Here is a 115,343-nt window from a genome sequence, read left to right as displayed (position 1 = left end):
GCAGCGGTTGACTGGGCATGACTGTCGCCCAGCAAAAGGGCCGAGATGTCGCCGGTGCCCAACACGCACTGCGAGGCCCCGTACGCGTTGGTGTCGCAGTGCTGTGCGTACAGCTTGCTTTCGTATTCTGGCTTGCCGTCATCCTGGGTCCAGCGCAGTTGCGGGTTGTGCTTGATCGCCGAGGCCACGGCGCCGGCCGTTGCCACCCACACCAGGCCCATGCCCGCGTAGCGGACAAGGCCCAGTACCGGGCGCTTCAGGGCGCGTGTCCTGCTTTCGATCAACCCATAGGATGCCGCGCCCAGCGCAACCGACAACAGCACCGCACAGGTCACCGCGCGCCAGTCGTGTAGTAGCCCGCAGGTATAGAGCAACACCACCAAAGGCCAGTGCCACAGGTAGATCGAATACGACGTCTTGCCCAGAAATGCCAGCGCCCGGTTGCGTGCGAACAGGCTGTTGGCATTGGCGTGGATCACCAACACGGTGCCGATCACCGGCACCAGCGCCAGGTAACCCGGCCAAGTAGCATCGTGGGGCAGCAGTGCCAGGGCGCCTGCAATCAGCGCAAGGCCCAGGCCTTCGCACAGTGCCGCAGCCCTGGGCGAAAGCGCGAGCGGATACAAAAACACCAGCCCCCCAGCGAGCATTTCCCAGGCCCGGGTGGGCAGCAGGAAGAACGATGCGACCGGATGGCCTGGGGTGTAGAGCGCCGAGAACACCAGGGAACCGACACCAAGCGCCAACACAAGGCGCTTGAAGGTTGGCAGTGCAAACACCTTGTGCAGGCCCATCATGATCACTGGGTAAATCAGGTAGAACTGCCACTCCACCGACAGCGACCAGGTGTGCAGCAGCCAGTTTTCCTGAAGCGGTGCGTCGAAATAACTGCCGTCACGGGCGAAATAATGGTTGGACGTGAACAGCAGGCTTTGCTTGCTGGTGCGCAGCAATTCCCGGTAGTCGTCCGTTGCCAGGAAAAAATACCCGAACACTGCCAGGGCGATGCACAACCCCAGCAGGGCCGGAATGATTCGCCTGGCCCTGGCCGCGTAGAAGCCGATCAGCGAGAACTGCTGTTTGTGCAGGCCGCTCACGATGATCCGCGTCATCAGGTAGCCCGAAATCACGAAGAACACATCCACGCCGAGAAACCCGGCCGAGAACCCCGGGATCTTGAAGTGGTACAGCACGACCGATACGACAGCCAACGCACGCAAGGCGTTGATGTTCTTGTGGAACAGCATGGGAGGGGTCCTGATCTGGCCTGGGCCTGGTGGCCCGCTTCCTTTTGGCAGGGTCGGCGTGACCGTGCATTTCAAGGGGCGCACACTACCACATGGCCCTTGGCCTATACCTGAACGTCTTCACCCCAAGGCCTCGCGCAGCCGGTACCACAACATGCCAAGGGCCAGCAGAGGTGAGCGCAACGCTCTGCCGCCGGGGAACGTGAGGTGCGGCACGGCGCTGAACACATCCAGCCCCTTGCTTTGCCCCAGCGCGATGCTTTGGGCGAGCAGCCTGGCCGTCCAGTGTGTGACGTTCAGCCCATGGCCCGAATAACCTTGGGCATAGTAGACGTTGGGGTGATCACGTAGTCGTCCGACCTGCGGGAAGCGGTTGGCAGTGATGCCGATCATGCCGCCCCATTGGTAGTCGATGCGCACTTCGCCCAACTGCGGGAACACCCGCTGTACCTTGGGCCGCATGTACGCGGCGATGTCGCGAGGATCGCGCCCGGAGTAGTGGCAGGCACCGCCGAACAGCAAGCGCCTGTCGGCGGTCAGCCGATAGTAGTCCAGGCCCACTTTTTGATCACACAAGGCCATGTTCTGGGGGATGAGCGACTTCGCGACCGCTTCCTCCAGTGGTTCGGTTGCGACCACGTAGCTGCCCGCCGGCAGCACCTTGCCGCTGAGTCTGGGTTCCAGGCCCTCAAGGTGGGCATTGCAACCGAGTACCAGGCTGGCAGCGCGCACTTTGCCGTGTGCGGTGTGCACCGTTACCGTGGAGCCGTGGTCGATGCGAAGCACGGGGCTCTGTTCAAAGATCTGCACCCCCAGGGACTGCGCCGCTCGAGCTTCGCCCTGCACCAGATCCAGGGGATGTAGGTGCCCTGAGCCCATGTCCACCATGCCGCCTGCGTAGCGGTCGCTGCCCACCACCTCGCGCAGCCGCTCTGCCGGCACCCGGTAGGTGTGCGGCTGGTATCCCAGCGCCGCCAGCTCCTGCTGTTCGGCGCCAAAGGCAGCGAACTGGGCGGGGGTATTGGCCAGCTCGCAGAAGCCCCAGCGCAGGTCGCATTCTATGCCATGGCGGGCGATCCGCTCAGCCACCAGGGTGACCGAGTCGATGCCTGCCTGCTTCAGATACCGCACGCCGTCCTCGCCCACGTACCGGGCGAAGCCGTTGACGTCGTGGCCGATACCACGGATCAGCTGGCCGCCGTTGCGCCCGCTGGCGCCCCAGCCCACGCGCCGGCCTTCGAGCAGCACCACCGACAGGCCGCGCTCGGCGAGTTCCAGCGCAGTGTTGACCCCTGTCAGGCCACCGCCGACGACGCACACATCGGCATCGATGTCGCCCTCCAGGTGCGGGTAGCGGTTGGTATCACGGGCAGTGGCCGCATAGTAGGACGCGGCATGTTCGGCAGGTAAAGTCATGGGGCGTGCTCACTCAGCGATTGGACTTGATCTTGGTCCAGGAGCGCGTCATCAGGCGCATGATCTTCGGACTCTGTGTCGTGGAGATGTACAGCTTGTCCAGCACCTCCTGAGGGGGGTAGACCTCGGGGTTGTTCACCAGCGCCGGGTCCATGAATGCCTTGGCATCGGGGTTGGCATTGGCATAACCGACCGTCGCGCTCACCTTGGCGATGACCTGTGGGTCGAGCAGGTAGTTGATGAAGGCCAGGGCCTGCTCGGGGTTGTTGGCATCCTTGGGGATGGCCAGCAGGTCGAACCACAGGTTGCTGCCCTCCTTGGGGATGCTGTAGGCGATCTTCACGCCATTTTTGGCGTCCGCCGCGCGGTTGGCCGCCTGGAACACATCGCCCGAATAGCCAAACGCGATGCAGATGTTGCCGTTGGCCAGGTCCGATACGTATTTGGAGGAGTGGAAGTACGTGATATAGGGCCGCAGGGCCAGCAGGCGCGCCTCGGCTTTGGGATAGTCCGCTGCGTTTTCGCTGCGCGGGTCCATGCCCAGGTAGTTGAGCATGGCTGGGAACAATTCGTCGGGAGAATCCATGAAGGCCACGCCGCACTGCTTGAGTTTCTTGAGGTTTTCGGGCTCGAACAGCACCGCCCAGGAGTCCACTCGATCGATACCCAATGCTGCCTTGACCTTGTCCACGTTGTAGCCGATGCCGTTGGTCCCCCACAGGTAGGGCACTGCATAGCGGTTACCGGGATCGTTCTGCTCCAGCAATTTGAGCAATTTGGGGTCCAGGTGCTGCCAGTTGGTCAGCTTGCTGCGATCAAGCGGCAGGAAAGCGCCCGCCTGGGCCTGACGGGCCAGGAAGTGGTTGGACGGGACCACCACGTCATAGCCGGTGCGACCGGCCAGCAGCTTGCCTTCGAGGGTCTCGTTGGAGTCGAACACGTCGTACACCACCTTGATACCGGAGCTGGCCTGGAAGTCCGCCAGCGTCGTGTCACCGATATAGTCGGTCCAGTTGTACACGCTCACCGTCGGCGCCGCCTGGCTGGTGGCCGCGAACAACAGGGTGAATGCAGAAGGGATCAGGGCTTTCAGGTAATGCATGACGACACCTCGTTGGCATTGTTGTGGGTGTGCGGTATGGAAGGGCCGCGCTGCGGCCCCTGCAGGGTCAGACGCTCAGCATCAGGAACTCACGCTCCCATGAGCTGATGACGCGCTTGTAGTTCTCATGCTCGGCGCGCTTGACCGCCACGTAGCCTTGCACGAAGGACTTGCCCAGGTACCGTTGGACGGTCTGGCAATCTTCCATGTGTTGCAGCGCATCCTCGATGGTAATCGGCAGGCGCAGGTTGCGCCGTTCGTAGGCCCGGCCCTGGACCGGGGCGCTGGGGTCGATCTGCTCGACCATGCCCAGGTAGCCGCACAGCAGGCTGGCGGCGATGGCCAAGTAAGGGTTGGCGTCTGCGCCCGGCAAGCGGTTTTCCACGCGCATCGACTCGGGTGTGGAGGTGGGTACGCGCAGGCCTGCGGTGCGGTTTTCCTCGCCCCACTCGACGTTGACCGGGGCGGAGGTGTCCGGCAGGAACCGGCGGAACGAGTTGACGTTGGGGGCGAACATCGGCAGCAACTTGGGTATGTACCGTTGCAGGCCGCCGATGTGGTGCAGAAACAACTGGCTCATGCTCCCGTCATCGTTGGCGAACACCGGCTTGCCCGTGGCCACGTCGAGCACGCTTTGGTGCAGGTGCATGGCGCTACCCGGTTCATCGGTGATGGGCTTGGCCATGAACGTGGCCGCCACGTTGTGCTTGAGGGCCGCTTCGCGCATGGTGCGCTTGAATACGGTGATTTGGTCGGCCAGGTCAAGCGCGTCACCGTGACGGAAATTGATTTCCATCTGCGCCGGGCCGTCTTCGTGGATCAGGGTGTCCAGGTCCAGCCCCTGCAGCTCGCACCAGTCATAGACATCCTCGAACAACGGGTCGAACTCGTTGGCAGCGTCGATGGAGAACGATTGGCGCCCACTCTCGGCACGCCCGGAGCGTCCCAGCGGCACCTGCAATGGCAGATCGGGGTCTTCGCAGCGCTGGGTCAAGTAGAACTCCATCTCCGGAGCCACGATGGGTTGCCAGCCTTTATCGGCATACAGTTGCAGCACTTTCTTGAGAACGTTTCTAGGTGACAGCTCGATCGGGTTGCCCTGTTTGTCGAAGGTGTCATGGATCACGATGGCGGTCGGCTCGATAGCCCAGGGGATTTGATACACCGCGCTGGGGTCAGGCCGGCAGATCATGTCGATGTCGGCCGCATCGAGCAGGCTGTAGTAGATATCGTCGTCGACGTAGTCGCCGGTGACGGTCTGTAACAGCACGCTCTCGGGCAGGCGCATGCCGCGTTCGTGCAGGAACTTGGCAGTAGGGGCGATCTTGCCGCGGGCGATGCCGGTCAAGTCGCTGATGACGCATTCGACCTCGGTGATGCGGTGCTCTTTCAGCCAGGCGGACAACTGATCGAAGGGGGCGTTCATACGGACCTCTTGAGGTTATCGGTGAGTGCGCGGCATTACAGGTGAACAGCCATTGGCTTCCCAGTCGACGCGCTGGCGACTATCTTGGTCGCAGTCCCGGCTACGATCTATCCACTTTCTACGCTGTTGAATGCACCATAAGAGTGCACAAAGGATGTCGCGTGAATACCGCAGATGCCTTGCAAGTCCAGGCTTATCACACTCACGATGTGACCGAGCAGGTCCGCGTCACACCTGGGTGGCAGCAGCACTATCGGCAGATGTCGCCGGGTCATTTCAGCGGCGAGCTCCGCTGCCTGGGCCTGGACGGGCTGCAGGTGTACGAAGAACGTCTCAACACCCGCGTGGAACAATTCTTTCGGCCTCCGCAGGGCTCGTTGACCTTCTGCTTCGACCGAAGCGAGAACAACCTGTACCTGCTCAATGAGCATACCCGCAACATCTGGATCACCCCCGAGCACTATCAGGAAGTGGCCGTGGTGTTCGAGCAGGCCTTCCTGCTCAGGCATGGGCTGGACCTGGAACGCCTTCAGGGCTTGTTCATGGTGCCGCTGGGCAGCGGGCAAACGGCGTTGTTCGGCAGTTGGCTGAGCGCCACCCTGACCCACTTGGGACAATCCCAGGGCCGTGTGCAGGGGCAAGCCCTGGCCGAGCAGCTGCTGCACGATTGCCTGTTCATCCTGGACACTGCCTGCCAGCGCTTGCAAGGCGTGGCACTGGGGCAACAGGTTGAGGCGCGGGCCATCATGCGCCGTGTCAGTGAATGGGCCGCCGATTGTCCCGAACAGACGCTTAACCTGGTCGAACTGGCGAGCGTTGCGGGCGTTTCGCTACGCCAGTTGCAGCAGGCGTTCAAAGCCTTCACAGGGATGCCCCCTGCGCAGTGGTTGCGGTTAAGACGCCTGAACGGCGCCCGGCGCGATTTGTTGAATGGGGCCGGCGGCACGGTGGCCGAGGTGGCGATGCAATGGTCGTTCTGGCATTTAGGAAGGTTTTCAAACAGTTACAGGCATTTGTTCAAGGAACTTCCCAGTGACACGTTACGGCGTGCCAAGGCTTGAGCAGCCCTCAAGTTGCGGCATGACAACTCCCAGGTGTTTGGTGCCTGCATCAGGGCGATAAAGTTGCTATCGTGCCGCCCTGATAAACGCCTGAGGTGCCGATGTTCTACCTGCCTTTGCCCAGTGACCAGGCCGACAGCCTCGCCGGCGGCACGTGCGCCGATCCACTGGCCGCTGCCGATGTGCTGCAAGCGGCTGCCGTGCTGTTCGTCCAGCACCTGGCCCGTCAACCCAGGCCGCTCACAGCCGACGCCCAGGAGCGGCGCTTCGCCGAGGTGCTGCGCATTGCCCAGCAGGTCGAGCAGGCAGCGCCCGGGCGCTTTCAGGCGCAGGTACAGCAGCAGTTCGACCGCGAAGCGTTCGCCATGGGCCTGGGCATGCTGGGCGAGAATGGCGTCGCGTTGCTATCGCCTGAGGTCGCCTATTCGCCGGATGAATTGCTGGACGATCAGGGGCAGTGGAACTACCAGTTCGCCGACCTGTATCGCCAGCGCGTCACGCCCCTGCATGCCGTGCACCTGCCGTCGCTTGCCAGTGACCTCAAGCTCAGTGACCAGCAGAACCGCCTGTTGCGTGAGTTTCTCAGCGGGGTGGACGAGTCAGTGGCGGTGCAGGGCTTTGCGGGCACCGGCAAGACCTTTCTGATCCATCAGTTCGCCAGGTTGCTCGATCCGCAGCGCACCTTGCTGCTGGCCTTGACCGAAGGGCAACTGCGCGCGCTGCAGGCGCGGGTAAAGGATGCCGCGGCCTACACGGCCATGACGTTCGGGCAACTGGCCGATGAGCTCTTGAACCGCGACCTGACCCGTACCGGCTGGCGACTGCGTGACCCGTATCGCACCCGGCAGTCCTGGCGCCCGCAGGAGTCGCAGATCGTGCGCTGGCTCGGCTTGCCCGACGTCGGCCCGCTGTCGGCGGTCGACGTGGTGGGTGTGTGCGTACGCGCGGTGCGCGCCTTTTGCCACACCGGCGACGCCCAGATTGGCTTGCACCACTTGCCGTCGTCCGTGCCCGGTATCACGCCGCTGGACCAGCAAGTGCTGCTCGAAACGGCGCGCCTTTACTGGCAGGCGCTGATCCGCCCCCCGGCCAGGGAAATTCAGTTGCCGCTGCGTGATTACCACCGGGTGAAATTGCTTGCCCTGACCGGCTATCTGATCGATGCGCGTTATACCCACGTCATCGTGGACGAAGCCCACGAATTGTCAGCGCCCATGCTCGAGGTGCTCGACCGCAGCCCGCAGTCGGTGATTGCGCTGGGTGACGAGTTGCAGAACCTCAATGGCCTGAGCGCCCACCACGGCGGGTTCATTCGTCAACGCTACATCGACCATTCGTTGCGGGTCGGGCCGGCCATGGACAATGTGCTCAACCCGTTGATTCAGGCGCACCCGGCGGCCATCCAGGCCGCGTTCAGTGGCAGTGCCGAGCATTACACGCGCGTCAGTTTCTTCGACGGCGTGACCGTGCCCGAGCAGCCAACGGCCTTGATCGTCGAGGACGAGTGGGGCCTGTTCGGTTGGTTCCAGCGCCTGACGCACCTTGGGGTCGCGTTCGTGATGCTGCACGGGGCACGCAAGGACTTCGAGCTGTTCGTCGAAGACTGCATCGAGCTGTACCGCCACGGCACCCGGCCCCGGCACCCGATGCTGTTCCGGTACGCCAGCTGGCAGGCGCTGGCCGAGCACAAAGGGGACGACAAGGCGTTCATCGCGGTGGCTTCGATGCTGGGCAAGGGGTATACCGCGCAGCACTTTGCCAAGGCCAAGAGCCGCTATCGCTGGGACAAGGCGCCCAAGCTGTTCCTGGGGCGGGTTCGGGATGTGAGAAACATGGAGTTCGCGCGGGTGATGGTGTCGCCAGAGCTGATGGTGCCGCAACAGGTGACAGGCAATCGCAACGAGCGCGCTCGGTTGCTGGCGGGGTTGTACACGGCGTGTTCCAGGGCTCGACATGAGCTGATCGTGCCGGGTGGGATGCTCGATTGGGTGAAAGATCAGGGGCGGGGGTGATGGAGAGTGAGGGTCAGCCGGGTGGGTAACAATTGCACCTCGGCTGAACGCTGCTCGTTCTTTCAGGCAGGGGGCCCCTGCCTGAAAGGTGCTGCAGCGCCAGGCCCCCGCATTCAGCTTTGACTCTAGATCGGGGGGGCGCGCAGCGGCTTCGCGCGATGTAACACGCGAAGCTAAAACGCCATGACCACAACCCGGCTCTCATGCCAGACAGCGCCTTAGTTGCGATCCAACCACACGGTCTGCACATTGGTGAACTCCCGCACGCCAAAGTGCGACAGTTCACGCCCGAACCCGCTTTTCTTCACACCGCCGAAGGCGACACGGGGGTCGGAGGCGCAGTAGCCATTGATGAATACCGCACCGGTCTCCAGCGCCGACGTCATCCGTTCGGCCAAGGCATAGTCGGCTGTGTAGATGGTCGAAGCCAGGCCAAACTCGCTGTCGTTGGCCAATGCCACGGCATGGTCGGCATCCCGCGCGGTCGTGATCGCCGCAACCGGGCCGAACAATTCCTGCCTGAAGGCTGTCATCTGAGGCGTCACATCACCCAGCACGGTGGGTGCATAGACGTTGGCCACACCTTCGACTTTGTGGCCACCGAGCAACAAAGTAGCCCCTTCGGCAAGGCTGGCCTGCACCTGGCCATCGAGCTCGTCACGCAAATCGTAGCGGGCCATGGGGCCAATATAGGTCGCATCTTCAAGCGGGTTGCCCACTTTCAAGGCCTGCGTGGCTTCCACGAATTTGCGTGTGAAGGCTTCGGCGATACTCTGTTCGACGATAAAGCGCTTGGCGGCCGCGCACACCTGCCCGGTATTCTGATAACGCCCGATCACTGCCGCCTGCACCGCCGCATCCAGATCGGCATCGGCCAGCACAATGAAAGGGTCCGAACCGCCCAGCTCCAGGACGCACTTCTTCAGCGCAGCACCGGCCTGGGCACCGATCGCCATGCCGGCGCGCACGCTGCCGGTCAAGGTCACCGCCGCAATGCGCGGGTCGTTGATGGCGCGTGTCACACCCTCCGGTGTTACGTTGAGCACCTCAAACACACCCTCTGGTACGCCCGCATCCTTGAACAGCTTATCCAGCAGGTAGGCGCTGCCCATCACGTTGGGGGCATGCTTGAGCACGTACGTATTGCCCGCCAGAATCGCAGGTACCGCGCCGCGCAGCACCTGCCAGATGGGGAAGTTCCAGGGCATCACAGCCAGGATCGGGCCCAACGGGCGGTACTCGATACGGGCTTTTTCAACCTGGGTCGCTTCAGGCGCGAGCATCGCGGGGCCGTGCTCGGCGTACCAGCGGCATAGGCCTACGCACTTGCTGACTTCACCCCGTGCCTGCGTAATCGGCTTGCCGATTTCGCGGCTGATCATCTGAGCAAAGGTCTCTGCCTGCGCCTCCAGGACAGTGGCCAGGGCCAGGAGGTGCTCGCTGCGCTGATCGGCCGACAGCCGGCTCCACTGGCCATAGCCGCTCTTGGCCCGCGTTAGCGCCGCCTCGAGCGCGGCATCGGTGTCGAACGGGTAAGCGCCGATCTGTTCGCCGGTGAACGGGTCGAGTGAGATGGCGTGGGTCTGGCTGCTGATCGCATTCATGGCGGAGCACTCTCGCTGTAGTTATGCAGTGGGCTCAGACTAATGGGCTAGGGCTTTAATGAAAACTGAATAATAATGAGTCACTCATTCACGTTTGGAGAAAGCCGTGGACCTGATACAACTTGAGATGTTCAAGGCAGTCGCCGAGCAAGGCAGCATCAGTGCAGCCGCGCAGCATATCCACCGGGTGCCCTCCAACCTGACCACGCGCATCAAGCAACTGGAAGAGGACCTGGGCGTGGACCTGTTCATACGTGAGAAAAGCCGCCTGCGCTTGTCCCCGGCCGGCTGGAACTTCCTGGAGTACACCCGGCGCATCCTCGACCTGGTTCAGGAAGCGCGTAGCACCGTGGCAGGGGAGGACCCACAGGGCACGTTCGCTCTGGGCTCCCTGGAGAGCACTGCGGCGGTGCGCATCCCGGCTGTATTGGCAGCCTACAACCAGCGCTATCCCAAAGTGGACCTGGACCTGTCCACGGGCCCCTCCGGGACCATGCTCGAGGGCGTTCTGTCGGGTCGGCTGGTGGCCGCGTTCATCGACGGGCCGGTCTTGCACCCTACCTTGGAGGGCATGCCGGTTTTCGAAGAAGAGATGGTCATCATCGCGCCCCTCAACCATGCGCCTGTGAACCGGGCGCAAGACGTCAACGGCGAGAATATCTACGCGTTTCGCGCCAACTGCTCCTACCGGCACCATTTTGAAAACTGGTTCGTCAACGATCAGGCCGTCCCACGCAAGATTCACGAAATGGAGTCCTACCACGGCATGCTGGCGTGCGTCAGTGCCGGTGCGGGCTTGGCCATGATGCCGCGCACCATGCTGGAGAACATGCCAGGGTGCAGCACGGTCAGTGCCTGGCCGATGTCTGAAGACTTCCGTTACCTGAAGACCTGGCTGGTCTGGCGCCGTGGGACGGTCTCGCGCAGCCTTTCGACGTTCGTGAATCTACTTGAAGAAAGCATCTCATCATCCTGATTTGAAAAGATTTGAACGATGCTGAGGGCGTTCGGTCTAGGCATCGGTCGCCGGGCTCGATGCATCAGACTGTCACGCTAGAGCCTTGGATATATCAAGCGGTCTAGCACGCTTATCTGCCTAACCCAAGCAGTAAACGGCTAAAAGGATCACGGGAAGTGATAGCAATCTACTTCCAAGTTCCTATACAACTGACCATAATCCGGCAATTATTACATCGTGTGACCGAAACACGAGATTCGGTTACCAAAAATTTCGAGAGGTTAAACCCTGCGCCGTTCGGTCAGCGTTCAGCAAGCTGACGCAACCAACTGACACAGGGTCCATGCCTCCAGTTGTCGCACTTACCATCAGGAGATGTCATAGATGAAATCCCGTATCGCTGCTTCGTTGGCTGCCGCCGTGCTGGCCTTCGCCGGGGCGAACCTGGCCCAGGCTGCCCAGGTTACCGGCGCCGTCGGTGTCACCAGCCAAGGCGACATGACCTACCGTGCAGGCTTGTCCTTCGACTGGGACAAGCAGTGGTTCGAGACCAGTGTCGGCCACCTGACCGGCTACTGGGACGCGGGCTACACCTATTGGGAGGGCGGTGACGCCAGCGGTGCCCACTCGCTGTCCTTCAGCCCGGTGTTCACCTATGAATTCAGCGGCTTCACCTACACCCCCTACATCGAAGCAGGCATCGGTATCGCGGCATTTTCCAAGACCCGGGTCGGCGACCAGCGCATGGGCTCGTCCTTCAACTTCGAAGACCGCATCGGCCTGGGCCTGAAGTTGCCGTCGGAGCAGAAGGTCGGAATCCGCGCCATCCATTACTCCAACGCGGGCATCCGCCAGCCTAACGATGGCATCGAGTCGTACTCGCTGTTCTACAGCAAAGGCTTCTGATGACCAGCCCGGCTCGGCGGCTGCCTGGCCGCCGAGCCGGTCGAGTGCCTGTCAGAAGGTGTAGGCCACCCCGGCCTGCACCGTACGAGGCGCGCCCGGATAGGCGTAGGTGTTGAACGAGCCTTCGTCATAGCCCTTATTGAACAGGTTCTTCACGTCCAGGTTCAGGCGTACGTGCTCGCTGACCTTATAGAAGCTCAGCAGGTCCACCACGCTGTAGCGCTCCATGGTGTAGGTGCTGGTTGCGGTCTGGCCGGCACGGTCATCCACGTATTTCACCCCAACGCCCAACCCGAGCCCCTTGGCCAAACCGTCCTGGAACTCGTAGGTGTTCAGCAGGCTGAAGGTGTTGCGCGGGATATTGGCAAGGCGCGTACCGCTGGGCAGGCTGGTGTCCTTGGTGACTTGGGCATCGACATAGGAATAGCCACCGATGACGCGCCATTCGGGGGTCAGGTTGCCTGCCACGTTGATATCAAGCCCGCGGCTGCGCACCTCACCTGCAGCCACCTTGAAGGTGTTGGTAGGGTCGCTGGGGTCGTTGGCCAGGACGTTTTCCTTGACGATGTGATAGACCGCAGCATCCGCGCTCAGCTGGCCATCGAGCGACGCCCACTTCAACCCCAGCTCATAAGACTTGCCCTTTTCCGGATCGAAGCCGCCTCCGCTGGCGGGCGTGCCGGTGTTGGGCTTGAACGAGCGCGCGGTGTTGGCGTACACCGCCAGGGTATCGGTCAGGTCGTAGATCAGGCCAAAGCGCGGCGTCACGCCATTTTCGCCTTTGCTGAAGTCGCGGTTGGTCGGCATCTTGTCGTCGTAGTCATGCTCGAAGCGCTCCAGGCGTACCCCGGCCAGCGCCTTGAGGCGCTCGGTCAGGGCCACTTGGTCCTGAATGAAGAACGCCCAGGTTTGCAGGTTTTCCTTGTCCCAGGTGGTCGTGCGGGTCAGGGCAGGGCGAGGCTGGCCCAGTAGCGGGTGATAGATATCGATGGGGTAGGTGCCATCGCGCGCCGAGGAGCGCTGGATGATGGAGTTGTAATCGTAGTTCTCGTATTCGACGCCGGTCAGCAAGGTATGGCTGAACGCGCCTGTATCGAAGTGCCCTGTCAGGTTCAGCTGCCAGTCCCGGTCGGTCCACTGCAGCTTGCGCCAGTTGAAGTTGCGCTCCAGGGTGCGACCATCCACCGGGGCCTTGTTGGCTTCCACGGCATTGCCCTGCAGGCTGCCATCGAGGAACTGGAACCCGCCGGCCAGCGTCCAGTCTTCGTTGAGCAGGTGCTCGAAGCGTATCTGGGCCATGTTGTTGTCGTTGTGCAGCAGGTTGTCACTGCCCTTTTCCCAGATGTAGGTGTCCCGCGAGGCGCTGCGCGGTTGGGTAGCGTAGCGGGTCAGGCCGCGATCAAGGGGGTGGTTGTTGCGCATGAAGTCGCCTTCGAACACCACCTTGGTGCTGTCGTTGACCTGCCAGCTCAGTACTGGGGCCACGTCGTAGCGCTCGCCCTGCACATCGTCACGGAAACTGTCGCCGCCTTCGCCCAGCACATTGAGCCGGTAGGCCACAGAGCCGTCCTCGTTTAGCGGCCCGGTGGCATCGAGGGTGGCGCGGTGCATGCCTTGGTCGTCGAACTGACTGCCCAGTGTCACGCTCGGGTCCGACAGGGGTTGCTTGCTGACCACGTTGAAGGTGCCACCCGGATCGCCACGGCCATACAGGCTGCTGGCCGGGCCACGGATGACTTCCAGGCGCTCGACCGTATTGGCGTCTGGCGCATTGGGGTACCCCCGGTTGATCGGGAACCCGTTGCGGTAGAACTCGCCGGTGGTGAAGCCGCGCACCGTGAAAGTGGTAAGGCCTTGGCCGCCGAAGTTGTTGGCGCGGCCGACGCCGCCGGCATAATCGAGCCCGTCCTGCAGACGGGTGGCGCCGGTATCCTGGAGGACATCCTTGGGTACCACGCTGACGGACTGAGGCGTCTCGTGCAGTGCCGTGTCAGTGCGCGTGGCACTGGCCGAGCGGCTGGCCTTGTACCCCTGGACCGGGCCGTCGGCCCGTTCGGCATCGGCACTGCCGGTAATGCTCAAGGCTTGAAGTTCGATTTGCGCGGCGTCGGGCGGGGAGGCCGGATCGGCAAACGCCAGGGGGGAAACGGCATGAAGTACACAAAGCGAGACGAACGTGCGACGCATCGACAGTACGATCCTGAGTAGGGCGCTAGAGTTGGAGGTGTAACCGCGCCGGGAAAATACTACGAATCATTATCAAATGCATCTATTTCGGTTTACACCTGTGCTCTGTTTGCGCAGAGGGGTAGGCGCAGGTCGCTACCCGCCTGTCATCCATTTGGTCAGGCCATTACGGCCGCTTACGCCTAACTTGGCAGCAGCGCGTTTGAGATAGGTTTCCACCGAGCTGTTCTTCACATTCAACCGCCGGGCGAGCTCAGGGACCGTGCAGCCGCTCAGCAGGCCCACGCACACCTCTTGTTCGCGCACCGAGAGCTTGACTGAAGCCTGCATCAGACGTCTGCCGAACGTCTGTTGCAGTCTGCCGACCTCTGCGTCATCCAGCGCCTGGCCAATCACTTCGGCGCCGTCATGATCGAGCAATTGACCGTGATGTTCGACGAGCGGCAGCAGCGTACTGGAGAGGCTCTTGAGCTGCGACAGCTCTGCCAGCGAAAAGCGTCGCTCGCAGGGCAAGCGGTAGGCACTGATCACCCACCGTTTGGTACCGCTGCAGGACACCAGGTGGCATTGATGGGCCGGGCGCAGATTACGCGGATTGCTGCCTTCGGGCGCCTTGAACTCGATGAGCAATGGGTCGTGCATCTGCTCGATCGATTGCAGCAGGGGATGAGGCAAGCGTGAGCCCACCTGCCTTGCATGCACACCGGCGCGGCCGAGCACTTCGACCCGGCTGTCCGTCAACTGCGGTGCATCGAGGGTCCATTCACTGATTTCCAACCCGTCGATGCTGACTTGATCCTGTACCAGGCGAAGCATCTGCTCGGCGAAACAGGCGCCGCCGGTCTGCGCGATCAATTCACCCAGCTGCAGATAGAGATGAGGGTCCGGTCGGTAGTCGGAGCGAGCGTTCAACATCATGTCGATGGGTTCCTGAGGGCCTGCTGTAACTGCGTCTGCCCGCGCAATCACATTGCAATCGGGCAGGGTGTATGGGCGTATTCAAGCCCGCTGACTGGAAGACGTCTGTAGCGGGATTCAGGGACAGAACATGCCAGCAAAAGGTGGTAGGCGCAGATCATCGGATGCGTGGGGAACGCTGGAAAAAGGGCCAAATGCCAGCAAATTGGCGTCAGAAGGGTGGCTCCGCAGGGATAAGCGAAGCCAATACAATATGCCGTGAGCCATCGTCGCCAGCCCCGTGTAGGTAATCTCCTACAAGGATTTCAGCAGCCCACGTTGCTTGCGAGGGTGTCCGGGTTTAATGGGCCATACAGGGCAGGCGCCCGGTGTTTGAATCGCACGCTGACCCCTCAGAAGGACCTGACCGATCATGCCTGCCGCCGACCTTTTCGACCTCACCGTTGCCCAGCGGGATATCTGGCTGGAGCAACTCAGCCAAGGCACATCCCCGCTGTACAACATTGGCGCCTATGTCGCGCTGGAGGGGCAGGTGGACAGGACCAGGCTGACGCTGGCACTGCATCACCTGGCCAGCCTCCACGATGCCTTGCGTACCGTGTGGGTACAGGAGGGTGGCTCGGCGCGGCAGCGTTTCGCCCCCCAGCTGCCCGTGACCTTGATGTGGGACGACCTTCAAGCTGACGCCCACCCGACCGATGCAGCCCTGAACCTTCTCGATGCCTGGATGCGCATGCCCATTGCACTGGAGCAAGGGCCGCTTTGGGAGGCCAGGCTGATCAGGATGGGCCCCCGCGAGCACTTGCTGGCCTTGCGCGCCCACCATCTGGTGCTCGATGGGTGGGGCGTTGACCAGTGGTTCAAGCAACTGGCCGACCTCTACCTCACGCTCGAACATCAACAGGCGCTGCCCGGCAGCGCGCCCTCGTACTGCGCCTTTATCGAAGAGGATGCGCGCTACCTGGCCTCGGCGCGTTATCAGCGTGACCGTGAGTACTGGCTGACCAGGCTTGCCCAACTGCCCGACCCCCTGCTGCGGCCTACCCAACCGGCTTTGTCGCCGGAGGATTCACCGAGCCATGCGCTCGATCTGGCGGTTACGCCTGGCTTGATGCGCAAGCTGCGGGCGCTGGCCGACACCCTGGGCGTGTCGCCGTTGCCGGTGTTGCTGGGGGCACTGCACGTCTGTGTCTGCCGCACTTGGCAGCGCGATCAATGGATGGTCGGCTTGCCGGTACGCAACCGCGCCAACGCACAGTTCAAGGCAACCCTGGGATTGTTCACCCAGGTCAGCCCACTGCGCATGGACTTTGGCAGGAACCTGTCCTTCGCGGACCTGATTCAAGCCATCGTCGCTACGCTCAAGCAGGATTTTCGTCATCAGCGCTACCCGTTGAGCGCGCTCAAACGCGACGTCGCCGCGCAGCAGGAGGGGCGCACGCAGTTGTTCGAGCTGCTGGTGTCCTTCGAAGAAGACAGCAACGCGCTGCAAATCGGCGACGTGGCCGGTGCGACGGTCATGATCTGCAATGGCCATGAACCCTCACCCTTGAGCATCCATTTGCGCTGCAACACCCACGCAGGCACCGCGCGCCTGCACTTGGTGCACAGCCGCGCCTGGTTCAGCGACGAACAGGCCAAAGCCCTCGGCGCACGACTGCTGCATGTGCTGGAGCAGGGCCTGGCCCAACCCCAGGCCCTGGTATCGGCCTTCGACATGCTGACCGCACCCGAGCACCAACGCCTCAGGGCATGGAACATGACGGCCATGTCAGCGGCGCACACGGCGCCCTGCCTGATTCAGCAACGCATCGAGCTGCAAGCCCGCACGCAGCCGGGAGCCCTGGCAGCCTGTTTCGGCGACCAAACCTTGAGTTACGACGAGCTCGATCACCGCGCAAGCGCCTTGGCCCAGCACCTCGCAAGTCTCGGGGTAGGCCCTGAACGGCGCGTGGCAGTGGTCGCCCAGCGAGGGCTGGACACCCTGGTTGGCCTGCTGGCGGTACTCAAGGCAGGCGGTGCTTACGTGCCGGTCGATCCGGCCCATCCGGCAGAGCGCATCGCCTACCTGCTGCAGGACAGCGCTCCGCACGTGGTCCTGACCCTTTCGCGCTTCGCACCGCGCCTGCCCAGGCACGGCAGGCCACAGATCGAACTGGACGACCCGTCGTGGCCGACCGAGCCCGCAGCCACCTTCTCGTTCGCACCGCAAACGCGTACGGATTTGGTCTACATCATCTATACCTCTGGCTCCACCGGCCAACCCAAGGGAGTGATGGTCGAGCAACGCATGCTGGCCAACCTGGTGGACTGGCACTGCACCCAATTCGCGCTTGGCCCAGGCCGCCATCAGTCCAGCGTGGCGGGCTTTGGTTTCGATGCCATGGCCTGGGAGATCTGGCCGGCGCTGTGCAGTGGCGCCACCTTGCACCTGGCACCGGTACGCGAAGGGGCCGAGGATGTACACGCGTTGCTCGCCTGGTGGCGGGCCCAAACGCTTCACGTCAGCTTCTTGCCCACGCCGATTGCGGAGCTCGCCTTCGCCCAGGGGATGCCCCATCCAACGTTGGAAACCCTGCTGGTGGGCGGTGACCGCCTGCGACGACTGGGCCGGGAGCTGACGTGCAAGGTGATCAACAACTATGGCCCGACCGAAGCCACGGTAGTGGCCACGTCGGGGCAGGTGCAGCCGGGTGGGCCATTGCACATCGGCGTTCCGGTCGCCAACACCCAGGTGTATGTGCTGGACGGGCAGGGCCAGTTGCTGCCGCCCGGCGCTGCCGGTGAGCTGTATATCGGTGGCCAAGGGGTGGCCAGGGGCTACTTCAACCAGCCGCAACTGAGCGCCGAGCGCTTCGTTCAAGACCCGTTCAGTAGCGCGCCTGGCGCCCGGCTTTACCGGACCGGTGACTGGGTGCGCTGGCTGTCCGACGGCACGCTTGAGTACCTGGGCCGCAACGACGACCAAGTGAAGATCCGCGGTATGCGGGTGGAGCTTGCGGAGATCGAAGCCGCCTTGAGCCGTCACCCGGCGGTGAACGAAGGCGTGGTCATGCTCCGCGAGGGTCAGTTGCATGCCTGGTTCACGGCGACCGATCCGGTCACGCCCCGGGCCCTGCACGATCACCTGCGCGATAGCCTGCCAGTCGCCCTGTTGCCGGTCGCCTACATGCAGGTCGCCCACTGGCCCTTGACCGCCAATGGCAAGCTCGACCGACGCGCGCTGCCCCCAGCGGATGACACGGCCATGGTGCGGCACGAGCATGAGCCGCCAGAAGGGGAGATGGAGCAACGCCTGGCCGCGCTCTGGGCCCAGTTGCTGCACATCGAGCGCATCGGCCGGCACGACCATTTCTTCGAGCTGGGCGGGCATTCGCTGCTGGCTGTCCAACTGATCGAGGCCATGCGCCAACAAGGCCTGCAGGTCGATGTGCAGGTGCTGTTCGGGCAATCGACCCTGGCAGCGGTCGCCGCCAGCGCCAGGGCCACCGAGTGCGTGCACACCCCACCGCCGTGCATCCCGTTGCAGTGCCAGCGCATCGAGCCGGGCATGCTGCCCCTGGCCACGCTCAGTCAGGCAGCGCTCGACCGCATCGTAGCGAGGGTGCCGGGTGGCGCGGCCAACGTGCAGGAAATCTACCCCTTGGCGCCCTTGCAGCAGGGGCTGCTGTACCACCACCTGACGGACACGGTCGACCCGTACCAGCAACAGGCCTTGTTCTCGTTCGCCACCGAGCAACAGGTGCGCGACTTCGCCGTAGCGTTGCAGCATGTGATGCAGCGCCACGACATCCTGCGCACCAGCCTGGCCTGGGAAGGGCTGGAGACGCCGCACCAGGTGGTCTGGCGCCATGCCCGCCTGCCGGTCGAACGCTGGCAGGGGCCTGAAGGTCAATGGCGTGACCACTACCATCCCGGCCGGCGCCCGCTCAGCCTGGACAAGGCGCCGATGCTGGCACTGGTGTGCATGGATGCACCTGAACAGGGCCGTTGGCTGGCCTTGCTGCGTTTTCACCATCTGGTCAATGACGCGGTGTCCTTGCAGGTGCTACTGGGCGAGCTGGAGGCCTGTATGGCGGGGCGGGGTGCGCAATTGCCAGCGCCAGTGCCGTATCGGGATTACGTGGCGCTCACTAACCGCGCCGAGCGCCAGGCCGCCCACCGGGCATTTTTCACCGAGCAACTGGCGGGGTTGGCGCCGCAGCAGCCGCTGTCGGGCTGGGGCGCAGTGGCGCTCGATCCGGCCGACCTCGAGAACGCCAGCCGTAACCTGCCCGCCGCCACGGTCGCCAGCCTGCGCGCCCTGGCAAGGGCGCATGGCGCCAGCCTTGCGAGCCTGCTGCACCTGGCATGGGCCCATGCACTGGCTAGCCTGAGTGGGCGCGACCAAGTCGTGGTGGGCACGGTATTGCTGGGGCGCAGCATGGCCGGCCCTGGCGCCGACCGGGCGCTGGGGATGTTCATCAACAGCTTGCCGCTGCGCATCAACCTCAATGACTGCACCCCAGCGCAGGCGTTGGTGGATACCCATGCTCGCCTGGCGGCGCTACTGGCCCATGAAGATGCGCCGCTGATCCTGGCCCAGCAATGCAGCGGTCTGCCGGCCGGCAGCGCACTGTTCGACAGCCTGGTGAACTACCGTCAGGGTGCGCTGCCGTTGGGCGAGGTCATGCCGGGTGTCGCGCTGGTCGAAGCCAGTGAAGTGACGAGCCATGGCCTGGTATTGACGGTGGATGACCCGGGAGATCGCCTGCAACTGTCTGTGCGTGCCCCGCGTGCGCTGGGGGCGCAGCGCATGCTGGACTACCTGGGCACGGCGCTCGAACAGATCGGCCAGGCACTATCGGACCCGACATCCGGCATGCTCCAGCAGCTATGCCCGGTGCCTGCACGGGAGCTTGCGTTGATGCTCGAAGGCTTCAACGCCACCGAAGACCCCACCAGCCCTGTTCACCAGACACTGCCGACGCTGTTCGAGGCCCAGGTGCAACGTACCCCCTGCGCCATCGCCCTGCAGGCCGACGGCCAGAGCCTGGACTACCAGACGCTCAACGAACAGGCCAACCGCCTGGCGCACTACCTGATCGGCCTGGGCGTGACACCTGACAGCCGAGTGGCGGTGTGCATCGAGCGAGGTGTCAGCCTGATGATCGCCTTGCTCGGGGTGCTCAAGGCAGGTGGTGCCTACGTGCCGCTGGACCCTGAATACCCGCAAGAGCGGCTGCGCTTCAAGTTGCAGGACTGCAACCCGGTCACGGTGCTGGTGCACGGGGCCACGGCAGGGCTCTTCGCGCCGTTGCAACAGCCCACCCTGAACCTGGACCGCTGTGATCTGACCGAGCGTCCTTGCACCGACCCTCAGGTGCCTGGCCTTGGCCCGCAGCACTTGGCTTACGTGATGTACACCTCAGGTTCGACCGGCACGCCCAAGGGCGTGATGATCGAGCATCGCGGCCTGTGCAACCTGATGCACTGGGGCTCGCTGATCCGGGCACCACGTGCCGGTGACGCCTTGCTGCAACGCGCCCCGTGCACCTTCGACGGTTCGGTCTGGGAGTTGTTCTGGCCGTTGACGGCGGGGGTGCGCCTGGTCCTGGCTCGCCCCGGTGGGCACCGCGACCCTGGCTACCTGGTGGAGCTGATCAAGGCGCAGCAGGTCAGCATCGTCAAGTTCGTCCCGGCGCTGTTGCAGCAGTTCCTCGATCAGCCAGGGGTGCAGGGGTGCACCCGGCTCACCGACATTTTCTGCGGAGGCGGCGATCTTACCCCCGCGTTGCTGCAAAGCCTTCGCGAGCGCTTGCCCTGGGTGTGCGTGCATAACGTGTATGGCCCCACCGAGGCCACTGTCGACAGTACCGCCTGGTCGTTGCCGGCCCATACGCCACTGCCGGTGCAGACACCGCCGATCGGCCGTCCGATCCCCAACACCCGCGTGTATGTACTCGATGAACACGACCGCCCGGTACCGCTGGGCGGCGTAGGCCAGTTGCACATCGGTGGAGTAGGCGTGGCGCGCGGCTATCTGGGCTTGCCTGAGCTTCAGGCCGAACGCTTCATCGCCAGCCCCTTCGTCGACGGCGACCGGGTCTACCGCACAGGCGATCTGGTGCGCTATCGAGAAGACGGCAACCTCGAATTCATGGGCCGCAACGACTTCCAGGTCAAGCTGCGCGGCCTGCGCGTGGAACTTGGAGAGATCGAGGCCTCGCTCACCGCCCACCCGGCCGTTGCGCAGGCGGTGGTGTTGATGCGCGAAGAGCGCCTTGTGGCCTACTTCACGCTGTGCGACGGTCAGCCTGCGCCGGCCCTCGAGGCGCTGCGCGGTCACCTGCTGGCCTGCATGCCGGAGTACATGGTGCCCCAGGCCTTCGTGCGCCTGGCGCAGTTGCCCTTGAGCGCCAACGGCAAGCTGGATCGGCGCGCCTTGCCCGCGCCCGGCGCCGATGCGGTCATCAGCCGCGCCTACCGTGCACCCGAAGGCGAGCTGGAAGCGGCCATGGCGGCCATCTGGGCCGAGTTGCTCAAGATCGAGCAGGTGGGCCGTGACGACAACTTCTTCGAGCTGGGCGGGCATTCATTGCTGGCCGTGAGCCTGGTGGCGCGCCTGCGCCAGGCCGGGCTGCACGTCGATGCCAGGGCGCTGTTCACCCAGCCCACCCTCTCGGGGCTCGCCGCCAGCAGCCAGGCCCAGCCTGAACAGGCCGTCATCCCGCCTACCACCATCCCAAGCCTGGGCAAACGCAGGCGCCTTTGAGGCCAAGCCCGGGGCCCGCCGGCCCCGGCAATCGTTTGCGCGGTTGTCCCCACTTCCCATGTCAGACCGGCCGGTCGCGTTGCTTTAGCGTGTCGGCCATCAACCCTTCCAGGCAAAGCAGGATGCTTACCGATGCACTTCAGCGAACTGATCAACGCACTTTCCACCCGTCCCATCCGTCTGCAGCGTGAAGACCAGGACCTGATCGTCCTGGGTGATGACCAGACGCTGGACGACCCCCTGTGGGAGGCGTTGTCCCGGCACAAGCCGGCCTTGCTGGAGATGCTTGCAAGTCAGGATGACGATTGGCTCAGCCCGGCATTTCGCGTCACCCCCGACATGCTGCCGTTGGTCAGCCTCGACCAGGCGGCCATTGACCGTATCGTCGACAGCGTGCCGGGCGGGGCGGCCAACGTACAGGACATCTACCCGCTGGCACCCCTGCAGCGGGGCATGCTGTACCACCACCTTTCGGCGCAGGACGGCGACCCCTACCTGTCGCAGGTGCAACTGCGTTTCGCCAGCAAGACGCACCTCGATGCCTTCGCCGACGCCCTGCAAGCGGTCATCCAGCGCCACGACATCCTGCGCACTGCCGTACATTGGGAATGCCTGGACGAGCCCGTGCAGGTGGTATGGCGCGAAGCGGCCCTGGTGCGTGAAGCGTTGCCGTTCAAAGGCCACGGTGCACTGACCGAGCTGTGCGACCACCTGGCCCCACGCCATTATCGACTGGACCTGCGCCAGGCACCCCTGATGCAACTGGCCCAAGCCCAGGGTGAGGGGCAGGCGTGGGTGGCAGTGCTGACCTTCCATCACATGATCATGGATCACACGGCGCTCGATATCGTGCGCCGGGAAATCCAGGCGCATTTGGCCGGTACGGCCGCGCAGTTGCCCGCGCCGACGCCGTTTCGCAACTTCCTGGCGGCGGCCCGCCAGGCCCTGGACGAACAAGCCCACACCCAGTTTTTCGAGCACATGCTGGCCGATATCGACGAGCCGACCCTGGCCTTCGGTGCCCAGGCAAAGCCCGAGCAGCTTCTGCAGCAAGCCCGCCTGACCTTGCCGACCCCTCTGGCCCGTCGCCTGCGTCAACAGGCCCGGCAGCTCGGGGTCAGCCCAGCCAGCGTCCTGCACCTGGGCTTCGCCCGGTGGGTAGGGCAGCTGGCCGGGCGTCAGACGGTGGTGTTCGGCAGCGTATTGCTCGGCCGCATGACCGCCGGGGAGGGCGGCGAGCAGGCATTGGGCATGTTCATCAACACGCTGCCGCTGCGTATCGACGTGACAGAGGTGGGGGTCAAGGACGGCCTGTTGCACACCCACCGTCGTCTGACCGGCTTGCTGGCCCACGAACAAGCGTCCCTGGCCCTGGCTCAGCGCTGCAGCGGGGTGGCTGCGCCCACGGCCTTGTTCAACAGCATGCTCAATTACCGTCACAGCGACGCCGGCGACGCCGCCGAGATCATTCCTGTCGCGCCGGGTATCGACATTGTCGGCGCCGAGGAGCGTACCGATTACCCATTGACGGTGAGCGTGGACGATTTGGGCGACGACCTGCGCCTGACCGTGCAAAGCCTGCCTGAATGGGATGCCGCACGCCTGAGCCAGCAGTTCGAGCAGGTGCTCGCCAATCTCGTGCACGCCCTGGAACACGAGCCCGACACGCCTTTGCAGCACGTGGCCGTACTGCCGCCGCAGGAATTCGATCAGGTGGTGCGTCGCTTCAACGACACCGCCTGCACCTATCGGCAGGGCGACACTGTGCACGCACGGATCCAAGCCCGTGCGCGCGTGGCGCCAGAGGCCATCGCACTGCGTCAGGACGGCCAGGTGCTGAGCTACGCGGCGCTCAACCAGCAGGCCAATCAGCTGGCCCACTGGCTGCTGGCTGAGGGTGTGGAGCCAGGCCAACGCATCGCCCTGTGCCTGCCGCGAAATGCCAACAGGCTGGTCGGCATGCTCGCGGTGCTCAAGGCCGGTGCGGCCTACGTGCCCGTCGATCCCGCTTACCCCGCAGACCGCATCGCCTACTTGCTGACCGACAGCGCACCCGCCTGGGTGCTGGCCGAGTCCGGCATCGAAGGCCTGCCCACTGGCGTGCCGCGCCTGGATCTGGACCATCCCCCTGCCGACGCCCCGACACACGACCCTGTGGTCACGGGGCTGGATGATCGGCAACTGGCCTACCTCGTCTACACCTCAGGCTCGACCGGCCAGCCCAAGGGCGTAATGGTCGAACACCGTGCCCTGGTCAACCTGGTGGACTGGCACTGCCAGGCCTTCGAGCTGGACGAGCACGGCCACGCCTCGAGCGTGGCCGGGTTCGGTTTCGATGCCCTGGCCTGGGAGGTATGGCCCTGCCTGTGCGCCGGGGCTACGCTGCACCTGCCGCCGGCGGATGTTGGCAATGAGCATGTCGAGGCGCTGCTCGACTGGTGGCTGGAGCAGCCGCTGACGGTGAGTTTCCTGCCAACGCCCGTGGCCGAGCACGCGCTGCGCCGCGAGCGCCAGCACCCGACCTTGCGCACCCTGCTGGTGGGCGGCGATCGCCTGCGCCACTTCGAGCGCGACCCAGGCTTTGCATTGGTCAACAACTACGGCCCGACCGAAACCACCGTGGTCGCCACTTCTGGACGACTGCGCCCAGGCGGTGCCCTCCATATCGGTACGCCGATCGCCAATACCCAGGTCTACGTGCTGGACGCAGGCCTGCAACCGGTGCCCGTGGGCGTTGTAGGCGAGTTGTATATCGGGGGCGCTCAGGTGGCGCGGGGCTACTTCAACCGCCCCGAACTGACGCACTCGCATTTCATCAAGGATCCGTTCAGCGATGACCCTCAGGCACGCCTGTACCGCAGCGGTGACCTGGTACGCTGGAACACCGACGGCACGCTGGATTACCTCGGGCGCAACGACGACCAGGTGAAGATTCGCGGCGTGCGCGTTGAGCTGGGTGAAATCGAGGCGGCGCTCAAGTGCCAGCCTGGTGTCGAAGACGCCGTGGTGCTGGTGCGCGACGGCCGACTGCTGGGTTGGTATACCCAAACTCGGCCTCTTGAAGCGCTGGCGCTGCGCGAGGCGTTGCAGGCCTGTCTGCCCGCGCAACTGGTGCCCGCGGCACTGACCTGCCTCAAGGCGCTGCCGCTGACCCGCCATGGCAAGCTTGACCGCCGGGCGTTGCCAACCCCGGACACCTCAAGCCTTGCTGCCAGCGCCTTCGAAGCCCCGCACCCCCCGACTGAAACAGCCATGGCCGCGATCTGGGCCGACGTGCTGCAGGTCGACCGGGTAGGGCGCCACGACAACTTCTTCGAGCTGGGTGGGCACTCGTTGTTGGCGGTCACGCTGGTCGAGCGTCTGCGCCGGGCGTCGCTGGTGGTGGACGTGCGCATGCTGTTCGCCCAGCCCACCGTCGCCGCCCTGGCCGCTGTGGTTGGCGATAGCCCGGCCTTGCAGGTGCCGGCCAATGGCGTGCCGACGGGCGCGCAGCGCATTACGCCCGACATGCTCAGCCTGATCACGCTGGAGCAGCACCTGATCGACCGCATCACTGCTCAGGTACCAGGCGGCGCGGCCAACGTGCAGGAAATCTATCCGCTGGCACCCCTGCAGCAGGGCGTGCTCTACCATCACCTGAGCGCAGAGCAGGGCGACCCCTACCTCTTGCAGACACGCCTGGCATTCGACAGCATCGAGCGCCTGCTGGCCTGGGCCGGCGCCCTGCAACAGGTCATCGACCGACATGACATTCTGCGCACCGCTGTCCTGAGTCACGGCTTGGCGCAGCCGCTGCAGGTGGTGTGGCGCAAGGCCGAGCTGGGCGTCTTCGAGGTGACCGACCTGCACGAGGATTCGGGCACCTCGCGCATCGACCAGTTGCAGGCGCGCTTCGATGCCCGCCATCACCGCATGGACCTGAGCCAGGCACCCCTGGCGCAGTTGCACTATAGCCTGGACCCTGACAATCACCGGGTGGTGGCCGTGTTGCTGTTCCATCACCTGGCACTGGACCACACGGCCCTGGACGTGGTGCTGTACGAGATGCGCGCCTTGCTGTTCGGGCAAGGGCATACCCTGCCGCCGGCCGTGCCATACCGTAATTACGTTGCCCAGGCTTGCCTGGGCAACGAAGCCGCCCACGAGGCCTTCTTCAAGACCCTGCTGGCCGATGTCGATGAGCCCACCCTGCCGCTCGGTCATGCCGACGTGCAAGGCGACGGTGCTGGCATCGAGCACGCCTTGCTGGCGCTCGACCACGGCCTGGCCCAGGGCCTACGTGCCCAGGCCAGGCGCCTGGGTGTCAGTGCTGCGAGCCTGATGCACGTGGCCTGGGCCCGTGTACTTGGGGTGTTGGCCAACCGCAGCGATGTGGTGTTCGGCACAGTGCTGATGGGGCGCTCGCAAGCCGGCGAGGGCGCCGACCGCGCACTGGGCATGTTCATCAACACCCTGCCTCTGCGTGTCGATACCGCCGCCGGGGTAGAACAAGGCGTGTTGGCCACGCACCGCCACTTGTCGGCCCTGCTGGCCCACGAGCATGCGTCGTTGGCACTGGCCCAGCGTTGCAGCGGCGTGGCCGCCGGGACGCCGTTGTTCAGCGCGCTGCTCAACTACCGCCACAGCGCCGACCCGGCCGCCCAGGCAGGTGACGGCCTCTGGGAGGGCGTACAGCTGCTGGGGGCAGAGGAGCGCAGCAACTACCCGCTCACCCTCAGCGTCAACGACCTGGGTGATGGTTTTACCTTCAACGTGCTGGCGTTGATCGACATCGGCGCGGCGCGGGTCGCCGAGTGGATGGCAATGGCCGTGGCGCAGATGGTTCGGGCGTTGGAGCACAACCCGCAAACCAGCGTTCAGCGCCTGTCCATACTGGACGATGCGGCGCGCGAGCAGGTGCTGGGCGGCTTCAACTTGACCGCGCAAGCGTACCCACAGGGCCAGACCGTACATGCGCTGATCGAGGCCCAGGCTGCCGCGGTGCCCGATGCCACAGCGGTGTGCCAGGGCTCCCTGACCCTGACCTTCGCCCAGCTTAACCGACGCGCCAATCAGTTGGCCCATCGGCTGATCGCAGAGGGTGTAGGCAGGGCTGACCGCGTTGCCTTGTGCCTTGATCGCACACTGGACCGTATCGTCGCCTTGCTGGCCGTGCTCAAGGCCGGGGCCGCCTACGTGCCCGTGGACCCGGCCTATCCGGCCAGCCGTATCGCCTACCTGCTCGAAGACAGCGCGCCGGCCCTGTTGCTGGCCCAGGCCGACATTGGCGGCCTGCCGCCGCACGTGCGCCGCATCGACCTCGACCAGCCGGATGCTTACCTGAGCCTTACCGACAACCCGCACGTGGCGGGGCTGACTGCCAATGACCTGGCGTACCTGGTGTACACCTCAGGGTCCACCGGCCAGCCCAAGGGCGTCATGGTCGAGCACCACACCGTGACCAACCTCGTCCACTGGCACTGCCAGGCGTTCGCCGTGCAGGCGGGCACACGCACCTCCAGCGTTGCCGGTTTCGGTTTCGACGCCATGGCTTGGGAAGTCTGGCCCGCCCTGTGCGCGGGGGCCACGCTGCACCTGCCGCCGGCCTACCTGGGCAACGAGCAGGTCGAGGCGTTGCTGGACTGGTGGCTCGAACAACCCCTGACGGTCAGTTTCCTGCCGACCCCTGTGGCTGAACAGGCGCTGCGCCGCCCACACCAGCACGCCACGTTGCGCACCCTGCTGGTGGGCGGCGATCGCCTGCGTCAGTTCGAGCAGGACCCAGGGTTCACCGTGGTCAACAACTACGGCCCCACCGAGTGCACCGTGGTTGCCACCTCGGGTGCGTTGGCACCCGGCGCAGCCCTGCACATTGGCACACCCATCGCCAATACCCGTGTCTACGTGCTCGATGACCTGGGCCAGCCTGTGCCGGTCGGGGTCACCGGCGAGCTCTACATTGGTGGCGCGCAAGTGGCGCGAGGCTATTTCAACCGGCCGGACCTGACCGCAGAGCGCTTCCTGCGTGACCCGTTCAGCCGCCTGCCCAACGCCCGCCTGTACCGCAGCGGCGACCTGGTGCGCTGGAACAGCGATGGCACGCTTGATTACCTGGGCCGCAACGACGACCAGGTCAAGGTACGTGGCGTCAGGGTGGAGCTGGGTGAAATCGAGGCCGCGCTCCGGGCGCAGCCCGGCGTCGGCGATGCCGTGGTGCTGGTGCGCGGAGAACGCTTGCTGGCCTGGTTCACCGAGACCTCTGCTGTCGAGGTGAGTGACGTGCGCCAGGGCTTGCAGGCAAGCCTGCCCGGTCAGCTGTTGCCCCAGGCCTTCATCCGCATCCAGGCGCTGCCCCTGACCAGCCATGGCAAGCTCGACCGTCGCGCGCTGCCCGAGCCACAGCCCCAGGACCTGGTCCAGCAGGGGTATGAGGCCCCGCTGGGTGAAACCGAGGCGATCATCGCACAGGTGTGGGCCGACGTGCTGGGCCTGGAGCAGGTCGGCCGGCACGACAACTTCTTCGAACTGGGCGGGCATTCGCTGTTGGCCGTGAGCCTGATCGAGCGGCTGCGCGAACAAGGCTTGGCCCTGGATGTGCGCGTGTTGTTCGGGCAACCGACGGTGGCGGCATTGGCCGGGGCGCTGGGCTCAGCCCGCGAGGTCCAAATCCCTGCCAACGGTATCCCGGCCCACTGCACCCGCATCATCCCGACCATGCTGCCCTTGCTGACGCTGGAGCAGGCTGCGCTGGACCGCATCGTTGCTGCGATCCCCGGCGGTGCGGCCAACGTCCAGGACATCTACCCACTGGCGCCGCTGCAGGAGGGCATTCTCTATCACCACCTCAGTGCAGACGATGCCGACCCGTACCTGCTGCAATGGCGGGTCACCTTCGATTCGCGGCAAAGGCTGCATGCCTTTGCCCAGGCGCTCGACCAGGTGGTGGCCCGCCACGATGTGTTGCGCACGGCGGTGCTCTGGGATGGCTTGCCCCAGCCGGTGCAGGTGGTGCAGCGTTCGGCGAGCCTGGCGTTGATCGAGGTGACCTCGAACGACGCGATGCTTGCTGGTCAACGTATCGAGCTTGCCTCGGCGCCGCTGATTCGGCTGTTGCCTATCCATGACGCGGCAGGCGTGCAGGCCGTGCTGCAGTTCCACCACATCGTGCTCGACCACACCGCCATGAAGGTGGTGTTGGCAGAGATTCGCGATCACTTGCACGGCCAGACGCCGGCAGGGGCGCCGGTGCCTTACCGCAACTACGTGGCCCAGGCCCGGCTGGATATCAGCGAGGCCGAGCACGAAGCGTTCTTCAGGACCGAACTGGGCGATGTCGAAGAGCCGACGCTGCCCTATGGGCTTGCCGATCTGCAGCATGAAGGCGGTGATTTCGAGCTGGCCAGTACCGATTTGGCCACTGAGCAGTATCAACGGCTGCGGGCGCTGGCCCGCCAGTGCGGGGTGAGCGCCGCAAGCCTGGTGCACCTGGCCTGGGCGCGGTTGGTCGCGGCCACCAGTGGCAAGGACGACGTGGTCTTCGGCACTGTGCTGCTTGGGCGCCTGCAAGGCGGCGAGGGCGCCGACAGGGCCTTGGGTATGTTCATCAACACCCTGCCGCTGCGCCTGGACTTGGCAGGGCTCGACGTACGGGCAGCGGTACAGCTGACCCACCAGCGCCTGGCTGCGTTGTTGGTCCACGAGCACGCCTCGCTGGCGCTGGCCCAGCGCTGCAGCGGCGTGGCCGCACCCACGCCGCTGTTCAGCGCGATGCTCAACTACCGCCACGGCGCGACCGAGCAAGAGCAGCAGGCGCGCGACCAGGCCCTTGAGGGTATCGAGGTGCTGCCGGCCGGCGGGCATGGCAATTACCCGATCAGCGTCAACGTCGATGACCTGGGCACAGGGCTGCGCATCACCGCCCAGGTGTGCAGGCCCATCGGCGCCCGCCCACTGTGCGAGCAATTGGCGCATGTACTGGTCGAGCTGCTGGATGCGCTTGAACGGCGCCCGGCGCTACCGGTGCACAGCCTGTCACTGCTTGACCCTGCGGCGCGCGCAGCAGTACTGGGTAACCATCGCGCCTGTCCACATGACCTGACCCAGACCCTGCACGGTCTTTTCGAAGCGCAGGCCCTGCGCAGCCCGCAGGCCATCGCGCTGGTCGCTGAGGACGGCGAGCTGAGCTACGCCGAGCTCGATCAACAGGCCAATGGTCTGGCTCACCATTTGCTGTCGCTGGGCGTACAGCCCGACGACCGCGTTGCGCTCTGCCTTGAGCGCGGTGTCGCGCTGGTGGTTGGCCTGCTGGGCATCCTCAAGGCCGGCGCGGCCTATGTGCCGATCGACCCTGGCTACCCCGCCGAGCGGATTGGCCACATGCTGCGCGACAGCGACCCACGCGCGGTGCTGGTGCATCGCGCCACTGGCGACCTGGCGCTGCCTACCCAGGCGCCCAAGGTGGACATGGACACCGCCCGGTGGGCGCAGCAAGCGCATTTGGCTCCCCAGGTGCCTGGGCTCACAGCACGCAACCTGGCCTACGTGATCTACACCTCCGGCTCTACCGGGCTGCCCAAGGGCGTCATGGTCGAGCACCGTAACGTGGTGAACCTGGTGCACTGGAGCCAAGGGCAGTGGCCGCTCGCGGGGACCCAGGCTGTACTGCACAAGACGCCGATCAGCTTCGACGCCTCGGTGTGGGAGCTGTTCTGGCCACTGTGCAACGGCTTGCGCCTGGTGCTGGCCCGCCCGTTGGGCGAGCGCGACCCGGACTACCTGGCTCGGCTGATCCAGGCGCAGGGCGTGGCCGTGGTGCAGTTCGTGCCTGCGCTGCTGCAACAGTTCCTCGATCATCCAGGCAGCCGCCTGTGTTCAGGCTTGACAGACATCGTGTGCGGCGGCGGTGAGCTGACCCATGCGCTGGCCACGCAAGTGCGCGAGCAGTTGCCTCAGGTGCGTCTGCACAACGTCTACGGCCCCACCGAGACCACGGTCGATTGCAGCGCCTGGACGCTGCAGCCCACTGCCGCCATCCCCGTCGCTGGCCTGCCGATCGGAAGCCCGGTGGACAATACCCGCCTGTATGTACTCGATGCACACGACCAACCGGTGCCGCCAGGCGTTGCCGGGCACCTGCACATAGGCGGTGCTGGCGTGGCGCGCGGGTATCTGGGCTTGCCCGAGCAGCAGGCGGAGCGTTTCCTCGACAATCCCTTCGTCGAGGGCGAGCGGCTTTACCGCAGTGGCGACCTGGTGCGCCTGAATGCTCAGGGCGAGCTGGTCTTCCTTGGTCGACTCGACCAGCAGATCAAGCTGCGTGGCCTGCGAATCGAACCAGGCGAAATCGAAACCTGCCTGCAGCGCCTGCCTGGCGTGCACGCCGCCGTAGTGCTGGCGGTGGACGGTACGCGCCTGGCTGCCTGGTACACCGGTGACCCGCAGGCACCAGAGGCACTGCGCCAGGGCGTGCTCGAGCACTTGCCCGAGCACATGGTGCCTGCGGTGTTCATTCACGTGGATCGCTGGCCGCTGACGCCGAACGGCAAGCTCGACCGCAAAGCCTTGCCCACCCCGGACAGCGTGGTGCAGGGACGGGCCTTCGAGGCGCCGGTGGGTGATACCGAAGTGCTGCTGGCCCGCCTGTGGGGCGAATTGCTGACGGTGGCGCAGGTAGGCCGACACGATAATTTCTTCGAATTGGGTGGCCACTCGCTGCTGGCCGTCACCCTGACTGCTCGGCTGCGCCTTGAAGGCTTGCAGGTCGATGTGCGCACCTTGTTCGGCCAGCCCACCGTGGCTGCCCTGGCTGCCACGCTCACTGCCAGCCGTCAGGTCCAGGTGCCCGAGAACCGCATCCCGGCCGGCTGCTCGCACATCACCCCCGACATGCTCAGCCTGATCGAGCTGGATCAGGCTTGCATTGCGCGGATCGTCTCGCAGGTCCCGGGCGGTGCAGCCAACGTGCAGGACATCTACCCCCTGGCGCCGTTGCAGGAGGGCATCCTCTACCATCACCTGTCGGCCGAGCATGATCCCTACGTGCTGCACACGCGCCTGCGTTTTAGCGACAAGCAACGGCTGCAGGCCTTTGCCGCTGCACTGGACCAGGTCATCGCCCGCCACGATGTATTGCGCACGGCGATCTTCTGGGAAGGGCTGCCGCAAGCGGTGCAGGTGGTGGTGCGCCAGGCGCGCCTGAGCGTGGACGCCGTGGCTGACCTGTCGGCCACTGCCACCCTCGACCTGGCGCGGGCACCGCTGCTGCGACTGGTGTACAGCCAGGGACAGAACGGCATCGACGCCAGCTTGCAGTTCCACCACATCGTGTTGGACCACACGGCGCTGGAGGTGGTGGGCGAAGAACTGACAGCCTTGCTCAGTGGTGCCCCCGCACCGGCTCATGCTGCGGTGCCTTACCGCAATTACGTCGCCCAGGCCAGGCTGGGGGTCGATCAGCGCGCCCATGAAGCGTTCTTCACCGCGCAACTGGGTGACATCGACGAGCCGACCTTGCCTTATGGCCTGGATGACGTACAAGGCGACGGCCGCGACCTGGACGAGGCCAGGCAGGTCTTGCCCGAGGCGCTGTCCACCGGCTTGCGCCAACAAGCTCGGCGCTTGGGCATCAGTGTTGCTTCGTTGTTCCACCTGGCCTGGGCCCGCCTGCTCGGGGCTGCCAGTGGCAGAACGCGCGTGGTGTTCGGCACCGTGCTGCTGGGGCGCCTGCAGGGCGGAGAAGGGTCCGAGCGGGCACTGGGGATGTTCATCAACACCTTGCCACTGCGTGTGGACCTGGAGGCCATCGGCATGGTCGATGCGGCCAGGGCCGTGCATCAGGGGCTCAGCGACCTGCTGGCCCATGAGCATGCCTCGCTGGCGCTGGCACAGCGTTGCAGTGGCGTCGCGGCGCCGCAGCCGCTCTTCAGCGCAATGCTCAACTATCGCCATGGCACCCAGCCGGGTGCCGATCGCGGCGAAGGCTGGGCGGGTATTGAGGTGGTGGACGGGCAGGAGCGCACCAACTACCCGCTGAGCCTGAACGTGGATGATCTGGGCGAGGCTTTCCGACTGGTGGCCACCGTACCTGCGCAGATCGGCGCGCAGCGCATCTGCGGGCAGGTGCAACAGGTGCTGCAAACGCTGCTGAGCGGGCTTGAACGCACCCCCACGTTGCCCGTGCAGCAATTGCCCGTGCTCGAAAGCCATGAGCGTGAACGCGTGGTGGCAGGTTTCAACGCTACCGAAAAGGCGTACGGGCTCGATCACACGCTGCATCGACTGATCGAAGATCAGGTGCAGCGCACCCCGCAGGCCGTCGCCGTCAGCGACGAGGAGGGCGAACTGACCTTCGAGCAGCTCAACGCCCAGGCCAACCGCCTGGCTCATCACCTCATCGCGCTGGGCGTGACGCCCGATGATCGCGTGGCGATCTGCGTTGAACGCAGTTTGTCGATGATGGTGGGGCTGCTCGGAATTCTGAAGGCGGGCGGCGCGTATGTGCCGGTCGATCCGGATTACCCGGCAGAGCGTATTCGCCACATGCTCACCGACAGCGACCCGGTGGCGGTGCTGGTGCACGCGGCGACCCGGCATGTGCCCGAGCACGGCGTCGTGATCGATCTGGACGCGCCGTTGAGCCTGGAACTGCCTGCCACCAACCCGGAGGTGCCGGGGCTCACCCCGCAGCACCTGGCGTACGTCATCTATACCTCAGGCTCGACCGGCTTGCCCAAGGGCGTGATGAACGAGCATGCCGGCGTGGTCAACCGCCTGCTGTGGATGCAGGACGCCTATGCGCTGAGTGCTGACGACGTTGTACTGCAGAAGACCCCGTTCAGCTTCGACGTTTCGGTCTGGGAGCTGCTGTGGCCATTGCAGACCGGTGCGAAACTGGTCATGGCCAGGCCCGGCGGGCACCGCGACCCGCAGTACCTGCAACAGGTCATCGATACTGAAGGTGTCAGCACGCTGCACTTCGTGCCGTCGATGCTGGACGTGTTCCTCTCGGCCATCGAATCAGGCTGGTGCGCGCCTTTGCTCAAGCGTGTGGTGTGCAGCGGCGAAGCACTGCCAGGCAGCCTCGTGCGCCGCTTCCACCAGCAACTGCCGGATGTTGAGTTGCACAACCTCTACGGCCCGACCGAAGCCGCCGTGGATGTGAGTGCCTGGCACTGCGTGAGCGCACCCGACAACACCCCAATCGGCAAGCCCATCGCCAACACCACCCTGTACGTGCTGGACGATCAAGGCCAGCCGGTACCGCAGGGCGTGGCCGGCGAGCTGTACATCGGTGGCGTGCAGGTCGCCCGCGGTTACCTGAACCGGCCCGAACTGACCGCCGAGCGCTTCCTGGATGACCCGTTCGGTCAGCGCCCAGGCGGGCGGCTGTACCGCACAGGCGACCTGGCGCGGCACCTGCCGGACGGCAACCTCGAATACCTGGGCCGTAACGACGATCAGGTGAAGTTGCGTGGGCTGCGTATCGAACTGGGTGAAATCCAAGCGGCCATGACGGCTGTCGCGGGCATCAAGGAGGCCGTGGTCATCGCCCGCGACCAGCGCCTGATTGCCTACTACACCGGAGCCGAACAAAAGGTGGACGCGCTTCGCACGGCCTTGCTGCACCAATTGCCGGACTTCATGGTACCGGCGCTGTTCATGCACCTTCAGGCTTTGCCGCTGAGCCCCAACGGCAAGCTCGACCGCAAGGCGTTGCCTGCCCCTGACGTGACCCAGGAGCGCGTCTTCGAAGCCCCACTGGGCGAGACCGAAACCTTGCTGGCGGCGCTCTGGGCCGAACTGCTGGGTGTGGATCGTGTGGGCCGACAGGACAACTTCTTCGAGCTGGGCGGCCATTCGCTGCTGGCGGTCACCCTGACGGCGCGCCTGCGTGAGCGGGGGCTGCAAGCAGACATCCGGGTGTTGTTCGGCCAGCCGACGCTGCAAGCGCTGGCTGCCGCGCTGGGTCGTCAGCGCAGCGTCGTCGTGCCGGCCAACGTGATCACGCCTGACTGCACCCGTATCACGCCTGACCTGTTGCCACTGGCGGATCTTTCGCAAGCGGCCATCGACACGTTGGTGACGCAGATTCCCGGCGGCGTGGAGAACATTCAGGACATCTACGGCCTGGCGCCCTTGCAGCAGGGCATCCTCTATCACCACTTGGCCTGCGAAGACCGCGACCCCTACGTGCTGCAGGCGCGCTTCAGCTTCCCCGACCAGGCGCAGCTGGACGCGTTCGCCGCTGCCTTGGACGTGGTCATTGCTCGCCATGACATCCTGCGCACCAGCATCCATTGGCACGCGCTCGAAGAACCTGTGCAGGTGGTATGGCGAAACACGCCTGCGCTCGCCAGCCAACTTGCCACGCCTGGCGAGGGGCTCACGCTCACCCAGGCGCCGCTGGTGCGCCTGGTGCAAGCGCCCTCTGGGCAAGCGGTGCAGGCAACGCTGCTCATCCACCACATCATCCTCGACCATGCGGCGGTCGAGCAGCTGGTGGCGGAAATCACCACTGTGCTGCAAGGCCAGCCGGTGCTGCACGCCAGCACGCCGTACCGCAACTATGTGGCCCAGGCACGCCTTGGCGCCGATCCTCAGGCTGACGAGACGCTGTTCCGTGAGTTGTTGGGCGATATCGACGAGCCGACTGTCGTGTTCGGCTTGCATGACGCCGATACCGGTACCGGCGAGGTGTTCGAGACCCGCCAGTGGATCGAAGGCGAGGTGGTCTTGCAGCTGCGCGAACAAGCGCGTCGACTGGGCGTGAGCGTGGCCAGCCTGGTGCACCAAGGGTGGGCGCAGGTACTGGCGCAGCTCAGCGGCCGCGAGGAGGTGGTGTTCGGCACTGTCCTGCTGGGCCGCCTGCAGGGCGGCGCAGGCGCCGAACGCGCCTTGGGCATGTTCATCAATACCTTGCCGCTGCGCGTCAGCGCAGACGCGGCGAATGTCGCCGATGGCGTGCGCCTGACCCACCAGCGGCTGGCCAGCCTGCTGGCCCACGAACAGGCATCCTTGGCCTTGGCCCAGCGTTGCAGCGCCGTGCCGGCTTCACAAGCACTGTTCACCAGCCTGCTTAACTTCCGCCACAGCGCACCGGCCCAGCAGGGCTTGAGCCAGGCCTGGAACGGCATCGAGCAGGTGGCGGCGGTGGAGCGCAGCAACTACCCGTTGGTGGTCAACGTAGACGATGTGGGCGATGCCATGGCACTTACCGTGCAGGCCGTGGCCCAGGTCGATGGCCAGCAGGTCTGCAGGCTGCTGGGCCATGCGCTGAGCCAACTGGCGCAGGCCCTTAAGCAGGCGCCCGGTACGCCGTTGTGGCAGGTTTCGCAGTTACCGGCGGGTGAACGCGAACGGGTGCTCGACAGCTTCAACGCGACCGTGCGCGACTATCCACGCGATCAACCGCTGTACGCCTTGTTCAGCGCACAGGCCCAGCGTGCGCCTGGTGCCTGCGCCGTGATGCATGGCGAGCAGCAATGGACGTATGCCCAGCTGGAGGGGCATGCCAACCGTCTAGCCCACCACCTGCTGGACCTGGGCGTGACGCCGGGGGACAGCGTGGCACTGCTGTTGCCACGCAGCTTTGACCTGTTGGCGGCGCAGCTGGCCGTCAGCGCCTGCGGCGCCGTCTACGTGCCGCTGGACAGCTATGCGCCCGTGGAGCGCCAGGCCTACATGATGCAAGACAGTGGGGCCACCGTGCTGCTGACGTTGAGCCACGAGCCCGCGCTGCCGTGTGCCGTACGTATCGACCTGGACCGCTGTGATCTCGCCGGTCAGCCGGCGCAGGCGCCGCGCCTCGAGGTTTCAGCCCAGAGCGCGGCCTACGTGATGTATACCTCCGGCTCCACCGGGGCGGCAAAGGGTGTGCAGGTGCCCCATCGGGCCATTGCCCGTTTGGTCATCAACAACGGTTTTGCGACGTTCACCGCCCAGGACCGTGTCGCCTTCGCCTCGAACCCGGCGTTCGACGCCAGCACCCTGGAAGTGTGGGCGCCGCTGCTCAATGGCGGTGCGGTGGTGGTCATCGATCAGGACCAGGTGCTGGCGCACGACAGGTTGCGCGATGCATTGCTGACCCAGCAGGTGAGTGTGTTGTGGCTCACCGCCGGCCTGTTCCATCAGTTCGCCGAAGCCTTGCTGCCGGCCTTCGCACGCCTGCGCTACCTGATGGTCGGGGGTGACGTGCTGGACCCGCACGTCGTGGCCCGGGTGCTGCGAGACGGTGCACCGGCACACATGCTCAACGGCTACGGGCCGACCGAAGCCACCACCTTTACCACCACCTTTGAGGTGACCCGTGTGGAGGCGGGCAGCCTGCCCATAGGCCGGCCGATCGGCAACACCCGTTGCTACGTGCTGGACACTCACCAGCAGCTTTTGCCCGTGGGGGCCGTCGGCGAGCTGTACATCGGCGGGGACGGTGTAGCCTTGGGTTACCTGGGCCAGCCCGCGCTGACGGCCGAGCGCTTCATCGCCGATCCGTTCAGCGGTCGGCCGCAGGATCGGCTGTACCGCAGCGGCGATCTGGTGGCCTGGCAAGCAGACGGCACCCTGCGCTACCTGGGGCGTGCTGACCAGCAGGTCAAGCTGCGTGGTTTCCGCATCGAGTTGGGTGAAATCGAGGCGCGCCTGGCCACGTGCGAAGGCGTGCGGGAAGCTGTTGTGCTGCTGCGCGAGGACCAGCCGGGCGACAAACGGTTGGTGGCCTACTTTACGGTCCACGCTACCGCGCCGCTGATCGCCGACCTGCACGCCAGTTTGCAGACGCAGTTGCCCGACTACATGCTGCCGGCCGCTTACGTCCAGCTTGAGGCATTGCCGCTCACCGCCAATGGCAAGCTTGATCGGCGTGGCTTGCCAGCGCCTGGCCTCGACGCGGTCGTGACCCGTGGCTTCGAGGCCCCGCAGGGGGAGATTGAGGTGGCCTTGGCAAGTCTCTGGGCCGAGGTGCTCAAGGTCGAGCGCGTGGGTCGGCATGATCACTTCTTCGAACTGGGCGGGCACTCGCTGATGGCCGTGACCTTGGTTGAACGCATGCGCAAAGCCGGCCTGGGCGCCGACGTGCGTGTGCTGTTCGCCCAGCCTACCCTGGCAGCCCTGGCCGCCGCCGTGGGCCAGGACCGCGACCTGCAGGTGCCTGATAACCGCGTGCCAGCGCACGCCGAGCGCATCACGCCGCAGATGCTCAGCCTGATCACGCTCGATCAGGACAGCATCGACCACATCGTGGCCAGCGTGCCTGCCGGGGCCGCCAACGTGCAGGAAATCTACCCCCTGGCCCCGCTGCAGCAAGGCATTCTGTTCCATCACCTGAGTGCCGAGCAGGGTGACCCGTACCTGCTGCAATCGCGCCTGGCCTTCGACAGCCTGGCGCATCTGCAACGCTGGGCAGCGGCGCTGCAACAGGTGATCGACCGCCACGACATTCTGCGTACAGCCGTGCTCAGTGAAGGCCTGGCGCAACCGGTGCAGGTGGTATGGCGCAAAGCGCAGATGACGGTCAGCGCCGTCGACGGGCTGGACGAGACTGACGTGCTGCAAGCCTTGCAGGCGCGTTTCGATGCCCGCCAGCAGCGCCTGGACCTGGCGCAGGCGCCGATGATGCGCCTGGTGTACGCGCCCGATCCGCGCAACCTGCGCGTGGTGGCCATTTTGCAGTTCCACCACCTGGCCCTGGACCACACCGCCATGGAGGTCATCGCCAGCGAGATGCAGGCACTGATGACCGGGCAGGGTGACACGCTGACGGCGCCGGCACCGTATCGAAACTACGTGGCCCAAGCCCTGCTCGGGGCCGACGAGGCGGGGCACGAGGCGTTCTTCCGCCAGATGCTGGGCGATGTGGACGAACCCACCTTGCCGCTGGGCCTTGCCGACGTGCAAGGCGAAGGGCACGCCATCGAGGAGGCGCGCCTGGGCGTCGATGCCCGCGTGGCCCGGGGGTTGCGTGAGCAGGCCCGTCACCTGGGCGTGAGCGTCGCCAGCCTGGCGCACTTGGCCTGGGCGCGGGTGCTGGGCGCACTGGCCAACCGCAGTGACGTGGTCTTTGGCACCGTGTTGATGGGCCGCCTGCATGGCGGCGAAGGGGCCGACCGGGCGCTGGGTGTGTTCATCAATACCTTGCCGCTGCGCATCGACCTGTCCGTGTCGCTGGTCGAGGCCGTGCGCACTGCTCACCAGCACCTGAGCGCGCTGCTGATGCACGAGCACGCGTCCCTGGCGCTGGCCCAGCGCTGCAGTGGGGTGGCCGGCTCGCTGCCGCTGTTCAGTGCCTTGTTCAACTACCGCCACAGCAGCGCCGCCGACGGCAGCCATAGCGCGGCCATGCAGGGCGTGCGTCTGCTCGGGGGCGAAGAGCGCAGCAACTATCCGCTGACCTTGAGCGTCGATGACCTGGGCGAGGGCTTTAGCCTGAGTGTGCTGGCCCAGGCGGGGATCGACGCTGGGCAAGTTGCCAGTGCCATGAATCAGGTACTGTCCGCTCTGGTGGTCACGCTTGAGCAGGTGCGTCAGCCAGGCGCAGACACCGGGGCGGGCTTGCCAGTGGCCATGCTGCCGGTGCTCGACGCTCAAGCGCAGGCGCAGCTGTTGCACGGCTTCAACGCCACTTACAAAGCCTTCCCTCAAGGGCAAACCGTGCATGGGCTGGTCGAAGCCCAGGCGGCTCGCGCGCCGCAAACCGCTGCACTGGTGCAGGACGGATCCGTGCTGAGCTATGGCGAACTCAACCGCAGCGCCAACCGCCTGGCGCATTACCTGATTGAGCAGGGCGTAGGCCTGGGTGATCGCGTCGCCTTGTGCTTGGCGCGCAACCCGCAGCGGCTCATTGGCCTGCTGGCCGTGCTCAAGTGCGGGGCGGCCTACGTGCCGATCGACCCAGCCTATCCCGATGAGCGTATCGCCTACCTGCTCGATGACAGCACCCCGAAAACGGTGCTGGTGGACCATGTCACCCAGGGCCGGATGGGCGCTGTGCATTGCACGGTCGTGGACCAGGACGACTGGCAGGGCGAAGCGCACCTCAACCCCTGCGTGAACGGGCTCGATGCGCACCAGCTGGCCTATGTGGTCTACACCTCCGGCTCCACCGGGCGACCGAAGGGGGTGATGGTCGAACATGCCACCCTGGCCAACCTGGTGCATTGGCACTGCGACGCCTTTGGCGTAGGCGCCGGCACCCACACCAGCACCGTTGCAGGCTTTGGCTTCGACGCCATGGCCTGGGAGGTCTGGCCGGCCCTGTGCGCCGGGGCCGCTTTGCACGTGCCGCCTGCGCACATCGGCGCCGAACACGTGGATGAGCTGATCGACTGGTGGCTGCAACAACCGCTGGCGGTGAGCTTCCTGCCTACCCCGGTGGCCGAGCAGGCGCTGCGCCGCGAGCATCAGCACCCGACTTTGCAGACCTTGCTGATCGGCGGTGACCGTCTGCGTCAGTTCGAGCGTGATCCGGGCTTCAAGGTGGTCAATAACTACGGGCCGACCGAAGCCACGGTGGTTGCCACCGCCGGGGCCCTGACCGCTGGCGCGCCGCTGCACATCGGCACGCCGATCGCCAATACCCGGGTCTACGTGCTCGATGCCCATCGCCAACTGGTGCCGCTGGGTGCGGTGGGCGAGTTGTACATTGGGGGCGCAGGGGTGGCACGCGGCTACTTCGAGCGCGAGACCTTGACCCACGAGCGCTTCCTGCCCGACCCATACAGCCCTCAAGGCAATGCTCGCATGTACCGCAGTGGTGACCTGGTGCGCTGGCGAGCGGACGGCACCCTGGAGTACCTGGGCCGCAACGACGACCAGGTCAAGGTGCGCGGCGTGCGTGTGGAACTGGGCGAAATCGAATGCACGCTGGCTGCCCAGCCAGGGGTTGGCGATGCCGTGGTGCTGGTACGTGATGACAGGCTGCTGGCCTGGTTCACCGAAACCGCGCCGGTCAACGTGGAGGCGCTGCGCCAGGCCATGTTGGCCAGCCTGCCCATGCACCTGGTGCCCCAGGCCTTTACACGCCTGGATGTGCTGCCCTTGACCAGCCACGGCAAGCTCGACCGCAGGGCGCTGCCCGAGCCTGCCGTGCTGCACCGGGCCGGCGAAGGCCATGAGCCACCACAAGGTCCTGTAGAAACCGCGCTGGCCCAGGCCTGGGCTGACTTGCTCGGGGTCGAGCAGGTGGGGCGTCACGACAACTTCTTCGAACTGGGCGGGCACTCGTTGCTGGCGGTCAACCTCACCGCGCGGCTGCGCCGCGAAGGCCTGCAGGTCGATGTCCGTACCTTGTTCGGCAAGCCGACCATCGCGGCGCTGGCCAGTACCCTGGGCCAGGCGCGCGGGGTCACGGTGCCGGCCAACCTGATCGCCCCTGGCTGCGAACAGATCACCCCGGCGATGCTGCCGTTGATCGCGCTCGATGACGGCGCCATCGCGCGCATCGTTGCCCAGGTGCCAGGCGGCACCGGCAACGTCCAGGATATCTACCCGCTGGCGCCGTTGCAGGAAGGCATCCTCTACCACCATGTCAGTGCCGACGGCCACGACCCCTATGTGCTGCAGTCACGCTTCGTTTTCGAGACCCGTGGGCACCTGGACAACTTCGTGGCGGCCTTGAACAAGGTCATTGCCCGGCACGATGTGCTGCGCACAGCCATTTTCTGGCAAGGCCTGCCCCAACCTGTGCAGGTGGTGCTGCGCCACGCTTCGCTGGCCGTGCTACCGGCACAAGACGCCGCAGGCGGGCCTCCACCGGCATTCGACCTTGGCCAGGCACCGTTGATGCGCCTGGTCGTCGGCTCGACAGGCCATGACCAGCAAGTGCAGGCCACCTTGCAGTTCCATCACATCGTGATGGACCACACGGCCATGGAGGTGGTGGCACAGGAGCTGATCGCCTACTTGCAGGGCGATGACGCGCCCGACCAGGCGCCGATGCCTTACCGCAATTATGTGGCCCAGGCGCGCCTGAGCATGAGCCAAGACGAGCACGAAGCATTCTTCCGGGCGCAGCTGGGCGCGGTCGAAGAACCTACCTTGCCCTTCGGCCTGAGTGATGTGCAGGGCAATGGCCAGGCGCTGGAGGACGCCACGCTGTGGCTTGACGAGACCCTGGCCGCTCGTTTGCGCAGCCAGGCACGCCGCCTGGGCATCAGCGCCGCCAGCCTGTTCCACCTGGGCTGGGCGCGTCTGTTGAGTGCAGCCACAGGGCAGGGCACGGTGGTGTTCGGCACCGTGCTGCTGGGCCGTCTGCAGGGCGGCGAGGGTGCCGAGCGGGCCTTGGGCATGTTCATCAACACCTTGCCGCTGCGCATCGACCTGGCGGGCATGCCCGTCGAGGCCGCTGCGCGGGCGGCCCATCGCCAGCTCAGCGAACTGCTGGCCCACGAGCATGCCTCGTTGGCCCTGGCCCAACGCTGCAGTGGCGTGGCCGGGCCGCAGCCGCTGTTCAGCGCCATGCTCAACTACCGGCACAGCACCCAGGCCAGCGCCGACCAGAAAGCGGCGAGCGCAGGCATCACCATCGGCCAAAGCCAGGAACGCAGCAACTACCCCCTGGGGTTGAACGTGGACGATGTGGGCCAGGCCTTCCGCCTGGTGGCCACGACCACGCCGGCGGTGGGTGCAGCGCGCATCTGCGGGCAGATGCAGCACGTGCTGCAGGCGCTGGTGACGGCGCTTGAGCAAGCCCCTGAACGCTGCGTGCAGCACTTGCCAGTGCTGCAGGCCGCAGAGCGCGAGCGGGTACTGGCAGCGTTCAACGCCACGGCCAGGGACTACGACCTGCACCACACGCTGCACGGGCTGATCGAAGCCCAGGTGCGACGTACACCGACGGCGGTGGCGGTCAGCGCCGAGGAAGGCGCGCTCACCTTCGAACAGCTCGACGCCCAGTCCAACCGCCTGGCGCATCACCTGATCGGGCTGGGTGTGAAGCCTGATGACCGGGTGGCGATTTGCGTCGAGCGCGGTTTGTCGATGGTGGTGGGGCTGCTCGGGATCCTGAAGGCGGGCGGCGCGTATGTGCCGGTCGATCCGGACTACCCGGCAGCGCGTGTGCGCCACATGCTCACCGACAGCGAACCCGTGGCCGTGCTGGTGCATGGCGCGACCCGGCATGTACCGGAACACCCGGTCCTGATCGATCTTGATGTCCCCGTCTGGCAACATTGCCCGGCTGTCGCTCCGTCGGTGACCGGACTGACACCTCGGCATCTGGCCTATGTGATCTACACCTCAGGCTCGACCGGCTTGCCCAAGGGCGTGATGAACGAGCACGCTGGGGTGATCAACCGCCTGCTGTGGATGCAGGACGCCTACGCGCTCGGTGCCGACGACGTTGTGCTGCAGAAGACCCCGTTCAGCTTCGACGTCTCGGTCTGGGAGCTGCTGTGGCCATTGCAGACCGGTGCGAAACTGGTCATGGCCAGGCCCGGCGGGCACCGCGACCCGCAGTACCTGCAGCACGCTATTGAGGCTGAAGGCGTCAGCACGCTGCACTTTGTGCCATCGATGCTGGACGTGTTCCTCTCGGCCATCGAATCAGGCTGGTCCGCGCCTTCGCTCAAGCGTGTGGTGTGCAGCGGCGAAGCACTGCCAGGCAGCCTCGTGCGCCGCTTCCACCAGCAACTGCCGGATGTTGAGTTGCACAACCTCTACGGCCCGACCGAAGCCGCCGTGGATGTGAGTGCCTGGCACTGCGTGAGCGCACCCGACAACACCCCAATCGGCAAGCCCATCGCCAACACCACCCTGTACGTGCTGGACGAGCAAGGCCAGCCGGTACCGCAGGGCGTGGCCGGCGAGCTGTACATCGGTGGCGTGCAGGTCGCCCGCGGTTACCTGAACCGGCCCGAACTGACCGCCGAGCGCTTCCTGGATGACCCGTTCGGTCAGCGCCCAGGCGGGCGGCTGTACCGCACCGGGGACCTGGCGCGGCACCTGCCGGACGGTAACCTCGAATACCTGGGCCGTAACGACGACCAGGTGAAGTTGCGCGGGCTGCGTATCGAACTGGGTGAAATCCAAGCGGCCATGACGGCTGTCGCGGGCATCAAGGAGGCCGTGGTCATCGCCCGCGACCAGCGCTTGATTGCCTACTACACCGGCGCTCAACAACCGGTGGACGCGCTTCGCACGGCCTTGCTGCACGTATTGCCGGACTTCATGGTACCGGCGCTGTTCATGCACCTTCAGGCCTTGCCGCTGAGCCCCAACGGCAAGCTCGACCGCAAAGCATTGCCCGAACCCGACGCACTGCCGGAGCGCCCGTTCGAAGCCGCCGAAGGGCCGACCGAGACCCTGATGGCTGCACTGTGGTGCGAGCTGCTTGAGGTGGAGCGGGTAGGGCGGCACGACAACTTCTTCGAGCTGGGCGGGCACTCGCTGCTGGCCGTCACCCTGACTTCAAGGTTGCGCGAAGCGGGCCTTGAAGCCGACGTGCGGGCCCTGTTCGACCAACCGACACTGGCAGGCTACGCAGCCATCACAGACAGAATGGAGATCGTCCTGTGAGCATCAACCAATTACTGGCCACACTGGCCGACCACGACGTGCAGCTGGCGCTCAAGGATGGCCAACTGGTGGTGCAGGGCAACCGGCAGGCACTGACCGACGGCGCCCTGGTGGCCCAGTTGCGGGCCCACAAACCGGCGCTGGTGAGCCTGATCGAACGCGGCGAATACGTGGCTCGCAAGCACGGCCCGGTGGCGGTGCCACCCAACCTCATCGCACCTGGGAGCACGCACATCAGTGCAGCGATGCTCAACCTGGTGACCCTGGACCAGGCCGCCGTGGACCAGGTGGTCGCTGCCATCCCGGGCGGGGCGCCCAACGTGCAGGACATCTACCCGTTGGCGCCCCTGCAGCAGGGCATGCTGTTCCACCATGCCCGCGCCGAAGGCCACGACCCGTATGTGATGCAAGCGCGCTTCGCCTTTGCCAGCCAGGCACGTTTCGACGCCTTCGCGCAGGCGCTGCGCGGCGTCATCGCCCGCCATGACATCCTGCGCACGTCGGTACACTGGGAAGGCTTGGCCCAACCTCTGCAGGTGGTCTGGCGGCACGCTGAGCTCGCGGTGCTGACGCTGGCGGACCCGGCGACCGACCGGGACTGGATCGACTTGACCCAGGCACCCCTGATTCGCCTGCTGCGCGAGCCCGCTCAGGCAGATGGCACGTTACACGCCACCTTGCAGTTCCATCACATCGCCCTGGACCACAGTGCACTGGACGTGGTCCGGCAGGAGCTGATCGCCTTTCTGACCGGCAACGGCGCGCAGCTCGGGGCCGCGGTACCGTTTCGTGACTACGTGGCTCAAGCCGTGCTTGGGGTCAGCGAGGCCGAGCACGAAGCCTTCTTCCGCGACATGCTGGGCGACATCGACGAGCCGACCCTGGCCTACGGGCTTGCCCAGGTACAGGGTGGCGACTCGGTGCATGAGGAGCATCAACTCGACTTGCCGCTGGCGCTGTGTCAGGGTTTGCGCAGCCATGCACGCACCCTGGGGGTAAGCGTTGCCAGCCTGTTCCACCTGGCCTGGGGGCGCGTGCTGGGCGGGCTGACCGGGCGCGATCAGGTCGTGTTCGGCACGGTGCTGATGGGGCGCCTGCTCGGCGCGCAAGGCACCGACCGGGCCCTGGGCATCTTCATCAACACCTTGCCATTGCGGGTGGACCTGGCGGCGGCGAACCTTGAAGGCGCTATCCATGCGACCCACAAGCGCCTGACCGCCTTGATGCGCCATGAACACGCGCCACTGGCCCTGGCCCAACGGTGCAGTGGCGTGGCCGCACCTGCGCCGCTGTTCAACAGCCTGCTCAATTACCGGCACAGCGCTGTCGGCCCGGCTGAGCCGCGCCGGGCAGCGTTGGCCGGCATCGACATCATCGACTCGGTAGAAGCCACCAACTACCCGCTGACCTTGAGTATCGACGACCTGGGTGAGGGGTTGCGCCTGACCTTGCTTGCCGACGCCCAGGTACCGGCGCAACGTGTCTGCGCCTATCTACGGCAGACCCTGGAGAGCCTGTTGCACGCGCCGCAGGCGGCGGTACTCGACCTGCCCATGTTGCCTGTCGCCGAGCGTCAATGGCTGCTGGACACCTTCAATGCCTCCCACGCCGATTATGACGAGCAGCATACGCTGCACCAGCGTATCGAGCAGCGCGCCCAGCATAGCCCTGATGAGGTGGCGGCGACCTTTGGCGAACGGCAGTTGAGCTACGGCCAACTCAACCGCCAGGCCAATGCCCTGGCGCATCACCTGATCGCCCTGGGGGTGCAACCGGATGACCGCGTGGCGGTGCTTGCCCGGCGCGGCCTGGAAACGCTGGTGGGCTTGCTGGCAGTGCTCAAGGCAGGCGCAGGCTATGTGCCTGTCGATGCTGCCCACCCGGACGAGCGGGTGCGCTACCTGCTCGAAGACAGCGCCCCGGTGGCGCTGCTGACCCAACGGGCGCTGCTGCCACGGGTCGGTCATAGCGCACGGCCGGTGCTGCTGCTGGACCAGCCCGACTGGCCGGCCCGGGACGACGATCCTGTCGTCAAAACCCTCACCCCTCGGCACCTGGCCTATGTGATCTACACCTCGGGCTCGACCGGTGAGCCCAAAGGGGTAATGGTCGAGCACCTGACGGTGAACAACCTGGTCGACTGGCATTGCCGCGCTTTCGGCCTGGCCCCGGGCCGGCATACCTCAAGCCTTGCCGGGTTCGGCTTCGATGCAATGGCCTGGGAGATCTGGCCGGCACTGTGCGCCGGCGCAACCGTGCACCTGGCCCCGACGAGCGGCGCCAGTGATGACCTGGACGCCATGCTCGCCTGGTGGCAGGCGCAGCCGCTGGATGTGAGCTTTTTGCCCACGCCTGTGGCCGAATATGCCTTCAATCACCACCTGGAACACCCCACGCTGCGCACCCTGCTGATTGGCGGTGACCGCTTGCGCCAGTTCAACCGAACTCAACGCTTTACCGTGGTGAACAACTATGGCCCCACCGAAACCACGGTCGTGGCAAGCTCCGGCGCCGTGCACGCCGGCTGCGCCTTGCATATCGGCAAACCGGTGGACAACGCCCGGTTGTACGTGCTCGATGCGCGCCTGCAACCGGTGCCGCTGGGCGTACCTGGCGAGCTGTACATCGGGGGTGCCGGGGTTGCCCGTGGTTACCTGAACCGCCCGCAACTGACGGCCGAGCGTTTTGTGCAAGACCCGTTCGCGACCTCGGCCAGTGCCCGCATGTACCGCTCGGGCGATCTGGTGCGCTGGCTTGCCGACGGCTCGCTGGAGTGCCTGGGCCGCAACGATGACCAGGTCAAGATCCGCGGCTTGCGCATCGAACCCGGTGAGATCGAGAGCCGCCTGGCGGCCTTGGCAGGTATCGACGAAGCAGTGGTCATCGCTCGCGAAGATCAGCCGGGGCACCCGCGCTTGGTGGCTTATTACACGGTCAGGCCCGACGTGGCCCCGCTCGAACCTGAAGGCCTGCGCGCCCAATTGCAGGCCCACCTGCCCGAGTACATGGTGCCGGTAGCCTTCGTCGCCTTGCCAGCGCTGCCCCTGACCGCCAACGGTAAGCTCGACCGCCGCGCACTGCCGGCACCGGAGCGCACAGCGCTCTTCGAGGTGGGTTTCGAAGCGCCGGTGGGTGAACTCGAACAGGCCCTGGCCCAACTGTGGGCCGAGTTGCTGCACGTGGAGCGGGTCGGGCGGCATGATGATTTCTTCCGCCTGGGTGGGCATTCATTGTTGGCCATGCGCATGGTGTCCCAAGTGCGCGTACGCCTGGGGGCTGAACTGAGCCTGGCAGCATTGTTTGCCGCGGCACAATTGACCAGCGTGGCCAGGCACCTGGAGCAGGCTGGGCGCAGCGAGGTGCCGCCTATCGTGGCCGCAGCGCCAGGGCAGGCCTTGCCCATGTCCTTCGCCCAGCAGCGCCTGTGGTTCCTGGCCCAGCTGGAGGGTGGCAGCCAGGCCTACAACGTCCCCCTGGCCCTTGGCCTGCGCGGTGGGTTGGATGTCGATGCGCTGGAAGCAGCCCTGCTGCGCCTGCTGGAGCGCCACCCGGTGCTGCGCAGTCAGTTCAAGGCCGTGGCTGACAGCGCCGAAGTGGTCATTTGCCCAGTGCCGCAGACAGGCTGGTTGCAACGCGAAGCAGTGACGCCCGCCGCGTTGCCCGCCCGGCTTCAGGCGCTTGCCCGAACCCCCTTCGACTTGGCCTGCGGGCCCCTGGTGCAGGCGCATGTGCTGCGCTTGGACGAGCAGCATCACGTACTGGCCATGACCGTGCACCATATCGTGGCCGATGGCTGGTCCCTGGGCGTGATGACCCACGAGTTGAACCTGCTCTACGCCGCATTGCGTGAGGGCCGGGAGGACCCGCTGCCCGCACTGGCCCTGCAGTACACCGATTACGCCGTGTGGCAGCGTCGATGGCTGACGGGTGAACGCCTGCAACAGCAGCTCGATTACTGGCACCAGACGCTGGAGGGCGCGCCGACGTTGATCAACCTGCCCACCGACCGGCAACGCCCGACGCGGCAGGACCTGGCCGGTGCCAGCGTGCCGGTGCACCTGTCGCCGCGTCTCTCGGCGGCACTGCGCACCTTGGCCCATCAGCACGGTGCGACGGTGTACATGACGGTGCTGGCCGCATGGTCAGCACTGCTGGCGCGCCTGTCCGGCCAGCCTGAAGTGGTGGTCGGCTGCCCGGTCGCAGGACGAGGGCGTGCCGAACTCGAACCCTTGGTCGGGCTGTTCGTCAATACGCTGGCCCTGCGCATTGACCCAAGCGCAGCACCGACCGCGCACGCCTTGATAGGCCAGGTACGCGACCGGGTTCTGCAGGCCCAGGCCCACCAGGACGTGCCGTTCGAACACGTGGTGGAAGTGCTGCGCCCTGCGCGCAGCCTGAGCCATACGCCCGTGTTCCAGGTCAGCTTGAACTGGCAGGCGACCGAGGGCGCCGCGCTGACGCTGGCAGGTTTGCAACTGGAGGCCGTCAACCAAGCCAGCGCTGTGGCCAAGTTCGACCTGACCTTGAACCTGGGGGAACAGGGCGACTGCCTGATTGGCAGCCTGGACTACGCCACTGCGCTGTTCGATGAGGCGACGGTGCGCCGCCACCTGGGTTACTTCGAGCGGCTGCTCCGGGCGATGACGGCCAATGACCAGCAACCGTTGGCCCAAGTAGACCTGTTGGACGCGTCCGAGCGTGATCATCTGCTGTATGCGCTTAACCAGACACACACTGCCTGTCCCCGCGCGTGCAGCGTGACGCATCTGTTCGAGCGACGCGCGGCCGAGCATCCCGCCGCCATCGCCGCGGTGCATGGCGAGCACGTCCTGGGTTATGGCGAGCTCAACCGGCAGGCCAACCGCCTGGCACGCTACCTGATTGCCCAAGGCGTCAAGCCCGCTGCGCAGGTGGCGCTGCTGTTGCCGCGCTCCTTCTCCTTGCTGGTGGCCCAGTTGGCCGTGCTCAAGTGTGCGGCCAGCTATGTGCCGCTTGACCTGCATGCACCTGCCGAGCGCCAGGCGTTCATGGTGCAGGACTGCCAGGCCAGCCTCGTGCTGACAGTGGCCACGGTCAATGCACCCCTGGGCCCACGTCGCATCGACCTGGATACCTTGCAGCTTGCACACGGGTCTGGTGATGACCTGGGCCTGGCACCGGCCGCCGACAGCACTGCCTACGTGATGTACACCTCCGGCACGACCGGTCAGCCAAAGGGCGTGTGCGTCCCGCACCGTGGCATCGTGCGCCTGGTGGTGGACAACGGCTATGTCGAACTGGGCTCCAATGACCGCCTGGGCCTCGCCTCCAACCCGGCGTTCGATGCCAGCACCTTCGAGGTCTGGGGCGCGTTGCTCAACGGCGGCCAGGTGCATGTGATCGACCACGCCACGCTGGTCGACCCTGAGCGTTTCGCCTGCGCGCTGCAGGACCAGGCCATCACGGTGCTGTTCCTGACCACCGCGCTGTTCAACCAGTACGTACAGCTGATGCCCCAGGCCCTGGCCGGGCTGCGGGTGCTGATCAGCGGCGGGGAGCGGGCCGAGCCGGCTGCGTTCCGCGCGCTCCTGGCCCAAGCACCTGGCCTGCGCCTGATCAATGGCTATGGCCCTACCGAGACCACCACCTTTGCCGTCACCTGCGAAGTTCAGGCCCTGGCGCCGGATGCAAACCAGGTCCCCATTGGCCGCCCCATCGGCAATACCCAGGTGTATGTGCTGGATGCGTGGCAGCGCCCGGTGCCACAGGGCGTGGTCGGTGAATTGTATGTCGGCGGTGACGGTGTGGCCCTGGGTTATCTGAATCGGCCCGACCTGACCGAACAGCGCTTTGTCCAAGACCCGTTCGGTCAGCAGGCGGGGGCGCGTCTTTATCGCACGGGCGACCTGGTGCGCTGGAATGCCGACGGCCAGCTCGAATGCCTGGGGCGTAACGATGATCAGGTGAAAATCCGCGGTTTCCGTATCGAGCCTGGCGAAATCGAGCAAGTGCTGGCTCAGGCACCCGGCATCGGCGAGGTGCTTGTCATGGCCATGGAGCAGGCCCACGGGCCTCACCGATTGGTCGCCTGGTACACACGCCGTAGCGAGGACCTCGATGGCACGGATCTTCGCGATTACCTGCGCGCCCGACTACCCGATTACATGGTGCCGTCGGCGTTCGTGCCTCTGGTGCGGATGCCGCTGAACAACAACGGCAAGATCGATCGTATGGCGTTGCCGGCCCCGGGGCTGCAGGATCTGTCGACGGTGGTGTTCGAAGCGCCTCGGGCTGGGCATGAGGCTGACCTGGCGCGTATCTGGGCCGATCTGCTTGGGCTCAACACCATCGGCCGGCAGGACCGTTTCTTCGAGCAGGGCGGGCACTCCTTGCTGGCCATGCGCATGCTGGCCCAGGTACGCGAACAGATGGGCTGCGAACTGGCGTTGGCCGACCTGTTCGCCGACGACTGCCTGGCTGCAGTGGCGGCCACCTTGCAAGCCAGCGTGCAGGCCTTGCCGGCCCTGGAACCGATGCCGCGTGAAGAGCGCCTGCCGCTTTCCCTGGCCCAGCAGCGCCTATGGTTCCTGACCCAGATGTCTGAAGCCAGTGCTGCCTATCACATTCCGGTGGCGCTGCACCTGGAAGGGCGCCTGCACCGTCAGGCGCTGGAGCGCAGCCTGCGTGCGCTGGTGGCCCGTCATGAAAGCCTGCGCAGCCGATTCCATGAGCATGACGGTGAACCGTATGTGGCGCTGGCAACCGATACAGAGGCGTTCACCGTGCAGTGGCACCGGGCCTGCGGGCTGGATTCGCCTGGTCTGCAAGCATGGGCCCGTGCCGAGGCCGCGCGGCCCTTTGCTCTGGACCAGGACCTGCCGATACGCGCTCACGTGCTGGACCTCGGTGATGACCGCCACGCGCTGCTACTGGTCGTTCACCACCTGGTGGCGGATGGCTGGTCCCTGGGCATTCTGATCGGCGAGCTCGCGGCGCTCTACCAGGCTTTCGCTACGCACGCCCCCAACCCGCTGCCCGCGCTCAGGGTGCAGTACCTCGATTATGCCCAGTGGCAGCAGCGCTGGCTCAACGGTTCGGCGCTGGATGCCCAAGCCGACTACTGGCGCAAGCAGCTCCACGGCTCGCCCGCGCTGCTCAGCCTGCCATGGGACCGGCCTCGTCCGGAGCGCCAGCAATACGCGGGCGACAGCGTCCAGGTCCAGCTCGACCTGCCGTCCAGTGAAGCCCTCAAAGCCGTGTGCACGCGCCATGGCGTCACGCCTTTCATGCTGTTCACGGCAGCGTGGGCAGCGCTGCTCGCTCGCCTGTCCGGGCAGCAGGATGTGGTCATCGGCTCGCCGGTCGCCAATCGACGGCAGAGCCAGGTCCAGGGGATGGTGGGCATGTTCGTCAATGCCCTGGCCTTGCGCCTGGACCTGTCGGGCCGCCCGCCGGTATCTGCGTTGCTGGCGCAGGCCAAGGCCGTGGTGCTGGAGGCCCAGGCCCATCAGGATGTTCCGTTCGAACAGGTGGTGGAGCTATTGCGCCCGCGGCGAAGCCTTGGGCATACGCCGCTGTATCAGGCAACGCTGGACTGGGACGCCAACGCCGGGCATCGGGCCCCTGCGTTTGCAGACTTGCATGTCAGCGCCATGGCTGCCGAGGCCGAAGTGGCCAAGTTCGATTTGAGCTTGAGCATGGGTGAGCGGGCCGGCTGCTTTGCCGGTGGCATCGTGTATGCCACCGCGCTGTTCAACCGCGCCACAATCGAACGCTTCGCCGGTTACCTGCAGCGCGTCCTGCAAGCCTTTGCGACCAGCGACCAGGCCATCGTCGCGGACATCGACCTGCTGGCTGGCGAAGAACGCGAGCGGGTGCTGCACGCCTTCAATGCGACCGGCACCGACCATGACCTTATCTGTACCCTGCACGCGCTGGTCGAGGCCCAGGCGCAGCGCACCCCGCAGGCCGTCGCCGTCAGCGCCGAGGAGGGCGAGCTGACCTTCGAGCAGCTCAACGCCCAGGCCAATCGCCTGGCTCACCACCTCATCGCGCTGGGCGTGACGCCCGATGATCGCGTGGCGATCTGCGTTGAACGCAGTTTGTCGATGATGGTGGGGCTGCTCGGAATCCTGAAGGCGGGCGGCGCGTATGTGCCGGTCGATCCGGATTACCCGGCAGAGCGTATTCGCCACATGCTCACCGACAGCGACCCGGTGGCGGTGCTGGTGCACGCGGCGACCCGGCATGTGCCCGAGCACGGCGTCGTGATCGATCTGGACGCGCCGTTGAGCCTGGAACTGCCTGCCACCAACCTGGAAGCTCCGGGGCTCACCCCGCAGCACCTGGCGTACGTCATCTATACCTCAGGCTCGACCGGCTTGCCCAAGGGCGTGATGAACGAGCATGCCGGCGTGGTCAATCGTCTGCTGTGGATGCAGGACGCCTATGCGCTGGGTGCTGACGACGTTGTACTGCAGAAGACCCCGTTCAGCTTCGACGTTTCGGTCTGGGAGCTGCTGTGGCCGCTTCAGACCGGTGCGAAGCTGGTCATGGCCAGGCCCGGCGGGCACCGCGACCCGCAGTACCTGCAACACGCTATTAAGGCCGAAGGCGTCAGCACGCTGCACTTTGTGCCATCGATGCTGGACGTGTTCCTCTCGGCCATCGAATCAGGCTGGTCCGCGCCTTCGCTCAAGCGTGTGGTGTGCAGCGGCGAAGCACTGCCAGGCAGCCTCGTGCGCCGCTTCCACCAGCAACTGCCGGATGTTGAGTTGCACAACCTCTACGGCCCGACCGAAGCCGCCGTGGATGTGAGTGCCTGGCACTGCGTGAGCGCACCCGACAACACCCCAATCGGCAAGCCCATCGCCAACACCACCCTGTACGTGCTGGACGATCAAAGCCAGCCGGTACCGCAGGGCGTGGCCGGCGAGCTGTACATCGGTGGTGTACAGGTCGCCCGCGGTTACCTGAACCGGCCCGAACTGACCGCCGAGCGCTTCCTGGATGACCCGTTCGGTCAGCGCCCAGGCGGGCGGCTGTACCGCACGGGTGACTTGGCGCGGCACCTGCCGGACGGCAACCTTGAATACCTGGGGCGTAACGACGATCAGGTCAAGCTTCATGGCCTGCGTATCGAGCTGGGTGAAATTCAGGCGGCGATGACGGCCGTGGACACCGTCAAGGAAGCGGTCGTGCTCGCCTGCGACCAGCACCTGGTAGCGTACTACACGGGCCAGCGTCTCATCCCCGAGGCGCTGCGGGCCGTCTTGATGGCGCGCTTGCCAGCGTTCATGGTTCCGTCGCACTTCATCCACCTGGCCGCGCTTCCGCTCGGCCCTAACGGCAAGCTTGACCGCAAGGCGTTGCCAGCGCCCGAGGTGCAGCAGCGCCCGTTCGAAGCCCCTTGCGGGGACGTCGAGCAGCTTGTCGCGAGCCTTTGGTGCGAGTTGCTCGACGTCGATGAGGTGGGCCGCCATGACAACTTCTTCGAGTTGGGCGGTCACTCGCTGGCGGCCATTCGCCTGGTGGACCGCCTGCGCAAGGCCGGGGTACCCGTTGCGCTCACTGACGTCTTCCAGCGTCCGAGCGTGGCGTTGCTGGCCAAGCAGGTGGATAGGCAAGCGCCAGCGGTAGCGACCGTGATCACGGTCCGGCCGGGTTCTGCCCAGGCACCGCTGTTCCTTGTGCATGAATTTTCCGGGCTGGACTTCTACTTCCCTGTGCTTGCCCACCAAGTGGGAGGCGACTTTGCCATCTACGGCCTGCCGGGATTACCCAGCGATGCCCCACAGCCACGCACGCTGGAATGTCTGGCGCGCTACCAGATCACGCAGATGCGCACCGTGCAACCCCACGGGCCCTACCGTCTGGCCGGGTGGTCATTCGGCGGTGTGCTGGCCATGGAAATGGCCAATCAACTGCGCGGCGTTGACGAGCAGGTGGCATTCATCGGTTTGATCGACACCTACGCACCGCGCTTGGCCGACCAAGGCAAGGCACGCTGGGAGGGCCCGTATGCCTTGGAGCGGCAGTTGCTGCTCAACTGCACGGCGTACTGGCAAACCAAGGGCGAGGCAGGCCGCGCCAAGCGGGCGCTGCTCGCGCGCCTGGAGCAGGACCAGGCCGACTTTGCGACCTTGCTGGCAAGCTGCCGTGAGCACGAGGTGCTCTACGGCCTGTGGGCCAGCATGACGGACGCGGACCTGCGGCATTATTTCGGCCGCGAGCTTGCCCATGGCCATGCCCTGGCTCATTACCGCCCAGCGCCGGTGGATGTGCCGGTGCACCTGCTCTGCGCCGCGCAGGCTGACGAGGCGCCTGAGGGCCTTGGCTGGCGCACGGCGTTGCCGACCCAGGTGCTGGTGACGCACACCGTTCCGGGGGATCACCGCAGCTTGATGCAAGCGCCCCATGTGACGACCGTTGGCCAGGTGCTGACGCAAGCGCTGGCGTGTGCTGCTGCCCCGGCTGTACCACCGCCCTTCGCCCCCGTGGCTATTCAGACCGGCGCTGCCGGGCACACGCCCGTGTTCTGCGTAGCCGGTGCCGGCGACAGTGTGACCAGCTTCATCGGCCTGGCCGAGGCGTTGGGCCCGCAGTGGCCCGTTCAAGGCTTGCAGGCCCGAGGCCTGGATGGCCTGTCGCTGCCGCACACCTGCGTCGAGGCTGCGGCGGCCTGGCATGTGCAGGCTATCGAAGCGGTCTATCCCGAGGGCCCGCTGAACCTGGTGGGGCATTCGTTCGGAGGCTGGGTGGCCCATGCCATGGCCGCGCGCTTGCAGGCCAAAGGGCGTCAAGTGCGCTCCTTGACGTTGATCGACAGCGAGGGCCCAGGCCCAGGGAGCACCTGCGGCCAGCCCCATACCTTCAGCCAGACGCTGCTGCGCCTGATCGAAGCGCTGGAAATGTCCTCCGGCAAACCCCTTGGTCTGGACCGGGTAGCGTTTGCACAAGCCAGCGACGACCAGCAACAGCAGCAACTGCACACGGCCATGGTGCGGGCAGGGCTGATGCCCGCCAGGCCCAGTGCGCGTGCGCTCGACGGCACGGTGCGCACTTTCGGTGCTGCGCTGCGCACGCCTTACCATCCAGAGCTGCCGTACACCGGCCCGGCAGGGCTGGTGCTGGTGGACGACCCGGGGCTGGACGCCGAAGGCAACGCTGCCGAGCACCGTCTCATGCAGCAGCGCTGGCAACAGTTGCTGCCTGGGCTGAAGGTATGGAAGGCGCCCGGCGATCATTTCAGCATCCTCAAGGTGCCCCATGTGTTCAGCCTGGCAGCGTGGTGGCATGACGGTCAGGCGCTTGCGCAGGCCCAGGTCGTTCAATAGCCGGTTACCTGGCGGCCGGTGGGCGAGCCCGCCGCTGCCAGGTCTCGGTGCAGTCTTGTCAAACAAAGGAATTACGCGTGTCCATGGACAAAACCAAACTGCGCAAATGGGGCATCGGGCTGGGCATTGCCGTGGTAGCGGGCATTGGCCTGTATGCGGTCCAGGCCCCGGCCAAGGCACCGCAGTACATCACCGCCCAGGTCGAGCGTGCCGACATCGAGAATGCGGTACTGGCCACCGGCGTGCTCGAAGGGATCAAACAGGTGGATGTGGGCGCCCAGGTTTCCGGTCAGCTGAAATCGCTCAAGGTGAAGCTGGGCGACAAGGTCACCGAAGGCCAGTGGCTGGCCGAGATAGACCCGCTGGTGCTACGCAACACCCTGCGCCAAGCGGAGGTGGACGAGCAGAAACTGCAGGCCCAACGGCGCTCGACCCTGGCCCAGCTCAAGCAGGCCAAAGGGGTCTATGAACGCTATCGAGAACTGCAAATCGATGCCTCGGTCTCGCGTCAGGAATATGAAAAGGCCGAGGCCGACTATCAGGTCCAGCAGGCTGCCGTGGGCTCGCTCGATGCGCAGATCCGCAGCGCTCAGGTGGAAATTGACACGGCCCGGGTCAACCTGGGCTATACCCGCATCAACGCGCCGATCACAGGCCACGTGGTGGGCATCGTTACTCAGGAAGGGCAGACGGTGATCGCCAACCAGCTGGCCCCGGTGCTGCTCAAGCTGGCCAACCTGGACACCATGACCGTCAAGGCGCAGGTCTCGGAAGCGGATGTGATTCACATCACGCCGGGCCAGGCGGTGTATTTCACCATCCTGGGGGAAGACAAACGCTACTACGCCAAGCTGCGCGGCACCGAGCCTGCCCCACAGCACTACGCCCAGAGTAGCGACAAGGCAGAGGGCGGGGCCGGCAAGCCAACTGGCGCGGTGTTCTACAACGCCCTGTTCGAGGTGCCCAACCCGGACCACCGCCTGCGCATCGCCATGACTGCGCAAGTGCACATCGTGCTCGATACCGCGCAAAAGGTTCTGACCGTGCCGGTGGCGGCACTGGGTGGGCGCGAGGCGGACGGCCGCTTCGCCGTGCGGGTGCTCGACGACAAGGGCTTCGCCGAGCAGCGCAAGGTGGTGGTGGGGATCAACAATAATGTTCGGGTACAGATCGAGCAGGGCCTCGACGAAGGTGACCGGGTGGTGATTGGCGAGCCGATTACCGGCGATTCGGGAGCCTGAGCATGAACATGAACGTGCAACCCACTGCCCCCCTGTGCCAGGCAACGGGGCAGGGCGAACCCTTGCTTTGCCTGGAGGGCATTACCCGCAGCTTCCAGGCCGGCGAGCGGGCCTTTCTCGCGCTCAAGGGCATCAACCTGCAGATTCACCGTGGTGAACTGGTCGCTATCATCGGCGCATCGGGCTCTGGCAAGTCCACGCTGATGAACATTCTGGGCTGCCTGGACAATGCCAGCACTGGCAGTTACAAGGTCGATGGCCAGCAAACCCGGGACCTTGACGTCGATGCCCTGGCCGCCCTGCGTCGCGATCACTTCGGGTTCATTTTCCAGCGCTACCACCTGCTGCCGCACCTGGACGCCCTGCACAACGTCGAGATCCCTGCCGTGTACGCCGGCATGGACCTGCAATGGCGCCATGAACGCGCCCAGACGCTGCTGAGCCGGCTTGGGCTTGGCGAGCACTTGCACCACCGTCCCAGCCAGCTGTCGGGAGGCCAGCAGCAACGGGTGAGCATATGCCGGGCATTGATTAATGGAGGGCAGGTGATCCTGGCGGACGAACCCACAGGCGCGCTGGACAGCGCCAGCGGCAAGGAGGTCATGAAGATTCTGCTGGAGCTGCACGCCTCGGGTCACACCGTGATCCTCGTCACCCATGACCCGCACGTGGCCGCGCACGCCGAGCGCATCATCGAAGTCAGCGACGGCCAGATCGTCAGCGATCGGCGCAAGGTTGCTGACACGGTGCCTGCACGGGCCGTGGCGCCGACGCCGGCACGCAAGAGGGGACATCGCCTGTTGGCAAGCCTGGGCATGTTCCGCGAGGCGTTCAAGATGGCCTGGCTGGCCTTGGTGTCACACCGCATGCGCACCTTGCTGACCATGCTCGGGATCATCATCGGTATCACTTCGGTGGTGTCGATTTCAGCCATCGGCGAAGGGGCCAAGGGGTACGTACTCAAGGACATCCAGGCCATCGGCAGCAACACCATCGATGTGTATTCGGGGAGCAACTTCGGCGACAGCCGGGCCAGGAACATTGAAACGTTGGTGCCGGCGGATGTGGCGGCGCTCAACGCCTTGTACTACGTCGACAGCGCAACCCCTGTGATCGGCCAGGGCACGCTGGTGCGCTATCGCAACCTGGACGTGGATGTGCAGCTCAATGGCGTCAGCGAGCACTACTTTCAGGTGCGCAACATCCCATTGGCAGCGGGCATCGTGTTCAGCGCCGATGATGCGCGGCGCCAGGCCCAGGTGGTGGTCATCGACCATAACACCCGCGAGCGCCTGTTCGGCCCGACCACCAACCCCCTTGGGCAGGTGATCCTGGTCGGTAATCTGCCCTGTACCGTGATCGGTGTGACTGCGCGCAACAAGAACCTGTTCGTGGCCAGCAACCAGCTGAACATCTGGGTGCCGTACGAGACGGCTGCCGGACGGGTGCTGGGACAGCGTCACCTGGACAGCATCAGCGTGCGGATCAAGGACGGGGTGCCCAGCAAGCGGGTCGAGGAGGAGGTCAGCCGTGTACTGCTGCAGCGCCACGGCAGCAAGGACTTCTTCACCAACAACCTGGACAGCATCATGCAGACCGTACAGAAGACCAGTCGATCCCTGACCTTGCTGCTGTCGCTGATCGCGGTGATCTCGCTGGTGGTGGGCGGCATAGGGGTGATGAACATCATGCTGGTGTCGGTGACCGAACGTACCCGTGAAATCGGCATACGCATGGCCGTTGGTGCCCGTCAGGCCGACATCCGCCAGCAGTTTCTGGTGGAAGCGGTCATGGTCTGCCTGTTGGGCGGGGTCGTGGGCGTGGGGTTGTCCTACGCGGTGGGCTACCTGTTCGAGCTGTTCGTCAAGCAATGGGAAATGGTGTTCTCCCCAGCCTCGATCGTGATGGCGTTCGCCTGCTCGACCTTGATCGGTGTGGTGTTCGGCTTCGTGCCGGCGCGCAATGCGGCTCGCCTGGACCCCATCGAAGCACTGGCACGGGACTGAACCACCTGCGATGCCGGTCGACCGATGCCTAGGCGTGCATCCAGCGCATCAGCGAATGCCGCCCGCCGATGCCCAGCTTGATCACGGCCCGGCGCAGGTAACTTTCGACGGTGTTCACGCGCAGGCCAAGCCGGTCGGCCTGCTCGGGGGCCGTTTGACCGGCCAGCAACCCTAGGCAGACCTGGCGCTCGCGTTCGGAAAGCTTGAGGCCTGTTTGGGCCAGGCGTTCGACGAACCGCTGCTCCAGGCTGTCGTGGCTGTTGCGCTGCACGGTGGGTTGCAGGGCACGCAGGTGTTTCTCCAGCATCGGCAGCACCAGGGGCGTGATGGCTTCGAGCCTATTGCGCTCCAGGGGGGAGAAGCCATAGGTGGTGTCGGCGCGCAGTACGCGAATCTCGACCCGCGCGTCACTGGCGCGGATACGGTGCAGGCGCGAAGGGTCATCCGAGGCGGTGGCCGTGGGTTGATCGCACGAGAACACGGTTTCGTCGAGTACGGTGGTTTCGCTAGGTGAGCGTGGCAGCTGGCGGATCTGCGTGGCGTCGATGCACAGGTGAGCCTGAATCAGGTCATGCAGCAGGCGGGGAAACTGGCGGCTGCCGGTGCTGGCAATGATCTTGCCGATCTGCGGATAGATGGAATTGATGCTCATCGAATCGTCCTTGAGGCCAGGGCACAAGCCCGGCTGTAGTGCAAGCCCTCATCCTGGGCCTGCATCGGTGCGTGAGGGGTATGCTAGTACAACGAGCGAGCCTTGGCTAAATCCAGCCTGGATGATGCCATATTGATATCTCCTGCGGACGCCATGCCGATCAGCGGGTTTGCTATCATGCCGCCTCCCTGACTAGCACAAGGCCCATTTTCATGCCCCTGAGCGCTGAACAGATTGCCGAGTTCCGTGGATTTGCCGAGCAGTTGGCCGATGCTGCGAGCGCTGCCATCACGCCTTACTTTCGTGCAAGCCTGGAGGTCGAGGACAAAGGCGGCCGGTTGTACGACCCGGTGACCGTGGCCGACAAGGCGGCCGAGGACGCGATGCGCGAGCGGATCCAGGCGCGCTACCCAGACCATGGCATCCTTGGTGAAGAGGCGGGCGTGGCCGTGGGCAGCAGCCCGTTGACCTGGGTGCTCGACCCGATCGACGGCACCCGCGCCTTCATCACCGGCCTGCCGTTGTGGGGCACGTTGATCGCGCTCAACGACGGTGCCCGGCCTGTGGTGGGGGTGATGAACCAACCTTTTACCGGCGAACGGTTCATCGGCACGCCCGAAGGTGCCTGGTCGGGCACGCGAGCGCTAAAGACCCGCGCCTGCAAAGCGCTGGCAGCGGCCACCTTGATGTGCACCACCCCTGACATGTTCGATACGCCTGCGCGCAAGGCTGCGTTCGAGCACGTGGCCAGCCAGGCACGGCTGATGCGCTACGGTGGGGATTGCTACGCCTATTGCATGCTGGCCTCGGGCTTTGTGGATGTCATCGTCGAAGCCAGCTTGCAGCCCTATGACGTGCAGGCACTCATGCCCATCATCGAGGGCGCGGGCGGCGTGATCACGGCCTGGGACGGCAGCAGCGCTCAGCAAGGCGGCTGCGTGGTGGCCTGCGGTGATCCGGACCTGCATGCCCAGGTCGTTGAGCTGCTGCGCGGCGCGATGTAGTTCAGGTAGCTACACCTGCTGGCGCATGCCGCACTTTTTTGGCTTTCGGGGCTCTATGCTAGGCCCAGGCTGCCGCGATCCCCGCGGCGGCCGCCGAAAACGAACCGGTGCCGATGGTAGTGTGCAGTTGCTCCACGATAGTTCGCCTGCTGTTGGCAGGCATCTTGGCCAGCCTGTGCGCCTGCACTCAGCAGCAGGGGCGCGACATCGTCAACCAGCTGGGCGAAGGCAAGCCCAGCGAGCTGTTCCAGACCAGTGTGGACCGCCTGGCGACCTTGTCGATGCGCGACAACCTGCAAAGCCTCTACCTGCTGATGAACAAGCTGTACCTGCGCAATCCCAACCAGTTGCAACGCTCGGGCTACCTGGACGCGGCCACGGCCGAGCGCCAGATCCGCCTGGCCATCGAACAGCGCCAACCCCTGGCGCAACTGGGCAATCGCCGCGACCTGGCTGCCTTGAGCTATGCCTTGAGCCCGGAATTTCGCGGTGATCGTGTGGGTGCGTTCATCTACGCCATCGGCAGTATGCTGATCACCGCCCACGGCGGACGCACCGCGTTCTACATGACCGACACCCTCGACCCGTTGTTCATCAACAACGCCGCGCGCAACATCGAGAAAGCCACCTGGATGCTGAGCCAGCGGCAGGACGCCAACGGTGTGCTGTTGCTGTTCTCCAACGAGATTTCGGAGGAGGGCAGCAACCTGAGTTTTGCCGTGGAATTTGGCAAGGTGGTGGCCCGCCTGGACTTGCTGGCCGAGCTGCTCGACGAGCGCTACCGCCGTATCGGCCTCAATTATGCGCAAAGCCTGCTGTTGATGAATTTCCTGCCGGTACAGTGACCTGCCGCGCCTGGAACAGGGCCTGTATCGCCTTGCGATAACGCTGCCCGGCCAGGCTCATGCTGTTGTTGTGTGTCGCACCTGGCACCAGCAACAGCGTCTTGGGTTCACGCGCGGCCTCGAACAGCCGCTGGCTGAAACGCGAGGGCACGTAGCGGTCGTCCAGGCCATGGACCAGCAGCACCGGCAGGTCGATATCGCCAATTTTGCCCAGTGAATCGAACTTCTGCGACAGCAGCCAGCGCACCGGCAGCGATGTATTGGCGACCACGCCTGCCACATCGCCCAACGAGGTGAACGTGGACTCCAGGATCAGCCCTCGCGCCGGGGCAGGGGTGCGCGTGTCTCGGGCTTCACGGGCGAGCGTGCGCGCCAGGTCGACCGCTACGGCGCCCCCCAGGGAGTGCCCGTAGATCAGACGTTTGCTCGCATCAGGTTGCAGTTGGGCGAAACGCTCCCAAGCCACGCGAGCGTCCTCGTACACGGTGGCTTCGGAAGGCAAGTCCCCTCGGCTGCGGCCAAAGCCGCGGTAGTCCACCGCCAGCACCGCATAGCCCATGGCGTGCAGCTGTTCGATGCGAAACAGCTGGCCGGTAAGGTTCCAGCGCACACCGTGCAGGTAAAGGATGGCCGGGGCATCGGCGCGTCTTGCCGGCCACCACCAGGCATGCAGGCTCTGGTTATCGGCGAAAGTGCGCGGGCGCAGGTCCAGCTCCTGGACACCGCCGGGCAGGCCATGAAACCAACTGGCCTGGCCTGGCTCGATGCGAAATACCAGCTCGCGTTCCTTGTGCTGCAAGACCGAGCAGCCGGCCGGCAGGGCGAGCACCAAGGCGGCGGCGCACAGCCAGGTGAACCAGCGACGGCGTAGGGCGCAGAGCAACCGGGTAGACATACGGATGTTGGGGATCTCGGAAAGGGTCAAGGCGCGGGAAAGTACAAGCAACGTGGCGTAGTTCTATCAAATGCTGCAGCTCAGATGTAAGAAATATTACCAGCCGGCGGACCAGCTTTTTTGCAAGCTGTTTCCAGCGCGGGCCTGCGCACCGTCCGCCGATTGCGCAAGCGCCCCGCAAGCAGGTAGCGTGGCCCAACACCCTCCTGACGAAGGCTTTGATTTGGACTCGATAACCCAAGCTGTTCTTGGCGCTGCGTTGCAAGGCACACTGTTGGGGCGCATTCAGGGCCGTAGGGCCCTGGTCTACGGCGCTGCGTTGGCCACACTGCCGGACTTGGACGTGATCATCCGTTATGCCGACCCGGTCTCGCAGATGACCTACCACCGCGGCTTTTCCCATTCAGTGTTCGTGCTGACCGCGCTGGCAGCGCTTCTGGCGTGGCTGGTGAACAGGACCTGGCCGGACAAAGGCTACACGCTGCCCCGGTTGTTCCTGACATTCTGGCTGGTGTTGGTGACCCACCCCGTGCTCGACGCGTTCACCGTGTACGGCACCCAGTTGCTGTGGCCCTTGCACGTGACCCCGCAAAGCTGGGCGGCCGTGTTCATCATCGATCCGGTGTATACCGTGCCGCTGCTGGTGGCGGTGGCGTACGCCGCCGTGCGCGGCACCCACGCCCGGGCGGTACGGTTCATGGCCGTTGCGCTGGGCTTGAGCACCGCTTACCTGGGCTTAGGCCTGGCCAGCCGTACCCTGGCCGAACACCGTTTCCAGGCCGCGCTCGATGCCAAGGGCGTGACCGTGAACGAGGTACGGGCAGTGCCCATGGCGTTCAACAGTCTGGTCTGGCGGGTATTGGCCAAGGCGCCGGACGGCGTCTATTACGAAGGGGTCAGTAGCCTGTTGGACCGCGAGTCGCCGGAGATGCTGCGCCTGAACCGCAACCTGCCTCTGGCCCAGGTGCTGGCAAACGATCCGCTGCACCAGCGGCTGCGCTGGTTCACCGACGACTGGCTGCGCTACGACCAGGTCGGCGACCGGCTGGTGGTGACCGACCTGCGCATGGGTACGCCGGGCAACTACACGTTCCGCTTCGACATGGCCCGGCAGGGCGAGCAGGGCCGCTGGCAGGTGCAGCAACCGGCCGTGCACACAGCCAGCGGCCCGCGCGACCTGTTCGACGGGCAGGCGCTGGGGTTGATCTGGCGCCGCATCGTCTTCCAGCAGCCCCCGCTACCCTTGGCCGCCTGGACCGCGCGCATTGCAGCGCCTGGGCAAGGGCAGGGGGAGTAGCGCCCAGTGCGCTCAGCCGGGCTGGACCTGGTCAAATGGCTCGCAATGCTGGCGATGCTCGCCGACCACCTACGCTTCGTCTGGCCGCAGGCCCACGGCCTGTTAGTGGTTGGCCGACTGGCGTTTCCGCTCTTTTGCCTGGCCATGGCCATGAACGTGGTGCGGCGCGAGCCTGACACGCCGCTCGATCGCCACCATGGGCGGTATCTGGGGCTGATGCTGCTGTTCACCGTGCTGTCCGAGCCTGCCTACCGCTGGCTGGACAGCGGTTCGACCACGTTCAGCGTAATGCCGACGCTGTTGTTGGGCCTGCTGGTGGCCTGGAGCGTGCAGCATACCCAGGCAGCCGCGCGGCTGCTGGGGTTGGTCGCGCTGGGCGCGGCTTGGGCTGGCAGCCCGTGCCTGATGTACGGCCTGCCAGGGGTACTGCTGCCCGCCGCCTGCGTACTTGCCTACCGCTGTGGGGGCGCAATGTGGCTTGTGCCGTGCGTGCTGGCGGTGGCCGGCAACTTGACCAACAGCTGGTTGATGACGCACCTGGGCGCCCACTTCACCTGGGTCACCCTGGCGGTTGCCGCCGTGGCCATTGCGGTCGGCAACGGCCTGTTGCACTGCCGATGGCATCGCGTGCCAGCTGTGGGTCGCTGGGCCTATGGTTTTTACCCGCTACACCTTTTGCTGATCAAAGCCTTGAGCACGCTTGGGCTGTGACACACCTGTGCCACGGTTGACCCAGGGTTGACGCAACTGTGTCGAGCATTTGCCCGTATCCAGCCCCTCCCCACTGACGGCTCGAAGGCTCTACTGCGGTATCTGCGGCCGTCAGCCGGCCGTTTGGCACAGCCGTTGCTCTTGTTTGGACTGACGCTCGTCGCAGCGTCGCCATAACAAGAACGGAGAACAGTGCATGAATCGATCAGGCCCCCAACGCCTTGCACGCGGCTGCTTGGCCCTGGCTCTCAGCTGGACACCCCTGGCCTTCGCCGCCGGTGTCGATGGGCAACGCATCATTGATGCGGACAAAGAGCCCGGCAACTGGATGAGCCATGGCCGCACGTACGACGAGCAACGCTTCAGCCCCCTCAAGACCATCGACCAGAGCAACGTGGGCCAGCTGGGGCTGGCGTGGAGCTACAAGCTCGACCTGGACCGCGGCGTGGAGGCGACCCCCATCGTGGTCGATGGGGTGATGTACACCACGGGGCCGTTCTCGGTGGTGTACGCGCTGGATGCGCGCAACGGCCAGCTGCTGTGGAAGTACGATCCGCAGTCCGACCGCAACCGTGCCGGCGAAGCCTGCTGCGATGCGGTCAACAGGGGCGTGGCGGTGTGGCAGGGCAAGGTCTATGTGGGTGTGCTGGACGGTCGCCTGGAGGCCATCGATGCCAAGACCGGCAAGCGGGTCTGGTCGGTCGATACCCGCGCCGATACTAAGCGCAGCTACACCATCACCGGTGCGCCGCGGGTGGTCAACGGCAAGGTGGTGATTGGCAATGGCGGCGCCGAATTCGGCGTACGTGGCTACGTCACCGCCTACGATGCCGAGACCGGGCGCCAGGCATGGCGGTTCTACACCGTACCGGGCGATCCGAAGCTGCCGTCTGAGGATAAAGCCATGCAGATCGCCAGCAAGACCTGGCACGGGGATGCCTATGTCGAGTGGGGCGGCGGCGGCACCGCCTGGGATTCCTTTGCCTACGATCCGCAGCTGAACCTGCTGTACATCGGCGTGGGCAACGGCGCGATGTGGGACCCCAAATGGCGCAGCCAGGCCAAGGGCGACAACCTGTTCCTGTCCTCGATCGTGGCGGTGAACGCCGATACCGGCGAGTACGCCTGGCACTACCAGACCACGCCCGGCGACGCCTGGGACTTCACGGCCACCCAGCACATGATCCTGGCCGAGCTGCCCATCGACGGCAAGCCGCGCAAGGTGCTGATGCAAGCGCCCAAGAATGGCTTCTTCTACGTGCTGGACCGGGAAACCGGCGAGTTGCTGTCGGCCAAGAACATCGTGCCGGTGAACTGGGCCAAAGGCATCGACATGAAGACCGGCCGGCCCATCGTCGACGACGAGGCAGCGGCCTACTGGAAGGACGGCAAGCGCAAGCTGGTGACTCCGGCGTTCTGGGGGGCACACGACTGGCACCCGATGTCGTACAACCCGCAGACGGGGCTGGTGTACATCCCGGCCCACATCATGTCGGCCTACTATGAGCACGTGCCAGAAGCGCCCAAGCGCAACCCGTTCAAGAGCGTCTACCAGTTGGGGCTGCGTACCGGCATGATGCCCGAAGGCGCCGAAGGGCTGCTGGACATGGCCAAGACCTGGTCAGGCAAACTGATTGCCTGGGACCCGGTCAAGCAGGCGCCTGCCTGGGAAGTGCCGTACATCACGATCTTCAATGGTGGCACCTTGAGCACGGCCGGCAACCTGGTGTTCGAAGGCAGCGCCGACGGCCGGGTCATTGCTTATGCCGCCGAAACCGGCAAGAAGCTGTGGGAAGCGCCTGCGGCCAGCGGCGTGATGGCCGCACCGATCACCTATGCCGTCGACGGCGAGCAATACGTCACGTTCATGGCTGGCTGGGGCGGCGCATTTTCCACGTTCGCTGGCGCACTCTCTTTGCGTGCAGGCGTGCAGCCCTATGCACAGGTGCTGACCTACAAGCTGGGCGGCTCGGCCAAGCTGCGCGAGCCGGCCCCGCCTGCCGATGCGCCCAAGCCGCCACCTTTGACGGCCAATGCCGAGACGGTCGCTGCAGGCGCTGCGCTGTACGACGGCAACTGCTCCCAGTGCCATGGCATCCATGCCGTCAGCGGCGGGGTCTTGCCCGACCTGCGCAAGCTGGGCGCCGACAAGCACCAGATGTTCCTCGGGATTCTCTACGGCGGCAGGGTGCCCGATGGCATGCCCTCGTTTGCCGACAACCTCAACCCTGAGCAAGTCGAGCAGGTCCATCAATACCTGATCAAGCGTGCTCACGATTTGCAGGAGGAAGGCGAGGTCTGGAAGCGGTTCAGCGCCCGTCCGGCAACCCCTTCATCGCTGGCTGACAATGCCCCACAGGAGTGAAATGCCCATGAACGATTCGGTCTACCAGAACTTCATCGACAACCGGTTCGAACCCGGTGAAGGCCTGCTCGAAGTCCATAACCCGGCCAATGGCCAGTTGCTCGGTCGCGTGCCGGAGTCTTCGCAGGCCCAGGTCGACCAGGCCGTGAGCGCGGCACGCCGGGCTCAGCGCGCCTGGGCAGCCCGGCCTGCGCAGGAACGCGCAGGCTACCTGCGCGCCATCGCGAACCGGATACGGGCCAATGCCGATCAGCTGGCCCGGACCATCACCCTGGAAGGCGGCAAGGTGCCGGCCCTGGCCCAGGTGGAAGTCGGCTTCACGGCCGATTACCTGGACTACATGGCTGAATGGGCGCGACGCCTGGAAGGCGAGGTGTTGACCAGCGACCGTCAGGCCGAACACGTGTTTCTCATGCGCAAGCCCGTGGGCGTGGTGGCAGGCATCCTGCCGTGGAACTTCCCCTTTTTCCTGATCGCCCGCAAGATGGCGCCGGCGCTCATTACCGGCAACACCATCGTGGTCAAGCCGAGTGAGGAAACCCCGATCAACTGCTACGCGTTCGCCCGCCTGGTGGCCGAGACCGGCCTGCCACCCGGGGTGTTCAACGTGGTCGGCGGCACAGGCGCCGCCGTGGGCCACGGCCTGTCCAGTCACCCGGGCGTGGACATGGTCAGTTTCACCGGCAGCGTGGCGACCGGTGCGCGGATCATGGCAGCGGCGGCGCCGAACATCACCAAGCTGAACCTGGAGCTGGGCGGCAAGGCGCCTGCCATCGTGTTGGCCGATGCCGACCTGGACCTGGCAGTCAACGCGATCGTCGCCTCGCGGGTGATCAACACCGGGCAGGTGTGCAACTGCGCAGAGCGTGTTTATGTGGCGCGCCAGGTGGCCGATCGGTTCATCGATCAGGTGGCCCAGGCGATGGCCGCCACACGCTATGGCGACCCATCGACGCAGCAGGACCTGCACATGGGACCGTTGATCAACCGGGCCGGCCTGGACAAGGTGGCGCAGATGGTGCGCACTGCCCAGACCCAAGGCGCGCAGGTGGTCACGGGCGGGCAGGTGGCTGACCTTGGCAGCGGTTTTCACTATCAGCCCACCGTGCTGGCAGGCTGCACGGCCGACATGGAGATCATGCGCAAGGAAATCTTCGGGCCGGTGTTGCCAATTCAGGTGGTGGAGGACCTGGACGAAGCCATTGCCTTGGCCAACGACAGCGAGTACGGGCTGACCTCGTCACTCTACACCCGCGATCTGAACGCCGCGCTCAAGGCGTGCCGGGAAATCGACTTCGGCGAGACCTACATCAACCGCGAAAACTTCGAGGCCATGCAAGGCTTCCACGCCGGGGCCCGCAAGTCGGGCATTGGTGGGGCGGACGGTAAGCACGGGCTCTACGAGTACACGCGCACGCAGGTGGTCTACATCCAGGGTTGAAGCCCAGCCGTGGCCAGTGCCCCGGCGTGGCGGGGCACTGGGCTCAGTTGCCCTGGCGATTCGGTTGCACGATGCCGTGGCGCTTGATCTTGCGGTACAGCGTGGACCGCGAGATGCCAGCGGCCTGGGCGGCGGCACTCATGTTCCACTGGTTGCGCCGCAACAGCGCCAGCAGGTGGTCGGCCTCGGCCTCTTCCACCTGCTGCCCAAGGCGCGGCGCTGCGCAGATCGTCCTGCCTGGTTCGACCTGCGCTTGCTGCAACTCGGCGGGCAGGTCGGCCAGCTCGATGCACCCGTCTTCGGCCAGGGCAGCGCCCTGGCGCAGGGCATTGAGCAGTTGGCGAATATTGCCCGGCCAAGGATAGGCCAGCAGCGCGGCGCGTGCTTGGGCCGAGAGGTGCAGCCCCGGCGCCAAACGTGCTAGAACACCCTCGATCACCTGCGCCCGATCACTGCGTTCGCGCAGCGCCGGCAGGGTGATACGCATGCCGCAGAGTCGGTAGTAGAGGTCCTCTCGGAACTGGTGGGTGGCGATCCTGGCAACCAGGTCCTGATGCGTCGCCGATATCACCTGAATATCCAGCCTTACCGGCGTGGTCGCCCCCAGCGCAACCAGCTCCCGTTCCGCCAGTACCCGTAGCAGGCGGGTTTGCAGATCGGCAGGCATGTCGCCTATTTCATCGAGAAACAGCGTGCCGCCATTGGCCTGTTCCAGCTTGCCTTTCATGCCCTTGCGGTCTGCCCCGGTGAAGCTGCCGGCCCGGTAGCCGAATAGCTCGCTTTCGATCAGCGCTTCTGGAATGGCGGCGCAATTGAGCGCCACGAAAGGCCGGGCGCTTCGGGCGCTTGCCTGGTGCAGGGCGCGAGCGAACGCTTCCTTGCCCGTGCCGGTTTCACCGCTGAGCAGCAGCGCGATGTCCTTGTCCAGCACCTTGCGCAGGCGCGTCACGGCGTGCTGAAGCTGGGGGTCGCCGCCTGCCAGTTGGTCGAGTGTCGGATGCGCGTTGGCAGATGCCGCCGGTGCGGCCGGGGCACAAGCGCGATAAGCGCGCGGCACTCGCAGGCCCACCTCAAGGCCCTTGACCTGGCTGGCATCGTACAATTGCGCGCCCCGAGCACCGCCCTGGGTCAGGGCCAGCAGCTGGTCGATATCGGCGCTTAACACATGCTCGATGCGCAGCCCGAGCAGGGCATGGGGGTTGTTGCTGAATGCGGCCCGGTTGGCACCGACGATACGGCCACCCTCGTCGAGTGCCAGCAGTTGCTCGGCTACCAGGTCCGCATCGCCGTCGCAGGGCTTGACCGCGAGGGTCAGGCAGTCGCGGTAACGCTGGCGAAAGTGTGCGTTTTCGATCAGGCGGGCGTACAGCGTCACCAACTGCAGGGTCAGGTGCTGGGCCTGCTTGGGACCATCGTCATACAAGCAGGTCGCGTTCAGGCAACCGAGCAGGTGGTTGTGGCTGTCGAAGATCGGTGAGACCGAGCAACTGAGCCGGGCATTGCTGGCCAGGAAATGTTCCTGACGGTGAATGGTCAGTGCCTGTTGCGAGGCCAGCGCGGTGCCTATCCCGTTCGTGCCGGCGATGGACTCGTCCCAGCGCGCCCCCACCACCAGCCCGGAACCTGTGAAGCGCCCGGTGTCGGCAGGTAGGCGAGCATCAAGCGTGACCCCTGCCGCATCGCTGAGCAAGACGGCGAAACCTGCATCCGCTACCCGCCGGGCCAAACCACTCACGCCTTGGCTGGCGAGGGTCAGGTAGGCTTGGTGTTGGGCTTGCAGCTGGCGGATTTCGGCGGCGCTGAGGATGTTGTCCGTTGGGTGCACGCTCGGGTCCAGGCGGTGCTGGGTGACGCTGCGGTACCAGGATTCGGCGATCACCGTTTCCGGGACCAAGCCGCGGTGGCCGAAGTGACTGTCGACGAAGGCCGCCAGTTCCGAGGCAGGATTATGAGCGGGCATGGGCGCTCCACAGTTATTGTTATCGAAGGTGAAGATAACCATAGCTGATGGCGCGCTACCAGCCCGGGCGCAGGGCAAGCCTTGTCAGTGGATCAGTTCGAGTGCCTCGGCGGTGGTGAGCGGGCGCTTCATGCGTTGCGACAACTGCATCATGGCTGAGGCGTAACCCTTGGCGACCACGGCCTGCACCTGATCCTCCAGGCATTGCAGTGCAATGAAATCACCGCTCTCCGGCGTGCCAACGAAGGTGATGGCGTCCCACTGTCGGGCGTGGCCCAGCACTTCGAACCGCTGCCCATGGTGATAGGTCCAGAAAAACGGCACGTCGGCGTAGCGGCGTTGCTCGCCCAGCATGTTTGCTGCCGCGATGACGCCGTGCTGCTGCGCCAGCCGCCAGTGCTCAATGCGCACCGGTTGGCCGGCGAGGGGGAAGGTGGCCATGTCACCCACAGCCCACAAGCCTTCGGTCACCTGCATTTCACCGTTGACCGGCACGGAAAGGTCATCGGCCAGCGCTACGCCATTGAGAAAAGCCGTGGCCGGAGCTACCCCCGTTCCCAGCAGCACCACCTGGCAGTGCACTCGCTCGCCGCTGCCGAGCATGACCGCTTCGACCTGACCATCGCCTTCGATCGCCGTCACCTGGGTCGGGCCATGGAACGTGACGCCCTTGCGCGCGTGCAAGGCACGGATCGCCCGCCCGATACGCTCGCCCAGTTGCTTGGCCAGCGGAACTTCATGCCGTCCAATCACGTGGACCTTGGCACCGTATTCGCTTAACGCCGAGGCTGCTTCCAGGCCGATGAAACTGTCGCCCACGATCACAACCGGTTTGCCCGGTTCCACGGCATCGAGCAGTTGCGCAGCGTCCGCGCGCGAACGCAAGGTGAAGACCCCAGGCAGGTCGCGCCCCGGGATATCCGGGCGCTGCGCCTTGGCGCCCGTAGCGAGCAAACAGGCGTCATAGTCGATGCGTTGGCCGTCGGCCAGCAGGAGCTGGCGTTTCTGGGCATTGAGTGAACGGACCTTGGCGTGCCGACGCTCCAGTTGACCGATGCGCAGATCATCAGGCTCCAGCAGCATCGGCACCTCATCCGGGGCCATTTGGCCTGCGAGCACGAATTTGCTCAGGGCCGTGCGGTCGTAGGCCGGCTGGCGCTCCTGGTCGATCCACACCAGGCGGCCATTGAAGCCATGGCGGAGCAAGGTGACCACAGCGGCGCTGCCTGCCGCACCGGCTCCCAGCACCACGAAACACCGCGCATCGCTGTGCCGGGGCGGGCGCGCCCTGGGCAAAGGGCGGTCGTCCACCCACACCTGGTCACCCTTGACCCAGGCCTTGTAGCGGCGCAGGTCGGTCAGGGCAGGGGGCTCGCACACGGCGCCCTCGTCCACGGCGAACGCGGCCTTGTGCCAGGGGCAGATCAGCAAGCCGCCGCAGACGCGGCCCTCGTCCAGCGGCGCTCCTGCATGAGGACAGTTACCCTGAAAAGCACGAACCTGATCACCCTGACGCACGATGATCAGCTCTTCGTTACCGGCTTCCACGCGCAAAGGGGTGTGTTCATCGAGGTCGGCCAGCCGGGCCACGGCGTATTCGGTCATGGTGAATTCTCCAAAGGGGGCCTCTGGAACGGTTCGACGCCGATTTACCCGAACGGGCTGCGTCGAGCTGACGACTGGAGTGCTGTACAGGGAACAAGATGATCAGCCTTCCTTGCACGGGTCTGGATGACCCAATGCAAGGAAGCGCTGTTGACGCGACCGTCAGTCGGCTATGGCAGGCGCCGGCAGACGAGTACGGGTGGCGCGCAGGGCCACCAGGCTACCCAGCACGATCAACGCCGCCAGGGCGTAGAGGGCAGCGTCGGTCGAGCCGGTCTGGTCCTTGATGAACCCGACCAGGTAAGGGCTGAGAAAGCCCGCCATCTGGCCCACCGAGTTGATCAGGGCCAGGCCTGCCACGGCCGCACCTGCGCTAAGCAACGCCGTGGGCATCGGCCAGAACATGGGTAGGCCAGTGAGGGCGCCCATGGTGGCGATGGACAGGCCAAGGATGGCGATCGCCGGGGTGGCCGCGAAATTCACGGCCATCAGCAGGCCCACGGCGCCCATCAGCATTGGCACTACCAAGTGCCAGCGGCGCTCGTTGCGAAGGTCCGCCGAGCGCCCGCACAGGATCATGAAGACTCCGGCCAGCAAGTAGGGAATGGCGCTCAGCCAGCCAATGAGCAAGGGGTTGTCGAAGCCCATGTTCTTGATGATCGAGGGCAGCCAGAAGTTGATGGCGTACACACCGCTCTGGATGCAGAAGTAGATGAAGCCGAAGGTCCAGATCAGTGGGTTGGCCAGCACGGCCAGGACGCTGTCGCCGGTGGTAGGCGGCTTGCTGTCGGCATCGGCCTGCAGGTCGGCGGCAATCAGCCGGCGCTGCTCATCGCTCAGCCAGGTCGCCTTCTGATAGCCATCGCTGAGCAGGAACACCGCCAGCACGCCGAGCGCAACGGTTGGCAGCCCTTGAATCAGGAACATCCATTGCCAGCCGGCAAGGCCATGTTGCCCGGCGGCGAAGTGTTCGAGGATCCAGCCGGAAAACGGGCTGCCCAACAGACCCGAGACCGGGATCGCGGACATGAACAACGCCATGATGCGGCCACGTCGCGCACCGGGGAACCAGCGCGAAAGGTACAGCACCACACCCGGGAAGAAGCCTGCCTCGGCGGCGCCTGTGAGCAGGCGCAGGGCATAGAACTCGGTGGGGGTCGTCACGAACAGCAAGCAGGTGGACAAGCTGCCCCAGGCAATCATCATCAAGGCGATCCAGCGCCGTGGGCCGAAGCGGTTGAGCGCCAGGTTGCTGGGAAGGCCGCACAGGACATAGCCGATGAAGAAGATGCCGGCGCCGAGGCCGTAGACGGTTTCGCTGAATTTGAGCGCGTCGAGCATCTGCAGCTTGGCGAAGCCGACATTGACGCGGTCGAGGTAGTTGAACAGGTAGCAGATGAAAATGAACGGAATCAGCCGCAGGGTGATGCGCCGGTACAGCGCATTGCGGGTGGTGTCCGTGCCTTGGTCAGGGGCGGGGCTGTGTGCCATGATCGGGTTCTCTGTTGTTATGGTTGTCACCGCGTCGCCTGTTCCGGCGCTCGCTTGAACGAGTCTCGGGGACGGCGGCGTGGCTGTCTTTGTGCTTTTGCACAAGCCATGGGCCTTGCTGCTGTGCCCGAGCCCAACCGCACGCCCTCAAGGACCGTTGAATGTTCGAACTCGACCACGACCTGGCACAGGATATCGTAGACCGTGCCATGGCGATTCTGCCCTGCAACGTCAACGTCATGGACAGCCACGGCCTGATCCTGGGCAGCGGCGAACCAGAGCGCGTCAACACGCGGCACGAAGGCGCCCAGTTGGTGCTTGCCAATGGCCGCATCGTGGAGCTTGACCAGGAAGCGGCACGCTGCCTCAAGGGCGTGCAGCCGGGGGTGAACCTGCCCCTGATGCTCGACGACCGGCTGATGGGCGTGCTGGGCTTGACGGGTGATCCGCAGCAGGTTCGGGTGTATGCCGAGCTGGTGCGCATGACCGCCGAAATGCTGCTGGCCCAGCGTCACCTGCAGGCTGACCAGCAGTGGCGCAAACAGCGCTGCGACGATTTGCTGGCCCTGCTGCTGGGCGGAACCGGCGACGCCTCGCGGCTGCTGGACGAAGCGCGCCAGTTGGGGCTCAAGCCGCAACTACCGCGCATTCCCTGTCTGTTCGAGCTGGCCAGTGGGCCCGACGCCGAGGCGCTGGCAAGCTGGCTGATGAGCCGTTACCCGGACAGTTGGTGCGTCAGCCCAGCGCGCCACTCGCTGCTGTGGTGTCGCCCGGCAGGCGTGGCGCTGGAGGCTGCACGGCTGGTCGAGCGCATAGAGCGGCACGGTTGGGCAGTTGAGCGCTTGGCCATGGGTACTGCCGCGCAGGGCCTTGAGCAGCTGCGCCGCGGCTACCGGCGTGTGCGCGACCTGCTGGCCTATGGGCGTGAGGTGGTGCCCCAGGAACGGCTGCTGAGCTTGCAGCGCTACCGCCTGCCAGCCTTGCTCTGGCGCCATCGCAACGATGAGGCGCTTGACGAACTGCTCGAGCCGTTGCTGCGCATCCAGGCCCGCGACAGCAGCGGGCAATTGCTGGCCACGCTGCGCGCCTGGTGCGCCCACGATGGTCAGAGCCAGGCCTGTGCCGAGGCGCTGGGTATTCACCGCAACAGCCTGCGTTACAGGCTTGAACGTATCGCCGAGCTGGGCGAGGTGGACCCGATGCGCCTGGAAGGCCTGCTTAGTTTGTACCTGGGGCTGCAATTGCTGCCTACCCGATAGCGCGCACTGGCTGGGCAGGGCCGCCGGGCGCTGGCATCTGCCCAAACAATCTGTCGGGCGGTTTGTGCATTTGACCGACGCCGCCTTGCTGGTCAGCTGTCAGCATGCCGCTACCCGGACAGGAGAATCATCATGAAGATCGTCATCGCGCCTGACTCGTTCAAGGACAGCCTCGAGGCGGCCGACGTGGCGCGCGCCATCGCCGCTGGCCTGGCCAAAGCGTTGCCCGACGCCCAGTTGATCGAGTGCCCCATGGCCGACGGTGGCGAAGGCACGATGCAGGCCATTCTCGCCGCCAGCGACGGCGAGCTGCGCCGGCTTACCGTGCGCGGCCCGTTGGGCACGGCTGTTGAGGCAGGCTGGGGCTGGCTGCCCCAGAGCCGCACCGCAATCATCGAAATGGCCCAGGCCAGTGGCCTGCAACAGGTGCCCACCGGGCAGCGCGACGCTTGCCGCAGTTGCACCTGGGGCACCGGCGAGCTGGTTGCCGCGGCGCTCGACGCTGGCGCGCAGCGCGTGGTGCTGGCGATCGGCGGCAGTGCCACCAACGATGCTGGCAGTGGCATGCTGCGCGCCTTGGGCCTGCGTTTGCTGGATGCAGACGATCAACCACTGGCCGAGGGTGGCCTGGCCCTGGGTGACCTGGCGCGGCTCGATGCCAGCCAGCTGGACCCGCGTCTGGCGCACGTGCAGTTCGAAGTGGCGGCCGATGTCGACAACCCGTTGTGCGGCCCACAAGGCGCATCGGCCATATTCGGGCCGCAGAAGGGTGCCAGCGCGCAGCAGGTTCAGGCCTTGGACCAGGCGCTCGGTCACTTCGCCGACCACTGCGCCCGCTTGCTGGGCCAGGATGTGCGCGATTACCCAGGTTGCGGCGCCGCCGGAGGCATGGGCTTTGCGGCCAAGGCCTTCATGGGTGCCCAGTTCCGAGCCGGTGTGGAAGTGGTGGCCGAACTGGCGGGCCTGCAAGCTCATGTCAGGGACGCGGACCTGGTGGTGACCGGGGAAGGCCGCTTCGATGCCCAGACCCTGCGCGGCAAGACGCCGATGGGGGTGGCCCGGGTCGCCAAGCGTCATGGCGTGCCGGTGATCGTGCTGGCGGGCATGCTCGGCGAGGGCTACCAGCAGCTGTATGCTCATGGCGTAGATGCCGCCTTTGCGCTAGTGGATGGGCCCATGACCTTGGACCAGGCGTGCCGCGACACCGCCCGCTTGCTTCAAGCCCGCGCCTGCGACATCGGTCGGCTGTGGGCCTGCCTCAAGCGCGTCTGAGCCAATAAAGGGCGCAGCTCAGGGTGCCAGCACCGGCAGGGGTGTGCTGGGCAACAGGGCCAGGTCACCGAAGCGTTGCGTCGAATCGATGTAACGCAGCGCGGACTTGGCATCCTTCCAGCCCACGTAGCTCATGAGCGACTTGAGCTCCCAGCCATTGGCGCTGGCCCAGGTGGCAAAGCCGCGACGCAGTGAATGACCGGTATACAGCGCTGCTGGCACTTGGGCGCGGGTCAACATGCGCCGCAGCAGGCCCACCAGGCTGTTGCTGTTGAGCGGTTGGTCACCGAGGTTGCCCCAGCGGTCGAGCTTGCGGAACACGGGGCCGTGGGCGATGCCGGCTACCTGCACCCATTGCAGGTAGGCCGTTACCGGGCACAGTGCCTTGAGGGCAGGGGTGCGATGCTGTACGCCCAGTGCCTCGCGGTCGCCTTTACTGCGCGGCACGAACAGCGTGATACCCACGCCCGCTTCGGCCTGGATGTGTTCGACCCGCAAGCGTGCCAGTTCATCGCCGCGAAAGCCACGCCAGAACCCTATCAGCAGCAATGCCGTGTCGCGCCGGGCGCGGCGCAGGCCGGCCACATCGTGGCTTGCCTGTGCTTGGCGGGCCTCTTGCTCGAAGCAGGTCACGGCCGTTTGCAAATGTTGCAGCAACAAGGGTGCTGCCTGCCTGGGCGGGGTGGGATGAAGCGTGCGGATGCCCCGCAGTACCTGGCGCACCACCGGCGCTTTGGTGGGGTCGGGGAAACCTTGGCTGATGTGCCACTGGCTGAGGGCCGCCAGGCGCTGGCGCAGGGTGCTGACCGCATGCTGCTGGGCGTGGTCGGCCAGGTATCGGGCGATGCTTTCGGCGGTGGCCGGTAGAAAACCGCCCCATTGGGTTTCGAAATGATCCACTGCCGCCTGGTAGCTGCGGCGGGTGTTGTCACGCGTGGCGGCGCGCAGGTAGCGCTCGATATCGGTCATGGTGCGGGCGTCGGCGGGTGGGTGCAGTGGTACCACCTTAACCCCTGAGGCCTGTTGGCACCAAGGGTTAGCCAGGGGCTTGCATTCAGTGCCTGGCTTCAGTGCAACGCGGCGAGGGGCTGCGCCTCACCTCTGAAGGGCGCGTAGTCACGCAGTTGCGCGGCGGACAGGGGCCGACTGAAATGATAGCCTTGGGCAACATCGCACCCCGCCAGGCGCAAGCACACGACCTGCTCGCGGGTCTCCACGCCCTCGGCCACCACCACCAGCCCCAGGCGCTTGGCCAGGATGATGGTGGAGGCCACGATGGGGCTGTCGTCCGGACTGTTGGAGAGCGAGGCGATCAGGGATCGATCAATCTTCAGCTTGCTCAGGGGCAGTGCATGCAGATGGGCAAAGCCTGCATAGCCCCGGCCGAAGTCGTCCAGGCTGATCCCGATGCCTGCCTGGCGCAGGCGATGCAAATGCTCGATTGCCGGGCCCTCTGGGTCGAGGATGGTGGTTTCGGTGATCTCCAGTTCCAGGTGCTCGGGCGCAATGCCGTGGTCGCTCAGGTGACTGAGCAGACGCGCGGCGAAGTCAGGCTGAAGCAGCTGCAGGGCAGATACGTTGACGGCCAGACGGACCAGTCGACCTTCCATCTGCCAGGCCGACAAGGCCTCGCAGGCAAGGCGCAGCACTTCCCAGCCCAGCTCGACGATAAAGCCGCTGCGTTCGGCCAGGGCGATGAAACGGTCGGGGTAGAGCAGGCCGAACTCCGGATGCTGCCAACGCACAAGCGCTTCATAGCCTGCGACCTGGTGGTCATCGAGATCGATCTGCGCTTGGTAATGCAGGACGAATTGCCTGCCTGCCAGTGCCGTGCCAAAAGCTTGCTCCAGGGTAAATGCCTGGATGTCGGCCACGTTCAGGGAGGGGTCGAAGTAGCGGTACTGCGCGCGGCCTGCCTGTTTGGCCGAATACATGGCCGCGTCGGCGCTGCGCACCAGGCTGTCGATGTCCTGGCCATCGCGCGGGCAGATACTGACCCCGATACTAGGACTGGTATTGACCTCCTGGCCATCCAGGGCATAGGTGGCCGACAGCCTGCGCACGAGTTCGCGTACCCAGGCATCGATCTGCTCCTCGCTGCGCTCGCCTGCGAGCAGCACGACAAACTCATCGCCACCAAAGCGCGAGGCTTCATCGCCGGGTTCGAGCAAGCGCTGGATGCGGCCGGCCACGGCCTGCAACAGCAGGTCACCGACCTTGTGGCCTAGCGAATCGTTGATGGACTTGAAGCGGTCCATGTCGATGAAAAGGATGGCCATCAGTTGCCGCCTGCCACGCTGATGGATCAGCGCAGCACCTGCCACTTCGACGAATTGACGACGGTTGTGCAGGCCGCTGAGATGATCGGTGGCGGCGGCATGGCTGCTGCGCCGGTGTGCATCCTCCAGGCGCCCGATCAGCTGCTGGTTGATGTGCTGGGCTTGCTCCAGCGCCGTGAAGGCGTCCTGACGCTTGCGCAGCAGGCGCAGGGTCCAAGCCAGGCTGGCCAGGATCATCAGCGTCATGCCAAGGGTCAGCCAGAACTGCCGGGCATAGGCCGCGTCGACGGCCCCGGTGATCTCGTTCTCGCGCTGGCCGATGATGAGGGTAAAGCCATGCTCGGGCCGGCGCCTGAAGACGCTCTGGTAAGCGTCACCCTCCAAATACTGGGTCAGCGCGCCCGCAGGGGGGCCATCGATTGGCAGTGGCGGCTGTAAGGCAGCAGTGATCGGCACCAAGCCGCGATTGCCGATGCGCAGGCTTTCCGTGCCGTCGGCCTGCCACACACTCACGCGGGTCGAGTCGCCCAACTCCACCTCTTGCAGCAATTGCGTCAAGGGCTGGGCGGCGAGGTGCACTGCAACCAACGTGCTGCATGCTTTGGACTGCTCAGGTGAGGGCATGAGGAACGGGGAGGCGGTCGCACACGCTGCGCCGTCGGTAGCTGCTTGGGCACGGTCGAGCAATTGGCTGACGCTCTCGGCAAGCAGGTTGGCCAGCCGCTGATGTTCGCTGCCACGGTTGATCAGGGCGTCCTGCCGAGCAGTGGATTTCTGCGCAACATGCACCCCCCACAGAAAGGCCAACGAGGCAGCGCACAGCAGCAGGATCAGCAGCCTGAGCAGGCTCGCCGACGAGAGTGAACGTCGTGTCAATTGCAGTGTTTCCCGGCCTTGGGTGAGGCCCGGACACTACGACAGCAACATGACAGGACCATGACTAATGGCAAATAGCCTGTAGCGATGCCTGCACGAAGGATGACAGCCGCGGGTCAAGTCGGGTATACCTTGCCGCTACCAAGGGGAGCCCGATAACGGGCTGAGAAACCGCTGAGCCTGGTGCAGCGCGGTGACCCTTCGAACCTGATCCGGATAATGCCGGCGAAGGGATGGGGTGCAATTCCACCTGCCTTTCTGCCGGTCTCAAGGCGAGACCCCATTCATGACGATTGTCCAGGTCTCGCTGCCACCTCCACCAAGGACAGCGCCATGACCGAAGGTTTCACCCAGACCCTGCGCCGCCAGAGCGAGGCGACATGGGCCGCCGCCACGGGCCATCGTTTCGTGACTCAACTGTGTGACGGCAGCCTGCCTGACCCGATCATGATCGACTACTTGGTCCAGGATCATCGCTTTCTGGACAGCTTCCTGATGCTGCTGGGCGCCGCCATTGCCAGTGCCGACACCTTCGAGGCGCGCCTGCGCTTGGGGCGATTCGCGGGCATGATCAGCAGCGAGGAGAACACCTACTTTCTGCGGGCGTTCCAGGCGCTGGGTGTCAGCCCGGCGCAGCGTGAAGCGCCGATGGACACGGTGCCCACGGCGGCCTTCAAGGCCATCATGCGCGAAGCGGCCGCCACCCGCTCGTATGCCGCAGCGCTGGCAGTGCTGAACGTCGCCGAAGGCCTTTACCTGGACTGGGCGCTGCGCGCGCCCAAGCCCCTGCCGCCGCGCTTCATCCACGCCGAATGGATTACCCTGCACGACAATGCGGATTTCCAGGCTTTCGTGGCGTTCCTGCACGCCGAACTGGATCGCGTCGGCCCTCAGCAGGCCGCCGTGGCGCAAGACTTTCACCAGCGCACCGTGGCGTTGGAGCTGGCCTTCTTCGACGCCATCTACCCGGAGGCTCAATGAACATGGACATTTTCGATCGGCTCAAGCAGGCCGCTGCACCGCAGTGGCACAGTTACGTGGACCATGCATTCGTGCAGCAGATGGGCGATGGTACGTTGAGTGAAGCCGCGTTTCGGGCCTATCTGGTGCAGGACTATCTCTTCCTCATTCAGTTTGCCCGCGCCTGGGCGCTGGCGGCTTACAAAAGCAGGCGGCCTGCCGATATCCGTGCCGCTCAGGCGGGGCTCGCAGCGATTCTCGACGAAACCGACTTGCACGTGCGTTTGTGCGCACGCTGGGGCCTGAGCCAGGCTGACATCGAGGCCGCCCCCGAGCATCCGGCCACCGTGGCCTACACGCGGTATGTACTGGACTGCGGTGCTGCTGGCGACTTGCTGGAGCTGCACGTGGCGCTGGCGCCCTGTGTAATCGGCTACGCCGAGATCGGGCAGTCCCTGGCCGCACGTATCGGCAACCTGGCCGAGCACCCCTATCGCGAGTGGATCGGCGAATACGCCGGTGCCGGCTACCAGGCCGTCGCAGCAGCTGCACGCACCCATCTGGATTCATTGGCGGCCCGCAGCATGACGGATCAGCGGTTTGCCGAACTGGCCGCGATCTTTGGCCAAGCTTCGCGGCTCGAGGCCGATTTCTGGCAGATGGGTCTGGACATGGCGTGACGGGGCAGCCCCATGCCTGGATCGCCACTGGCTCCGTGCGCCATTGGCTGGCAAGCTGTGGTGCACAAGGGCTGGGTGCGGATGAACGCCGCGACTGGCCCGCAGCGCTCGAATACGATCCAGGACGAGGAAGGACAGCATGAACATCATCAATGCACGGCTGCGTGGCAAACCTGGCCTGTTTCGCATCGAGCTGGCGGGCCAGCGTATTGGCGCGATCACCGCGCAGGACGCGGGCGTGCTGCCCGTGGCCGGCGCTGACCTGGATGCCGGCCAGAACCTGGTGGTACCACCCTTCGTCGAGCCCCACATCCACCTCGACGCGACCCTGACGGCCGGGCAGCCTGAATGGAACATGAGTGGCACGTTGTTCGAGGGGATCGAGCGCTGGGCCCAGCGCAAGCAGAGCACCACCCATGAAGACATCAAGACCCGGGCCAAGACCACCCTGGACATGCTGGTTGATCATGGGATCCAGCATGTGCGCACGCATGTGGACGTTACCGAGCCCGGCCTGGTGGCACTCAAGGCCATGGTCGAGGTCCGCGATGAAGTGCGTGATCACGTTGACCTTCAGATCGTTGCCTTTCCTCAGGAGGGTATTGAATCCTACCCTGATGGCCGCGCATTGATGACCGAGGCGGTGGCCATCGGCGCCGATGTGGTTGGCGGCATTCCCCATTTCGAGAACACCCGTGAGCAGGGTGTGTCGTCGATCCAGTTCCTGATGGATTTGGCAGAACGCACCGGCTGCCTGGTGGACGTGCACTGCGACGAGACCGACGACCCGCAGTCGCGATTCCTGGAGGTACTGGCCGAACATGCTCGGGTCCGGCAGATGGGGGCGAGGGTGACTGCCAGCCACACCGTGGCCATGGGTTCGTACGACAATGCCTACTGCTCGAAGCTGTTTCGGCTGCTGAGGCTGTCAGGCATCAACTTCGTGTCATGCCCCACGGAGAGTATTCATCTGCAGGGGCGCTTTGACACCTATCCGAAGCGTCGCGGGGTCACCCGCGTAGCCGAACTCGACCGCGCGGGCATGAACGTGTGCTTCGGCCAAGACTCGATCGTCGATCCGTGGTACCCCTTGGGTAACGGCAATATCCTGCGGGTACTGGAGGCGGGCCTGCACATTTGCCACATGCTGGGCTATCAGGACCTGCAGCGCTGCCTGGACCTGATCACCGACAACAGTGCGCGCGCCTTGAACCTGGGTGAGGGCTATGGCATCGAGACCGGTCGCCCTGCGAACCTGCTGCTGCTCTCGGCCCCGGACGACTACGAGATGGTGCGCAGCCAGGGCCACGCGCTGGTGTCGGTGCGCAATGGAAAGGTACTGATGCGGCGCCGGCCTTCGCAGGTACAGCGCGAATTTTGAACCCGGCGCTTTCAGGCGCCGATGGCCGCCAGCACACAATCGGCGATCTGCGCATCCTGGATGGCGACGCCGGTCAGGTCGGCCAACGTGATCTGGTCATCAGACTCCCGGCCATGGGCTCGGCTTGCCAGCAGCGTTCCAAGTTCGACCAGTTGGCTAGCTGTGATCAGGCCTTTTGCGATCGCCTGGGACACTTCGCCGTACTGGGTGCACTGAGTGACGGAGTCGACGACCACGCGGTCGGCCCTGGCGACCAGCGCAGGGTCCAGCTCTTGCTTGCCAGGCCCGTCCGCACCTACAGCGGTAATGTGAGTGCCTGGTTGTATCCAGTGCGCCTGCAACAGCGGCTGGCGCGAAGGGGTGGTGCAAACGATGAGGTTGGCAAGGCCGGCCAGTTCTGCGGCATCCAGTGTACTGCGCACGGTAAAGCCAAGTCCTCGCGCCATCGCGATGTAAGCGCCTAGTGCCTCGGCGTGACGCCCCCAGACGATCACCTGGCGGCAGTCGGTGACGCTGCGCAACTGCGCCAATTGCATCCTGGCCTGCATGCCTGTGCCCAGTATGCCGATGGCCTTGACCTGAGACGGTGCGAGCAGCCGTGCCGCGATCCGCCCCGCCAGTGCTGTGCGCATCGCCGTGAGCCAGCCTTGATCCTGGAGCAGGGCCAGCGGCTGGCCGGTGTGGGCCGAAAAGACCATCATCAGCCCGTCGTTGCTCGGCAAGCCGTTGGACGGGTTGTCGTAAAAGCCGGTGGACACTTTGACAGTGAACGTGGGGCTGCCGGCTTTGTAGGCTGACTTGATGCAGCAATCCCCGTTGGTTTCGGCGAAGGTGAATGCTTGCACGGGCGGTACCTGGACGTTGCCAGCGGAATAGGCGATAAAACCCTCTTCGATGGCCCTCAGTGCTCGCTCGGTGTCCAGGCTCGCCAGGATCTGGGGCTTGGCGATCAGCTTCATTTCACGGCCTCGAGGAAGGTATCCAGGGCGATGTTACGCCCACACAGCACCACGGCCACACGCTTGCCCTGGTATCGGTGCGCGCATTTTTTCATGGCGGCCACGGCGACAGCTGCCGCGCCTTCGATGATCCAGCGCTCGCTACTGGCGATGTCGCGCATGGCGGCGCGTATTTGCGCTTCGCTGACCAATACGGTGTCGGTGAGCAAGGCCTTGCACAGGGGCAGGGTGATGGCGCCGGGCTCGACACCGCCCGCCGTGCCGTCGGACAGCGTGGCGCTGGCAGGGACCTCGACGATCTTGCCGGCCTTGAGCGACTGCTCGAGGGCTGGATCATTCTCGGGCCAGCAGCCGATGATATCGACACCCGGTGCCAGGGTACGCAGGGCAGCGCCGATGCCGGCGATCATGCCGCCACCCCCCACCGCGACGAATACGGCGTCCAGGTCCGGCGCCTGCTCGAACAGCTCCATACCGATGGTGCCCTGGCCGGCGATCACCTGCAGATCGTTATAGGGCGATACGAAAGGCACACCCTTGGCCTGGGCTTGCCTGGCCGCTTCCAGTTCCGCGCTCAAGGGGTCGGTCGGCAGGCAGATCACTTCAGCGCCGAGGTTGCGCATGGCTTCGACTTTATAGGTGGACGCCGTCGTGGTGGTGTAGAGGGTCACCGGAACCCCGGCGGTCTTGCCGGCCAGGGCCAGCGCCTGGCCGTGGTTGCCGGACGAGGCGGCGATGACGCCGTGTTCACGTGCACTTTCTGGCAAAAGCCTGACTTTATTGCTGGCCCCGCGAAACTTGAAGGAACCTGTGGGTTGCAGGTGTTCGCACTTGAGCCATACGTCCACGCCAGTCGTTGCCGATAGAGGCTGGCTGCGCGTCAGCGGGGTTGTGCTCACGGCTGGCCGCAATGCGGCATGAGCATGCTTGATTGCCTCGAACAGAGCATCGAGGTCAGTTTCGCAAACGGTTGGCGTTGCAGGGTTGGACATGAGTTCCAGGCTCCGTATGGAATTTCCGTCTACGGTAGACCTGTTGTCTATATTCTTGCAAACACTTCTTTTAGCGCGGAGCAGGCCTCGGCATCGAATCCGTCATGCCTTGAGCGCCTTCAGGTATTTGTAAACCGTCGCACGTCCCATGTTCAGCACATTGGCCACATAGTCCACGCCAGTTCGGCCTTCGAATGCGCCTTCGGCGTGCAAAGCCTGAACAAGACTGCGCTTGTCCTTCATCTGCAGTGTCTGCAGAGACAACGTGCGCGCCTTGAGCCAGGCATGCATGAAGGTATTGATGCGCTCCTGCCAGTCATCACGAAACAGCGCCTGGGGCTGCTCGACCAAGCGCCCCATCTGAAAGAACGCTTCCAACGCTTGGCGGGCGTTTTCAAGCACCGACAGGTCCAGGTTGATGCACAGCAAGTGCCGCGCGTCACCTTGCTCATCACGCAAGACCGTACTGATGGAGCGGACCTTCTGACCGTTCCAGTTCAACTTTTCATAAGGGCCCAGCTTGGCACCGCCGAGCAGGTCGCCCAGATCCTCGGCGATCGCCGAGTCATCACCCAGGCTTCGCTTGGAGATGTTGTTGGCGATATGCACCACCGTCTGGGTCTGCAGGTCATGGACGACGACTTCAGCGTGTGGATATAGCAGCAGGGCGATGCTTTCGGCGATGGCCTGGTAGTTCTCGAGCGACATGCGGGACCACTGTGCATTTTCAGGAAGCGCTTATGGTGGCCCTGGGAGCTCGCTCGCACAAGGCGCCGTATGGCACGCGAGCACAGGGTGTACGCCAACCTGCGCTGATTACGCTCAAGATGGGCTGAAAATCGGTATCACATTCGATAAGCCGTGATTATTCCCTGTTAGCTAGGTCTTGTGTTTGAGGCTAATAACTAACAAAATCAGTATGTAATTACATAGTACATACAACATTACAAAATCGTAGGAGCGCGCATGGCACGTGGCGGGATCAACAAGGTGGTTGTGCAACAGGCCAGGCAGGCACTGATCGCAAGGGGGGAGAACCCCAGTATCGATGCCATCCGCATCGAGCTAGGCAACACGGGCTCGAAAACCACCATTCACCGCTACCTCAAGGAGCTCAACGGTCAGCAACCAATGCCCTCCGAGGGCGGCGCGCCAATCAGCGAGGTGCTAAGCCGCCTGGTAGGGCAGTTGGCGACGCAGCTGCAAGATGAAGCGGACTTGGTGATCGAGCGCGCTGAAAGCGTGTTCACCGAGCAGCGTGAAGCGCTCGAAGTGGCCTTGGCGACAGCCCAGCAAGCGCTTGCAGCGGGGGAACAACAGCACGAAATCGATGCAGCCGCCTTGCGCGAGGAATCGGAGAAACTCAGCAGCACCCTCAGTACGTTGCAGGCTGAGCAGCTGCGCAGCGCCAGCCTCAACCAGTCCTTGGGGGAACTGCAGGTGCGCCTTGCAGATAAGGATGAGCAGGTCAAATCCCTGGAAGACAAGCACCGGCACGCCCGCGATGCGCTTGAGCACTACCGCACGGCAAGCCGCGAGCAGCGCGAGCACGAGCAGCGTCGTCACGAGGCTCAACTGCAGCAGATGCAGGTCGAGGTACGGCAGTTACAGCAGGCCATGATCGTCAAGCAAGACGAGCTCACTCGCTTGCACCGTGATAACGAGCGCCTGCTGGGCGAGAACCGCCAGGCGAGCAACGAACGGCGGGCTCAGGAGCAGCTGCTTGAGCAGCGCGACGCCCAGATCCAAGGCTTGCGCACGATGCTGGCGCAGGCCCAGGGGGGTAGCGACGAGCTGCGCCGCCAACTGGATGTGCAGGCCAGAGTGCTGGAGGACAGTAGGGCGTCGTGTCGGGACCAGGCGCTCAAGCTTGAAGCGCTGGAGCGGGCGTTGGCCGAGAACCAAGCGTCGCTGCGCCTGTGTCAAGACCAGCTACGGGATGGCGAAGATAAATAAAACTTTCTGGCGCACCGGCTTTCTTCCCTAGACAGCCATTTGGAGAAGACCGCATGAGCGAACAAGGCACAACCCACGGCACGCAGCACGGGCCTCACTCGACTGACGATGCCGATAAACCGGATGATCTTGGCTTTGACCCTGACTCTCCTGACCTCGATGATCCTCAGGTGGACCCGCAAGGCCCCGCTAAACCGCCACGGGATGTAGAGAAGAACACCTGAAAGACACGTACCAAACAAAAGGCCCTGGTCGCTAAGATCAGGGCCTTTTACATGATGCGTCCATATCAGGGCGGGCTTTGCCGGTGGTGACCAGTGAACGTCAGGCTTGCGCCTGTTTGTCCATTTCAGCCTGCTTGGCCGCCTCGACACCCTTGGCCGAGAGCTTGATCGGGTAGTTGAGCGTCACCTCATGATCAGCATCGACACTTACGCTACCATCGTGGATCAGGCCATCGTCCTGCAGCGATTTCAGCATGCCGGCCACGGCTTTTTCACCGCGGTAGTTGTCCAGCAGCTCCTTGCCCAGGCCATGAGGGTGAGCATGGTTGAGTCGAGTCAGAATTTCGCTTTTCAGTGCGTCGTTACTCATGCTTGCCTCACTTGCCGTGATGGGTTTGCAGTGCCTTGGCTTCTTCCAGGTGCTTTTCAAGGGTAGGCAAGGTCTTGGCAGCGAATGCCTTGAGCTCAGCCTTGTCCGAAGAAGCGGCTTCCTTCTTGAACAGTTCGACGGTTTTCTCGTGAGCATCGACTTGATTGTTCACGTAGGACTTGTCGAAGGACTCGTCACGCCATTCCAGAATCACTTTCTTCACTTTGTCGGTAATGGCCGCGTCATCGGGTACCGAGATGTCCAGCTTTTTCGCGATGTCTGCCAGCTCCTGGTTGGCCTGGGTATGGTCGGTCACCATATGCTGGGCAAAGGTCTTGATCTCAGTGTTCTGGCTCTTTTCCAGGGCAAGCTTACCGGTCACGATCTCTGCGATGCCGGCTTCGGTAGCCGCGTCTACGAAGTCGTCCGAGCTAGCAGCAAAGGCGTGAACCGAAGCCATGCCCAGCACCATGGAAAGGCCGACGCGCTTGATGAAGAGATTGCTCATGTTTCACTCCTTAAACGATGGCGCGACATCAGTGTCGCGTACTGTTGAGGGCGCGCGCAGGCCAAAGGTTTCATCTTTTTTGCATCATCAGGGTGTGGCAGTGGTCAACTGCGTTGACGAAGAACGTGCAGGGGATGTGCATGCGAAGCGCCAGGCAGACCGACGAAGAAACAGCCCTTGCGCTGGCGGGCCAGGGGCGAGCGGTGGCCCTGTTTCGCCTGGTGCTGGCGTTCATGTTGGTGGTCATGACGACGTTCGCAGCCGTAGAGGGCTGGCGAATCTGGCGTGATTACCGGGACGCGTTCCACAATGCCGCGAACATGGTGACCAATCTGGCCCAGGCCACCGCACAGCATGCCGAGGACGCCATTCGCCAGGTCGATTCAATCAGCGCGGCGCTGGTGGAGCGGGTGGAGGGCGATGGGTTCGAGCACTTGGATCGCAAGCGCCTGCATGGGCTGCTCAGCCAGCAAGTACGCATCATTCCGCAACTTCACGGCCTGTTCATCTACGACAGCCACGGTCGCTGGCTCGTCACGGACCGGTCGGCAACGCCACCAGCTGCTAACAATGGCGACCGTGATTACTTCATCTATCACCGCGACCATCCTGACAGCGCCATTCGTATCGGTGCAGTGGTGCGCAGCCGCTCGACGGGTGACCTGATCGTACCTATTTCAAGGCGTCTGAATTTTCCGGATGGACGTTTTGCGGGGGTACTGCTGGGCACCATCAAGGTCGACTGGTTCGTGCGTTACTACGGAGAATTCAAGATCGACGAGCGTGGTGCGCTGGTGTTGGCCAAGCGCGACGGTACGATTTTGGTGCGGCGTCCATTCGTCGAGCCGCTGCTTGAACGCAACCTGGCCAACAGCGACATTTTCAAACACCACCTGCCATACGCTCCCCAGGGATTGGTCGAAGCGGTAGCCGTTGTCGACGGCACGCCGCGCCTGTATGCCTACCGAGCCTTGGCCAGCTACCCACTGGTGGTCGAAGCGGGCCTTTCTCGCGAGTCGATCATCGCCCCCTGGCGCCAGGACGCGATCAAATCGCTGCTCGTGTTACTGGTGCTGGTCATGGTCCTTGCGTTGTTCGGTTGGGTGGTCCTTCGCCAGGTGCGCGAACGCATCGTGATCGAGCGCGCCCTGCACCAGGCACACCAGACGCTCAAGACCCTCGCCTTGACCGACAGCCTGACAGGGTTGGGCAATCGTCGCAGGTTGGACGCGGTGTTCGAGGCCGAGCTGCGCCGTGCCCGACGACAGGCGTACCCTGTGTGCGTGGTGATGCTCGACCTGGATCACTTCAAGGCCTACAACGACCGTTACGGACATGGGGCAGGCGATCAGTGCCTGCAGCGCGTTGGCGAACTGCTGCGCCAGGCTGCCCAGCGTCCGGCAGACCTGGCGGTACGCTACGGGGGCGAGGAATTTACCTTGCTATTGCCCGACACGGATGTACGGGGAGCGAAGGTGTTTGTCGAGTCGCTGCAGCAAGCCCTGCGCAAGGAGATGATGGTGCATGCGGGCAGCCCACTTGGGATTGTTTCATTCAGTGCGGGTATTGCGGTGGCGGAACCCGCGCGCAGTGAACAGAGTGCGCAGCAGCTATTGGAAGCGGCAGATGCGGCCCTGTATGAAGCCAAGCGCCAGGGCCGGGACCGCTACGCGGTTGCTGATCCTGAAGTACGGCATGGGGATGCGGGCAGCCCGGCCTAGCCCCGGCAGGCACTGGCCTCACGCCTGAAGTTGCCAACGCACCGAACTGACGCCTTTCTCCAAGCTGACCCGGCTGACCAGCCGCTCCAACTGGGCTGGCGCCTGTGAGGTACCCAGTAGCTGGGCGCGCACCTCCAGCCGGGCCGGGTCTGCCAAGTCCTCGCTATGCAAGGACTGCAGGCGCAGTTGAGTCTCGCCGAAGCTGTGCAGCATCAAGCTGCGGACCTGAATTTCATCCTGGGCTCGACAGACGATACGCACCTCGAACTGCTGCTCCACCTCCGTGGCAGGCACCACCTCCTGGCGGTCGAGGCGCTGGGCAATATCGCGCAGCAAGATGTTGGCGCACAGCACGACCACTGCACCCAAGGTTGCTTCGAGTAGCAGCCCCAAGCTGCACAACACGCCAATGGCCGCGGTGCACCATAGCGTTGCGGCGGTGTTCAGCCCACGCACGTTGAAGCCGTCACGCATGATGACGCCGCCGCCCAGAAAACCGATGCCCGACACCACATAGGCCGCCACCCGGGAGGCATCGGTAGGTGCCATGCCCGGAACCGCCTGGGTCATCAGCACGAACAGGCAGGCACCCGTGCTGACCAGGCCATTGGTGCGCAGGCCAGTCAAGCGCTGACGCAGTTGACGCTCGGCGCCGATCAAGGCCCCTAGCAGCAGAGCGGTGCTGACACGCAGCAAGAATACGTTCCAATCCATAACAAACCTCTTCCGCGGGCACAGGCCCGCTTCAACGCCATCACTCAGGAGGGCGCGGTGGTAACAACCAGAGATGCGAAAGGACCACGGGAAAGGAGGGGGCGATGCTGTACATCGGCTACCTTGGCAACTCGGCCAGGCAGCATGGGAGACTGACTGGCTAGCGCGCTGCGTGGGCCTGTCGCAAGCGACTGGGGCTAGTGTCCAATGCAGGGCTCCTGTTGATGAATGCAAAAGTGCGGCGCGGACGATAAGCCCGACCCTTGATCAGGTCAAGGGTAAAAACATGACAATGGCTTCATCCGGAAAAGACTGACAAGCCGGCGGGTACGATGGAAAAATCCACGTTCAATGGTTAACCTTTTGCTTTTTACGGACCGTCACGGGCTGATTCATGCTGTTCAATATCCTCGTCCTGCTGGGCACACTGGTGGCCATGGAGGGTGTCGGCACCTTGGCGCACAAGTACATCATGCATGGCTGGGGCTGGTGGCTACATCGCTCGCACCACGAACCCCACCTGGGCGTGCTTGAAACCAACGACGTTTACCTGCTGGCACTGGCGGTCATTTCGCTGGCACTGGTGGCGGTTGGCAAGGCCGGGCACGCGCCATTGCAATGGGTCGGAGGCGGGGTGGCGGCTTACGGCGCGCTGTACGTGATTGCGCATGATGGCTTTTTTCACCGTCATTGGCCGCGCAAGATGCGCCCGGTGGGGCGCTACCTGACGCGCTTACACCGCGCCCATCGGTTGCACCATGCCGTCAAAGGGCGCGAGGGTGGTGTGTCGTTCGGTTTTTTCTACGCACCTCCGCTAAAGCGCCTGGTGCGCGAGCTGCGGCGCAACAGGGACGCCGGTCACTGAGATCTCACGCGCACAGGCGCTTTAGCTGAGCGAGTTCCCCCGCGATCCTACCGGTTCGGGCATACATTGCACTGTCTGGGTCTGCGCAGTAGCATGCGCGCTTTTCAGCCCAGGACTCGCTCTTCATGTCGTATCAGCAAGGTCTGCTTGCCACGCCCGTGCCGGTGCACGCGCGTCACCTGTTCTTTTCCATCGAGTCAACCGAGGCCGTGCCTGCGGCGTTAGACGCCTTGCTGGGCCATGTCGACGGCCTGCGTGTGACACTGGGTGTGGGCGCGCCGTTGGCAAAAGCGCTGAACGCTCACGTCGAAGGCCTGACCCCGTTCCCGCTGCTGGACGCCGCGGTCGAGAACCCCAGTACCCAGCACGCGCTGTGGCTATGGTTGCGGGGTGACGAACGCGGGGACCTGTATCTGCAGGCCCAGGCGCTGGAGCGCCTTCTAAGCCCGGCGTTCGCGCTGGTTGATCACGTTGATGGTTTCCTTCACCAAGGCGGCCGGGATCTGACCGGCTACGAAGACGGCACGGAAAACCCCAGTGGCGATGACGCCATCGAGGCCGCCATCCTGGGTGAAGGTGCGCCAGGGTTGCAGGGGTCGAGCTTCGCCGCATTTCAGCTGTGGAAGCACGACATGCAGTATTTCAAATCGCTGCCTCAGCAGGTGCAGGACAACATCATCGGCCGTCGCCTGAGCGACAACGAAGAGCTGGATGATGCGCCCGAGTCAGCGCATGTGAAGCGTACTGCCCAGGAAAGCTACGCGCCCGAAGCTTTCATGGTGCGTCGCTCGGTTTCCTGGGCTGACACCCGCGGTGCGGGACTGGCATTTGTGGCCTTGGGTACGTCTTTCACCTCGTTCGAGGTCCAGTTGCGCCGCATGAGTGGGATGGAAGACGGTGTGATCGATGCTCTGTATCAGTTCACCCGCCCGCTAACCGGAGGCTATTACTGGTGCCCGCCGATGACGCACGATGTTGTGGATCTGCGCCTGCTGTTGCAGGCTGAGCGTTAAACATCCAGATACACAAGATGATCGCAAGGCGTCTATGAAGAACTAGCATTGGATATTTCCGCTGTGTTACCGGAGAGTTCCTATGTATGGACGTCGGGAAGTCCTACGTGCAGGCGCTGCGATCGGTCTGCTGGCCGCCAGTCCCTGGCTGAGCGCAGCTGCACCGGCGAGCATGCTGTCGCGCCCCATCCCGTCAACGGATGAGCGACTGCCGGTGATCGGCGCTGGCACGTCAGGCAGCTTCGAAGTCGCGGCAGGCTCAGCGGACTATCGGCAGCTGTATCAAGTGCTTGAAGCCTTCTTCGCAGGTGGCGGGCGGGTCATCGACACCTCTCCCAATTATGGCGGAGCAGACAGTATCCTGGGGCAGTTGCTCGACGAAGGCGGATGGCACCGCCAGTGCTTCATTGCCACCAAGATCGCCGCCAACAGCCGCGCAGATGCCCAGGCCCAATGGGCCGGCACGCTGCGCAGCCTGCGCACGGACAGCGTGGACCTGCTACAGGTGCACAACTTGCGTGACTGGCAGCAGCAGTTACCTTATGCACGTGAACTCAAGCAACAGGGCAAGACGCGGTATGTGGGCATTACCCACTATCTGAACGCTGGGCACGATGAAGTGGCCGCAATCGTGCGCAGCCAGGCCCTGGACTTCATCCAGATCAACTACGCGGTCAATGCCCCCGGCGCTGCGCGTGAGCTTCTTCCCCTGTGCCGTGACAAGGGTGTGGCGGTGCTGATCAACCGCGCCTTCGATGACGGTCGTCTGTTCGCCACGGTCAAGGACCGCGCGCTTCCAGAATGGGCACAGGAGCAGGGCATCGGTAGCTGGGCACAGCTGTTCCTGAAGTTCGCCCTCAGCCACCCGGCGGTCACCGCCGTCATACCGGCTACTGGCCGACTGGACCGTCAACTGGACCAGCTCAAAGCAGGGCAGGGCCCGTTGCTGACCCAAGCGCAGCAGCAAGCGCTCATCGAGCAGTTCTCCTGACATCATGGTGACGTGGCGGCAGCGCCTGCAGCGGATGCTGGACATGCGGCCCGGGGAGGCGCCAGCCGTTCTGGCAGGCAGCCTGCTGTTCTTCATGCTGTTCACGGGTTATTTCATGCTGCGGCCCGTACGTGAAACCATGGGCGTTGCCGGTGGTGTCGAAAACCTGCAATGGCTGTTCACCGGTACCTTCATCGCCACTGTGGTATGCCTGCCTGTGTTTGGCTGGCTGGCCTCCCGTGTACGACGCCGGTACATACTGCCTTGGACCTATGGCTTCTTCATCTGCAACTTGCTCGCCTTTGCCGCGTTGCTGGCACGCCACCCCGACGGGCCTTGGGTGGCACGAGCGTTTTATATCTGGTTGTCGGTATTCAATCTACTGAGTATCTCACTGGCCTGGAGTGTGCTTGCCGACTTGTTCAGCACCGAGCAAGGCAAGCGCCTGTTCGGTGTAATGGCAGCAGGAGCAAGCCTGGGCGGGCTGAGCGGGCCGCTGCTCGGCACACTGCTGGTGGCGCCTCTTGGACACTCCGGTTTGTTGACGCTCGCGGCGATACTGCTGCTGGGCAGCGTACTGGCCGCCTGGGTGTTGCAGCATTGGCGTACGACTAACCCTCTACCGACCCGCGAAGCCCCCCATGAAGGCCGCGCGCTGGGTGGCAATCCGTTTTCAGGCGCAGCGGCGGTGATGCGTACGCCGTATTTGCTCGGGATCGCCGTGTTCGTCGTGCTGCTGGCCAGTGTCAGTACATTCCTCTATTTCGAACAGGCCCGCATCGTCAGTGAAACCTTTACCGACCGCACTCGCCAGACGCAGGTGTTCGGCGCCATAGATGCAATCGTTCAGGCACTGGCTATTCTGACGCAGCTGTTTCTCACCGGTCGACTCGCCCGACGCCTGGGTGTGAGGGTATTGCTGGTGGCAGTGCCCCTGGCCATGGCCGCTGGGTTCGTATGTTTGGCCTTGTCACCTGTCTTCGTTTTGTTCGTCATCGTGATGGTCGTACGGCGTGCCGGCGAGTACGCCCTGGTACGGCCAGGACGCGAGATGCTGTTCACGGTGGTCAGCGCCGAAGACAAATACAAGGCCAAGAACTTCATCGACACCGTGGTGTATCGAGGCGGTGACGCGGTCAGCGGTTGGATAAAGCGGGGCCTGGACCTTATCGGGGACCATCCACAAGTGGCCATGTTGATCGGGGCGACACTCGCCGTTAGCTGGGCCGCAACCGGTCATTGGCTAGGTGGCCAGCAGGGCCGACGGGACAAAACGCCAGGCCGGTGACGGGGACGCGAACTATTGGGCATACCCTTGTTTAACGCCGTTTGTCCGAAGCCTTCTCGATAATGCGAATCCTGGCGGACGTCCGGACTCCCAATTCATGTACGGCATTGGCGCCGTGCATTCCGAAGTCATAAGAGGTTTCAGATCATGGCCACTAAAGACAATAGCCGTAGCGGTAACCAGCAGGGCAGCCAAGGCGGTAGCAAAAATTCGGGCAACTTCGCCAATGACCGCGAGAAGGCTTCCGAAGCCGGCAAGAAGGGGGGCCAAGCAAACGCTGGCCACTCCAGCGAGTCGGGCCGCAGAGGCGGCAAGTCATAAGTGAAGCCTTGCAGTGCCAGGCCCGCCTGGCACTGCGTTTACTCGAGCAAGGAGCCGCCCATGCGCACATTCCCACTGATCACACTTATGGGCGCCTTGACCATCGTCGGCGGTTGTTTTGACCGCGACAATAATCACCCCGGCAAGGATTCCGATGCCAGCAAGCCGTCCTTGCAGATGCAAAAACCCGATGAAAACGCTGCACCCCGTTCTGCGCCAGCCCCTGAGCCGATGACAGGGCAGAAAGCCAATCAATAATACGCGCACGAGGAATATGCCATGACGGTCATGACCCGCCAGACCGCCGCGATGGTCCAAGCCCCATCTGTCGCCCCCAGCCTGAAGGACCGTTACCACGCCTTGCTCGAGGGCCATGACACCAGCAGCCGGGCCTGGCTTGATGCCCAATTGGAGCAAGCTCAGGACATGCCTGACGACTTGCCAGATGATCCGGCGCAACTCGACGCCTGGAGTTTGCAACACGCTGCCGGTGTGGCCGAGGGCTACAAAGCCTATCTGGATCAGCGCAAGCAGGGCGGCCCGCGGCGTTTTTTTGCTAACCGGGCCCAGGCCTTGTGGTTCCTGCAACAAGTTGAGCCCACTAAGGTTGTAGACGGTGCCTGGCTGTTCAGTGCTTTGCGGGAATGGCAAGATCCACGCTATCACGGTCTTATCCGTACGTACCTCGAAGAACTGGGCAGCGGTGATCCTCGCTGCAACCATGTATTAATCTACCAGCGCCTGATGAGCCGGCTCGGCTGCCTGGAGCGTCCGGACCTGGAGGATGGTCGCTACTTGCAGGCATCCTTGCAATTGGCGCTCGGCGAGTATGGCCAGGACTATCTACCCGAAGTGATTGGCTACAACCTTGGCTATGAACAGCCGCCTTTGCATCTGCTGATTACAACGTACGAATTGGCAGAGCTGGGTATCGACGGATTTTACTTCCAGCTGCATGTCACCATCGACAATGCCGCCAGCGGGCATGCCCATCTGTCGCTCCAGGCGCTGCGCCAATTGTGCCCGGCCGATGACGTGGCGGGTTTTTATGAGCGCGTCCGTCGGGGCTACCGGCTCAATGATCTGGGGATCAGCACCCCTGCGCTCATCGCACGTTTCGACTTGGAAGCAGAGCTGCTCCAGGCCCTGGAACACAAGCGCAATTTCGGTCAGTTCATGCATTCGGACCACTGCCGTCTGCAAAAGCGCACCATTAATCAGTGGCTGGCCGAGCCGGGCGCCATGCCGGCCTTTCTTGAAGCCATGCAGGCCCAAGGCTGGATTCGCCGAGGCGAGGCTCCCGAGCAAAGCCGCTGGTGGAAACTGATCGAGGGGCCGACCGCGCCCATGTATGGTGTATTTACCGCCTACGAGAAGCAGTTGTGGCACGACTGGATCGCCGCAGGGTCGCAATCGCGCATTCGCCGGGTGCTACCGGGTACCTGGGAGGCATCCCTGCAATTGCAGGACCAGACGTCGAGTAATCGACGGCCGTGCACTGCGGACTACGACATGGATACGCTGATCGGTGCCATGTCCGGCAACAAACATGCGACGCCCGAAGGATTGGTCGCGACCCGGGCTTACATACAGGCCACTGGCCTGCTCCAGGAAGGATCTCACTGATGCCCCTCGATTCATCTCAGACAGCCGCAGACCAGGCCTTACTCCAGTTGGGTAAGCGCCTTCGCGCCGATGGTTATCATTTTACCTGCGTGACACCCGCAACCCATGCTTTGGTCAACGCCCGGCCAGGCGCCGAGAAGGCCTGCACCGTCCGCGATGTGTTTGGTTGGAGTCGGCCGTTTGCCGCCTCGATGCTGTCGGACGATGAGCTCGACCTGATGAAAACCGCCGGCGTAGTGAACACTCATCGAGACCTGCTGGCCAGCACCGTCCGTTGGTCGACCCTGGACGGGGTGATGCTGGTGCACTCGGCTTACCCTACGCAGGCCAGCGATGCGGTGTTCTTTGGCCCTGACAGCTATCGTTTCGCCCATGTGATCCAGGATCACCTGCAATCGACCCTCAAGCGCATTGAGCGTGCGGTGGACATCGGCTGTGGCACAGGGGTGGGCGCATTGGTGATCGCCCGGGCTGCGCAGCATGCACAGGTAACCGCTGTGGACATCAATCCCAATGCATTGCGTTTTACTGCGGTCAATACAGCCCTCGCCGACGTCAGTAATGTCTCTGTTCAACACAGCAATATTCTCCAGGACGTGACGGGTCAGTTCGACCTGATCGTGGCCAATCCTCCCTACATGCTTGATGACGGGGAACGCACGTATCGTCATGGCGGAGGATCGCTTGGGGCTGACTTGTCGCGTCGCATCATCGAGCAGAGCCTTGCGCGACTGACCGTGGGGGGATCACTGTTGCTCTATACCGGCGTTGCCATCGTTGAGGGGCAGGACGCTTTGCTCGAAGGCGTTCGCGAGCAACTGGCCGGCCCTGAATTTTCCTGGGTCTATCGAGAGATCGACCCTGACGTGTTCGGCGAGCAATTATTGGAGCCAGGCTATGAGCGAGTCGAACGTATTGCGGCTGTGGCACTGACGGTTACGCGCAATCGGTGATGGTACAGGATTGAGCGATATCCAGATGTGCCCCATGGGGCGCACAGCGGTCTCCGGGGTTCGGTATCACATCACACATTTCATATTTACCGCTGCTTGCAAGGGCGCTCTGGCCGGGTGCCTCTTTGGCAGTCCGGCCTTCGTACGTAGGTGTTTGATTTCACCACCGGTTCAATGAGAATAGCGGGATCCATCACCGTTGTGCCAAGGACCGTAACCATGATGCTGACCCCGCTGTTCCCACGTGTAGCCCTTGAAGACACGCTGTTCGTCTTCGCCTTGGAGGCAGAGGCGGGTGGTTTGTTCGGGCATATGAATACGGTCTTCACCGGCATTGGCAAGGTCAACGCGGCGATTGCACTCACCCGCGCCGTTACCACGCGCAGGCCCAGGCTCATCGTCAATCTCGGTTCGGCAGGCAGTCGGCTGCATGGTAAGGGCAGCCTGGTGTGCTGCACACGGTTCGTCCAGCGTGACATGGACGTCACGCCCCTCGGGTTTGCGCGCTACGAAACACCGCTGTCCGACATCCCTGTCGTGCTCGAGCATGGGCTGGCCATTTCAGGTTTACCCGTAGAAACCTGTGGCACCGGGGACAACTTCGAGATCAGCCACGGTGATGCACCTTATGACGTGGTCGACATGGAGGCCTACGCGCTGGCGCTCATCGCACGCTCCGAGAACATCCCGTTCGTGTGTCTGAAATACATCTCGGACGATGCCGGGAGTGATGCGGCCAGCGACTGGTCCGTGCAGGTGCACTTGGCGGCCGAAGCCTTCAAGCGGGTGCTCTTCAATCCTGGCTGAGTTTCTGTCCAATGGCTGTGTTAGCCACCCAGCGCTGCGGTTAAACCTTTGCCCAAGTAGCGCAGTCACTTGAGGTATCAGCAGATCACTCAGGGAGCATGTCAATGGCCAGGGCAATCTGGAAAGGCGCCATCAGTTTCGGTTTGGTACACATACCCGTGGCGCTCAATTCCGCCGTCAGCAGTGAACGCGTTGATTTCGACTGGCTGGACAAGCGCAGCATGGACCCGGTGGGCTACAAGCGCATCAACAAGGTCACTGGGAAGGACATTGACAAGGAAAACATCGTCAAGGGCGTGGAGTACGAGAAGGGCCGCTATGTGGTGATCAGTGAACAGGAGATCCGCAAGGCGCGCCCGGAAGCCACCCAGACGATCGACATCTTTTCGTTCGTGGATGCGGGGGACATTCCCCTTCAGCACTTCGATACCCCTTACTATCTGAGCCCTGACCGGCGTGGGGGCAAGGTCTACGCGCTCTTGCGCGAAACGCTGGCTACCACCGGCAAAGTGGCCTTGGCGACAGTCGTACTCCACACCCGCCAGCACCTTGCACTCATCCGGCCCCTGGACGAGGCCCTGGTGATGATCACGTTGCGCTGGCCAGATGAGGTGCGTGGGCTCGACACGCTCGAACTGGACACTACAGTGACCAAGGCCAAAGTGGACAAACGAGAGCTGGATATGGCCAAACGTCTGGTTGAAGACATGGCCGGCACCTGGTCACCGGACGAGTATCATGACGCGTTTCGAGACACGATCATGGAACTGGTTGCCGAAAAGGCCAGCAAGGGCAAGATCGAGACGGTGGAAAAAGGCGAGGACACCAGCGGCGAGAAGGGCGCAGATATCATCGACCTCACCGAGCTGCTCAAGCGCAGCCTCGGCGGCAAAGGCCCTGCGCCTTCCAAAAAGAAACCTGCTGCCGCGAAGAAGCCCGCCAAACGCACGCGCAAGGCTTCCTGACGGCAGTCACAAGTGCTTGGCCTGCAGCTGCTCCTGCAGGCCGGCCAGGTAATCGCCAAACCCTTCGCGTGCGCGACACTCGCGTCGGCTGCTGGTAGCCACACTGTGCCCGGCTGACCAACTGATCGGTACCCCCAGCGCTTCCAGGTCCCGGACCAGACGCACATCCTCGTGGGCCGCCAGAGGCTGGAACCCGTCGACGCTCTGATAGGCCTGTGCGCTCACGCCGAGATTGGCACCATGGATATGACGATGACCATCACGTGCCTCGTAGCGGCTCAGATAGAGTTTGCGCAACGCAGCGGTTTGCCAAGGCTGCCAGTGGCTCACATGGACCGTACCGCACACGACTTCAGCGCCGCATTCGAGCTGTGCCGTCAGCCAGTGGGCAGGGACCTGGCTGTCTGCGTCTGTGCAGGCGAGCCAGGTCGCACCGCGCGCGAGCATCCATTCGGCACCCGCGCGCCGGGCCATACCGACGTTGCCAGCTTCAATCGCGAAGGTGTGTGCTCCGTGGCGCTGTGCGACGGCGGCGGTGCCGTCGGTACAGCGATCCAGAACCACCAGAATGGCGACGTGATGACCTGCCGCCGCAGCGTATTGGGCAGCAGTCGAGGCGGCCTTCAGGCATCGTCCCAGACGCCGGGCCTCGTTGTGGGCCGGAATGACGACGCCGATCATACGCACGTCTCGTCAAGGTCTACCACGCTGGGTTGGTTGGACCAGTAGGCCATGATGAAGTCGGCCTCGTCGTGGCAGAACACCGGGTATAGCGGCAGGTGTTTGGACAGCATCCGATGCACCTCGCGCCCGTCCTGCGGACACCCGGCGATGGGATGCTTCCAGTGGCACGCCAACAGGCCCCCATCATAGGACAGGCTAGCAACAGACTGCTCGATCACCTGCAACCAGTCGGTGGGATCAAGGTAATACCCCACTTCGCTGAGCACGATCAGATCGAAACGCCCGCCCGGCCAGTCGGCAGGCAGGCGAGCGCGTTCTACCCGTGCGTGGCGGATATCGGCCAGGCGATCGGTGGCCAGGCCCACGGCTTTCGGGTCGAGGTCCTGGCACACCAGCTCGGCACAGCGCTCGGCGAGCAGCACACTGAGTTCGCCATTGGCGCAGGCCGGCTCGAACACACGCTCGTAGCACTGCCGGGGGAGGCTGGCCATGACCAGGTCGCGCTTGCGTTTTTCATACCAGCGGGTACGAAAAGCCCAAGGGTCTTCATTGGCGGCATACAGGTCGGCAAAATATTGGGCATCGATACTCATGGCAGATCCTTTTACAAGAAGACCAGTTCGAAGGGCTGTAGCACGCAGTCCAGCAAGTTGGGGCGTAGCACCGGCGGTGTACAACCGTCAGGTTCGAACTGGCTGACGTGTGCAGCGATGGCTTTGCGCTTGCGCCCCACCTGATCCTCATTGAGTTGCAAGCGGTGCGCACGTTCCCAGGGCAGACGTGGATCCTCGGGTTGGCCCCAGTGCCATGCCCATACGGGGACTTCCACCAACTGGGCCTTACGCGCCAACGCTGCCTGCGCGCCGGCCCGGCCTACCGCCTCGTGATCGCAGTGGCCGTCACCGCGCCAGGTTGTCATCAGCACATCTTCCGGGCGCAGCAGCTGAGTCAGGTGGCTAACCAGAAAGGCTTCCTCCCTGGCCAGTTGACTGTCCTTCAGGTGCAGGCGGCGCCAATCGATGCGCTTGGGGTCCAGCCCGAGCTGCTCGATGGCCTTGCGGCTTTCTTGCGGCCGGTCGCGACGCAGGCGATGCTCTGTCCAGCGAGTCGAGCCAGGATGGCTGCCTTCGCCGTCGGTCGCCGAGATCAGCACCAGGTCCTCTTCGCGCCCTGCAAAATCGGCCAGCAGACCACCGGCCATGAGAATCTCGTCATCTGGATGTGGGGCGATCAGTACCAGGCGTCGACCCGGTGGGCAGAGCTGCTGGGCAGAGACCCAGGTGGCCCGGGCCAGGTGGGCCGAGTGCTGCCACGCTGACCAGGGCGTGCCGTCATTGGACTGGATCAGGTCTTCACTCATAGCTGCCATGCTCCGGAAGAAAGCTGTGCGATCTGCGCGCCGAGTGCTGCAAGGTCTCGTTCGGCGTGACTCTGACGAATGAACACTGGCAGGTCAGCGCTCAACCGCGCAAAGTGTGCATTACGGCAAAACGGTGTTGCGCCCAACGCGCGGCCTACATGTCGCATGACGTGCTCCACGGCGTGTTCGACGTGGGCGCGCACGCGCTGCACGATGAGACTGGCATCGGCGCGTGGATTGCGATCGATCCAGGCGGCACATTCACGTAATGCCGCCCGAGCGCCGCACAGGGCGGCATCCACGGCGCCCAGGTGCGCATCGGCGTGGGGGTCCGGTTTGGGCTTGCGGCAATGCTCGCGCAGGTAGTCGGCCAGCGCTTCGGCCGCCCCATACCAACAGGCGGCGATGCCCGCGCCGCCGTGCCAGAAGCCAGGCCTTGATAAATACTCGCCCGCCGTACCGACCACCATACCCGGCGTGTCGTTGAATTCGACCTCGACGCTGGCGGTGCTTGCCATGCCTACGGCCTGCCAGTGCTCGATATTCAGACCCAGGGTTGGGTCGGCCAAGCGGATGGCAACCAGCTGCGGTTGACCCGACTCGTCCCAGGCGGTGATCAAGGCCTGGTCGATTTGCAAGGCGCCCGAACACCACGCCTTCTTCCCGGCAAGGCGAACGCAATCTCCGTCTCTGGATGCAACGACGGCGCGAGCATCCGGCGGCTCTGCGGCCCACACACCCCAGATCCCATCGCCTACAAGATGGCCAGCGCCACATTCGGCCAGAATCGCCAAAGCGTCAGTGTGGCCCTCATAGAGCTTGGCCAAAGCCAGGTCACAGCCGGCCAAGCGCGACAACGTCTGCCAGCGCTCCAGCGTCCTGCCGTGACCCGGGCGCGGTAGGACGTCCAGGCACTGGGACCGCAAGGTTTTCATCAACTCGAGTGACTGGGTATCGACATTGAGGGGCTGCAGCCGCTCCTCGTACGTGCGCAACAAGCGGTCCAACGGGGTGAGGTCGTGGTCCTGAGGCATGCTCATGCGCGAAACTCCCTGTAGCGGTAGACGTCGGCCATCACGTGAGGCCAAGTTGTTTGCGCATCCGCGCCGTGATGGATTGACGGGTCTTGCTCATGTCGGCCCAAGGGTCCTGGGCATCGGCCAGTCGCTCGCCAACGGTGGCGATGGTCCACTGGTTGGCCCCCTTGAGCTGCGCCAGCTCTTCACGCCAGACGGGGACTGAAACCGGCAAGCCCTCGCGAGCACGCAGCGAATAGGCACACACCGTGGTGGCGCCTTTGCCATTGCGCAGGTAGTCGATGAAGATACGGCCCACACGGTTCTTGGGGCCGGACACCGCGGTGAGCCGATCAGGGAACAGTTTTGCCAGGTAGGTGACGATGGCGTGACTGAAATCCTTGACGTCGTCCCAGCTCGCTTTTCTCGTCAGCGGGACAACAAGGTGGATACCTTTGCCCCCGCTGGTCTTGATGAACACCTTCAGACCCAGTTCGTCCAGCAGGGTCAAGGTCAGCTGCGTGGCCTCCAGCATCGCTTTCCAGGGCAGGGCCGGGTCTGGATCCAGGTCGAGCACGAAACGATCTGGCCGGTCGAAGTGTGTGTCCGTGGCGTTCCAGGTGTGCAGTTCGAGCATGTTCATCTGCACAGCGCCCAGCAAGGTGTCGGGGCGGTTGATCACCATGGCGGCTTGGCCGGCCTGCTCTTTGTCGTATGTACGCACGTTTGGAATGTGCAGCTGACCAGCGTTCTTCTGGAAAAACAGTTCCCCGGCGAGGCCGTCTGGCGCGCGTACGAGCGCAACCGGCCGGTGCTTGAGGTGCGGCAAGATCCATTGGCTGACCTGGGCGTAGTATTCGACGACGTCGCGCTTGGTCATGCCTGAGGTGGGATCGATCACGCGATCAGGGTGGGTCAGGCGCAGGTCGCCCAGCGTCTCGGCGTCCTTGGCCGCCTTGCGCTTATGGACGGTCTTGCTCGGCATCGCGCGCTCCAGGTCGATAGCAGTGGCCGGCTTGTCGTCGCGCAAGCCGTGAAATACCGCGTGGCGTACTACACCGTCACGCGTCATCTGGGCAAAAGCGATCTCGGCCAGCAAGGTGGGCTTGAGCCAATGTACACCGCGGGCCTCGGCTCCAGTGGGAGGGTTGGCCACAGGGGGGCTGGCGGTCTGCAGGGGTTCGAGTCGTGCGTGCAGTTTATCCAGCGTGGTGGTACTGAAGCCGGTGCCGACCTTGCCGGCGTAACGCAGCGTGCCCCCGTCGCCCTCGTGCAGAGCCAACAGCAAGGCGCCAAACCCATTGCGGCTCCCCTTGGGGTCGGTATAGCCCACTACCACGAACTCTTGCCGCCGCTTGCACTTGAGTTTGATCCAGTCGGCGCTGCGCTTGCCTGTGTAGCTGCTGTCGGCGCGCTTACCTATCAGGCCTTCAAGGCCCAGCGTACAGGCGCTTTCAAGCAACGCTTCGACCGGCTCGTCGAAGTCTGCGGAGTAGTTGAGGTTGTCCGCAGTGTTGTGCTCGAGCAAACGCTTCAACGCGTCGCGTCGCTGCTGCAAGGGAAGGGCGCGTAGATCCTGGCCGCCCAGGAACAGCAGGTCGAAGACGTAATAGGTTATTTGTTCATCATGAGCGGTATCGAATGCATTCTGCAGGACCTGGAAATCTGCAACCCCTTGATCGTCATTGACGACCATCTCGCCATCGAGCCACGCAGAGTCCACACCTAATGCGCGTAGCGCAGCGACCTGGCCGGGCATTTTGGCGCTCCAGTCATGACCATTGCGGGTGTAGAGCCGTACATCATCGCCCTCAATGCGCGCAAGGATGCGATATCCGTCGTACTTCACCTCATACCGCCACTCCCCGGAAGGCGGTGAATCGACCAACGTGGCTAACTGCGGCTGTAGGTGGTCTGGTAGTTTACCGGACTTGGACTTGGACTTGGCGGCCTGCTTGGCCGGGGCAGGCTTACTTTTAGCCTGTTTGGCCGTCTTCGCAGAAGGCTTGGGGGTCAATGTCCGGTCGCTCAGCACGCTGTCGGGCTGTTCCTCGACGATACTGTACTGCGCCTCACTGCGGGCCTGGCTGTCGTTTGACTTGACCAGCATCCACTGCTCTTTCTTGCCTGCCAGCCGTGTTCGGAACAGGTTCCACATGCCAGCGAGCTTCTCGCCTTGCAGACGAAAGCGCAGCTTTCCTTTCTCGTACCCCTCACGCGGATCACCGTCCGGTTCCCAGACGCCACGGTCCCAGACGATGACATCGCCGCCACCGTAGTGACCTTCCGGAATATGGCCTTCGAACGTGGCGTAATCGAGCGGATGGTCTTCGACATGCACGGCCAGGCGTTTGACTTTCGGATCCAAGGAAGGGCCTTTTGGAATCGCCCAACTTTTAAGCGTGCCGTCGAGTTCCAGCCGGAAATCATAGTGAAGATGGCTGGCGTCATGCTTCTGAATGCAGAACTGTAAGGCGTGGGCCGCTTTGGTGCGGCCGGATTTGCCGCTCGGCTCAGGCGTGGCGTTGAAATCGCGCTTGCGCGCGTATTCCTCGAGGGGCTTGGCCATGGGAACTCCAGAACCTGCGCTGTCTTGGTCTTGGGAGGTGGCGAACAGCGCTGGAGTTCAAAAAACCGCCGGTAGCCGCGTAAAACTCTGAATCTTCCTGGGTGCAGAGCAGTCGACTTTGGGTAAGCCAACTGATGGAGAGGCGTAATGTCCAGACCCGATGAACCCAAAGCCTATACCCCGACCGAGATTGATGACATCGAGGATCGAATGGGCAGCGTGCATGAGCTGAACTTCAGTGATCGCCTTGATGACCGTCAGGGACGGGTAGGTGATGAGCGGCCAGAAAGTGAAGTGGAGCAGGAGTTTCCGGAAGAACGGGTGCGCCAGAGCGGCTTGACCGGCGGCGAGGCACTGACCGACAGCCTGCATGAGGACGGCGTCACCGATGACGACCTGAGCCCGGACACGCTGCTGGATGAGACCGGCGCCCGAGATCCTCATGAGCCTGGATATGGCGGCCCTGCCGATCAGGCCCTGACCGAAGTAGACGCGATGGAAATCGGCGGCGGCCGTGGCCTTGACGAAGCAGAACTGGCCCGCACCAACCCGCTTGACGGGAAACCGTGGACTGATGATGCAATTGAAGAAGACGAAAGGAGCTGATCATGAGCGAATTACGCTGCGCTTGTACCGAGTGTTCCTGCACGGTGAGCACCTTGCCGCAGAATGGCAAGGCCTACTGTTGCGAAGCGTGTGCAACCGGACACCGCAACGGCGAGCCATGCCGCATGCCAGACTGTACCTGTGGCAAGGTCGAGCAAAAGAAGGAAACCAGTGTGGACAATGCACTGGATGAGACTTTCCCTGCGAGCGATCCTATTTCGCCGTGAGGGATATTGAGCCGGGTCTGCTCGGGCAGACCCGGCCTGTTCAACCTGCTTTGCATTGTTTGTGATAGCTAGCGAATTTCCGTGTGTGGGCGCGGCCTCGCCGGCGCCCCGGCAAGACCGCTCCAAGGAGCTGAGCTAAGTCGGGATCTGCGCTATCCCTGCTCTACTTACCTGTCAATCATGTTGGTGCTGCCGAGTCTTGCCGGCGCATGGCCTTGGCGCGCTTCTCCAGCACGAGGTAGGTGATGACCGCCAACACCAGCGGTATCAGGTAGTACAAGGTTCGATAGGCCAATAGGGCTGCAACCAGGCTGCCTTGTGGAATCTGTCCTTGGAGCAAGCCTAGGAATACCGTCTCCAGCACCCCGAGCCCTGCCGGTATGTGGGCCACTACACCGGCCACGCAGCTGATCAACAGCACCCCCAGAATGGAGGGATAGAATGCCTGATCTGGCAGCAGCCAGAAGATCAGCAGCGCCATCATTGCCCAGTTGCTGGCACCCAAGGCCACCTGGCATAGCGCAAGGCGCAGCGAGGGTAACGTCAGTTCATGTTCGCGCCAGCGCCAAGTGCGTTTTTTGGCAAAACCGCAGGCTAGCAGGTAGCCGATCGAGATGGCCAGCAACGCAAAGCCAATCAGCTGCAGCCCGGTGGTGCCGACGGCCCAGTTTGCCGGCAACTCAACCAGGCGCATTGCAAACACGCCGCCTGCCAGCAGCATGTAGCCCATCCAATTGGTCAATAGCCCCAAGGTCAGGATGCGTGTGATGGTGGGGGTATCGAGCCCGAGCCTGCCATATAACCGATAGCGCAACGCGACCCCGCCTACCCAAGTGGTGAAATTGAGGTTGAAGGCGTAGCACACGAAAGCGATCGGCAGCACTTGCCGCACCGGCAGCTTGTGACCGGTATAGGCACGAGCCAACAGGTCATAGCTGGCGAAGATCAGGAAGCTCATCAGTGCCATGACCAACCCGACAGCCAATGTGCCGGGCTTGTAGGCCAACAGCGATTCACGTACCTCGTTCCAGTCCAGGTTGCGCGCCAGCGTGAACAACAACGCCGGGATCAGGATCAGGAACAGGACCGTGAACAGACGCTTGGCCCACACTTGCCAACGTTTTCGTTCCATCAGGTGTTGCCCTCGTGCAGGTTGCCTTGGGTCTCCACCGCTTGCCCGGGCGTCTTCAGACGCTTGCGATGCGCAGGTAGCCAGCCGGCAATGCGCGGGAAATGACGTATGACATGGAAGCTCAAGAAGATCAGCGGCGCCCGCCACCAGTAGCCGCGGATCATTCGCTCAAGGGTGACCGTCTTGCACTGTTCGCTGGCCAGCGACTGCAAATGGTCGTGGAGCTGTTGGTTGAAGGCGCGGCTGCGGATGAACAGGTTGGCTTCAAGGTTGAACGACAGGCTCAGCGGGTCGAGGTTGCTCGAGCCGACCGTGGACCATTCGTCGTCCACCAGCGCGACTTTGCCGTGCAGGGGGCGTCGGCAATACTCATGGATCCGCACCCCATCGCGAAGCAGGTAGTTATAGAGCAGGCGAGCCAGCGTACGCACCCACCACATGTCCGGCTCACCTTGCATGATGAGGGTCACTTCAACCCCTCGACGCGCGGCGTTACGCAGTTCGCGCAATAGGCGATAGCCTGGGAAAAAATAGGCATTGGCTACCACTATGCGCTTACGAGCGCCACGCAGGGCTTCGAGGTAATACGCTTCGATCGCTGTGCTGCGTTGGCCGTTGTCCCGCTCTACCATCACGGCGGTGATGTCGCCAGTGGGGTCGGTAACCGGGCGCACCTCGCTTGGGGGCTCCAGCACCGGCGACATCAGTCGACGGCTCACGGCATGCACCTGGGCGACCACTGGACCGGTGACCTCCACGGCGTAGTCCTGCTTGGCCATCGGCCCATAGTCGCCGAGATGATCGGCGCTATAGTTGATGCCGCCAATGAACGCACGCTCCCCGTCGATCACGACGATTTTGCGATGCAGGCGGCGGAACAGGTTGGTGCGCAGGCCAGCCAGACGAGGCTGGGGATCGAACAAGTGAAACCTCACCCCCGCTTCGGTCATCGCTCCGATGAATTCAGCTGACAGGTCAGCGGTGCCATACCCATCGGCAACCACTTCGACACGAACCCCGCGTTGCGCTGCCTCGATCAGGGCACGCTGCAACTGATGGCCAACCTTGTCCTCGTAGATGATGAATGTCTCAAGGAGAATTTCATCGCGCGCCTGGCCCATGGCCTCGAAGACTCGCGGGTAGAACGCCTCACCATTGATCAACAGCTCGACGCTGTTGCCATCGACCCAAGGTCTTTTCACACGTTGATCTCCGCAGCCAAGGGGGCGTGGTCGGACAGGTGCGACCACGGATAGTTGGATAAAACCTTTGCAGCATGGGGCATGGCATTGCGCACGTAGATCCGGTCGAGCCGAAGCAGCGGCAGGCGCGCGGGAAAACTGCGGGCCGGCGAGCCGAAACGCTCGCCAAATGCCTCAATCAGGCGCTCTGACAACACGGCATCGGCCTTCAAGCGCCAGTCATTGAAATCCCCGGCGATGATCACGGGCGCCTTGGCAGGCAGGCGGTCGAGCAACTCGAACAGCAAACTCACCTGTTTCTGGCGGTGTGCCTCCCGTAGCCCCAGGTGTACACAGATTGCATGCACCTCGTCATGGCCCGGCACCTCCAGTTGACAGTGCAGCAGACCTCGCTGTTCGTTTCCCTCGACCGATACGTCGAGGTTCTCTGAACGTACGATTGGGAATTTGGAGAGCAAGGCGTTGCCGTGATCGCCATGGGGGTAGACGGCGTTGCGCCCATAGGCGAATTGCGGCCACATGCTGTCTGCCAGAAACTCGTACTGGGGCGCCTCCGGCCAGGCGGGATGGCTGATCGCATGCTGCTGATGGCTGCCATGCACTTCCTGGAGAAACACCAGGTCGGCGTCTGTGGCACGTACCGCATCGCGCAGCTCTGGGAGGATGAAGCGGCGGTTGAAGAAGGTGAAGCCTTTGTGCACGTTGAGCGTCAGCACGTTCAGGCGGTGCACGGCGGTGATTTTGTCGATGATGCAGTTTGGCGCGGGGAGTGTAGGGTTCACAGCTTAACCTCCGGCTCGGCGCCCGGCTCGGTCATCAATTCGTGGTCCAAGTGCATCTTTTCCAGCAGTCGGCGCGCGTCGTAAGGGGCATGGACTTTCTGATCGTTATCGAAATAGCAGTACACGTCACGCGTTGGGCACCGGGGTGGCGGCCCTTGTACGATCAGATGTGCGTCGTCGGGCTGGCTTCCCTCAGTCCACTGTTCGATACGTTTCTTCCAGCGGCGAAGCGCGCTGACGGTATACCCGCTGCTATAGAGTTCGACATCGCCATGCAGGCGCATATACATGAAGTCTGCGGTGACGTCTTCGACGTAAGGCCACTTACCCGCGCTGTCGGCCACCACCAAGGCAACGTTGTGCTGGCGCAGCAGTTCCACGAAGCGATCGCACAGGAAGCTTTCGTGGCGTATTTCCACCGCATGGCGTAGGGGTGCATTCCCGCTTATCTGCGTACCGCCGTTACCTTGCAGGCGTTGCTCGCAGCCATTGGCGCTACGTTTGGCAGCGGCTCGGTCACGCGGTAGCAACTGCAGAAATGCACCGAATCGCTCAGCGTCGAAGCGCATGTTGGCAGGGAACTGCCATAAGAAAGGGCCGAGCTTGTTGCCCAGAAGAAGCGGCCCGGAAGCGAAGAAATTGGCCAATGGCGTATCGATGTCCTTGAGTCTGCGGATGTGGGTGATGTATCGCGGTGCCTTGACGGCGAAGACGAAGTCATCGGGTGTGGCGTCATGCCAGGCTTGATAGCGTTCGGGCGTTTGCAGGCTGTAGAACGAGCCATTGATCTCGATGGTCGTGACCGCCCTCGATGCGAAGGCCAGTTCGTCATCCTGGCGCAGGCCCTTGGGATAGAAATCCCTGCGCCAAGGGCCGTATCGCCATCCTGAAATGCCAATGCGTACCTCGCTCACGCTGCCTCCTATCGCATCTCCATTCCATTCACCATTGCGACCAGCGCAGTGGCAGGAGGGTTCAGGCGCAGTTGATCAATGGCGGTGGCCGGGGGTGGAATTGAACTTTGCAGATGAGCTCGATTCCATTTTTAGACAGGCAGGGTGGTGACCGACGCTCTGTATCGACACTTCTTGGAGGTGCGCATGGCCAGACACATCATCCATTTCACCGGCCCTATCAATTCTTCTACCTGCGGCAACCTGATCAACACCTGTACCAAGGCTGTGAACCAGGGGGCCGAGGTGGTGCAACTGAATGTCGCCACCATGGGCGGCGAGTGCAGCTACGGGTTTACCTTATACAACTACCTGCGGACTTTGCCTGTCACTGTGCACACGCATAACCTTGGCACGGTGGAGTCGATGGGCAACATCCTGTTTCTGGCCGGCGAGCGCCGCACCGCGTGCACGTACAGCAAGTTCCTGTTCCATCCCTTCCACTGGACGCTACACGGTTCCATCGACCACTCTCGGATGGCCGAATATGCAATGAGCTTGGATTATGACTTGCGCCTGTACGCCCAGATTGTGGCTCAGCGCACGGAAGGCGCGGCGCAGGCGCTTGACGTGCCCCGCTACCTGATGGCGGCCCCACGGATCCTTGGCCCACAAGAAGCTCTGGACAGCGGGATGATTCATGCGATCGACGATTTGCCGATTGAGGCGGGCGACTGTCAATGGAGCGTGCACGCCTAAAGCGGCACGCCTGTACTCCAGATAGCAGCCAGTCGAGGAGGGCGTCAGCGAACAGACGCCGCAGTAGCCGCGTCACACTCGAGCAACGAGCGAATCAACTTCCTGATGTCTTGCTTGAGCGTGCTGACGTTTTCGAAATGCGCGAACTGAAAGTCAGCGATCTCATGCAAGGCGCAAGGCTGGGGCGCTTCATCAAACTCGGCCTCGAAGACATAGTGCATGCGCTGGGGCGTCTCGTGGCGCATCAGCAGCGTGAAATTGTGGGCCTGCAGACCTGTCTCCTCTAGCAATTCACGCTGGGCCGCCTCAAGCGGCGTCTCACCAGGCTCAACTTTGCCACCTGGCAGCGTCCAAGGGGCGTTTTGCTTGCGAACCCATAGCCATTTATGAGCGTGTTTGCCATGCCGACAGATAATGGTTGCGCGGGGCTTGGCAGATTTCATGGGTACTCCGGCGAATCACATTCCTATGAGGAATTAGTCGCCGAGAACCGTAAAAAAGTCATAAAACTGTAACAATTCACCGACGAACGGTCAGTATAGAACCGAATCGTGCAGGCTTTCGATGGCCTCTACCAATTCGTCATAGCCGACGGGCTTGTTCAGGTGGCGATCAAAGCCTGATTGCTTCGACCGGTGCTGATCGGCGCTCGCCCCATAGCCAGTCAGGGCGATGGCCGGCGTGTGCTGCAGGTGCTTCATGTTTCGCAGGGCCTTTATCAGTGCATGGCCGTCCATGACTGGCATGCCGATGTCCGACAGAATGACGTCGTACTTCGTGTCCCTGGCGACCTCGAGCGCCTGGCGCGGGTCAGCGAACGCGCTTACCTGCGCACATTCCATTTCCAGAAGCTGTTGCATGACGTCGAGCACTTCGGGCGAGTCGTCCACCAGCAGCACGTGCAAGCCATCAAGGCGACCCATGCGTTCAGGTTGCTGGCAGGCAAGCTGCTCACCTCTACCACTCTGGGACAAGGGCAGAGTGACGGTGAACGTACAGCCTTGACCGAGGCCTGCGGAGTACGCGCTTACGCTTCCGCCATGGGCCTCCACTAACTGACGGACCAGCGACAACCCTATTCCCAGACCCTCTCGAGCCGCGTGCCCGAGCGGCGACGCTGCCTGGCTGAACAGATCGAAAATGTGCTCCAGGCTGTCTGCCGTGAGGCCGATGCCCTGGTCTATCACGCTGAGCGACACCTGCGTGTCATCGTGGCTGAGCGACAACCGAATGGCGCTACCGGGCGGGCTGAACTTCAGGGCGTTGTTGAGCAGGTTCCAGATCACTTGCTCCAAGCGTGTGCTATCCCCGTCGATGAACAGCGGTAGACGGTCAGCAGGCAGCTCCAGCACCACTGCCGAGTCAGGCTGCTCGCTGACGACAACCCCATGGATACCCTCGACGATGGCAGCCACGTCTACTGCTTCGGTCTTGAGCTTGAGCTTGCCGGTACGGATACGGGCCACGTCCAGGAGATCGTCGATGATGCGCGCCTGGCTGGCGACCGCCTCGCGGATGGTGGCTACCGCCTTGCTCGCAGCGGCGATGTGGGCGATCGAAGGCAGGCGACGCAGGATCTCGGCGTTGAGCTGGATCAGGTTGAGCGGGTGTTTGAGCTCGTGGGACATGATGGCAAAAAACTCATCCTTCATGTGGCTGCTGCTTTGCGACTCGGCCAATTGCTTGCTCTGTTCATCGTGCAGGCGCTTGTGCCCGGTCAAGTCACGAGCGATCTTCACGAAACCACGCAATGAATTGCCTTTCAAGCGCGAGATCTCACCGCTGGCATAGAAGCGGCTATCGTCATTGCGCATGTGCCAGCGCTCATCCTGGCTACGGCCGTTGGTGCGCGCCCTTTGCAACTCCTGCTCGGGAATGCCGTGCTGGCGATCTTCCTCGGTAAAGATGAGCTGGTAATGCCGGCCCACCACATCGGCCTTTTCATGGCCGAAGATCAATGTGGCGCCTGTGTTCCAATCAGTGATCAAGCCCTGCTCATCCAACAGGATGATGGCGAATTCGTGGGTACTTTCAGCGACTACTCGCATGCGTTCCTCGCCAAGTCGCAGACGCTCCTCGGCCGCGCGGCTCTTGCTGATGTCGATAAAGGTAAGCACGGCCCCGTCGATCTTCTGTTCGCTTGAGCGATAGGGCAGCAACCTGGCCAGATACCAGTGGTAGGCCTGGCCTCCGATTTCGCGCTCGATGATGTGCTCGCCATTGACCACGGCACGCGCATCATCTGCCAGAGCGGGGTAATCCAAGCGATGAGTGATGTCGAGCAGAGAGCGGCCTGTGTCCACCGGCAGCATGTTGAACAGGTCGGTCGCACGCGGGGTGAACCAGCGAATGTGCAGGTTGCGGTCGACGAACACGGCGGCGATGTCAGTGCTGGCAATCAAGTTGCGCAGGTAGTCATTGACCTTGTCGGTCTCCTCGACCTTGTTCTTGAGCTCGTAGTTGACGGTCAACAGTTCTTCGTTGATCGACTGCAGCTCTTCCTTGCTGGTTTCAAGTTCTTCGCTGGCCGAGCGAAGCTCTTCGTTGATGGTCTGCATCTCTTCATTGGAGGCGGTGAGCTCTTCACTGGAGATCTCCGACTGCTCGATGGTCTCCTGCAATTGCAAGCGCGTGCGCTGCAACTCTCGCTCCAGGTTGTTCAGCACCATGCTGTCGGTCTGGCGAATGGCACCGACCAAGGGCAATGACGGATCGGGCGCGCGCTCTTCGAACACTACCAGCAGGTATTCGCCGGCTGTCTGCTCATCCTTATGCGGTTGCACCGTAATCTCTACCTGGCAGCGCTGGTCATCCTCGCCCAGGTCCACAGGGCGAGAGGTGACCGCATGGGTGCCCTGGCGCGCCTGGAACAGGGTGCTGCGAAGCGCCAGTCGCAGGCTGGGCAGTACCAGGTTGAGCAAGTTACGGCTCAATTCACCGCTGCCCAGTTGCATGAAGCGCCCGACCCCTTCACTCAGATGAAGGATGGTACCCTCACCGTCGATGATCAGGCTCGGCGGGGTTCGGCGCGCCAGTGCGCGGTGGTGCACCTCTGCATAGGAGGGCTTGCGCTGGGCTCTGCTTTTGGCGGTGGCCGGCTGCTTCAGAGCGCCTAGATCACCCCCTTGCAGCTGACGCCCCGGACGCGTGCCGGCACCGGCGACCTCGCGCGCCCGGTAGATGCGATTACGCTTGTCCACCACTGCAAACAGCTCGCCAGCCAGCTCTGCCGATTCAGACGAGCCCAGGAACAGGTACCCACCCGGGCGCAGGGCGAAATGGAACATGCGCAGGATGTCACGCTGGATTTCGCGGTCCAGGTAAATCAGCAGATTGCGACAGACGATCAAGCCCAATTGCGAGAAGGGCGGATCGGATAGCAGGTTATGCCGCGCGAAAAGCACTTTCTCGCGTATTTCCTTGCGTACCCGATAATGCTGGTCTTCCTTGACGAAGAACTGGCGCAGCCGCGATGGCGGCACGTCGGTGATGATGGACTCTGGATACAAACCCGTGCGGGCATGGCCAATGGCGCGCTCGTCAAGATCGGTGGCGAACACCTGTACGTTATTGGCACGTTGGTCCACAGCCAACTGCTCGCATGTCAGCATGGCCAGGCTGTAGGACTCCTCTCCTGTCGAGCAGCCGGCGGACCAGATGCGAATCTCTGCCGGGTTGTCAGCCGAGTCCGGCTCGCCCACCAGTTGGGGCATGACAATTCGTTCCAAGGCTTCGAACGCTTCACGGTCGCGGAAAAAATTGGTGACGCCTATGAGCATGTCCGCTAGTAAGTCGGCGGATTCCTCCTTGTGGTTTTCGAGGTAGTGCAGGTAAGCCCGCAGGTCGGCCTGCCCCGTGACATGCAGGCGCCGCTCAATCCGTCGTAGCACGGTGGCGCGCTTGTAGTGCTGGAAGTCATGCCCGGTAGCACTACGCAGTTGCAGCAGGATCTCTTCCAGCAAAGGTTCGCATGACTCCGGGTCGCCCGCCCGGGTACCCAGCGCAGGCGGCAGGCTGTCATCCTCGATGCGTGGGAGGTTGACCTGCCGTGCGTTATGCCACAGCTCCATCAGCTTTTGGGCAAGCTCTGCCGCCGGGAGCACGACGTCGACCAGCCCGGTTTCGATGGCCGCCCTGGGCATGCTGTCATACTGGGCATCATCCGGGCTTTGCACCAAAGTGACGCCGCCTTGCTCCTTGACGCGCGCCAACCCTACGGCGCCGTCTGCGCCGGTGCCGGACAGTACCACGCAAAAGGCATGGTCCTTGTGTACGTCGGCCAAGTCACGGAAAAACAGGTCGATCGCCACATGGTCACCGCGTCGCCTGTTGGCGGGTGCCACACGCAGATAGCCGTCATTGGTCGACAGCCGATTGGCAGGGGAGATCACGTATACATGGTTGCGTTCAATCGGTACCGGCGCCGTTACCTGGCTCACCGGCATGCCGGTGGTCTCCTGAATGATTCGATCAGCGACACTCTGATGGTCTGGAGACAAGTGCAGCACGATGACGAATGCCATGCCAGAGTCGGCAGGCATCTGCCTGAACAGGGTACAGATGGCTTCGATCCCCCCTGCAGAAGCACCAATACCCACCACCGGGAAATTGAGATGACTAGGACTCAGGTTCGAAGGATGGGGCGCGGCGGGCTGGTTAACGGTCGACTTCATGGCGGTGCCCTGTACAGACCTGACGGACAGCCCATCGACATGTCGCGGGGCAGGAGGAGCGACATTATAGGCAACGCGCGAGGATATTCGCGAGCGCCTTTACGAGGCGCTAATGGCTGGCCCGCAAGTGTTCGGCCAGAGAATCAATTCGCGCCACCGATCTGCAATCCATGCCTTGGGACTGAGTAGCCTGTCATCGCACGGGTTCTGATGAAGGGCGCGGCCTCGTGCCATGCGCACTTCCAGAACCGCAAGGAGAAACGATATGGCTCGTGATCAAAAATCGACCGGTCAACGTGGCGGCACCAAGGAAACCAACCCGGGCAATTTCGCCAATGACCGCGAAAAGGCCTCCCGTGCTGGGCAGAAAGGGGGTCAGGTTTCAGGTGGAAACTTCGCCAATGACCGTGAGCGCGCTTCGCAGGCTGGCCGTAAGGGTGGTCAGAACAGCCACGGCGGCGGGCGTAGTGCAACGAACGAAGCGCGTGGCTGAACTCATCCTGGGTGCCTGCCAAAGGCTGTGCCAGGCACCCCTTGGGAGCAATGACGCATATTCGATTGAATCTTTATCGCCGAGCTGCACTCCATCGCAGGGTCATCCACGCAAAAGAGGAGGGTGCAGCGATGCCTAGTCCCCAGTTGTACATCATCGATTATCGGCTCCATGGCGAGCCCCGCACCTTCATCATTCGTCTTGAACGCCTGGATAACGCCGAAGCCTGGCACTGGGCGAGCTGCGATGCAGGCATTGGCATCATTCCGAAATTCGGGCGCGAGAAAATCCGCAAGGTCAGCCGGCCCATGGCCGAACGCTACGGCGTCACGGACGTGACCTGGCGCCTATCAGGCAGCAAGCCTGGGCAGTCCCTGGAAGACCCTGCCACCACCGCCTGATTGCGCAGCCTGCATCATCAACCGATCACGCACCCGCCTCGGGATCGCTGGCAGGCACGCCTGGCCGATCCTGGTCTTCATCGGTCAGACCGGGATCAGTGTCCGGGTCATCGACTTTATCATTGCGCTGCTCTTGCTCAAGCTCGGGCCAGTCGTCCTGGACATTGCCGCCCCCCATCATCAGTTTCTGCATCATTGCGCGCGCCTCCGCTGGTTTTAAAAAAAGGCCCGCCCTGACGGCGGGCCAACACAGGAGTGAGGGGCCCAGCCATTGCCAGGCCTCTCACTTGTTCAGAGCACCACCGCACGCGTAGAAGTCCGTCTAGGCAGGCGCAGGTCTGACCAACGGTGCTACCCGGCCGAGTACTTGACGGCAGCAGCGGTACGCGAGCTGACATTAAGTGCCTTGAGCAGTGACGAAACGTGGATGCGCACCGTGAAGGGCGAGATATCCAAGGCCTTGGCTATCTCCTTGTTGGTCTTGCCCTGAGCGATCAAGCGCAGCACGTCTTGTTGGCGTTGAGTCAGGTGCTCGGTACCCGAGTCGGCATTGGCGACCGGCAGCAGCCCTGAGGGCGCGAAGCGCACCAACACTTCTCCGGCTCGAACGGCAAGGATCGCAGCGCCCATTTGCTCGGCGCTCAGGCTTTTGCCGATGAAAC

At 64.0% G+C, this 115,343-nt stretch carries 70 protein-coding genes, 1 pseudogene and 1 riboswitch (2 of these 72 cut by a window edge); of the genes and pseudogenes, 38 read left to right on the top strand and 33 right to left on the bottom strand.

Translation table 11 applies throughout. From position 1 onward, the window contains the following. From PFU01S_RS09695 to PFU01S_RS09680, 4 genes are all read right to left on the bottom strand, one after another. Positions 1-1,247 carry the 5' portion of an acyltransferase family protein gene (locus tag PFU01S_RS09695; protein WP_033737093.1) on the bottom strand. The gene continues 673 nt to the left of window position 1, outside the view, so 1,247 of the gene's 1,920 nt are visible here — the first part of the coding sequence; it begins with the start codon at positions 1,245-1,247; its stop codon lies off the left edge, out of view. A 120-nt stretch (positions 1,248-1,367) separates the two neighbouring features. Further along, a complete protein-coding gene (locus PFU01S_RS09690; protein ID WP_028687794.1) occupies positions 1,368-2,663 on the bottom strand; it encodes an NAD(P)/FAD-dependent oxidoreductase in 1,296 nt (431 codons plus the stop codon). 13 nt (positions 2,664-2,676) lie between these two features. After that, positions 2,677-3,765, bottom strand: a complete 1,089-nt coding sequence (locus PFU01S_RS09685; RefSeq protein ID WP_028687795.1) for a polyamine ABC transporter substrate-binding protein — start codon at positions 3,763-3,765, stop codon at positions 2,677-2,679. A gap of 67 nt (positions 3,766-3,832) precedes the next feature. Next, entirely contained in the window at positions 3,833-5,191 is a 1,359-nt protein-coding gene (locus PFU01S_RS09680) for a glutamine synthetase family protein (protein ID WP_027916328.1), read from the bottom strand. A gap of 161 nt (positions 5,192-5,352) precedes the next feature. On the opposite strand from PFU01S_RS09680, the gene PFU01S_RS09675 reads away from it, so the two are divergent. Then, the gene (locus PFU01S_RS09675; RefSeq protein ID WP_028687796.1) at positions 5,353-6,252 is read left to right on the top strand and encodes a helix-turn-helix domain-containing protein; all 900 of its coding nucleotides are present in this window, start codon (positions 5,353-5,355) and stop codon (positions 6,250-6,252) included. A gap of 101 nt (positions 6,253-6,353) precedes the next feature. Further along, positions 6,354-8,264 carry an AAA family ATPase gene (locus PFU01S_RS09670; RefSeq protein ID WP_028687797.1) on the top strand — a complete coding sequence of 637 codons (1,911 nt, stop codon included), beginning with the start codon at positions 6,354-6,356 and terminating at the stop codon, positions 8,262-8,264. 218 nt (positions 8,265-8,482) lie between these two features. Here the strand turns inward: PFU01S_RS09670 and PFU01S_RS09665 are convergent, their stop codons facing one another. Continuing rightward, a complete protein-coding gene (locus PFU01S_RS09665; protein ID WP_028687798.1) occupies positions 8,483-9,868 on the bottom strand; it encodes an aldehyde dehydrogenase family protein in 1,386 nt (461 codons plus the stop codon). A 106-nt stretch (positions 9,869-9,974) separates the two neighbouring features. Here PFU01S_RS09665 and ptrR point away from each other — a divergent pair, with 106 nt between their 5' ends. Together ptrR and PFU01S_RS09655 are read left to right on the top strand one after the other, a co-directional pair. After that, positions 9,975-10,844 carry a putrescine utilization regulator PtrR gene (gene ptrR / locus PFU01S_RS09660; protein ID WP_023535440.1) on the top strand — a complete coding sequence of 290 codons (870 nt, stop codon included), beginning with the start codon at positions 9,975-9,977 and terminating at the stop codon, positions 10,842-10,844. Between the two features lie 366 nt (positions 10,845-11,210). After that, positions 11,211-11,732 carry an acyloxyacyl hydrolase gene (locus PFU01S_RS09655; RefSeq protein ID WP_027916324.1) on the top strand — a complete coding sequence of 174 codons (522 nt, stop codon included), beginning with the start codon at positions 11,211-11,213 and terminating at the stop codon, positions 11,730-11,732. A gap of 51 nt (positions 11,733-11,783) precedes the next feature. Here the strand turns inward: PFU01S_RS09655 and PFU01S_RS09650 are convergent, their stop codons facing one another. Beyond that, positions 11,784-13,919, bottom strand: a complete 2,136-nt coding sequence (locus PFU01S_RS09650) for a TonB-dependent siderophore receptor (protein ID WP_028687799.1) — start codon at positions 13,917-13,919, stop codon at positions 11,784-11,786. 135 nt (positions 13,920-14,054) lie between these two features. Then, entirely contained in the window at positions 14,055-14,837 is a 783-nt protein-coding gene (locus PFU01S_RS09645; protein WP_042139415.1) for a helix-turn-helix transcriptional regulator, read from the bottom strand. Between the two features lie 412 nt (positions 14,838-15,249). Between PFU01S_RS09645 and PFU01S_RS09640 the strand changes: the two genes are divergently transcribed. The 5 genes from PFU01S_RS09640 (at position 15,250) to PFU01S_RS09620 (ending at position 58,638) form a co-directional block, all read left to right on the top strand. Next, positions 15,250-21,591: a non-ribosomal peptide synthetase gene (locus tag PFU01S_RS09640; RefSeq protein WP_033737094.1), complete on the top strand. Its 6,342-nt coding sequence runs from the start codon at positions 15,250-15,252 to the stop codon at positions 21,589-21,591. Between the two features lie 132 nt (positions 21,592-21,723). Next, positions 21,724-44,076, top strand: a complete 22,353-nt coding sequence (locus PFU01S_RS22775) for a non-ribosomal peptide synthase/polyketide synthase (RefSeq protein ID WP_042139413.1) — start codon at positions 21,724-21,726, stop codon at positions 44,074-44,076. Continuing rightward, positions 44,073-55,391, top strand: coding sequence for a non-ribosomal peptide synthetase (locus PFU01S_RS09630; protein WP_042139412.1), 11,319 nt, complete (start codon positions 44,073-44,075; stop codon positions 55,389-55,391). The genes PFU01S_RS22775 and PFU01S_RS09630 overlap by 4 nt, the downstream gene beginning before the upstream one ends. Positions 55,392-55,474: 83 nt before the next feature. Continuing rightward, complete coding sequence (gene macA / locus PFU01S_RS09625) at positions 55,475-56,632, top strand: macrolide transporter subunit MacA (protein ID WP_027915637.1); 1,158 nt, start codon at positions 55,475-55,477, stop codon at positions 56,630-56,632. Between the two features lie 2 nt (positions 56,633-56,634). Next, positions 56,635-58,638, top strand: coding sequence for a MacB family efflux pump subunit (locus PFU01S_RS09620; protein ID WP_042139409.1), 2,004 nt, complete (start codon positions 56,635-56,637; stop codon positions 58,636-58,638). Positions 58,639-58,666: 28 nt separating this feature from the next. On the opposite strand, the gene PFU01S_RS09615 is transcribed toward PFU01S_RS09620, so the two are convergent. After that, positions 58,667-59,290, bottom strand: a complete 624-nt coding sequence (locus PFU01S_RS09615) for a helix-turn-helix transcriptional regulator (protein WP_219859649.1) — start codon at positions 59,288-59,290, stop codon at positions 58,667-58,669. A gap of 212 nt (positions 59,291-59,502) precedes the next feature. On the opposite strand from PFU01S_RS09615, the gene hisN reads away from it, so the two are divergent. Both hisN and PFU01S_RS09605 read left to right on the top strand, forming a co-directional pair. Then, entirely contained in the window at positions 59,503-60,294 is a 792-nt protein-coding gene (gene hisN / locus PFU01S_RS09610; protein ID WP_027915634.1) for a histidinol-phosphatase, read from the top strand. Between the two features lie 113 nt (positions 60,295-60,407). Continuing rightward, complete coding sequence (locus PFU01S_RS09605) at positions 60,408-61,139, top strand: hypothetical protein (protein WP_028687501.1); 732 nt, start codon at positions 60,408-60,410, stop codon at positions 61,137-61,139. Here the strand turns inward: PFU01S_RS09605 and PFU01S_RS09600 are convergent. Continuing rightward, positions 61,090-62,034 carry an alpha/beta hydrolase gene (locus PFU01S_RS09600; protein WP_028687502.1) on the bottom strand — a complete coding sequence of 315 codons (945 nt, stop codon included), beginning with the start codon at positions 62,032-62,034 and terminating at the stop codon, positions 61,090-61,092. The two genes, PFU01S_RS09605 and PFU01S_RS09600, sit on opposite strands and share 50 nt — an antisense overlap. A gap of 223 nt (positions 62,035-62,257) precedes the next feature. Between PFU01S_RS09600 and PFU01S_RS09595 the strand changes: the two genes are divergently transcribed. The 4 genes from PFU01S_RS09595 to aldA all read left to right on the top strand — a co-directional run bounded on the left by PFU01S_RS09595 (position 62,258) and on the right by aldA (position 67,848). Next, a complete protein-coding gene (locus tag PFU01S_RS09595; RefSeq protein WP_028687503.1) occupies positions 62,258-63,331 on the top strand; it encodes a metal-dependent hydrolase in 1,074 nt (357 codons plus the stop codon). A 6-nt stretch (positions 63,332-63,337) separates the two neighbouring features. Further along, the gene (locus tag PFU01S_RS09590) at positions 63,338-64,042 is read left to right on the top strand and encodes a TraX family protein (RefSeq protein ID WP_028687504.1); all 705 of its coding nucleotides are present in this window, start codon (positions 63,338-63,340) and stop codon (positions 64,040-64,042) included. Positions 64,043-64,238: 196 nt separating this feature from the next. Then, complete coding sequence (locus tag PFU01S_RS09585; RefSeq protein WP_028687505.1) at positions 64,239-66,407, top strand: PQQ-dependent dehydrogenase, methanol/ethanol family; 2,169 nt, start codon at positions 64,239-64,241, stop codon at positions 66,405-66,407. A 7-nt stretch (positions 66,408-66,414) separates the two neighbouring features. Further along, a complete protein-coding gene (aldA, locus tag PFU01S_RS09580; protein ID WP_028687506.1) occupies positions 66,415-67,848 on the top strand; it encodes an aldehyde dehydrogenase in 1,434 nt (477 codons plus the stop codon). 43 nt (positions 67,849-67,891) lie between these two features. Here the strand turns inward: aldA and PFU01S_RS09575 are convergent, their stop codons facing one another. From PFU01S_RS09575 to PFU01S_RS09565, 3 genes are all read right to left on the bottom strand, one after another. Continuing rightward, on the bottom strand, positions 67,892-69,808 hold the full coding sequence (locus PFU01S_RS09575) for a sigma-54-dependent Fis family transcriptional regulator (RefSeq protein ID WP_028687507.1): 1,917 nt from the start codon (positions 69,806-69,808) through the stop codon (positions 67,892-67,894). 84 nt (positions 69,809-69,892) lie between these two features. Beyond that, entirely contained in the window at positions 69,893-71,413 is a 1,521-nt protein-coding gene (locus tag PFU01S_RS09570) for an FAD-dependent oxidoreductase (RefSeq protein ID WP_028687508.1), read from the bottom strand. 162 nt (positions 71,414-71,575) lie between these two features. After that, a complete protein-coding gene (locus PFU01S_RS09565) occupies positions 71,576-72,904 on the bottom strand; it encodes an MFS transporter (RefSeq protein ID WP_027915625.1) in 1,329 nt (442 codons plus the stop codon). A 161-nt stretch (positions 72,905-73,065) separates the two neighbouring features. On the opposite strand from PFU01S_RS09565, the gene PFU01S_RS09560 reads away from it, so the two are divergent. Both PFU01S_RS09560 and PFU01S_RS09555 read left to right on the top strand, forming a co-directional pair. After that, positions 73,066-74,163, top strand: a complete 1,098-nt coding sequence (locus PFU01S_RS09560) for a sugar diacid recognition domain-containing protein (protein WP_028687509.1) — start codon at positions 73,066-73,068, stop codon at positions 74,161-74,163. A 132-nt stretch (positions 74,164-74,295) separates the two neighbouring features. Beyond that, positions 74,296-75,435: a glycerate kinase gene (locus PFU01S_RS09555; RefSeq protein WP_028687510.1), complete on the top strand. Its 1,140-nt coding sequence runs from the start codon at positions 74,296-74,298 to the stop codon at positions 75,433-75,435. Positions 75,436-75,453: 18 nt separating this feature from the next. Here PFU01S_RS09555 and PFU01S_RS09550 read toward each other — a convergent pair whose 3' ends face one another. Further along, positions 75,454-76,440 carry a site-specific integrase gene (locus PFU01S_RS09550; protein ID WP_132578993.1) on the bottom strand — a complete coding sequence of 329 codons (987 nt, stop codon included), beginning with the start codon at positions 76,438-76,440 and terminating at the stop codon, positions 75,454-75,456. Between the two features lie 62 nt (positions 76,441-76,502). Continuing rightward, positions 76,503-78,590 (bottom strand): putative bifunctional diguanylate cyclase/phosphodiesterase, encoded by a 2,088-nt coding sequence (locus PFU01S_RS09545; protein WP_028687511.1) that lies wholly within the window; start codon positions 78,588-78,590, stop codon positions 76,503-76,505. Between the two features lie 134 nt (positions 78,591-78,724). Next, positions 78,725-78,841: riboswitch (TPP riboswitch) on the top strand. An 82-nt stretch (positions 78,842-78,923) separates the two neighbouring features. Here PFU01S_RS09545 and PFU01S_RS09540 point away from each other — a divergent pair. The 3 genes from PFU01S_RS09540 (at position 78,924) to codA (ending at position 81,611) form a co-directional block, all read left to right on the top strand. Beyond that, the gene (locus PFU01S_RS09540) at positions 78,924-79,571 is read left to right on the top strand and encodes a TenA family protein (RefSeq protein ID WP_027915620.1); all 648 of its coding nucleotides are present in this window, start codon (positions 78,924-78,926) and stop codon (positions 79,569-79,571) included. After that, the gene (gene tenA, locus PFU01S_RS09535) at positions 79,568-80,230 is read left to right on the top strand and encodes a thiaminase II (RefSeq protein ID WP_028687512.1); all 663 of its coding nucleotides are present in this window, start codon (positions 79,568-79,570) and stop codon (positions 80,228-80,230) included. Before PFU01S_RS09540 ends, tenA begins: the two co-directional genes overlap by 4 nt. Before the next feature lie 139 nt (positions 80,231-80,369). Beyond that, positions 80,370-81,611, top strand: coding sequence for a cytosine deaminase (codA, locus tag PFU01S_RS09530; RefSeq protein ID WP_028687513.1), 1,242 nt, complete (start codon positions 80,370-80,372; stop codon positions 81,609-81,611). Positions 81,612-81,622: 11 nt separating this feature from the next. Here the strand turns inward: codA and PFU01S_RS09525 are convergent, their stop codons facing one another. From PFU01S_RS09525 to PFU01S_RS09515, 3 genes are all read right to left on the bottom strand, one after another. Then, a complete protein-coding gene (locus tag PFU01S_RS09525; RefSeq protein WP_028687514.1) occupies positions 81,623-82,570 on the bottom strand; it encodes an ornithine cyclodeaminase family protein in 948 nt (315 codons plus the stop codon). Further along, positions 82,567-83,562 carry a threonine/serine dehydratase gene (locus tag PFU01S_RS09520; protein WP_033695114.1) on the bottom strand — a complete coding sequence of 332 codons (996 nt, stop codon included), beginning with the start codon at positions 83,560-83,562 and terminating at the stop codon, positions 82,567-82,569. The genes PFU01S_RS09525 and PFU01S_RS09520 overlap by 4 nt, the downstream gene beginning before the upstream one ends. A gap of 102 nt (positions 83,563-83,664) precedes the next feature. Then, entirely contained in the window at positions 83,665-84,270 is a 606-nt protein-coding gene (locus PFU01S_RS09515; protein WP_028687516.1) for a helix-turn-helix transcriptional regulator, read from the bottom strand. 258 nt (positions 84,271-84,528) lie between these two features. On the opposite strand from PFU01S_RS09515, the gene PFU01S_RS09510 reads away from it, so the two are divergent. Both PFU01S_RS09510 and PFU01S_RS22360 read left to right on the top strand, forming a co-directional pair. Beyond that, positions 84,529-85,518 carry a DNA-binding protein gene (locus tag PFU01S_RS09510; RefSeq protein WP_028687517.1) on the top strand — a complete coding sequence of 330 codons (990 nt, stop codon included), beginning with the start codon at positions 84,529-84,531 and terminating at the stop codon, positions 85,516-85,518. A 53-nt stretch (positions 85,519-85,571) separates the two neighbouring features. Beyond that, positions 85,572-85,742 carry a DUF6021 family protein gene (locus tag PFU01S_RS22360; protein ID WP_169738687.1) on the top strand — a complete coding sequence of 57 codons (171 nt, stop codon included), beginning with the start codon at positions 85,572-85,574 and terminating at the stop codon, positions 85,740-85,742. A gap of 100 nt (positions 85,743-85,842) precedes the next feature. On the opposite strand, the gene PFU01S_RS09505 is transcribed toward PFU01S_RS22360, so the two are convergent. Together PFU01S_RS09505 and PFU01S_RS09500 are read right to left on the bottom strand one after the other, a co-directional pair. Further along, the gene (locus PFU01S_RS09505; RefSeq protein WP_028687518.1) at positions 85,843-86,112 is read right to left on the bottom strand and encodes a hypothetical protein; all 270 of its coding nucleotides are present in this window, start codon (positions 86,110-86,112) and stop codon (positions 85,843-85,845) included. A gap of 7 nt (positions 86,113-86,119) precedes the next feature. Next, positions 86,120-86,620, bottom strand: a complete 501-nt coding sequence (locus PFU01S_RS09500; protein WP_028687519.1) for a DUF4142 domain-containing protein — start codon at positions 86,618-86,620, stop codon at positions 86,120-86,122. A gap of 140 nt (positions 86,621-86,760) precedes the next feature. On the opposite strand from PFU01S_RS09500, the gene PFU01S_RS09495 reads away from it, so the two are divergent. Continuing rightward, positions 86,761-88,341 carry a sensor domain-containing diguanylate cyclase gene (locus tag PFU01S_RS09495; RefSeq protein ID WP_033737017.1) on the top strand — a complete coding sequence of 527 codons (1,581 nt, stop codon included), beginning with the start codon at positions 86,761-86,763 and terminating at the stop codon, positions 88,339-88,341. Between the two features lie 18 nt (positions 88,342-88,359). Here the strand turns inward: PFU01S_RS09495 and PFU01S_RS09490 are convergent, their stop codons facing one another. After that, positions 88,360-89,055, bottom strand: a complete 696-nt coding sequence (locus PFU01S_RS09490; RefSeq protein WP_028687520.1) for an MgtC/SapB family protein — start codon at positions 89,053-89,055, stop codon at positions 88,360-88,362. 394 nt (positions 89,056-89,449) lie between these two features. Here PFU01S_RS09490 and PFU01S_RS09485 point away from each other — a divergent pair, with 394 nt between their 5' ends. The 10 genes from PFU01S_RS09485 to ku all read left to right on the top strand — a co-directional run bounded on the left by PFU01S_RS09485 (position 89,450) and on the right by ku (position 97,884). Continuing rightward, positions 89,450-89,920 (top strand): sterol desaturase family protein, encoded by a 471-nt coding sequence (locus PFU01S_RS09485; protein WP_027915609.1) that lies wholly within the window; start codon positions 89,450-89,452, stop codon positions 89,918-89,920. A 125-nt stretch (positions 89,921-90,045) separates the two neighbouring features. Next, positions 90,046-90,933, top strand: coding sequence for a Dyp-type peroxidase (locus PFU01S_RS09480; RefSeq protein ID WP_027915608.1), 888 nt, complete (start codon positions 90,046-90,048; stop codon positions 90,931-90,933). 82 nt (positions 90,934-91,015) lie between these two features. Further along, on the top strand, positions 91,016-91,924 hold the full coding sequence (locus PFU01S_RS09475; protein ID WP_028687521.1) for an aldo/keto reductase: 909 nt from the start codon (positions 91,016-91,018) through the stop codon (positions 91,922-91,924). A 4-nt stretch (positions 91,925-91,928) separates the two neighbouring features. Continuing rightward, positions 91,929-93,212, top strand: coding sequence for an NTP/NDP exchange transporter (locus PFU01S_RS09470; protein ID WP_028687522.1), 1,284 nt, complete (start codon positions 91,929-91,931; stop codon positions 93,210-93,212). Positions 93,213-93,359: 147 nt separating this feature from the next. Further along, a complete protein-coding gene (locus PFU01S_RS09465; RefSeq protein ID WP_028687523.1) occupies positions 93,360-93,533 on the top strand; it encodes a con-10 family general stress protein in 174 nt (57 codons plus the stop codon). Positions 93,534-93,593: 60 nt separating this feature from the next. Further along, positions 93,594-93,791, top strand: coding sequence for a hypothetical protein (locus PFU01S_RS09460; RefSeq protein WP_028687524.1), 198 nt, complete (start codon positions 93,594-93,596; stop codon positions 93,789-93,791). 21 nt (positions 93,792-93,812) lie between these two features. Further along, on the top strand, positions 93,813-95,159 hold the full coding sequence (locus PFU01S_RS09455; protein ID WP_028687525.1) for an iron-containing redox enzyme family protein: 1,347 nt from the start codon (positions 93,813-93,815) through the stop codon (positions 95,157-95,159). Next, a complete protein-coding gene (locus PFU01S_RS09450) occupies positions 95,159-96,112 on the top strand; it encodes a methyltransferase (protein WP_028687526.1) in 954 nt (317 codons plus the stop codon). The genes PFU01S_RS09455 and PFU01S_RS09450 overlap by 1 nt, the downstream gene beginning before the upstream one ends. 219 nt (positions 96,113-96,331) lie before the next feature. Continuing rightward, the gene (locus tag PFU01S_RS09445; RefSeq protein WP_027915601.1) at positions 96,332-96,919 is read left to right on the top strand and encodes a 5'-methylthioadenosine/S-adenosylhomocysteine nucleosidase family protein; all 588 of its coding nucleotides are present in this window, start codon (positions 96,332-96,334) and stop codon (positions 96,917-96,919) included. Between the two features lie 104 nt (positions 96,920-97,023). Beyond that, on the top strand, positions 97,024-97,884 hold the full coding sequence (ku, locus tag PFU01S_RS09440) for a non-homologous end joining protein Ku (RefSeq protein ID WP_028687527.1): 861 nt from the start codon (positions 97,024-97,026) through the stop codon (positions 97,882-97,884). 6 nt (positions 97,885-97,890) lie between these two features. Here the strand turns inward: ku and PFU01S_RS09435 are convergent, their stop codons facing one another. From PFU01S_RS09435 to ligD, 5 genes are read right to left on the bottom strand one after another with little or no spacing between them, the layout of a single operon-like run. After that, positions 97,891-98,565 carry a glycosyltransferase family 2 protein gene (locus PFU01S_RS09435; RefSeq protein WP_028687528.1) on the bottom strand — a complete coding sequence of 225 codons (675 nt, stop codon included), beginning with the start codon at positions 98,563-98,565 and terminating at the stop codon, positions 97,891-97,893. Continuing rightward, positions 98,562-99,161, bottom strand: coding sequence for a class I SAM-dependent methyltransferase (locus tag PFU01S_RS09430; RefSeq protein ID WP_027915598.1), 600 nt, complete (start codon positions 99,159-99,161; stop codon positions 98,562-98,564). Before PFU01S_RS09430 ends, PFU01S_RS09435 begins: the two co-directional genes overlap by 4 nt. Before the next feature lie 11 nt (positions 99,162-99,172). Beyond that, positions 99,173-99,928, bottom strand: a complete 756-nt coding sequence (locus PFU01S_RS09425; RefSeq protein ID WP_027915597.1) for a PIG-L deacetylase family protein — start codon at positions 99,926-99,928, stop codon at positions 99,173-99,175. Further along, positions 99,925-100,968, bottom strand: coding sequence for an acyl-CoA dehydrogenase family protein (locus PFU01S_RS09420; RefSeq protein ID WP_028687529.1), 1,044 nt, complete (start codon positions 100,966-100,968; stop codon positions 99,925-99,927). Before PFU01S_RS09420 ends, PFU01S_RS09425 begins: the two co-directional genes overlap by 4 nt. A gap of 34 nt (positions 100,969-101,002) precedes the next feature. Continuing rightward, on the bottom strand, positions 101,003-103,513 hold the full coding sequence (ligD, locus tag PFU01S_RS09415) for a DNA ligase D (protein ID WP_028687530.1): 2,511 nt from the start codon (positions 103,511-103,513) through the stop codon (positions 101,003-101,005). A 147-nt stretch (positions 103,514-103,660) separates the two neighbouring features. On the opposite strand from ligD, the gene PFU01S_RS09410 reads away from it, so the two are divergent. Then, positions 103,661-104,119 carry a hypothetical protein gene (locus PFU01S_RS09410; protein ID WP_027915594.1) on the top strand — a complete coding sequence of 153 codons (459 nt, stop codon included), beginning with the start codon at positions 103,661-103,663 and terminating at the stop codon, positions 104,117-104,119. 2 nt (positions 104,120-104,121) lie between these two features. Next, entirely contained in the window at positions 104,122-104,346 is a 225-nt protein-coding gene (locus tag PFU01S_RS09405; protein ID WP_027915593.1) for a metallothionein, read from the top strand. 178 nt (positions 104,347-104,524) lie between these two features. On the opposite strand, the gene PFU01S_RS09400 is transcribed toward PFU01S_RS09405, so the two are convergent. Genes PFU01S_RS09400 through PFU01S_RS09385 form a run of 4 tightly spaced genes read right to left on the bottom strand, consistent with a single transcriptional unit; the run spans position 104,525 to position 108,376 of the window. Then, positions 104,525-105,478, bottom strand: a complete 954-nt coding sequence (locus tag PFU01S_RS09400; RefSeq protein WP_028687531.1) for a lysylphosphatidylglycerol synthase domain-containing protein — start codon at positions 105,476-105,478, stop codon at positions 104,525-104,527. Continuing rightward, the gene (clsB, locus tag PFU01S_RS09395; protein WP_027915591.1) at positions 105,478-106,680 is read right to left on the bottom strand and encodes a cardiolipin synthase ClsB; all 1,203 of its coding nucleotides are present in this window, start codon (positions 106,678-106,680) and stop codon (positions 105,478-105,480) included. Before clsB ends, PFU01S_RS09400 begins: the two co-directional genes overlap by 1 nt. After that, positions 106,677-107,462: an endonuclease/exonuclease/phosphatase family protein gene (locus tag PFU01S_RS09390; protein ID WP_028687532.1), complete on the bottom strand. Its 786-nt coding sequence runs from the start codon at positions 107,460-107,462 to the stop codon at positions 106,677-106,679. The genes clsB and PFU01S_RS09390 overlap by 4 nt, the downstream gene beginning before the upstream one ends. Then, positions 107,459-108,376 (bottom strand): DUF72 domain-containing protein, encoded by a 918-nt coding sequence (locus PFU01S_RS09385; RefSeq protein WP_027915589.1) that lies wholly within the window; start codon positions 108,374-108,376, stop codon positions 107,459-107,461. The genes PFU01S_RS09390 and PFU01S_RS09385 overlap by 4 nt, the downstream gene beginning before the upstream one ends. 186 nt (positions 108,377-108,562) lie before the next feature. Between PFU01S_RS09385 and PFU01S_RS09380 the strand changes: the two genes are divergently transcribed. After that, a complete protein-coding gene (locus PFU01S_RS09380) occupies positions 108,563-109,114 on the top strand; it encodes an ATP-dependent Clp protease proteolytic subunit (protein ID WP_027915588.1) in 552 nt (183 codons plus the stop codon). 44 nt (positions 109,115-109,158) lie between these two features. Here PFU01S_RS09380 and PFU01S_RS09375 read toward each other — a convergent pair whose 3' ends face one another. Together PFU01S_RS09375 and PFU01S_RS09370 are read right to left on the bottom strand one after the other, a co-directional pair. Then, entirely contained in the window at positions 109,159-109,557 is a 399-nt protein-coding gene (locus PFU01S_RS09375; RefSeq protein WP_028687533.1) for an NUDIX hydrolase, read from the bottom strand. A 90-nt stretch (positions 109,558-109,647) separates the two neighbouring features. Continuing rightward, a complete protein-coding gene (locus PFU01S_RS09370; RefSeq protein ID WP_028687534.1) occupies positions 109,648-113,787 on the bottom strand; it encodes a CheR family methyltransferase in 4,140 nt (1,379 codons plus the stop codon). A gap of 319 nt (positions 113,788-114,106) precedes the next feature. Here PFU01S_RS09370 and PFU01S_RS09365 point away from each other — a divergent pair. Together PFU01S_RS09365 and PFU01S_RS09360 are read left to right on the top strand one after the other, a co-directional pair. Next, positions 114,107-114,280 (top strand): annotated as a pseudogene (locus PFU01S_RS09365) (con-10 family general stress protein); the annotation flags it as partial. Between the two features lie 131 nt (positions 114,281-114,411). Then, a complete protein-coding gene (locus PFU01S_RS09360; RefSeq protein ID WP_027915584.1) occupies positions 114,412-114,681 on the top strand; it encodes a DUF6555 family protein in 270 nt (89 codons plus the stop codon). 25 nt (positions 114,682-114,706) lie between these two features. Here PFU01S_RS09360 and PFU01S_RS22135 read toward each other — a convergent pair whose 3' ends face one another. Together PFU01S_RS22135 and PFU01S_RS09355 are read right to left on the bottom strand one after the other, a co-directional pair. Next, complete coding sequence (locus tag PFU01S_RS22135) at positions 114,707-114,877, bottom strand: hypothetical protein (RefSeq protein WP_154665202.1); 171 nt, start codon at positions 114,875-114,877, stop codon at positions 114,707-114,709. A 155-nt stretch (positions 114,878-115,032) separates the two neighbouring features. After that, positions 115,033-115,343 carry the 3' portion of a LuxR C-terminal-related transcriptional regulator gene (locus PFU01S_RS09355; protein WP_027915583.1) on the bottom strand. Its footprint extends 304 nt past the window's final position, so only the last 311 of its 615 coding nucleotides appear in the window; its start codon lies off the right edge, out of view; its stop codon occupies positions 115,033-115,035.

Source organism: Pseudomonas fulva NBRC 16637 = DSM 17717 (assembly GCF_000730565.1).
GTDB classification, from domain to species: Bacteria; Pseudomonadota; Gammaproteobacteria; order Pseudomonadales; family Pseudomonadaceae; genus Aquipseudomonas; species Aquipseudomonas fulva.
This window is presented reverse-complemented; position numbering and strand designations above follow the sequence as displayed.

What these genes read in the sequence shown, in the direction of transcription:
- PFU01S_RS09690 (WP_028687794.1), bottom strand. Translation starts at nt 2,663, where the DNA reads ATGACTTTACCTGCCGAACATGCCGCGTCCTACTATGCGGCCACTGCC.
- PFU01S_RS09685 (WP_028687795.1), bottom strand. Translation starts at nt 3,765, where the DNA reads ATGCATTACCTGAAAGCCCTGATCCCTTCTGCATTCACCCTGTTGTTC.
- PFU01S_RS09680 (WP_027916328.1), bottom strand. Translation starts at nt 5,191, where the DNA reads ATGAACGCCCCCTTCGATCAGTTGTCCGCCTGGCTGAAAGAGCACCGC.
- PFU01S_RS09670 (WP_028687797.1), top strand. Translation starts at nt 6,354, where the DNA reads ATGTTCTACCTGCCTTTGCCCAGTGACCAGGCCGACAGCCTCGCCGGC.
- PFU01S_RS09665 (WP_028687798.1), bottom strand. Translation starts at nt 9,868, where the DNA reads ATGAATGCGATCAGCAGCCAGACCCACGCCATCTCACTCGACCCGTTC.
- PFU01S_RS09655 (WP_027916324.1), top strand. Translation starts at nt 11,211, where the DNA reads ATGAAATCCCGTATCGCTGCTTCGTTGGCTGCCGCCGTGCTGGCCTTC.
- PFU01S_RS09650 (WP_028687799.1), bottom strand. Translation starts at nt 13,919, where the DNA reads ATGCGTCGCACGTTCGTCTCGCTTTGTGTACTTCATGCCGTTTCCCCC.
- PFU01S_RS09645 (WP_042139415.1), bottom strand. Translation starts at nt 14,837, where the DNA reads ATGATGTTGAACGCTCGCTCCGACTACCGACCGGACCCTCATCTCTAT.
- PFU01S_RS09640 (WP_033737094.1), top strand. Translation starts at nt 15,250, where the DNA reads ATGCCTGCCGCCGACCTTTTCGACCTCACCGTTGCCCAGCGGGATATC.
- PFU01S_RS22775 (WP_042139413.1), top strand. Translation starts at nt 21,724, where the DNA reads ATGCACTTCAGCGAACTGATCAACGCACTTTCCACCCGTCCCATCCGT.
- macA (WP_027915637.1), top strand. Translation starts at nt 55,475, where the DNA reads ATGGACAAAACCAAACTGCGCAAATGGGGCATCGGGCTGGGCATTGCC.
- PFU01S_RS09620 (WP_042139409.1), top strand. Translation starts at nt 56,635, where the DNA reads ATGAACATGAACGTGCAACCCACTGCCCCCCTGTGCCAGGCAACGGGG.
- PFU01S_RS09615 (WP_219859649.1), bottom strand. Translation starts at nt 59,290, where the DNA reads ATGAGCATCAATTCCATCTATCCGCAGATCGGCAAGATCATTGCCAGC.
- hisN (WP_027915634.1), top strand. Translation starts at nt 59,503, where the DNA reads ATGCCCCTGAGCGCTGAACAGATTGCCGAGTTCCGTGGATTTGCCGAG.
- PFU01S_RS09605 (WP_028687501.1), top strand. Translation starts at nt 60,408, where the DNA reads ATGGTAGTGTGCAGTTGCTCCACGATAGTTCGCCTGCTGTTGGCAGGC.
- PFU01S_RS09600 (WP_028687502.1), bottom strand. Translation starts at nt 62,034, where the DNA reads ATGTCTACCCGGTTGCTCTGCGCCCTACGCCGTCGCTGGTTCACCTGG.
- PFU01S_RS09585 (WP_028687505.1), top strand. Translation starts at nt 64,239, where the DNA reads ATGAATCGATCAGGCCCCCAACGCCTTGCACGCGGCTGCTTGGCCCTG.
- aldA (WP_028687506.1), top strand. Translation starts at nt 66,415, where the DNA reads ATGAACGATTCGGTCTACCAGAACTTCATCGACAACCGGTTCGAACCC.
- PFU01S_RS09575 (WP_028687507.1), bottom strand. Translation starts at nt 69,808, where the DNA reads ATGCCCGCTCATAATCCTGCCTCGGAACTGGCGGCCTTCGTCGACAGT.
- PFU01S_RS09570 (WP_028687508.1), bottom strand. Translation starts at nt 71,413, where the DNA reads ATGACCGAATACGCCGTGGCCCGGCTGGCCGACCTCGATGAACACACC.
- PFU01S_RS09565 (WP_027915625.1), bottom strand. Translation starts at nt 72,904, where the DNA reads ATGGCACACAGCCCCGCCCCTGACCAAGGCACGGACACCACCCGCAAT.
- PFU01S_RS09560 (WP_028687509.1), top strand. Translation starts at nt 73,066, where the DNA reads ATGTTCGAACTCGACCACGACCTGGCACAGGATATCGTAGACCGTGCC.
- PFU01S_RS09555 (WP_028687510.1), top strand. Translation starts at nt 74,296, where the DNA reads ATGAAGATCGTCATCGCGCCTGACTCGTTCAAGGACAGCCTCGAGGCG.
- PFU01S_RS09540 (WP_027915620.1), top strand. Translation starts at nt 78,924, where the DNA reads ATGACCGAAGGTTTCACCCAGACCCTGCGCCGCCAGAGCGAGGCGACA.
- tenA (WP_028687512.1), top strand. Translation starts at nt 79,568, where the DNA reads ATGAACATGGACATTTTCGATCGGCTCAAGCAGGCCGCTGCACCGCAG.
- codA (WP_028687513.1), top strand. Translation starts at nt 80,370, where the DNA reads ATGAACATCATCAATGCACGGCTGCGTGGCAAACCTGGCCTGTTTCGC.
- PFU01S_RS09525 (WP_028687514.1), bottom strand. Translation starts at nt 82,570, where the DNA reads ATGAAGCTGATCGCCAAGCCCCAGATCCTGGCGAGCCTGGACACCGAG.
- PFU01S_RS09520 (WP_033695114.1), bottom strand. Translation starts at nt 83,562, where the DNA reads ATGTCCAACCCTGCAACGCCAACCGTTTGCGAAACTGACCTCGATGCT.
- PFU01S_RS09515 (WP_028687516.1), bottom strand. Translation starts at nt 84,270, where the DNA reads ATGTCGCTCGAGAACTACCAGGCCATCGCCGAAAGCATCGCCCTGCTG.
- PFU01S_RS09510 (WP_028687517.1), top strand. Translation starts at nt 84,529, where the DNA reads ATGGCACGTGGCGGGATCAACAAGGTGGTTGTGCAACAGGCCAGGCAG.
- PFU01S_RS22360 (WP_169738687.1), top strand. Translation starts at nt 85,572, where the DNA reads ATGAGCGAACAAGGCACAACCCACGGCACGCAGCACGGGCCTCACTCG.
- PFU01S_RS09505 (WP_028687518.1), bottom strand. Translation starts at nt 86,112, where the DNA reads ATGAGTAACGACGCACTGAAAAGCGAAATTCTGACTCGACTCAACCAT.
- PFU01S_RS09500 (WP_028687519.1), bottom strand. Translation starts at nt 86,620, where the DNA reads ATGAGCAATCTCTTCATCAAGCGCGTCGGCCTTTCCATGGTGCTGGGC.
- PFU01S_RS09495 (WP_033737017.1), top strand. Translation starts at nt 86,761, where the DNA reads ATGCGAAGCGCCAGGCAGACCGACGAAGAAACAGCCCTTGCGCTGGCG.
- PFU01S_RS09490 (WP_028687520.1), bottom strand. Translation starts at nt 89,055, where the DNA reads ATGGATTGGAACGTATTCTTGCTGCGTGTCAGCACCGCTCTGCTGCTA.
- PFU01S_RS09485 (WP_027915609.1), top strand. Translation starts at nt 89,450, where the DNA reads ATGCTGTTCAATATCCTCGTCCTGCTGGGCACACTGGTGGCCATGGAG.
- PFU01S_RS09480 (WP_027915608.1), top strand. Translation starts at nt 90,046, where the DNA reads ATGTCGTATCAGCAAGGTCTGCTTGCCACGCCCGTGCCGGTGCACGCG.
- PFU01S_RS09475 (WP_028687521.1), top strand. Translation starts at nt 91,016, where the DNA reads ATGTATGGACGTCGGGAAGTCCTACGTGCAGGCGCTGCGATCGGTCTG.
- PFU01S_RS09470 (WP_028687522.1), top strand. Translation starts at nt 91,929, where the DNA reads ATGGTGACGTGGCGGCAGCGCCTGCAGCGGATGCTGGACATGCGGCCC.
- PFU01S_RS09465 (WP_028687523.1), top strand. Translation starts at nt 93,360, where the DNA reads ATGGCCACTAAAGACAATAGCCGTAGCGGTAACCAGCAGGGCAGCCAA.
- PFU01S_RS09460 (WP_028687524.1), top strand. Translation starts at nt 93,594, where the DNA reads ATGCGCACATTCCCACTGATCACACTTATGGGCGCCTTGACCATCGTC.
- PFU01S_RS09455 (WP_028687525.1), top strand. Translation starts at nt 93,813, where the DNA reads ATGACGGTCATGACCCGCCAGACCGCCGCGATGGTCCAAGCCCCATCT.
- PFU01S_RS09450 (WP_028687526.1), top strand. Translation starts at nt 95,159, where the DNA reads ATGCCCCTCGATTCATCTCAGACAGCCGCAGACCAGGCCTTACTCCAG.
- PFU01S_RS09445 (WP_027915601.1), top strand. Translation starts at nt 96,332, where the DNA reads ATGATGCTGACCCCGCTGTTCCCACGTGTAGCCCTTGAAGACACGCTG.
- ku (WP_028687527.1), top strand. Translation starts at nt 97,024, where the DNA reads ATGGCCAGGGCAATCTGGAAAGGCGCCATCAGTTTCGGTTTGGTACAC.
- PFU01S_RS09435 (WP_028687528.1), bottom strand. Translation starts at nt 98,565, where the DNA reads ATGATCGGCGTCGTCATTCCGGCCCACAACGAGGCCCGGCGTCTGGGA.
- PFU01S_RS09430 (WP_027915598.1), bottom strand. Translation starts at nt 99,161, where the DNA reads ATGAGTATCGATGCCCAATATTTTGCCGACCTGTATGCCGCCAATGAA.
- PFU01S_RS09425 (WP_027915597.1), bottom strand. Translation starts at nt 99,928, where the DNA reads ATGAGTGAAGACCTGATCCAGTCCAATGACGGCACGCCCTGGTCAGCG.
- PFU01S_RS09420 (WP_028687529.1), bottom strand. Translation starts at nt 100,968, where the DNA reads ATGAGCATGCCTCAGGACCACGACCTCACCCCGTTGGACCGCTTGTTG.
- ligD (WP_028687530.1), bottom strand. Translation starts at nt 103,513, where the DNA reads ATGGCCAAGCCCCTCGAGGAATACGCGCGCAAGCGCGATTTCAACGCC.
- PFU01S_RS09410 (WP_027915594.1), top strand. Translation starts at nt 103,661, where the DNA reads ATGTCCAGACCCGATGAACCCAAAGCCTATACCCCGACCGAGATTGAT.
- PFU01S_RS09405 (WP_027915593.1), top strand. Translation starts at nt 104,122, where the DNA reads ATGAGCGAATTACGCTGCGCTTGTACCGAGTGTTCCTGCACGGTGAGC.
- PFU01S_RS09400 (WP_028687531.1), bottom strand. Translation starts at nt 105,478, where the DNA reads ATGGAACGAAAACGTTGGCAAGTGTGGGCCAAGCGTCTGTTCACGGTC.
- PFU01S_RS09380 (WP_027915588.1), top strand. Translation starts at nt 108,563, where the DNA reads ATGGCCAGACACATCATCCATTTCACCGGCCCTATCAATTCTTCTACC.
- PFU01S_RS09375 (WP_028687533.1), bottom strand. Translation starts at nt 109,557, where the DNA reads ATGAAATCTGCCAAGCCCCGCGCAACCATTATCTGTCGGCATGGCAAA.
- PFU01S_RS09370 (WP_028687534.1), bottom strand. Translation starts at nt 113,787, where the DNA reads ATGAAGTCGACCGTTAACCAGCCCGCCGCGCCCCATCCTTCGAACCTG.
- PFU01S_RS09360 (WP_027915584.1), top strand. Translation starts at nt 114,412, where the DNA reads ATGCCTAGTCCCCAGTTGTACATCATCGATTATCGGCTCCATGGCGAG.
- PFU01S_RS22135 (WP_154665202.1), bottom strand. Translation starts at nt 114,877, where the DNA reads ATGATGCAGAAACTGATGATGGGGGGCGGCAATGTCCAGGACGACTGG.